This is a genomic window from Kitasatospora sp. NPDC091276, assembly GCF_040684355.1.
Lineage (GTDB): Bacteria > Actinomycetota > Actinomycetes > Streptomycetales > Streptomycetaceae > Kitasatospora.
Genome location: NZ_JBFBFU010000023.1, coordinates 1 through 115,343, shown reverse-complemented (window position 1 = coordinate 115,343; position 115,343 = coordinate 1). Strand labels below are relative to the sequence as shown.

Below are 115,343 nucleotides of genomic sequence, written 5' to 3'. Positions count from 1 at the left end.
GCGCCCTCGGCGTCCGCCAGCAGCCGCACCGGACCGCACTCGGCGAGCAGGGCGCCGAGCCGCCGGGCCGGGTGCTGGAGGTCCAGCGGCACGTATCCGGCGCCGGCCTTCCACACCGCGAGCAGGGTCACCACCAGCAGCGCGGAGGGCCGCATGGCGACGGCCACCACGTCCTCGGTGCCGACCCCGGCGGCGCGCAGCCGGGCGGCCAGCGCGTCGGAGCGCGCGGCCAGGTCGGCGTAGTCGAGGCGGCCGTCGGGGCCGGTCAGCGCGAGCGCCGCGGGAGTGCGCCGGGCCTGGGTGGCGATCCGCTCCGGCACGGTGGTGCGGTCCACGGCGACCGCGGTGTCGTCGTGGCCGGTCAGGTGCCGCCGCAGCTCGTCCTCGGTCAGCCAGGGCAGGTCCACCAGCCGGGTCGGCACGTCCCGCTCCGGCTCGGCCATGCCGCCCAGCAGCAGACCGAGCCGGTCGGCGAAGGTCCGCACCGTCCGCTCGTCGAACAGGGCGGGGTCGTAGGCGAACGAGAAGGTCAGCCGCTCGGTCGGGTAGACGCCCACCGCCACGGGATAGTTGGTGGTCTCGGCGTCGGCGCTCACGTCGCGCAGGGCGAGGCCGCCGACGGTGAGCGCGGCGTCGTCCACCGGGTAGTTCTCGAAGACCAGCACGCTGTCGAAGAGCCTGGCCGGGGCAGCGATCCCGCTGCGGGCCTGGATCGCGGTGAGCGGCAGGTGCTCGTGGACGCGGGCCCGCACCTGCTCCTGCTGGAGCTCGCGCAGCCAGGGCCCGAGCTCGGCCCGCGGGTCCGCGAGGGCGCGGACCGGCAGGGTGCCGATGAACAGCCCGACCATGTCCGGCGCGCCGTCGAGGTCGTTGGGGCGGCCGGAGACGGTCGCGCCGAAGCAGACGTCGCCCTGCCCGGACAGCCGGGACAGCAGCAGCGCCCAGGCGCCCTGGACCACCGTGTTCACGGTGACCTGCCGGTCCCGCGCGGCCCGGTAGACCCGGGCGGACAGCTCGGCCGGCAGTTCCACCCGCAGCCGCGCGGAGGACCTGACCCGGTGCTCGCCGGTCGGCCTGCGGTCGAAGGGCAGCGGGGTGGCGGTGGTCAGGCTCGCCAGCCGCTCGGTGAAGTACCGCTGCGCCTCGTCGGTGTCCCGAGCAAGCTGCCAGGCCACGTAGTCGCGGAACGGCGGCCGCTCGACGGCGGCGGACGGCCGGCCGGCGCGCAGCGCCGCGTACTCGGCGAACAGGTCGGAGAGCACCTGGTAGAGGCTCCAGCCGTCCAGCAGCGCGTGGTGGAAGGTCCACAGCAGGTGGAACGAGCCGCTGTCCAGCCGGGCCGCGGTGAGCCGGGTGAGCGGGCCGTCGGCCAGGTCCACGCCGAGCGCGCGGTCGGCGGCGAAGAGCCGTTCCAACGCCTCGGCCCGTCCGGCCTCGTCCAGTCCGCTCCAGTCCAGCACGGTCAGCGGGGTGGGGACGGTCCGCAGCACCCGCTGGACGAACCCGCCGGCCCCGGTGTCGGCGACCGTGGTGCGCAGCACCGGGGTTCGGTCGACGGTGCTGCGCCAGGCGCGTTCCAGCAGGTCGACGCGGTCCACACCGTCCAGCACGAAGGCGAACTGGGCGAAGTAGGCGTCCTGACCGCCGGTCTCGGCGGCGGCCTCCAACGAGTGGAAGAGCATGCCGGCCTGCATCGCGGTGAGCGGGTAGAGGTCCGCCACCGCTCGGCCGTCACCGGCCAGCCGGTCCACCGCGGCCTGGTCCAGCCGCAGCAGCGGGAAGTCCGAGGGGGTCCGGCCGCCGGCTCCGGGTTCGCCCGCGTGCGCGGCCAGCGCGCGCAGCGCGTCGGCGGTCGCCTCGGCGAGGCGCCGTACGGTGGCCTCCTCGTGCACCTGGTCGGAGTACTGCCAGAGCAGCTCCAGGGCGCCGCCGTCGCCGAGGACGGCGATGACGTCGAGCAGGTGGGGACGGACCGACTCCGGGGACTGCCGCAGCCACATCCGTGGCCGGGTGCCCGCCTCGAACGGGCCGCCCTCGGGCAGTTCCTCGAAGCGCCCGAGGTAGTTGAAGCTCACCTCGGGCGCGCGGTCGCGCTCGGTGCGGTGGGCGGCCGCGTCGCGCAGCGCGCCGTGGCCGAGGCCACCGCCGGGGACGTCCCGCAGTCGCTGCTTGACGGACTTGAGCACGGCCGGCCAGCCGGCGGCCGGGTCGGGCAGGTCGAGGGCGACGGGGTACACGGCGGTGAACCAGCCGACGGTGCGGGACAGGTCGGTGCCGTCCCGTTCGGTCCGGCCGTGGCCCTCCAGGTCCACCAGCACCTTCGGCAGGCCGGTCCAGGCGGCCAGCGCGGTGCCGAGCGCGCTCAGCAGGACGTCGTCCGGGCCGCCCCGGTAGCGGGCCGGGAGCTCCCGGAGCACCGCGTCCGTCTCGGCGGCGGTCAGCCGGACGGTCAGCGTGCGGGTCGAAGCCGCGGTGTTGGAGCCTGCCCGGTCGCGCGGCAGCCGGGGCGTCGCCGGGTCCGGCACGCCGTCCCAGTACGCCCGCTCGGGCTCGAACTCTCCGGCGGCGGTGCGGGTTTCGAGGTCGAGCGCCCAGGCCCGGAACGAGGTGGTCTTGGCGCCGAGCCGCACCTCCCGGCCGACCGCGGCCTGCCGGTAGGCGTCGGCGAGGTCCTCCAGCAGGATGCGCCAGGAGACGCCGTCGACCACCAGGTGGTGGGCCGCCAGCACCAGCACGTCCGGGCGCCCGGTGTCGCCGCGCAGCAGGGTGGCACCGAACAGCGGGCCCTCCGCGAGGTCGAACTCCTCGGCCCGCTCGGCCATGTCGTCGATCCGGCGGTCCTGCTCGTCGACCGGCAGGCCGGCCAGGTCGACGACGTGCAGCAGGGGGCCGCCCGGGCCGGGCGCGTGGTGGCCGACGGCCCCGGCGAAGCGCAGCCGCAGCGCGTCGTGCTGCGCGAACAGGGCGCGCAGCGCCCGCTCCAGGGCCGACTCGTCGACTCCGGGGGCCAGTTCGACCCGGACGGTCTGGTCGAAGTGCCCGGGCCGGGCCGGGTCGGTGCCGTGGAACCAGCGCTGGATCGGGGTGAGCGGCAGCTCGCCCTCGACCGGGCCCTGTTCGGCGGCGGGCGCCTCGTCGCGGGCCCAGACCGCCACGGCGGCGAGTGCGGCGACGGTCTGATGCCGCATCACGTCGCCGGAGCGCAGGGAGAGCCCCTCGGCGCGGGCCCGGGCGGCGACCCGCATGGTGAGAATGGAGTCCCCGCCCAGCTCGAAGAAGTTGTCCTCGACACCGACCTGTTCCACGCCGAGCAGCCGGGCCCAGGTCTCCGCGAGCAGCCGCTCCTTCTCGTCGCGCGGCGCCAGGTAGGCCCGCCCGGCGTCGGCCTCGGGCACCGGCAGGGCGGCCCGGTCGAGCTTCCCGGCGGCGTTCAGCGGCAGCGCCGGCAGCGTGACGAAGGCGGACGGCACCATGTACGAGGGCAGGTGCTGCGCCAACGCGGCGCGCACCACAGCGATGTCCGGGCGCTGCTCGGCGTCCCGGGGCACCAGGTAGCCGACCAGGCGCTTGGAGCCCGCGCCGTCCGGCAGTGCCAGGACGGCGGCGTCGGCCAGCTCCGGCAGCCGCAGCAGGGCGGCGACGATCTCGCCGGGCTCGATCCGGAAGCCGCGCACCTTGACCTGGTCGTCGGCCCGGCCGAGGAACTCCAGCACGCCCTCGGGCAGCATCCGGGCCAGGTCGCCGGTGCGGTAGAGCCGCTCGGCCGGGTCGAAGACCGCGGGGCCGAACCGCTCGGCGGTCAGCTCGGACCGGCCGAGGTAGCCGATCGCCAGACCGTCGCCGGCCAGGTACAGCTCGCCGGGCACGCCGTCCGCCACCGGCCGTCCGTCCTGGTCCAGCAGGTGGACCCGGGTGTTGGCCAGCGGGCGGCCGATCGGCACCGAGGCCCGCTCCAGGTCCCGCTCGGTGATCCGGTGGGTGGTGGCGAACACCATGGACTCCACCGGTCCGTAGCCGTTGACCAGGCGCAGCCCGGGGTGGCGGCGCAGCACCCGGCCGACGTGCTCGACCGAGACCGCCTCGCCGCCGGTCAGCACCTGGCGGAGCGTCCCGAAGACGCCCGGGTACTCCTCGGCCATCACGTTGAACAGGCTGGAGGACAGCCACAGGGTGGTGACGCCGTGCCGCTCGACGAGCTCGGCGATCGCCTCCGGCTCGGGCGTGGGGGCCGGCTGGAGGACGCAGCGGGCGCCGTGCAGCAGCGCGCCGAACAGCTCCAGGGAGAACGCGTCCCAGGAGATCGGCGCCGACTGCAGAACCACCTCGTCCGGCCCGAACCGGGCGTAGTCGGTGCCGACGAAGGTGCGCACGGTGGCGCGGTGGGCCGCCAGCACACCCTTGGGCCGACCGGTGGAGCCGGAGGTGAACATCACCGTCGCCGGGTCCTCGGCGCTGCCCGGGACGGCCGGGTCGGAGTCGTCCTCGGCGTCGGTGGCCGGGTCGGTGAGCGACAGCAGGACCGGGTCGCCCGCGGCGGGCCAGGCCGCCCGGACGGTCGCCTCGGCGTCGGCCCCGACGAGTGCGACCGGCGCGGCCAGGTCCTCGATCATCAGCCGCAGCCGCTCGACCGGCAGGCCGGTGTCGAGCAGCGCGTAGGCGCCGCCGGCCTTGAGCACCGCCAGCAGCCCGACGACCATCCCTGGCGAGCGCCGGGCGCAGACCGGGACGAGCGTGCCGCGCCCGACCCCGGCGGCTGCCAGTCGGCGGGCCAGCCGGTTGGCCCGGGTGTTGAGCTCGCCGTAGCGGACGGCGGTCTCCTCGTGCACCAGGGCGACGGCATCCGGGCGGAGCCGGGCGACGTACTCGAACAGCTCGTGGACCCGGGCATCGCGCGGGTAGGTGGTCTCGGTGTCGTGCCAGTCGGCCCGGGCCCGCCGGGCCCCGGCGTCCTCCGCGCCGACCAGGGCGAGCTCCCCGGCGGGCGCGCCGGCGTCGGCGACGGCCGACCGGAGCAGGCCGAGCAGGTGGTCCGCCAGCCGGGCGACCGTGGCAGCGGTGAACAGGTCGGTGCTGTACTCGATGTCGGCGCCGAGCGTGTCGCCGTGGTTCCAGAACTCGAAGAGCAGGTCGAACCGCGAGGAGGATCGCGGGAGTTCGGCCTCGGCCAGGTCGAGCCCGGCGGCCGCCGCCCCGGGGCGCAGCAGCGGTTCCTGGTAGGTGACGGCGGCCTGCACCAGCGGCATCCGGCCCGGTTCGCGGACCGGACGCAGCGCCTCGACCAGCCGGTCGAACGGCACCTCTCCGTGCTCGACCGCGACCAGGGTGGACTCCCTTACGGCGTCGACGAGTTCGCCGAACGGCCGGGCGGGGTCGAGCGCGGTGCGCAGCGGCACCAGGTTGGCGAAGAAGCCCTGGGTGTCGTCGTCCACGCCGTCGCGGCGGCCGGCGGTGGCGATGCCGAGCGCGAAGTCGCGCTGGCCGCTGTGCCGGGCCAGCAGGACGTGCACGGCGGCGGTCAGCGTCATGAAGACGGTGGCCCGACGGGCCCGGGACAGGGCGCGCAGCCCGGCGGCCAGCTCGGCCGGGACACGGAACCGGTGCAGGGCGCCGGCGCCGGTGCGGGCCGCCGAGCGCGGCCGGTCGGCGGGCAGGTCGAGCGGCGGCAGGTCCGCGAGCCGCTCGCGCCAGTACGCGATGTCGGCGTCCCAGGCGCCGGCCCGGGCCCGTTCGCGCTGGTCGGCGGCGTGGCGGGCGAACTGGTCGGGCGCCGGCGCCACCGGGCCGAGCGGCCCGTGCACGGCCCGGCCGTAGAGCTCGAAGAGCTCTCGGAGCAGGGCGCGGGTGGACCAGCCGTCGGTGACGATGTGGTGCTGGTCCAGCACCAGCACGTGCCGCTGCCCGGGCAGATGGATCAGCAGGGCGCGCAGCAGCGGCCCGGCCACCAGGTCGAACGGACGGGCCGTCGCCTCGGCGAGCAGTCGCTCGTGCTCGTCCGCCGCCTTCCCGGCCGACAGCGCGGTGAGATCGACCACGTCGAGCGCGGGCTCGCCGGGCTCGTGCACCACCTGCACGCCGCCGTGCTCGCCGGCCCGGAAGGTGGTGCGGAGCACCTCGTGCCGGGCGAGCACCGCGCCCAAGGCGGCGCGCAGCGCCTCGTCGTCCAGTTCGCCGGCCAGCTCGATGCCGACCGCGGCGCCGTACCCGGCCAGGGCCGGGGCGGCGTCGTGGAGGAACCAGAGGCTCTCCTGGGCGAAGGACATCGGCACGGCGCCGCCGCGGCCACGCGGCGCGCCGTCGCGCGCGACGGCCCCGACCGGGGCGGGGATGTGCCCGGCCGGTCCGACCAGGGCGGCGACCGCGCCCGCGGTCGGCGCGGCGAACAGCTCGCGCAGGCTCGGTGCGGTGCCGAACTCCGCCTTCAGCCGGGCCAGGACGCGGGCGCCCAGCAGCGAGTCGCCGCCGAGGTCGAAGAAGTCGTCGGTGGTCCCGACACCGGTGGTGCCGAGGGCCTCCTCCCAGATCCGGACCACGGCCTCCTCGACCGGGCCGTCCGCCGGCACGTGGGCGACCCCGCGGCCGGTCCAGTCCGGCGCGGGCAGTTCGGCGCGGTCCACCTTTCCGGAGGGGTTGAGCGGGAAGTGCCCGACCGGAACCACCGCGGAGGGCAGCAGGTGCTCGGGCAGGGTGCGGCGCAGGTGGGCGGCGAGCTCGGCCCGGGTGGGCGCGGCCAGGCCCGCCTCCGCGCGAACGTGGACGACCAGTCGGCGGTGGCCGCGCTCGTCCTCGGGTGCTCCGGCGGCGGCCTCGGCGACGGCCGGGTGGGTCAGCACGGCGGCCTCGACCTCGCCCAGCTCGACCCGGAAGCCCCGGATCTTGACCTGGTCGTCGGTCCGGCCGCGGTAGCGCAGCACGCCGTCCGCGGTCCACTCGGCGAGGTCGCCGGTGCGGTAGAGGCGGCCGCCGGCCGGTCCGTACGGGTCGGCGACGAAGCGCTCGGCGGTCAGACCGGGGCGGCCCAGGTAGCCGAGCGCCAGCCCGTCCCCGGCCACGTACAGCTCGCCGACGGCGCCGGGGGCGACCGGCCGCAGCCGCTCGTCGAGGACGTGCACCCGGGTGCCGGTCACCGGGCGTCCGATGTCGGGGGCGGTGCCGTCCCCGGGGATCGGGTCGCTCATGGTGGCGCAGACGGTGGACTCGGTCGGCCCGTACCCGTTGACCATCAGCCGGCCGGGCGCCCAACGGGCCGCGACCGCGGCGGAGCAGGCCTCGCCGGCCGTGACGACGGTGACGCCGGCCGGGACCGCCCCGTCCGGCAGGGTGGCGAGCACCGCCGGCGGCAGGGTGACGTGGGTGATCCGCAGTTCGGCCAGCAGGTCGGCGAAGGCCGGACCGGGTACCAGCCGCGCGGCATCGGCCAGGACCAGCGTGCCGCCGGTGAGCAGCGCCATGGAGAGCTCGAACACCGAGGCGTCGAAACTGGGGCTGGCGAACTGCAGCACCCGGGAACCGGGGCCGGCCGCCAGCTGGGCGACGTGCTGGGCGGTGAGGGCGGCGAGGCCGTGGTGGGGCACGGCCACGCCCTTGGGGCGCCCGGTGGATCCGGAGGTGTAGATGACGTACGCGGCGTCCAGCGGGTGTCCCGGCCCGACCTTCCCGGCCGCGGCCGGGTCGGTGTCCGGGCAGCCCGCCAGCGCCTCGGCGACGGCCGGGTCGGCGAGGTCCAGCACGGCCGGCGGGCCGTCGACGGCCCGGACCGAACCGGCGCCGTTGGTGAGCAGCAGCCGCGGCGAGGCGTCGGCGAGGACGTAGGCGACCCGCTCGGCCGGGTAGGCCGGATCGACCGGCAGGTAGGCGGCGCCGGCCTTGGTGGTGGCGATGGCCGCCAGCACGAGATCCGCGCCGCGGGCCATGCCGAGCGCCACGATGCTGCCGGGGCCGACGCCCCGGTCGATCAGCAGGTGCGCCAGCCGGTTGGTCCGGCTGTCCAGCTCGGCGTACGAGAGGGTGCCGACCCCGGACACCAGAGCGGGCGCCCTCGGGGCCCGCTCGACCTGCCGGCGCAGCAGCTCGGGCAGGGTGCCGGCGGCGGGCGCCGGCGGTCCCGCGTGCCACCCCGCCGCCTCCGCCGACGCCGGGTCGGTGCCAGTGATGAGCCGTGCGTCCGGGGAAGCCGCCTCGTGCGACATGGTCGTGTCTCCTGCCCTTCGGTCTGCTCTGCCCGTTCAGCCGCCCGGCCGTCCGGTCCGACGACGGCTTCGGACTCCCGCGGGTCGCGGGAGTCCGGAACACGCTGGTTACTGCCGTGCGCCGCCGCTCACCACCGGGCCGCCAAGCGCCCGCCGACCTGCATGCGGTCGATCCGCCCGGTGTCCGGGTCCCGGTGGAAGCGGCCGGTGTAGCCGGTCCGCTCGGTGGTCAGCTCGACGACCGAGAACGCCAGGTCCGACCGGACGGCGAGCCGGGCGAACGGTCGGCCTCCCTGGTCGAGCCGCAGGCCGTCCGGGTCATGGACCAGGCGGTACTCGGTGGCGCCGTTGCGGTAGGTCCCCGCGCAGTCGGCGAGGAGGTGGTCGGGGGCCGGCGGCGCGTCGCCGCGCAGCCGGGTGAACGGGTGACTGCCGACCTCGATCCCGGCCCCGCCCAGTTCGGCCAGCAGGTCGTCCCAGAGCGCGAGCCCGGTGCCCGCGTTGGTGGTCAGCGCGACGACCGTGCCCTCCTGCGGGTCGACCCGCAGGTGGCAGGAGGTGCCGTCGCCGGTGCCGTCGTGACCGACCCAGGTCCGGCCGTCCGGGGCCAGGTAGTGCGCGAGGCCGAGGCCCCAAGCGTCGGCCAGGCCGAACGCGTCGGTGTTCGGCTCGATCCGGCGCATCGTCTCGGTGACCCGGGGCGGCGGCAGCAGCGGCCCTCGCGGGCGCACCGGTTCGTCCGCGAGCAGGGTGCCGAACCGCAGCAGGTCCGCGGCGGCGAGCGCGAGCGCGCCGGCCGGCGCCTCCACCGGCGGCAGCAGCTGGGCCACCGGGCGGGCGGTATCGTACGCCGGCTGCGCGGCGTGCCCGGGGACGTGCCCGGCGGCGGCGGCCGAGCCGGTGACGAAGGCCGCGCGGATGCCGAGCGGACGCAGCAGGACCGAGGTGACGGCCTCCTCCCACGGCATGCCGAGGGCCAGTTCGGCGACCCGGCCGGCCGCCACCAGCCCGACGTTGGAGTAGGAGAAGGCCGTGCCCGGCGGGCAGACCACGGCCGCCGCGGCCTCCCTGAGGTACTGGTCGCGGTCGGCCGGCGGCTGCTCGGCGGGGTGGCTCCCGGGCAGTCCGCCGGTGTGGGTGAGCAGGTGCCGCAGCGTCAGTTCGCTGCCGAGCGACCCGGGCAGCGCCGCGAACTCGCGGAACTGCCCGCCGAGCGGGGCGTCCGGGTCCACCTCGCCCTCGTCCGCCAGGGTCGTCAGCAGCGCGGCGGTGAACGGCTTGGTGAGCGAGCCGACCGGGAACCGGGACCCCGCGGTGACCGGCCGGCCGCTGTCGTAGCACTCCTCCCCGGCCGTCACGACCGAGGTCACGCCCCGGTGCAGGAGGGCGAGTTGGGCTCCGGGGACGGTGTGCCGGCGGATCAGTCGGTGCAGCAGCCGGCCGAGCCCGCCGGCGCTGGCCGGGTCGACGCTCCTGGTGGGGGGTGCCGAGGTGGTCGTCATGGTGTCGGGGTCACTCCAGCTCGAAGACGACGGAGGCGGCGGGCGACTCGATCCGCTGCTCGCCGGCCAGCTTCCAGCCGGTCTCCTCGAAGACCCCGTACCACTCGTCCAGGGTGGGCACGTACACCCCCATCAGGTCGTGGGCGGACTCGAAGCCGAGGTTGAACAGCGGGATCCCGCGGTCCGGGTAGCCGACCGTGCGGGTGGTGTCGCCCAGCAGGAAGCGGCGCACGTTGGGGAACCGCTCGCGCAGGGTGCGCATCGACTTGACGGCGTTCTCGCGGGGCCAGAAGTCGTGGCCCATCATGAAGCAGGTGAGCAGCTCGACCTCCGCGAAGACGGGATGCGGGGCCAGGTCGCGAGCGTCCGCCTGGAGAGCGGTGATGCGGTCGGACAGGCCGGCCCTGGCCACCTCACGGGTGGTCATCTCGACGGCCGGGAGGCCGATGTCGAGGCCGAGGCCGCGGGTGCCCGGGTAGCGGTTGGCGATCTGGATGAGCCGCTCGCCGCTGCCGCAGCCGAGGTCGGCGGCGACCTTGAAGTCGAACGGCAGCCGGTCCATCGCGGCCCAGAACGCCGGGTCGAACGAGAACGAGGACAGCTCGCGGCAGGCGTAGCCGATGGCCGCGCCGTCCCGGTGGTAGAAGGAGCCGACCCGGTTCTCTTTTCGGAGCACCGAGGGCATTTCGGTGTAAAGACCGGAGCAGCCCCGGCTGAGCCAGTGGAAGTACGACCGGTAGGTGTTCACCTCGTCGAAGATCGGGCCGGGGCTGATCGTGCCGCCATCACGGGTGACGACTCCGACCGAGGCGAGCGCCTGGAACATCCCGCGGGACGCGACCGGGTCCAGCCCGAGCTTTTCCGCCAGTTCCTCCGCATCCAGAGAGGCGGCGCCGTTCAGCTCGTCGAGCGCGCCCACCTCCCAGGCTGCGGCAATTGCCCAGGATGCCACCGCCGAGTTGTAGATGTCGGCCGATGTCAGTTTTGCTCCGGGTATCGCCACTTCAGTGATCGACATGGATGCCTCCTGTTCGGTTTCCGGCAGGTGACATCAGTTTCGACCGGAACCAACAGCAGGCTCCAGCTCCTTAAGCAGGGCACGATAACCGCAGGTCAGCGCGATTTACCGGTCCGCCGCAGGCATTCGACGAAGCGAAGTCGAAGGGTCCGTTTTCCGATTTAAGGCCTGGCTTAACGAGCTTGTCAGCACGCCGAACCTCTTCCCAGCATGAGCGGTGCCAGTGCCGGCCCCACACCAGTTCAGGGAGAGACGAATGGGAAACCCGTTCGAGAATGCCGACGGCACCTTCCGGGTTTTGGTCAACCAGGCGAACCAGCACAGCCTCTGGCCGGATTTCCTCGACGTTCCAGACGGTTGGTCGTCGACGTACGGACCGGACTCCAGGGAGGACTGCCTGCATTACATCGAGAGCAACTGGAACGATCTCCGCCCACGCTCCACCGCGTCCTGACCGGAAACCCTCAGGGCGCACCGACGCGAAAGAAAGGAAAGCGGTGTCCACGCTGCGGTTGCACGATGAAGAGCGCGACGAGATCGCGGTTCTCGCCGATGAATTCCTGGAGTCCCTGAACGGCGACCAGGACCCCTCGCGGATGTCCGCGGCTGCCACCGGCGCCGCCCAGCGGCTGCCGGAGCGGCTGCGGACCTTCCTCGCCGCGACCCGCACCGGCGGGGAGGCCATCACCGTGGTCTCCAACCTTCCGGTCCGGGCCGACCTGGAGCCCACCCCGCTCGGCTGGGAACCGGCCGCCAAGCTCGGCGCGGGCTGGCACGAGGAAGGCGTGCTGGCCCTGGTCGGCGCCGGGCTCGCCGAGCCGTTCGGCTGGACCAGCCAGCAGGCCGGCCGGCTGGTCCACGACGTCTGCCCCACCCCCGAGGACGACAACTCGCTGACCAGCGCCAGCAGCACCAGGGAACTCAACTTCCACACCGAGGACGTCTTCCACCCCTGCCGCAGCGACTACGTGGCCCTGCTGTGCCTGCGCAACCCCACCCAGGTGGGCACCACCTACGTCCGCGCCGAGGCACTCGACCTGCCCCAGGACGTCCGCGAGGTGCTGTTCCAGGAGCGCTTCCTGTTCCTCCCGGACGACTCCCACAACCTCGGCTCGCTGCCCGACAGCGCCGGCGACGGCTCGCAGCTCGGCGCCGTGCTGTTCGGCCCCCCGAACGCCCCCTACCTGCGCTTCGACATCGACTTCATGCGCCCGCTGCCCGGCGACGACGCGGCCGCCGCAGCCGTGGAGACCGTCCAGGCCGTCCTCGGCGAGCACGTGGAACGGATCTCGCTCGCCCCCGGCGACCTGGTCTTCGTCGACAACTTCCGGGTGGTGCACGGCCGGGAGTCCTTCCGCTGCCGCTTCGACGGCACCGACCGCTGGCTCAAGCGGGTCAATCTCACCCGCGACGCCCGGCGAATCAGCGCCGTCACCGGAAAGCGGACCGTGCTGATCTGAGGTCGGAGCCGACGGCCCGCGACAACCACTTCCGAACACCCCTTCCCCGCCCGCCCGGCACGCCTTCACCGGCCCGTGCCGGGCGGGCGCTCTTTCCCCGGGGAATTCGTATAGTGAACCCCCGGTCCACCCCCGTCCGTTCATCCGTGCCGCCCCGGCCGAAAGAACGAGAGCGCGTCCTCGGCCAAAGGAACGAGACGCCCCGCCGATCTCTCCCGAAAGGCGGATGTCGCCGCCCCGGCCCCGCCGGGAGCATGACGGGTATGAAAATGTCGACCGCCAAGCTGGCCTGGGTGGCCCCGATCTCCGCACTGGCCATCGCACTCACGGGCTGCGGTGTGAGCGACGACCTGGACGCCCAACCCCGCAACGATTCCAAGGACTTCGGCTTCCAGGACACGCACCTCACCGTGGACACCGACAAGGATGTGACCCTGGTGCCCGCCGACGGCACCACCCTCAGGGCCGACCGCAGGCTCGCCGGCCAGGCCGCGAAGGACGGCAACGCCGCCTGGACGCTGGAGGGCGAGACCCTCAAGCTGTCCGGCAAGTGCAGCGGCATCGTCCTCAACTGCAAGGCCCAGTACACCGTGCACGTCCCCAAGGGCGTGGCCGTGACCGTCCAGGGCAGCGGATCGGCCGGCATCACCGCCAAGGGCATCGACGGCAAGCTCGACGTGAAGACCGAGCAGGGCTCGGTGGACCTCGACGGCCTCGCCGCGCCGCTCACCGTCCGCACCGACAAGGGCAAGGTCGACGCGAGCGGCCTCTCCTCCGCCGACGTGGACGTCGCCAACGAGAACGGCAGCGTGAAGCTGACCTTCGTCAAGGCGCCCGACAAGGTCAAGGCCGAGTCCGACACCGGCAGCATCACCGTGCGGGTCCCCGAGGACGGCACCCGCTACCACGTCGAGGCCAAGGCCGGCTCGTCCAACCCCCACGTGGAGGTCGGCGAGGACCCGAACTCCGCCCACGCCATCACCGTCGCCTCCAAGGTCGGTGTCGTCCGCGTCAACACGAAGGACTGAGCGATGGAACTCCAGATCACCGATCTGACCAAGGAGTACCGCGGCGGCAAGCGCGCGGTGGACTCCTTCTCGCTGACCCTGCGCCCCGGTGTGCTCGGCCTGCTCGGCTCCAACGGCGCCGGCAAGTCCAGCCTGATGCGAATCCTGGCCACCGTCACCAAGCCGACCTCCGGCCGGGTGTTCTGGAACGGCACCGACATCGCCGAGAACCCCGGCCCGCTGCGCCGCACCATCGGCTACCTGCCACAGGACTTCGGCGTCTACCCGCAGCTGACCGCCCGCGAGTTCCTCTCCTACCTGGCCTCGGCCAAGGGGCTGCAGGGCCGTTCCGCGAACGCCCGGATCACCGAGCTGCTCGACCTGGTCAACCTCTCCGGAGCCGCCAAGCAGCGGCTCGGTTCGATGTCCGGAGGCATGCGCCAGCGGGTCGGCATCGCCCAGGCGCTGCTCAACGACCCCCAGCTGCTGATCGTCGACGAGCCGACCGTCGGCCTCGACCCGGAGGAGCGGATGCGGTTCAGCAACCTGCTCACCGGCCTCGGCTCCGAGCGGATCGTGATCCTCTCCACCCACATCGTCTCCGACGTGGCGGCCACCGCCGACCGGATCGCCATCATGGGCAAGGGCCGGCTGATCCACCACGGCACCCCGGAGGAGCTCCTGCGGCTCGCCGAGGGCTCGGTCTGGGAGCTCACCGTGGCCTCCGACCAGATCCCGGCCCTGCGCTCGCGGTTCGTCCTCGGCGGCACCACCCGCACCCCGCAGGGCGTTCGCGCCCGGGTGATCTCCCCGCACGCGCCCGCCCAGCACGCCGAGCCGGTCCCGCCGGGGCTCGACGACGCCTACCTGCTGCTGACCTCCGCCCCGGCTCCGGCCGTCCCGCAGGCGGTGGTGCGCTGATGGCGGGCACCGTCACCGCGCTCGCCCTCGCCGACTTCCGGGAGCGCCGACGCCGTCCCGCCTACCTGGTGGTCCTGCTCGGCACGCTCGCCCTGGGCCTGCTGGCCGCCCCGGTCGGCTCCTCGACCTGGCAGGTCTTCCAGATCAGCGGCTACCGGGGCCTGTACACCAGCGGCTACGTCGGCACCGTCACCGCGCTCGGCGGCGCTGTCTGGTTGGCGCTGGCCGGCTTCAACATCACCCGCGGCACCGTCCCCAAGGACGAGCGCAACGGCGTCGGCCAGATCCTCGCGGCCACGCCGATGACCCGCCCCTCGTACCTGTTCGGCAAGTTCTGCAGCAACCTGCTGGTGCTCGGCTCGATGCTGCTCGCCCTCGCGGTGACCGCGTTCGGCGTGCAGCTGGTCAAGGGCGAGTCGTACCACGTCGACGTCGTGCGCCTGCTGCTGCCCTTCGTCCTGATCACGCTCCCGCTGCTGGCCCTCGTCGCGGCCTGCGCGGTGCTCTTCGACACCCTGCCGGGCCTGCGCGGCGGCGTCGGCGCGCTGATCTGGTTCGTGGTCTGGCTGGTCGGCATCATGGCCTCCCAGGCCTCCGGCGCGTACGACCTGCTGAGCATGGAACGGATCAGCGAGTCGATGCGCCGGGCGATCTCGGCGGCCGGGCACCCGGCCGAGGCGGTGCGCTTCGGCGTCGGCCTCACCTCCGACGACAAGACCCCGGTCACCTTCGACTGGCAGGGCCTCGGTCTCGGCGATCTGGGCGGCGGCCTGCTGGCCAACGCCGCGCTGTTGGTGGCCGGTTCGCTGGTGGCCGCGCTGCTGTCGGTGCTCTGGTTCCGCCGCTTCGACCCGTCCGCCGCCATCGGCGCGGTCGGCGCGCTGGTCACGGGCGCCAAGGGCGCGGCCGACCGGACCGGTGCCGAGCACGCCGACCACGCCGAGGAGCCGGCCGCCGGCGCGGGCACCTCCTTCGGCCTCGACCCGTCCCTGTTGACGCCGCCCCGGATGGGCTCGTCCTTCCTGCCCACACTGGTCGGCGAGGTGCGCGTCCTGCTCCAGGGCATGCGCTGGTGGTGGCTGGGCACGCTGGCCCTGGCCGTGCTCGCCGCGTTCGTCCCGAGCGGGAACGTCCTCCACCCGGTGCTGCCGCTCACCGTGCTCTGGCCGGTGCTCATCTGGTCCCGGATGGGCAACCACGCCGGCGCCGGGAGCATCGACGACCTGCTCGCCGCCTGCCCGGCCGCAGGCCGCCGGCTGCTGGCAGGACTGCTCGCCGGGATCGCCGTGGCGCTGGCCGTCACCGCGGTGCCGATCGTCCGGCTGATCGCCTCCGGCGACACCGGCGCGGCGGTCGCCGCCCTGGTCGGCGCCCTGGTGGTGCCCGCCCTGGCGATGCTCTGCGGGATCGTCAGCCGCGGTCCCCGGCTGTTCCAGGCGCTCTACCCGCTGCTCTGGTACGCGATGTTCAACCGCATCCCCGAGGTCGACTTCCTCGGCGTGGCGGAGGGCAAGGGCCCGGGCACGGCCGCGGTGGCCGCCGCCGCGGTGCTACTGGCCGCCCTGGCTCTCGGCGTGGACTCCGTACGGCGCGCCAACCGCTGAACCACCGCCCTCCGGGACAGGCCCGGCCAGCCCCGGCCCCAGGCCCGAGCGGCGCCCGGCACCCCCGTCCGGGCGCCGCTCCGACCCGTCCCCGTCCAGCCGACGGCACCGACCGCCCGGCCTACCCGCTCCCCCGCGACCTTCCGGCCTCCCGTTCCCTGATCGACCGTCCGACTCCACCGACCCGAAAGGCCGGCCCGTGCGGCTCCCCAGCCTCCGAGACCTCCTCGCCCAACCGGCCCCGGACGAGGCGTCCCCGGCGACGCCGGTGTCCACCCTGCCGCGCGCCGCCCGGGCCGCCCTGGCGGTCGGGTTCGGCGTGCTGTGGCTGCTGGACCTGGCCATGAGTCTGGACACCGCCGGACCACTGCTGCCGCTCGCCGGGCTGGTCCCGGCCGCCCTGGTGCTGTTCGGCCCGCGCGGCCGGCCCGAGCTGCGCGCCGGGGCGGCCGCGCTCTGGTCGCTGGTCTGGTCCGCCGTGGGCTTCGTCCGCGGCACCGAGCAGGACTCCCCCGGGCTGATGGAGCTGCTCGCGCTCAGCCTCCTGCTGATCACCACCGCCCGGCACATCCGCGCCCGCGCCGCCGTCCTCGGCACCTGCGCCGCCCTGGTGATCGCCCTGCTGGGGCTGGCCGCACGGGTGTCCCGCAGCGCCTCCGGGACGGTGCTGACCGTCGTGCTGCTGGCCATCGTCGCCGGCGTCGCGATCGCCCTCGGCTGCTACCTGCGCGCGGCCGACACCCGCCGGCTCCGGGCCGTGGAACAGGTTCGCCGCGACGAACTGATCGACCTCGCCAACGACCTCAACGACTTCGTCGCCCACCACGTCACCGGCATCATCGTGCTGGCTCAGGCCGGCCGGGCGATCTGGCAGACCGCGCCGCAGGAAGTCGTCCCGATCTTCGACGACATCGAGCAGGCCGGCAGCGAATCCCTGGAGTCGATGCGGCAGTTGGTCGCCATGTTGCGGGAGGGCACCGACCTGGCCGCCGCCTCGCCGCTCTCGGGGCAGGGCATCGCGCACATACCCGTCATGGTGGAGTCCTTCCGCCGGGGCGGCGCCTCGGTGGACCTGCAACTGGACGAGGCCGCGCTCACCGCCCGGCTCGCCCCCGAGATCGCCACCACCGCGCACCGGGTGATCACCGAGGGCCTGAGCAACGTGCGCCGGCACGCCCCGGACGCCACCGGGGTCACCGTACGGATAGGCCTCGGCCCGTCCACCCTGGAGGCCACCGTACGCAGCGGACCGCCGCGCGGGGGAACGGCCCGCAAGGGTCTGCGTGTCCCCCACCTCGGACAGCAGGACCTAGGCCTCCTCGGGCTCCAGGAGCGCGTCCGGGCGGTCGGAGGAACGCTCACCGAGCGCCCGGACGATGCGGGAGGATGGGAGCTGACGGCCCTGCTCCCCGTGAGGAACACGGACCCCAGCACTCGGAGGATGCCGGCATGACCATCAAGGTGCTCATCGCGGACGACCAGGACATGGTCCGCACCGGCTTCCGGCTGATCCTCGACAGCCAGCCCGACATCGAGGTGCTCGGCGAGGCCGCCGACGGCGCCACCTGCGTCGAACTCGCCCGCCGGCTGAGGCCCGACGTCTGCCTGGTCGACATCAGCATGCCCCGGCTGAACGGCCTGCAGGTCACCCGGCTGCTGGCCGGCCCCGGGGTGAGCGACCCGCTGCGGGTGGTCGTGGTCACCACCTTCGACCTGGACGAGTACGTCTACGGCGCGCTGCGCGGCGGCGCCCAGGGCTTCCTGCTCAAGGACAGCGGATCGACCCTGCTGATCGAGGCGGTCCGCGCGGTCGCCGCCGGCGACGCGATGGTCTCCCCCGCCGTCACCGTGCGGCTGCTCAAGCGGCTCTCCGCCGCCGGGCCCGGGGCGGCCCAGGCCGCCGCGACGACGCTCTCCCCGACCGTCCTGACCGACCGGGAACTGGACGTGGCACGGCTGGTCGCCCGCGGCCGCACCAACCAGGAGATCGGCGAGACGCTGGCCATCTCCCTCTCCACCGTCAAGTCCCATCTGGCCAGCGTCCAGACGAAGTTGAAGGTTCGCAACCGGGTCGAGATCGCCGCCTGGGCCTGGGAGGGCGGCACCATGCAGCGGGGTGAGGGATAGGGACGACACCCAGGTAGAACACCCTCTGTTCGCCGCACCTCCACCGCCCCCACCCTTCCTGTCACCGAGTGCGACCCCCTGGCCCGATCCTGCGGATCTCCCGAACGGGGGATACCCCGGCACGCCGGCGAACGGCGATGATTGCCCCCAGTCGAATGAGGGGGAACTTCGGCCGAACGTCCGCGTGGCCGAGTTCTCTTCGGGGGAAGGGGAACACGTTCGTGAGCCGCATCGTCTTTTCCATGGAGGACCTCGTCCGCGTCCGGGTCGCCGGACCACCGACAGCCGAGGCCGAGGCGGCGTTCGCCTTGGACAACTGGTCGAAGAACTCGGGTGGTTACTTCCGAAGATGGCATCAGACAGTCACCAACAGCGTACGGAGCCGAGAAGAGCTCCAGCGTCTGATACACCGCTTCGACCTTTCCGGACGGACCATCTGGGATCTGCTCGGCGCTCCGCCACCGCAGGTGGACGATCCGTCCGACCCGTTACCGCGGCTTCCGGAACGAACCACCGGTGAGGACCTCTCCTCCGGACCGGACGGCCTGGTCCAGGAGTTCGGCACGATCGCCGTCCTCCCGTACTGGCAGGCCATCCACGCCCGGCTGGTCCGCGACACCGACGCCTACCGGCAGATCATGAGCGCCTCCGGAGTTGAGACGCTGCTCCAGGCCCTGCACCCGCGCGTCCACTGGCGGGCACCGGTTCTGGAGGTCGAGGACGACCGGGACGAGACCATCGAGCTCAGCGGCCGCGGCCTGCTCATCACGCCGTCGCTGTTCCTGACCGCGCCCGCCGTGGTCCCGCCGCACGCCACCGTGGTCAAGGCCGAACCGGCCCCGGCCCTGGTCTTCCCGATACGCCCGGACTCCCGCGGGGACGCCGTGCTCGGCACCCGTGAGGCCGAGCGGCCGCTCGACCCCGCCCAGGGCGAGGCCCTCGCCAGCCTCGTCGGCAGGACCCGGGCCGCCCTGCTGGAGGCCCTGCTCAACGGCAGCACCAACGGCGAACTCGCCGACCGCGTCGGCGTCTCCAACGCCGCCGTCAGCCAGCACACCTCGGTCCTGCGGGCGGCCGGCCTGATCGCCACCCGTCGCACCCGCAACCTCGTCCTGCACACCGTGACTCCCCTGGGCCGTTCCCTGCTGAACGGCGGCACCCGTCTCCTGGCCCACCCCCCGGGCACGGCGCCGCACCGGAACGCGCCCCACGGCCGGTCCGTCCTGGCCGGCCGGTAGCCCTCGGCCCACCGCCGGGTCCGCGGCCCCACCGCGGCCCCGGCCCCGCGTTCGCCAGACGTTTTCGGGCCTCTCTTAATCGCCTGTCCCCGGCAGCGGCCACGCGGCGAAGATGACAGCGTTCCCGATCCCCGACACCACCGCACAGACGAGGTGAAGCCGCCGTGACGAGATCGCGTACGGACCTTGAAGTGTCCTTCCTCGAAGAGAGCGGGACGGTGCAGCCCGTCGCCACCGTTCCCGACCGGACGGAGCGCGGCGAGTGGCTGCTCGCCCACCGCCCCGAACTACGCCGGCTGACCCTGCGCCACGGCTCGCTGAGGCTCATCGGCGCCGCGGTCGCCTCCACCGACGAGCTGGCCGACGTGGCCGCCGTCCTCGGCGGCGGCGCCCTGGAGTACACCGAGCGCTCCACCCCGCGCTCGCGGGTCGCCGGCAGCGTCTACACCTCCACCGAGTACCCGGCCGACCAGCGCATCCCCCAGCACAACGAGAGCTCCTACTCCTCGCGCTGGCCGGACCACCTCTTCTTCCTCGCCACCCGCACCCCGAGCACCGGCGGCCAGACCCCGGTCGCGGACAGCCGCACCGTCCTCACCGAGCTCCCGGCCGAGCTGGTCGAGAAGTTCTCCGCCCTCGGCGTGCGCTACACCCGTGCCTACCACGACGGCATCGGCCTCTCCTGGCAGGAGGCCTTCCAGACCGAGGACCGCGGGCACATCGAGGCCTACTGCCGCGACAACGGCATCGCCTGGGAGTGGGAGGGCGACCTGCTGCGCACCAGCCAGGTCCGCCCGGCGCTCACCCGGCACCCGGTGACCGGCGAGACCGTCTGGTTCAACCAGGCCCACCTCTTCCACATCGGCTCACTGCCCGCGAAGACCACCGAGGCCCTCCTCGCCGTCTTCCCCGAGCAGAACCTGCCGCGCAACGCCTACTTCGGCGACGGCAGCCCCATCGACGCCGACACCCTGGCCGAGATCCACGCCGCCTTCGACCGCACCACCCTCGCCCCCGACTGGACACAGGGCGACGTCATGGTCGTCGACAACATCCTCGCCAGCCACGGCCGAGCCCCCTACAAGGGCGACCGCACCGTCCTGGTCACCATGACCTCCGCCACCTGGGCCGACTGGCCCGCCCCCTGATCCCCGCCCCACGCCACCCCACGCACGCAAAAGCCCCAGGTCACGGCGAGTGAGTCCTGGGGCTTCTACAGAGCCGCCTGCGGGATTCGAACCCGCGACCTACGCATTACGAGTGCGTTGCTCTGGCCAGCTGAGCTAAGGCGGCGCCGTTGTCACGCGTGGTGGCAACGCGGGCCAGTCTACACAGGTTTCGCGGGTGATCCACACCCGGTTGGCGGGGGTGGGGGTCAGGCGGAGGAGACGGCGAGTTTGGCGGCGAAGCCGGCGAAGAGGACGGCGACGCCGCTGGTGAGGGTGGCGGAGAGGCGACGGCGGCGGCGGAAGGCGGTGGCGAGGGTGGTGCCGGCGAAGATCAGCAGGGAGAGGTAGAGCACGCTGAAGGTCTGCAGGATGCCGCCGAGCAGGCCGAAGGAGAGGGCCGGCTGTCCGTAGGCCGGGTCGACGAACTGGGTGAAGAAGGAGAGCAGGAAGAGGATCGCCTTCGGGTTCAGCAGGCTGATCACCAGGGCGCGGCGGAACGGGCGCTCGACGGGTTCGGCGGCCGGTTCGGCGGTGGCGGCGGGGTTGTCGGCGGTCCGGCGTTCGCGCCAGAGCTGGCGGGCGGCGCGGAGCATGCCGTAGCCGATCCAGAGCAGGTAGGCGGCGCCGCCGAGCTTGACCACGGCGAAGACGGCCGGGTTGGCCTTGAGGAGGGAGGCGGCGCCCAGCGAGGTGAGGCTGATCAGGGTGAGGTCGCCGACGAAGACGCCGGCGGCGGCCTGGTAGCCGGTCCGGATGCCCTTGCGGGCGGCGACGGACAGCACGTACAGGGAGTTGGGGCCGGGCAGTAGGACGATGACGAGGGCGCCGAGGACGTACGTCGCCAGGTCGTTGACTCCGAGCACGGTGCGCTCCGGGGAGGGGAGGGGATGAGGGCGGGGGGCGCTCATCGTAACGTCGCACCGGCGGTCGGTTGAAGCGGAAACCATCCCGCCTACCGGGTGCAGCGCGCGCCCGGCTCCGGTGCCTCGCCCGCCAGCAGGTAGCGGTTGACCGCGCCGTCCACGCAGGCGTCGTGGTGCGCGTACGCGGTGTGGCCGTCCCCGTCGTAGGTGAGCAGGCGTCCGGACTCCAGTTGCCCGGCCAGCGCCTGGGCCCACGCGTACGGGGTGGCCGGGTCGCGGGTGGTGCCGACGACGACGATGGGGGCGGCGCCGGCGGCCCGGATGGTGTGCGCCGTGCCGGTGGCCCGGACCGGCCAGTAGGTGCAGGCCAGCGCCATCCACGCCATGTCGCGGCCGAAGTGCGGCGAGGCCTGTTCGAAGTCCGGCACGGCGCGCTGGACGTCCTCCGGCCCGGCGAACGGGGCGGGCAGGTCGAGGCAGTTCACCGCCGTGTTGGCGAACATCAGGTTGGGGTACGAGCCGTCCGCCTCGCGCCCGTAGTAGGAGTCGGAGAGCCTCAGCAGGCTGGTGCCGTCGCCGGCCTTGGCGTCGGTGAGCGCGGTGCGCAGTTTGGGCCAGAGGAAGTCGGCGTACATGGCCTGGATGACGCCGGTGGCCGCCTGGGCCTCGGTGAGTCGCCGGCCGTGGTCGGTGCTGGGCAGCGGGTTGGCCTGGACGGTGGCGAGCAGGGCGGTGAGCTGCTCGCCGATCTGCTGTTCGGTGCGGCCGAGCGGGCAGTCCTCGTGCTTGGCGCAGTCCTTGGCGAAGGCGGCCCAGGCCGTCTCGAAGCCGCCGGCCTGGGTGCGGTTGCCGGTGACCGAGTCGAGCGACGGGTCCACCGCGCCGTCCAGCACCAGCCGCCCGACCCGGCCGGGGAAGAGCCCGGCGTAGGTGGCGCCGAGGAAGGTGCCGTAGGACTTGCCGACGTAGTTCAGCCGCTCGTCGCCGAGCAGGGCGCGCAGCACGTCCATGTCGCGGGCGGCCTCGACGGTGCCGAGGTGGCCGAGCGCCGCCCCGGCGCGCTGGCGGCAGCCCTCGGCGAACTCCTTGTCGGCGGCGACCAGGGCGTCGATTCCGTGCTGGTCGCCGGGGGTGAGGTCGACGGCGGTGTAGGCGTCCATCCGGTCGCCGCTCAGGCAGGTGACCGGGTTGCTGCGGCCGACCCCGCGCGGGTCGAGGCCGACCAGGTCGTACCGGGCGCGCACGCCGCTGTCGTACGTCCGCGCGGTGGCCTCCAGGTACTCGACCGCCGAGCCGCCGGGCCCGCCGGGGTTGAGCAGCAGCGAGCCGAGCCGGCCTCCCCCGGCCCCCTCCTCGGAGCCCGAGCCCGAGCTCGCCGGGACGGCGGTGGCGCGGGCCGCCACCAGGGTGAGGTCACCGTCGCCGGGGCGGTCGTAGTCCAGCGGCACCCGGAAGGCGGTGCACTCGAATCCGCCGTCGCACGGCTGCCAGTCGAGCCGCTGCGCGTAGTACGGGGCCAGCCCGGCCGGGACGGCGGCGGGCAGCGGCTCCAGCGGCGTGACCCCGGGCGCGGCCGGGCTGGACGGCCCGGCGCCCCCCGCCCCGGACGAACCCGCTGAACCCGCTGAACCCGAGGAACCCGAGGAACCCGACGAGCTCGTCGAACCAGACGAACCCGAGGAACCCGACGAACCCGCACCGCACCCGCCCGCCAGCAGCCCGACGGCGAGCGCCGCCGCCAGTACCCGCCCGGTGGCCCTCATCCGACCCCTCGCGATCATCCGAGCCCTCTCGATCGTCACCCAGGGTCGTCGCCCGGCGACCCGACTCGCATTGCACCACAGCACGCCGCCCGGCACCCGCCACGGGCACCGGGCGGCGACGCCCCGTCCGGGACGGCGACTCAGGACGCCTTGGCCAGCGCGTCGGCCAGGTACTGCGCCGCCTGCCGGACGAGCCGCATCCGCTCCCGGTCGGGGGTGTAGTCCTGCACGTTGTCGGAGATCTTCACCTCGGCCTTGGCCGCCGGTCCGGCCCCGGCCGTGAGCGCGGCCTGGAGCTTGCGGGCCGCGTCCAGCCCGGCCGTGTCGGCCTTGGCGGCGGCCAGCAGGAGCTTCGCCGCGCTGCCGGCCGGGGCCTCGGCTCCGGCCTGGGTGAGCGCGGCGGCGTCGTAGCGGCCGGACACCGCGGCGGCGGCGCCGTACAGGTCGGGGCGGGACAGCCCGGCGGCGGCGGCGCACGGCGCACCGCCCTCGACGCCGAGGGTGCCCCAGGAGGCCGGGCCGGGCGCCAGGATGCGGAACGAGGCGGCGATGGCGGCGCGCAGCGTCTCGTCGTCGGCGACGGCGGCCGGCGCGGCGGCGACCAGGTCGCAGGGGTGCGCGGTGCCGTTCGGCGCCTCGGGGGCGACCAGGATGAAGGGGCGGGCGCGGCCGGTCTGCAGGGCCGCGGTGAGGCCCTCGAAGACGTCCGGGACCTCGGCGTCGGCGGTCTTGCGCGGGGTGGCCGCCTGCATCACGACGACGGGGAAGCGCGCGTTCGGCTCCTTGGCGTACTGCGGCGGGAGCCAGACCCGGACGGTGCGCGGCTGCCCGTCCGGACCGGGCACGGCGGACTGCAGCAGCTCGCCGCCGCCCGGCTGGCCGACACCGTCGAAGTGGCTCACGGCGGCCGACGGGGCGGCGGAGGCCGCGGCCGGCTCCGCCACGACGGGCGGCGCCGGCTGCTGCCGGACCGCCGGTCCCCCGCCCTGGCCCGTACCCGCCGCGTCGACCACCGGCTCGGCCCGGTCCGATTCCTGGCCGCGGGGGGCCAGGCCGCCGAACGCCCCGAGCGCCGTGAGCAGCGTCAACGCGGTGACGCAGACCCCGCAGATCATCGCTCCGGCCGCCCGCACCAGCATCGGCCAACGTTCACCGGCCAGTTCGTAGGTCGCGGCGGCGCGCAGGTCGCGCCAGCGCTGGAGCGCGCCGCGGGCCAGCCAGATCCCGCCCAGCGCGGCCATCAGCAGAGGGATGACGAGGAGCGAACGAACCATGGGACGCACCGCCTCGGGAGGAGGGCCGGCGCCGGACGGGACCCGGTGCCGTACGGGGGCGACGGCCCCGGCACCGGGGCACAGTCGGCCCCCAGCGTGCACAACGGGCGGACGGTCACACGCGGGTGTGCCCGGCGCGTATCGATCATTCACTCGAAGGTGGGACAACGGGACGGCTCCGGGAGGCCTACGCCGGTCCTACGCCGGGCGTTCAGCCCGACGGGCCCACCCCGAACGGCCCGGCGGCCCGACGGCCCGACGGCCCGGCAGCGCGGCAGCGCGGCAGCGCGGTTCAGCTCAGCCCGCGCGCAGCGCCACCGTCATCGCCTCGACGGCGAGCAGCGGATCCACGTTGCGGTCCAGCGCCTGCCGACAGGCGAGCACCGCCTCGATCCGGCGCAGCGTGCTCTCCGGCGGGCCCTCCTGCGCGACCCGGTTCAGGGCCTGCCGCTGGTCCTCGTTGGCGAGGGTGCCGCTGGAGCCGAGCTGCAGCGCGAGCACGTCCCGGTAGAAGCCGAGCAGGTCGAGCAGTGCGACGCCGAGGGTCTCCCGGCGGGTGCGGGTGGCCCGGCTCTTCTGCCGCTTCTCCAGTTCCTTGACCGCCCCGGCCATGCCGCGCGGCGCCTTGCTGCCCTCGGTGGCGCCGTAGGCGGCCTTCAGGTCGTCGGTCTCCTTGGCGTCCTGGGTCTCGGCGAGCGCCTCGGCGTCGGCCTTGGCGGTGTCGACGAGGCGCTGGGCGGCGGCCAGGCAGCCGCCGATGTCGGCGACCTCCAGCGGGATCCGCAGCACCTCGGCGCGGCGGGTGCGGGCCTGGTCGTCGACGGCGAGGCGGCGCGCGCGCCCGACGTCGCCCTGCCCGGCGAGCGCGGCCAGCCGGGCCGTCTCCGGGTCGACGCCGTCGCGGCGGACCAGCATGTCGGCGACGGCCTCGGCGGCGGGCGTGCGCAGGACGAGCAGGCGGCAGCGCGAACGGATGGTCGGCAGCACGTCCTGGACGGAGGGAGCGCAGAGCAGCCAGACGGTGCGCGGGGAGGGCTCCTCCACGCCCTTGAGCAGCGCGTTCGCGGCGGCCTCGGTGAGCCGGTGGGCGGCGTCGACCAGGATCACCGACCAGCGGCCGCCGGTCGGGTAGCTGGAGGCACGCAGCACGAGCTCGCGCATGTCGCCGACGCCGATGGACAGGCCGTCGGTCCGGACGTACTTGACGTCGGCGTGGCTGCCGGCCAGCACGGTGTGGCAGCCGTCGCAGAACCCGCAGCCGGGCGTACCGCCGAGCGCGAGGTCCGGGCTGGTGCACTGGAGGGCCGCGGCGAACGCGCGCGCAGCGGTGACCTGCCCGGCCCCGGGCGGGCCGGTGAACAGCCAGGCGTGCGTCATCAGGGAGGCGTTCCCGCCCGGCTGCGGGCCGGCTCCGCGGCCGGCCGCGATCGTCGCCCCGGCCGACCGGGCGGCGGCGGTCAGCTGCTCGACCACCCGCTCCTGGCCCACCAGGTCGTCCCAGACGGCCACTGCTGCTCCCAAGCTCCGTACGGCAGCGCTCCCGGCGCCTCTTCCCCGCCGTCGAGCATACGTGTCCGCTCCGACAGCCACGGCGCCCTCCGGGGCGCCCGACGCCGAAGGAGGCGCCCCGACGCCGAAGGCGACGGGCGGCGCCGCCGGGGCTCTCCACCCCGACGACGCCGCCCGTCGTCCGTACCGCTGTCCTTGCCGTCGTCCGTACCGCCGCAGCCCGAGGTCAGCCCCGACGGCCCCAGCGACGGCCCTTGCCCTTGCCGCCGCCCTCGCCCTGGTCGCCCCCGGGGGCGGGCCGGTCCTGGCCGCCACGCGGGCCCTGCGGGGCCGGGCCGCCGTGATTCCAGCGCGCCCACTCGTCACGCGAGCCGAGCAGGGTGTCGGTGAGGCTCGGCAGGTCGTCCATCGGCGTCTCCTCGGCCCACTCCGGCCGGGGTCGCTCGGCGGTGGCCTGCGACTCGTCGGCGGGCTGCGGCTCGTCGCCGACCACCGGCAGCTCGCGGGTGCTGTCCACCGGCTCCTCGCGCCACAGCCCCGGCGGCACCCGGTCCTCGGTACGGCCCGCCTCGGTACGACCCGCCCCCGCACGGCTCGGCTCCACCCGGCCCGGTGCCGGGCGCTCCGGGGCAGAACGCTCCGGCACAGGACGCTCCGGCGCCGGACGCCCCGGCTCGATCCGCGGCAGCACAGCGGTCCGGTCCGCCTCCTCCGTGATCTTCGGCAGCACGGCCGTCTCGTCCACGGCGGTCGGCGGGACGACCGGCAACTGGGCGGTCTCGTCGGCGGCCTCCGCCGCCCGGACGGCCGCCCGGCTGTCCCGCAGCGACAGCTCCCGCGTCGCCTCGTCGGTCCCACCGGGCCCGGGAGTGCCCACGGACCCCGCCCCCGGGACGTCCCGGACGGCCCGCAGCTCGGTGGTCACGGCATCCCCAGGAACCGAACCAGCAGCCTGACCAGCAGCCGAGCCTGAGGCCGAACCCGCCAAACCCGCCGAACCCGCCGGACCGGCCGAACCCGCCAGGCCCGCCGAACCCGCCGCCGCCCGATCCGCCGCCGTCTGCGCCGCCGCAGCCGCGGCCGCGAGCGCGGCGGCCTGCGCCAGCCGGGCCTCCTCGGCCCGCTGCAGCGCCTCCTCCGCCCGGCGGCGCTGCTCCTCGCGCTGGAGTTCGCGCTGCCGCTGGAGCTCCGCCTGGGCGGCCGCCTCGTCGGCGAGGCGCTTGCGTTCGGCGGCCTCCGCCGCCAGCCGGGCGTCCTCCTCGGCCTTCCGCTCGGCCTCCTCCTCGGCGCGGCGGCGGGCTTCCTCCTCCGCCCGGCGGCGGGCCTCCTCCTCGGCCTTGCGCCGGGCCTCGGCGGCGGCCCGCTCGGCCTCCTCCTTGGCCAGCCGCTCCTGCTCGGCCTGTTCGGCCCGCAGCTGCGCCAGCACTTCCTGCCGCTTGCGCTCGGCGGCCTCGGCCTCGGCCTTCTTGCGGGCCTCCTCGGCGGCGCGGCGCTCGGCCTCTTCGCGGGCGAGCCGCTCCTGCTCCGCGCGAGCGGCCTTCTCCTGCTCGGAGAGCGGCAGCTCGCGGTCGAGCCGGTGCCGGATCGCGGTGGTGACGAAGCCGGGGGCCTGGCTGCCGTCGACGACCAGGTAGCGCGCCGGGTCGGCGGCCGCGAGGGCGAGGAAGCCGGCCCGGACCCGCTGGTGGAACTCGGTGGGCTCGGACTCCAGCCGGTCGAGCGCCTCGGTGAAGCGCTCCCGGGCCCTGGTCGGGTCGACGTCCAGGACGACGGTCAGGTCGGGCAGCAGCCCGCCGGTCGCCCAGCGGGAGATCCTGGCGACCTCGGTGGCGGCCAGGTCGCGCCCGGCGCCCTGGTAGGCGATGGAGGAGTCCATGTACCGGTCGGTGATCACCACGGCGCCGCGGGCGAGGGCCGGCCGGATGACGTTCTCGACGTGCTCGGCCCGGTCGGCGGCGTAGATCAGCGCCTCGGCGCGGTGCGACAGGCCGGTGTTGCCGACGTCCAGGACGAGGCCGCGCAGCCGCTGGCCGACCGGGCTGCCGCCGGGCTCGCGGGTGAGCACGACCTCGTGCCCCTTGCCGCGGATCCACTCGGCGAGCGCCTGGGCCTGGGTGGACTTGCCTGCGCCGTCGCCGCCCTCCAGGGCGATGAAGAAGCCGGTGCCGGCGCCCTGGCGCGGGGCCGGGCCGACGGCGCCGCGCACCGCGTCGACCAGGTCCCGGCCGAAGGGCGCGGTGCCGCGCCGGTCGTCGGTCCGCAGCAGGACGACGGCGGCGAGGACGAGCGTGAGCAGCCCCGAGGTGGCGACGGCGAGAGCCGCGCCGCCGTGGATGAAGGTGAACGAGCCGGGCTCGACCGTGCCGTACTCGACGTCCCCGTACGCCGCGGCGATCAGCGGGACGACGACCAGCGCGGCGCCGACCACGACCCGCAGCACCGCGTACAGGTGCTCGGTGACCTTCGGCAGCCGGGCCTCCTCGACCTCCTGGCCGAGTAGGGTGCGCCCGGCGGAGACGACGATCCCGGCGGTGAGGCCGGCCAGCACGGTGAGGGCCAGGACGAGGACGAAGTCCAGCACCAGCCCGGCCAGGATCAGCGCCACGCCCTCGGTGAGCAGCGCCAGCGCGAGCAGGCGGCGGCGCGAGAGCGCGGGCAGCGTGGCCCGGGTGAGCCGGGAGCCGAGGGCGGGCGCCGCGGTGGCGGCGAGGACCAGCAGGCCGTAGCCGATCGGCCCGGCCCGGTGCTCGGCGGCGGTGAGCAGCGCGAGCGCGGCGACGCCGGCCATCGAGGCGTACCCGGCGGCGACGGCGAAGGTGAAGTACGGGGCGCTGCCGGTTCGGCCCTTGCTCAGCGCGGGGCCGGGGGTGGCGTCGGTGGGGGCGCGCAGGCCCTGCAGCGGCGAGTGCGGGGCGACGGCCACCAGGCCGACGGGCAGCTGCTGGAGGTAGTCGCGGGCGGCCGAGGCGGCGAACAGGCTGGCCGCGCCGAGCGCGGCGAGGGTGAGCTGGTGGGCCCGGAGCCAGTCCGAGCCGAGCGCCGCGCCGATGTTGTTCAGCAGGGTGAGGGCGACCAGGCCGGCGGCCGCGAGCGGCAGGGTGGCCCAGCCGGTGAAGCGGTCGAGGCTCCGGACGGTGTCCAGGTGGGCGGCGGCGGGCCGCTGCTCGGCGGCGGGGGCGTACGGATCGGCGGGCGGCAGCAGGCCCGGGACGGCGGCGTCCTTGGCGATCCCCCGGACCCGCTCGGCGGCACCGGTGACGAACACCGTGGCGAGCAGGACGTAGGCGGCGGCGCCGGAGGGCTTCGGGCCGGAGCCCAGCCAGACGGTCCACCAGGGTGCGAGGCCGATCAGCAGGGCGCACAGCGCGTCGGCGCCGAACAGCGTCCAGCGCCGGTCCAGCCGGCCGGCGACCAGCCGGTGCACCGGCCCGAGCAGCGCGACGCCGACCAGCCCGGTGGCCGCCAGCCGGAGGGCGAGGACCGCCGTGACGGCGAAGGCGAGGCTGCGCGGCAGGTCGCCGAACCGGCCGCCGAGGGCGACGGCGATCACGGTGAGCGCGAGCAGCACCAGCAGGCCGAGCCGGTCGGCGGTGCCGCCGATCAGCTGGGTGGTCCACAGGCGCCGGTAGGGGCGCGTCCGCAGCAGCGCGCGAGCCCGGTCGACCGGGGTCCCGGCTGGCGCGACCTCGGGCAGCCCGGACGTGGCGTCGCGGGCGGCCGGGGCGGCGCTGGGGGTGGGCTGCTCCTCGCTCGTCATACGGTCAGCGTAGCGGGCTGAGGTTGACCGGAATGAGATGAACGGGGTTCCGGATCCCGCTCATCACCGGGTTGTGACGTTCCGCGCACACCGTCCGACCGGCCTCGGGCCCGCGTCCCCGGGGTGGGGTCGCGGGCCCGTGAGCACTGGCGGGCACTGGCAGGCACTGGCGGAGACGCCGACGAAGGCACCGGCAGCGGCACCGACGGAGCCCCTGCCGGAGGATCCGGAGGAGATCAGCCCTCGTCGGTGGCCGCGGCCTTCCCGACGGCGGTCTTCTTGGCCGCGGTCGCCTTCGTCGCCGTCGCCTTCGTCGCGGTCTTCTTGGCGGCGGTCTTCTTCGCGGTCGCGGTCTTGGTGGCCGCGGTCTTGGTCGCCGTCGCCTTCTTGGCGGTCGTCTTCTTGGCCGGGGCCTTCTTCGCCGTCTTCTTCACCGGCCCGCGCGCCCGCTTCTCGGCGAGCAGCTCGTAGCCGCGCTCCGGCGTGATGGTCTCGACCTCGTCGTCCTTGCGGAGCGTGGCGTTGGTCTCGCCGTCGGTCACGTACGGTCCGAAGCGGCCGTCCTTGACCACGACGGGGCGCTCGCTGACCGGGTCGGTGCCCAGCTCCTTGAGCGGCGGGGCGGCGGCGGCCCGGCCGCGCTGCTTGGGCTGGGCGTAGATGGCCAGGGCCTCCTCCAGGGTGACCGTGAACATCTGCTCCTCACTGGTGAGCGAGCGGGAGTCGGTGCCGCGCTTGAGGTACGGGCCGTAGCGGCCGTTCTGCGCGGTGATCTCCACGCCCTCGGCGTCGGCGCCGACCACACGCGGCAGCGAGAGCAGCCGCAGCGCGTCCTCCAGGGTGACGGCGTCCAGCGACATCGTCTTCAGCAGCGAGGCGGTGCGCGGCTTGACCGCGTTCTTGCCGGTCTTGGGCGTGCCCTCGGGCAGGATCTCGGTCACGTAGGGGCCGTAACGGCCGTCCTTGGCGACCAGCATGTTGCCGCTGACCGGGTCCGGGCCGAGCTCGAAGTCGCCGCTGGGCTTGGCCAGCAGTTCCTCGGCCAGCTCGACGGTGAGCTCGTCCGGCGGCAGGTCGTCGGGGATGTCGGCGCGCTGGCCGGGCTCGCCCTCGACGTCGGAGGCACGCTCGACGTACGGGCCGTAGCGGCCGACCCGCAGGGTGATGCCGTCGCCGATCCGGAACGAGCTGATCTCCCGGGCGTCGATCGCGCCGAGGTCGGTGACCAGTTCCTTCAGGCCGCCCAGGTGGTCGCCGTCGCCGTTGCCGGCCTCGGCGGCGCCGCCGGTCGCGTGGCCGTCGCCCTCGCCGAAGTAGAAGCGCTTCAGCCACGGCACGGACTTGGCCTCGCCGGCCGCGATCCGGTCGAGGTCGTCCTCCATCTTGGCGGTGAAGTCGTAGTCGACCAGCCGGCCGAAGTGCTTCTCCAGGAGGTTGACCACGGCGAAGGAGAGGAAGGACGGGACGAGCGCCGTCCCCTTCTTGAACACGTACCGGCGCTGGATGATCGTGTCGATGATCGACGCGTAGGTGGAGGGGCGACCGATCTCCCGGTCCTCCAGCTCCTTGACCAGCGAGGCCTCGGTGTAGCGGGCCGGCGGCTTGGTGGCGTGGCCCTCGGGGGTGAGCTGCTCGGCGGCCAGCGGGTCGCCCTCGACGACCTGCGGCAGCCGGCGCTCGCGGTCGTCCAGCTCGGCGTTCGGGTCGTCCGCGCCCTCGACGTAGGCCTTGAGGAAGCCGTGGAAGGTGATGATCTTGCCGGAGGCGGAGAACTCGACGTCACGGCCGTCCGCGGACGCGCCGCCGACCTTGACGGTCACCGACTGGCCGACCGCGTCCTTCATCTGGGAGGCGACGGTGCGCATCCAGATCAGCTCGTAGAGCCGGAAGTCGTCGCCGGTCAGGCCGGTCTCGGCGGGGGTGCGGAAGCGGTCGCCGGAGGGGCGGACGGCCTCGTGCGCCTCCTGCGCGTTCTTGACCTTGCTGGCGTAGGTGCGCGGGGCGTCCGGCAGGTAGTCGGCGCCGTACAGCTGGGTGACCTGCGCGCGGGCGGCGGAGATCGCGGTCTCCGACAGCGTGGTGGAGTCGGTACGCATATAGGTGATGAAGCCGTTCTCGTACAGCTTCTGGGCCACCTGCATGGTCCGCTTGGCGCCGAAGCCCAGCTTGCGGCTGGCCTCCTGCTGGAGCGTGGTGGTGCGGAACGGCGCGTACGGCGAGCGGCGGTAGGGCTTGGACTCGACGCTGCGGACGCTGAACGCGGTCTGCTCCAGGGCGGCGGCCAGCTGCCGGGCGGCCTGCTCGTCCAGGTGCAGCGTGTTGGCGCTGCCGGCCTTCAGCCGGCCGTCCGAGCCGAAGTCGCGGCCGGTGGCGATCCGCTTGCCGTCCACCGAGGAGAGCCGGGCGCCGAGGGTCTCCGGGTTGGCCGCGTCGGCCGGGGTGCGGCCGGTGCCGAAGGTGCCGACCAGGTCCCAGTACGAGGCGGTGCGGAAGGCGATCCGCTCGCGCTCGCGCTCGACCACCAGCCGGGTCGCGACGGACTGCACCCGGCCCGCCGAGAGCTTCGGCATGACCTTCTTCCACAGCACCGGCGAGACCTCGAAGCCGTAGAGGCGGTCGAGGATGCGGCGGGTCTCCTGGGCGTCGACCAGGCGCTGGTTGAGCTCGCGCGGGTTGGCCACCGCCTCCTGGATCGCCGTCTTGGTGATCTCGTGGAAGACCATCCGGTGCACCGGCACCTTGGGCTTGAGCACCTGCTGGAGGTGCCACGCGATGGCCTCGCCCTCGCGGTCCTCATCGGTGGCGAGGAAGAGCTCGTCGGACTCCGCGAGCAGCGACTTCAACTTGCTGACCTGGGACTTCTTGTCCGCGTTGACCACGTAGATGGGGGCGAAGTCGTGGTCGACGTCCACCCCGAGGCGGCGCACCTCGCCGGTGTACTTGTCCGGGACCTCCGCCGCGGTGCTGGGGAGGTCGCGGATGTGCCCGACGCTCGCCTCGACGATGTAGCCGGGGCCCAGGTAGCCCTTGATCGTCTTCGCCTTGGCCGGCGACTCGACAATGACGAGTCGCTGTCCGTGCGCGGTCTCGCTGCTCGGGGACACCTTCGCTCTTCTCTCCCGGTCCTTATGTGGGCTGGTCGGCGCCGGCAGCACGGGCTGCGCTCCGCCCGACCCCTCCACCGTCCCGGGGCTGCCGCTGTACGACGACCCCACCAGCGGAGTGTGACCGTACCCCGGCCACCCTTGTCAAACGGAAGGATCCCGCGTTTTCACTTTGCCGGGCTCACCGACGCCACTCGAACGGTAACCCGATGACGGAGGTTCGCGCCCCGTGGAGGGGGGCTTCGGCGGGTTCCGGAGGATGGAATGACGGATTTCAAAATCTGTCAACGGAATATCGACGGCCCCGCGGAGGGCTGCGGCGGGGCCTCCGCAGAGCGCCGGCCACCGGTTCCCGGCGAGCCCGACCGGGGTCGGGCGTACGCCCCGGATTCAGCCGTTGACCGCCGCGAGCAGCCCGGCGCCCGCCGCCAGACAACCCATGCCGAGCACGCTCCACAGCAGGTCGGCGACGGCGGCCCGGCGGACCTCCCCGGCCGCCAGCACCACCCGGCTCGGGCGGCGCGGGTCGTAGCAGATCCGCACCGGAGCGCCCGGAGTGAAGCGGTCCGGACGGCGCAGCGGGGTGTGTCCGCGCGGACGGGTGAGCACCAGTTCGGCGATCCGGCCCGCCCCGGCTCCTTCGACCGGGGGCAGGACGGAGAAGGAGAGCAACGGGGCGCTGTCGAGCTGGCCGTGCGCCTCGTCCTCGGCCACGACCGTGGCCACCGCCGGCGCCCCCGAGCGGCGGACCCGGTGGCGCAGGCGCACCTCGGCGGCGCACCAGAGCAGCAGCACGCCACCGAAGAGGGCGAGCACCAGCCCGCCCACCGTCGCCGTCGTCGTGTCCACCCCTGGCCCCCGGCTCCCCAACTCTGTCCACAGCCTGTGGACAGAGCCTCGCAGCAGGGGGCCAACGCGCGGCGGCCGACCGGAGACCGCCGGACGAACCGGGGGGCACGGGAAGGTGAACCGGCGCCGACCGCCCCCGCCAGGGGCACCGCGCCGGGGCACCACCCCGAGGGCGCCGGGCCAGGTGCGCCGGGCCAGGTGCGCCGGGTCAGGTGCGCCGGGCCAGGTGCGCCGGGTCAGCCCGCCGGGCGGATGAACCCCTGCTCGGTCAGCAGCCGCAGCGACTCGGGCACCCGGTCCCGCAGGACCACCCGGTCCTCGCCGAGCAACTGCGCGATGGCGTCCACGATCTCGCCCGCCGACAGCGAACCGTCACAGACCCCGACGAAACCGGCACCCACCGTGTCCACCTTGGTGGCCCGCCGCATGCCCCGGTTGTGACGCAGGATCACGTGCTCCGGGTCCTCCGCGCCCGGCTCGCCGACCTGCTCCTGGACCACCTCGTCGGCCAGCACGTAACGGGTCGCGAGCAGGCCCGCGTCGTCGCGCGAACGCAGGAAGTCCTGCCGGTCGAACCACTCCTCGATGTGCGGGCCCAGCGGCTGCTCCACCGGGTGCGGCCACTCCTCCACCCGGACGGTCGGACGCTCCGCGCCGCTCGCCCGCAGGGTGATCCAGCCCATGCCGATGCCCTCGACCCGGCCCGCCTCGAAGGCGTCCAGCCACTCGCCGTACCGGGCCTGGTAGTCGCCGCCCGGACCGCGGTGATCGCCGCCGTCCCGCAGCCACAACTCGGCGTACTGGGCGACGTCCTGGACCTCCCGCTGGACGATCCAGGCGTCCAGCCCGGTGCCCGCCACCCAGCCGGCCAGCCGCTCGTGCCAGTCCTCGCCCTTGACGTGCTGCCAGTTGGCGAGCAACTGGCAGTAGCCGCCCGGCTCCAGGTGGTCGGCGGCCGAGCGGACCAGGCTGCGGCACAGGTCGTCGCCGGCCATGCCGCCGTCGCGGTAGGTGAACCGGCCGGCCGGCGAGATCACGAACGGCGGGTTGGAGACGATCAGGTCGAACCGGCGCTCCCCGACCGGCTCGAAGAGGCTGCCGGCGAGCGCCTCCCGCCGCTCGAAACCGGACAGCGCGAGGGTCAGCTCGGAGAAGCGCAGCGCGCGAGGGTTCAGGTCGGTGGCGGTCACCTGCCCGGCGTGCCGGGCAGCGTGCAGCGCCTGCACGCCGGAACCCGAACCGAGGTCCAGCGCGGACCGGACCGGACGGCGCACGGTGATGTTGGCCAGCGTCGTCGACGCGCCGCCGACCCCGAGCACCAGGTCCTTGCGGGCCACCCCGTGCGCGGTCTCGCCGGATCCGATGCCGCCCGCGCCACCCACCGCGCAGCCCAGGTCGGACACCACCCAGGCGTCCGAACTGTCCATCCCGGCCACTTCGTTGGCGTACGGCCGGACGTCCACCGTCGCCCGCACCAGTTCACCGTCGGAGCGCAGCCAGCCGTCGGCCAGGCAGTCCTCGACCGGCAGCGCGGCCGCGGCCGCCCGGTACGGCACCGGCTGCTGGAGCAGGAACAGCCGGACCAGCGTCTCCAGCGGGCTGCCGCCCCTGGTCGCCCGCAGCGCCGGCACGGCCTCGCTACGGGCCAACGCCGCATAGCCGGTGGGCCCGAGCAGGTCGAGGCAGCCATCGGCGGTGAACGAGGCGGCGAGCAGCGCCTCACGCAACTTGGCGAGGCGGGTCTGGTCGAGAACGGGGCTACTGATCACCCCGCCATTGTCCCCCGCCCCGGACCGGGCGGCCGCCGGGTCCGGGGCGGGTCGAGGGGGTCGGGGGCGGGTCGAGGGGGTCGGGGGCGGGTCGAGGGCGGGTCGGGGGCGGGTCGAGGGTGGGTCGGGGTCGGGGTCGGGCACCCTCCGGACCGGCACCGGAGCGGCCGGCCCGACGGGCCCCGGGCTCAGCTCGCGCTGGGCACGGGGGTGGTCGGGGTGGTCGGCGGGGCGGCGGGCGGGCTCGCCGGGGTGGTGTCGGTGCCCGCGGAGGGGGCGGTCGACGGGCTCGCGCCGTCCGTCGCGCCGGGCGCGGGCGTCCCGCCGGGCGCCCCGGCGCTCGGGGTGGCGGACGCGCCGCCCGGGGCCGCGGCGGCGGGCTTGCAGCCGTCCTGCTTGGCCATGGCCGCACCGAGGTCGCCGCGCTGCAGCTTGCCCTGCGCCTGCGTGGACAGCGAGGCCAGCTGCTGGATCTGGTCCGAGATGCTGCGCAGGCCGTCCGCGAACTTCGACTGGTCGGTGTTGGTCACGGCGTCCAGCTTCTTCTGGATGTCCTGATAGCCGTCGGCCGCCTTGGTCAACTCGGCGACGGCGTCCTTCTGCAGGTTCGCGCCGTCCTTCACCTTGGGCACCCCGGCCGCGGTGATGGCCGCCGCGATGTCCTGGTTGGTCTTGGCCAGCCGCCCGATGTCCGTCGAGAGCCGCTTCTGCAGCTCGGTCGGGGTCTCGCCGGTCTTCACCTGGGCGGTGTCGGCGAGCGCGGCCTGCGCCTGGACGATCGGGTCCTTGGCCGAGCCGCAGACGTTCGACGCCCAGGACTCCAGCTGCTTGCCGTTGTCGTCGCCGCAGCCGACGGCACCGAACGCGAGCAGCGCGCCGAGGACGGGTACGGCCAGCAGTCGCTTGTTCACCGGGAGAGGCCTTTCGGTTTCGGTCGTCTTCGGTCGTCGAACCTACACGGCCGATGTCCGCCGACTGGCGCCCGGTTCCCGGACCTCGGGTTGCCCCCACCGGGTGCCCGGCCCCGCTCAGGCGCGCTCGACGCGGATCGGGCGGACTCAACGCGGATCGGGCGGACTCGACGCGGATCGGGCGGAAAGGATAGCCGGGCCGGGCCGGACGGCGCGCGGCACGCTGACCGGCGTGCCGAAGCAGACCTCTTCGCCCCAGGCGCTCACCGAGGAGCAGATCGGCAGCTCGGCCCGGAGCGCCTTCCTTGTCCCCGACGGGTCCGATCACCGATCGGACCCGGTCGTGCCGGAAGCAACGAACCGCCAGGTTCAACAACGTGTCAACGCGTCCCGGAGGACTGGACCGACACCCGGACCACCCGGGGCGCACGAGGCACGCCGAAGGTCGGGCCCTCAGACCACCACTGACTCGACCGAGACCGGCCAGCTCATCCGGATCAGGCCGCCGTCCGTGCCGTTGGTGACCTCCAGGTCCTCGACCAGGCCGGTGATCACCGCGAGGCCGAGGGTGTCCTCGTCCGGGTCCGCCTCCTCGGCGGCGCCGGGGGCCGGGACGGCGGCGGGGCCGGCCTCGTCCTCGACCTCGATGAGGAAACGCTTCTCCTGGTCGGTCAACGCGACCCGGACCGTGCCGCCGATGCCGCCGCGCTGGTGCAGGCCGACCGCGCGGGAGCAGGCCTCACCGACCGCGAGCCGTACCTCGTCGAGCACCGACTCGTCGACCCCGGCCCGTCTCGCGACGGCCGCGGCGACCAGCCGGGCCGTTCGCACGTGCTCCGGAAGCGCGCTGAATCGAAGTTCGACGGTTGCCATCTCTCCCCTTCGGGGTGCTCCGACCGGGGCCGACGATGCGGCCCCTGCGGGCCGGCGGAACCGGCCCCGGGGCGGCCGGGGAAGCACCGGGGCCCGCAGGCCCCGGCACCCCGGACGCGTGGGACGAACGGGCCGGCCTCCACGGGCACGGGCCGGCCCGGCCGCGTCAGTCGGTCGCGTTGACCGCGTCGTCCACCGAGGTGTGGATCGGGAAGACCTTGGTCAGGCCGGTGATGCGGAAAATCTTCAGGATGCGCTCCTGGTTGCAGACCAGGCGCAGCGAGCCCTCGTGGGCACGCACCCGCTTCAGACCGCCCACCAGCACACCGAGGCCGGTCGAGTCGAGGAAGTCAACGCCTTCCATGTCGACGACGAGGTGGTACTTGCCGTCGTTGACGAGCTCGACCAGCTGCTCCCGCAGCTTCGGGGCGGTGTACACATCGATCTCGCCGCCAACCTCGACGACCGTACGATCGCCGACTGAACGGGTCGACAGGGACAGGTCCACGGAACCTCCAGCACCTTGCCTTGCTACGTCATGTGCGATCCTCGGCCGGCCGGCCGCCACCGCATGGTCGCGAGCCCGGGCGCGCCCAGCCACACGTGGCAAGCCTCGGCGCTGCGACCCACGGCCATCCGGCCGTCACGGCCACATTCAACCACCTGCGACCATGCCCGCACGATGGCTTACGACGATTCTCCGTCACGCCGGTGACACACTGGGTCCTCATGCCGCCCCGACACAGCCTGCCCGAGGCACTGCTCACGACCCTGTCCACCAGCCGGGGGCGGTCCGACCGGCTCACCCATACGGAGCACCTTCCCGCCCGACCTGCGCGTTATGCGCCGTGGCCCGAGTCGATCCGGCCCGAGATCGTGGCCGCCGCGCTCGCCGTCGGTGTGGAGCAGCCCTGGGCGCATCAGGCAGAAGCGATGAAACTGGCCAAAAGCGGTCAGACTGTGGTGATCGCCACAGGCACCGCCTCGGGCAAGTCGCTCGGCTACCTGGCCCCGGTCCTCAGCGACCTGCTGGAGGGCACCGAGGCCCGCAACGGCCGCGGCGCCACCGCGCTCTACCTCGCCCCGACCAAGGCGCTCGCCGCCGACCAGCGCCGCCGGGCCGCCGAACTAGCCCCGCCCCGGGTCCGACCCGCCCTCTACGACGGCGACACCCCGCCCGAGGAACGCGAGTGGGTCCGCCAGTACGCCTCGTACGTGCTCACCAACCCGGACATGCTGCACCGCGGCATCCTGCCCGCCCACGCCCGCTGGGCCTCCTTCCTCAAGGTGCTGCGCTACGTGGTCGTCGACGAGTGCCACAGCTACCGGGGCGTGTTCGGCTCGCACGTCGCCCAGGTGCTCCGGCGGCTGCGCCGCGTCTGCGCCCGATACGGTTCGTCACCCACCTTCCTGCTCGCCTCCGCCACCACCGCCGACCCGGCCGCCACCGCCGAGCGTCTGACCGGCCTGCCCGCCCGGGCGGTCACCGAGGACGCCTCGCCGCGCGGGCCGATGGTCTTCGGCCTCTGGGAGCCGCCGCTGACCGAGAACGTCGGCGAACACGGCGCGCCCGTCCGCCGCACGGCCACCGCCGAGGCCGCGCACCTGCTGACCGACCTGGTCGAGCGCCAGACCCGCACCGTCGTCTTCGTCCGCTCCCGCCGGGCCGCCGAACTCGTCGCCCTCCAGACCCAGGACCAGCTCGGCCGACCGCTCGCCGACCGGGTGGCCGCCTACCGCGGCGGATACCTCGCCGACGAACGCCGGGCCCTGGAACGCGCGCTGCACACCGGCCGACTGCTCGGACTCGCCTCCACCTCCGCCCTCGAACTCGGCGTCGACGTCTCCGGCCTCGACGCCGTCCTGATGGCCGGCTACCCCGGCACCCGGGCCTCACTCTGGCAGCAGGCCGGGCGGGCGGGCCGCGAGGCCCAGGGCGCGCTGGCCGTCCTGATCGCCCGGGACGACCCGCTGGACACCTACCTGGTGCACCACCCGGAGGCGCTGTTCGCAGCGCCCGTCGAAGCCACCGTGCTCGACCCGGACAACCCCCACGTGCTCGCGCCGCACCTGTGCGCGGCAGCCGCCGAACTCCCGCTCACCGACGCCGACCTGGAGCTGTTCGGCCCCTCCACCGCACCGCTGCTGCTCGTCCTGGAACAGCGCGGCCTGCTGCGCCGGCGCAGCGACGGCTCCTGGTACTGGACCCGCCGCGAACGCGCGGCCGACGCCGTCGACCTGCGCGGCAGCGGCGGCAGCCCGGTGCAGATCGTCGAGGCCGACACCGGCCGGCTGCTCGGCACGGTGGACGCCGCGGCCGCCCACACCACCGTCCACACCGGGGCCGTCCACCTGCACCAGGGCCGCACCTTCCTGGTCCGGGAACTCGACCTGGAGAACTCGGTCGCCCTGGTCGAGCCGGCCGACCCGCCGTACACCACGGCCGCCCGCGACATCACCTCCATCTCCGTGCTCGACACCGACACCACCGTTGCCTGGGGCGAGGGCCGGCTCAGCTTCGGTTCGGTGGAGGTGGTCAACCAGGTGGTCGGCTACCTCCGGAAGCGGATCTCCACCGGGGAGATCATGGGCGAGAGCAAGCTCGACCTGCCGCCCCGCACGCTGCGCACCCGCGCGGTCTGGTGGTCCGTCACCGAGGACCAGCTGCTGGACGCGGACCTTCCGCTCGACCAGCTGCCCGGCGCCGCCCACGCCGCCGAACACGCCTCGATCGGCCTGCTGCCGCTGTTCGCCACCTGCGACCGCTGGGACATCGGCGGCGTCTCCGTCCCGCTGCACCCCGACACCGAGCTGCCCACCGTGTTCGTCTACGACGGCCACCCGGGCGGGGCCGGCTTCGCCGAACGCGGCTTCCAGCGGGCCGTCGAGTGGCTGACGGCCACGCGCGAGGCGATCGCCTCCTGCGAGTGCGAGCGCGGCTGCCCGTCCTGCGTCCAGTCACCCAAGTGCGGCAACGGGAACGAACCGCTGGACAAGGCCGCGGCCGTCCAACTGCTGGACGTCCTGCTGGCCGGCGCCCCCAGGACGGCAGGCTCCGGGGAAGCAGGCTCCGGGACGGCGGACCCCTCCACAGGCCCCTCAGCGGACTCCTCAGCGGATTCCTCAGCGAGCTCCGAAGCGGACCACGGGACGGACTCCGAGAAGGGCTAGGAGACGAACTCCGGGGCGAAGCCCGAGCCGAGCGCGGACGCTGGGCCGCCGACCGGCTCATGAGCCCGCCGCCGACCCGCCGGCCGGCCCGCCGAGGCCGTCCTCGGCGGCGGTGACCGCGGCCCGCACCGGCCCGGCCCGCGCCCTCGCCCGCGCCCGCGCCGGGCCGACCGGCAGACGCGCCGGCAGCCCACCGACCGTCACCTCGGCCACCACCTCGACGGCGTCCCCCGTCCGGTCCACCGTGCAGGACACCAGGCCGGCGCCCTGCGCGGCGGCGATCCCCTCGGCCCGCCCGCACCCGCCGTCCGGGTCCAGCAGCAGCCGGTCCGCGGCCGCGAGCGCCGCCAGGTCGGCGGCCGACTCGGCCCGGTGCCGCGCGGCGACCACCGCTCCGACCGCGATCGTCCCGGCGAAGACCGCCGTGCCGAGCATCGCCAGGGCGAGCAGCCAGACCGTCGCCGAACCGGCGTCCGGCCCGCGCCCGCCGACGGCGGCCGCCCGGGCGGTACGCGTCCTCGCCCACCACCGCGCCCCCGACCGCACCCCGGTCAGGCCGGCCGTGAACCACCACCTCCCGCGATTCCCGCACTTCCCGTGACCCCCACGAGGGTGTCCTCCCGCGCCGCCACCGCGGTCGCGCTCAGCCGTACCGCGAGCAGCCCGCCGAGCCTGCCCGGCGCCCCGCACGGCGCGTCCACCTCCACCCGCACCACCTCCACCGCCATCGCCACCCGTACCTGAGCCCCCGGCGGCGCGGCCGCGCGGGCGAGTTCGGCGGCGTCCGCCTCCCCGCGTGCGGCCGCCCTGGCCCCGACCCGGGCCGCGTCCACACAGCGGATCTGCGCGGCCGCCGCCAGCACGCCCCAGATCAGCATCGCCGCGAGCAGGACGAGCGCTGGCAGGGCCACCGCGGTCTCCGCCGTGACGAAGCCCGCATCGCCGCGCCGGCCCGGCCGCAGCGACCACGCCCGCCCACCACCACGTGCCGCCGCCAGGCCGGGGTGAGCCCTCGGCCTCCCGCCATCCGCCCGGAGGCGGTGCGCGGCGGCGTCGGGGTGCGTGCACCGAACGGCGGCGGAGGGGCAGGACGCGGTGGGGGCACCTCCCGGCCGAAGGCCGGGGGCCACCGGGCGGCCTACGCCAGCGCGACGAGACGCGCTCCCCAACGCCGCCGCGCAGACGGGAGTTCGTGGACGGTCGCTAGGTCGCATGAAGCGCCCGTTCCAGTGAATCGGTCAGCGCCCCCATGATGGTCGCGCTGGTCACCACCTTGTACAGCCCGGCCGCGAGGGCACACGCGGCCAAGGTGCCGACGGCATATTCCGCCGTGGTCATCCCGGCGTCCGACCGGCCCCGGCTCCGGGCCATCCCGCGCATCCGGTGGGCCGCCCAGCGGCTCCTGCGCCGCCATACCCCGGGCGCGTGCCGGAGCGCGAGCCCGCTGCCGGGCCTCGTTGCGATCACTGCGGTCATGAATCTCTCCTGTCTCCGAAATACGAAATACGAAATACCGATGCCCCCGCCGTACCGATGCCCCCGGCGCCGTCTACGCGGCTGCCGCCGACGCCGCTGCCCACGGATCCGCCGCCGATCCGCTTGGCGCGGCCCTCGTTCACCCGCCCTGGGCGAAGCGGGTGGTGAGGCCGATGACGACCGGCACCACGCCGATCAGGACGAAGGCCGGGAGGAAGCAGAGCCCGAGCGGAGCGGTGGCGAGCACCCCCGCCCGGCGGACCCGGGCGTGGGCCGCCCGGGCTGCCGCCGTCCGCCGCCCCTGCGCGAGCCCGATCAAGGGCCCGGCCGCCGGAGCCCCGCCGAGGCTCGTCCGGACCAGGCAGCGCGCCAGCGGGGCCAGCGACGGGTGCTGCTCGCCCAGACGGCTCCAGCACAGTTCCGGCGGTGCGCCCAGGGCCAGTTCGGCACCGATCGCGACCAGCCGGGGCCCCATCGGTGCCCCCACGCTCCGGCCGACCGCCGACACCGCTGCCGAGGGTGAGGCCGCCGAACCGAGGCAGGCCGCCAACAGCTCCGCACTCAGCGGGAGTTGCCTGGTCAGCAGCTCCTCCTCCAGGACCGCCCGCCGCTCCGTCGGGGACCGCACCCGGGCCGACCACCGGTGCACACCCGCCGCAAGCAGCGCCCCGACGACCACCCCGACGGCGCCGCCGAGCAGCACCGCCGCGCCGGCCCCGGCGCCCACCGCCAGGGCCACGGGCCGCCACCGCCCGCCACCGCCGCCACCACCACCAGAAGCCGACGCCCCCACCCCCGCCCCCGGCGACACCCGCGCCAACACCCGGCCGAGCGCCCGCCGCTGTCGCGCCCACCCGCGCACCAGCACCGCGCCGGCCACCACCACCGGACCCCCGACGACCACCCACCCGACTCCCCGATTCACCCCGACACCACCTCCGCCCGTGTCCGCACCCGCGCCCGTACCCGTGAGAGCCCGCAGCTCCCGCCGCCACCAGCGCCCCGCACCCCGGCAGCCCGCCGGGGCGCCTCCAAGGCGCCCTGGGCCGCCGCCCGGACGATGCGCGCCGTCCAGAGCACGCCCAGCCCCTCCAGTGCCGCCCCCGCGGCGAGGCACCCCAGCCCGGCCGGCGTGTGCAGCAGGACGCCCACCGGCCGGGCCCCAAGCGCCGCCCCCAGCAGCAGCCCGGCGGCCGGCAGAGCGGCCAGGACGGCGATCGTGGTCCGCGGGCCCGCCAGCTCCCCGGCGATCTCCTCCGCCAGCGCCCGCTCGCCGCGCAGCGCCTCCGCCACCCGGTCCAGCGCGACGGCCAGCCCCGACCCGCCGTCGGACGCGACCCGCCAGCAGGCCGCTATCGCCGACGCGCCGCTCCCGCCCGGCAGTTCGGCGAGCAGGTGCAGCGCGGCGGGCACGTCCCCGCCGTACCGGCCCGCCGCGAGCCGCGCCACCGGCTCCTCGCCGAGCCTGCGCAGCCCGTCCGGGTCGGCCGCGAGGCGGGCCGTGACCAGGTACAACGCCTGCTCCGGCGTCGCCCCGCTGCGCAACTCCCCTGCCAGCCCTGCGCAGAGCTCCACCACGGCGGCCGCCCGCCGCCCGGCCTCCACCGTCACGCGCCGCCGCAGCCGCCACCGCCGCAGCGGCAGCACGGCCAGCCCGGCGGCGAGCACCGGCAGCGGCGAGGAGGTCGCTTGCCCGACGGCCAACCCCACAGGCAGGAGCAACAGTTCGGGAGCCCTCCAGCCGGACGGTCGCGGCCGAGCGCGCCCCGTGGTCACCGCCGGCGGGCCCGGCACCGGAACGGGCGGGGGCCCGCCGCCGGCCAGCACCAGCCTGTACCGCCGCCCACCCGGCAGCTGCTCCTGCACCGCACGCCACGCAGCGAAGGCCACCAGGCACAACACCAATGCCCAGCAGAAAGAACTCTGATCACCCATCACGTCAGGAACCTCCCGGTCGTCGGTCTTTCCTGTTCCACACCCCGAGCAGCGTCAGGGCGCCCGCCACACACCCGCCCAGCAGCAGGACGAACGCGAGTTCCACCGCCCGCGCCCCCGCACCCGCCAACCCGGCCACCGCCGCCGTCACGTCGGCCCCGCCCCGAGCGACACCCCGCGCACCGCCAGCAGCCCGACCAGTCGCTCCCAGCCCGCCCCGGGGACCAGACCGCCCACCACCGGGAACTCCACCGCCGGGGTGGTGACGGCCAGCCCGTCACGGCCGGCGGCCAGCGTGTGGATCTCCGCCACCCGGCGGCGCCCCGAGCCCGGCTCCCTGACCAGGTGCACCACCAGGTCGAGCGCGGCCCGGAGTTGGCTGTGCAGCGCGGGCCGGTCGAGCCCGGCGAGCGAGCCCAACGCCTCCAGCCGGACCGGCACGTCCGCCGCCGTGTTGGCGTGCACCGTGCCGCAGCCGCCTTCGTGCCCGGTGTTCAGCGCGGCCAGCAGGTCCGACACCTCGGCCCCGCGGACCTCTCCGATCACCAGCCGGTCCGGACGCATCCGCAGCGCCTGCCGGACGAGGTCCCGCAGCGTGAGCTCACCCAGCCCCTCCTGGTTGGGCGGTCTGCTCTGCAACCGGACCACGTGCGGATGGGCCGGCCGCAGTTCGGCGGAGTCCTCCGCGATGACGATCCGCTCCTCCGGCCCGACCAGGCCGAGCAGGGCCGCGAGCAACGTGGTCTTGCCCGTGCCCGTCCCGCCGGACACCAGCAGCGACAGCCTGGCCCGCAGGATGCCGGCCAGCAGGCCGGCGCCCTCCGGCGGCAGCGCCCCGCCCGCCACCAGTTCGTCGAGCGTGAACGGCTGGGGTCGGCAGACCCGCAGCGAGATGTGCGTGCAGCCGGCCGCGATCGGCGGCAGCACGGCGTGCAGGCGGGTGCCGTCCGGCAGCCGGGCGTCCACCCAGGGCCGCGCGTCGTCCAGCCGCCGCCCGGCCGCGGTGGCCAGCCGGTGGGCCAGCCGCCGTACCGCCTCGGCGTCGGCGAACCGGATTCCGGTGGCCCGGTGCAGGCCGCCGCCACGGTCGACCCACACCTCGTCCGGACCGTTCACCAGGACGTCCGTGACGTCGGGCGCCGCCAGCAGCCGCTCCAGCGGGCCCGCACCCACCAGTTCGGCACGCAGCGAGCGCACGGTGTCCAGGACTTCGTCCCCGCCGAGCGGCGGCCGGGTGGCCCGCAGCACCGCCGCGACCGACCCGGCCGTCGGGGCGGCACCCGACTCGGCCAGCCGCAGCCGGACCGCGTCCACCAGCTCCGCCGTCCGCTCCTCCCGGGCGGTGCGCCCGTACGGGCAGGGGTGGCGCGGCGCTTCGGGTGACCCGCCGGGCGGCGGCACGCTCCTGAGCGGCCGGTGCTCCCGCGCACCCTCGCCCCGGCTCTTCGGACCGCCCCCCGCCCGCACGGTGGGGCCTGTTCTGCGCAGACGGACCATCAGTACACACCTCCTCCGACCGCCGGCACCGGCGGCAGCACCTCGTCCAGGAAGGTCTCGCAGAAGCGCGCGAGCGGGCCGCCGTCCCGGATTCCGGGCGGGACGCCCTTCTCGACGTCCTCCGCCAGACCGGGTTCCGGCTCCAACTCCCCCGCGAGCTCCAGCCGCAGCCCGCGGGCGATCCGGTGGGCCGGGAGTCCGAAGGTGCGCGGCGACCGCACCACCGCCCGGACGTCCCCGAGCCGCATCCGGGTGGCCGCCGCGACCCGGTCGGCGGCGGCCACCGCGCGCAGTTCGGCCGGCACCACCAGCAGCGCCAGGTCGGACTGCTCCAGAGCCTGCCCGGCGGCCGCGTCGAGATGGCGCGGCACGTCGACGACGACCAGCCCGCCACGCCGCCGGGAGGCGGCCAGCACGCTGCGCATGGCCTCCGGCGGCACGGTCAGGGTGTCGCCGCGATCCCAGGACAGGCAGGAGAGCGCGGAGAGCCGTTTGAGCACCGGTAGCGCCCTGGCCAGTTCGACCCCGCTGACCCGCCCGCGCGAGCCGGCCAGATCGGGCCAGCGCAACCCGCGGGCCGCCTCGCCGCCGAGCAGGATGTCGAGGCCGCCGCCCAGCGGATCTCCGTCGATGAGCATCGTCCGCCGCCCCGCCCGCGCGGCCGTGACCGCGAGGGCGCAGGCCAGGGTCGAGGCTCCGGCCCCGCCCCGGCCGCCGAGCACGGCGACGGTGAGCGCCGGGGAGCCGGCGCCCTCGGCCGCGTCGGCGATCCGGTCGAGCAGCCAGGCCTCGGCGTCGGGGAGGAACAGCACGTGTTCGGCGCCGAGTTGGACGGCTCTGACCCACACCCCGGCGTCGTCGAGGTCCAGCCCGAGCAGCAGCACCCCGCCGCGCCGGCCGAGCCCGGCGCACCGGGCGGCCTGGTCGTCCCCGATGAGCACCAGTGAGGCGCCCTCCCAGAGCTCGCGCGGCGGTGGTGCGCCCCGGATCAGCCTCGGTTCGGTGCCGGCGGCCGCGCAGAGCCGCAGCAGGTGCTCGGCCAGGCCCTCGTCCTCGGTGACGACGAGCGGGCCGCTGGCCCCGGGCCCTTCGGTGGTGGCGTGGTCGGCGATCGGCGTCGACATGGCGGGCTCCCCTCTGCGCCGACGGCCGCCAGGGGCGGTCCGGGGCGCACGTCGGACGGTTCCGGCGAACGGCCGCCCGGCAGACCTCGTGGGAGAGAGGGAAGGTGAGATCCGCCCGGCGACCGCCGCCGACCATCACGGTGGGGGGAGATCGGGATTCCGTCATCCACGATGCGAATACCTGTGGATAACTCGTGGGCTGTGGAGGAAAACGTTCACCCGGGCGAGGGATTTATCGTCAAAGAATTGACGATCGGGGATCACGGATGCGAACCGGAAGCCCGTCGCACCCTCGCCGGCCACCCGACGGACCCTCCCGGCCGCCCCCTCGGGCACCCCGCCGCAGCAGCTCTGCCCACCGATCGGAACCAGCCGAAGAGCCACGGGCAGCCATGAGCAAACAGCGACGCAGAGTGACGAAAGGTGGTCAGTGGACCAGGGTGTCGACACCCCCTGTACACCGTCGACGGGGCGACCGCGGCGCTCGCCGCGAGGGGCCTTCAGGGCCTAAAAATGGCCCCGGACGTGCGACGACCCCCGCCGGGGGGGAGAGCGGGGGTCGTCTATCCACGGCCCGACTCGGGGGGGAGGAGCCGGACCGGGTTAGCACGGTCGCGAACGATCCGTGACTTCCATGGTGTACCCGAGCGGCCAGAAACACAAACCCGCACGCCCACGAGTACACCGAATGGCGGCCTGTTTTGCGGCTCCCTCTATCCTCGGTTCCCGTGGACACCACCGAGAACGCCGACGACCACGCCGACGAGTCCCCGGGCGAGGCCACCGGGCCCGCGCAGACCCGCTCACCCGTTCGCCCCGGGCCGGGCGGGCCGCGCACGGCGGCCTTCTTCGACCTGGACAAGACCATCATCGCCAAGTCGAGCGCGCTGGCCTTCAGCCGCCCGTTCTACCAGGGCGGTCTGATCAACCGTCGGGCCGTACTGCGCAGCGCGTACGCCCAGTTCGTCTTCCTGGTCGGCGGCGCGGACCACGACCAGATGGAGAAGATGCGCGAGTACCTCTCCTCGCTCACCCGGGGCTGGAACGTCCAGCAGGTCCGCGAGATCGTCGCGGAGACGCTGCACAACCTGATCGACCCGATCATCTACGACGAGGCCGCCTCACTGATCGAGCAGCACCACGCGGCCGGTCGGGACGTGGTGATCGTCAGCAGTTCGGGCTCCGAGGTGGTCGAGCCGATCGGCGCGCTGCTCGGCGCGGACCACGTGATCGCCACCCGGCTCAAGGTCGAGGACGGCTGCTACACCGGCGAGATCGAGTACTACGCCTACGCCGAGAACAAGGCTGCCGCCATCCGGGAGTTGGCCGAGTCCGAGGGCTACGACCTGGCCGCGTCCTACGCCTACAGCGACTCCTCCACCGACCTGCCGCTGCTGGAGGCCGTCGGCCACCCGTCGGCGGTCAACCCCGACCGCGCGCTGCGGAAGGAGGCGCAGGCCCGGGAGTGGCCGGTGCTGGTCTTCGACCGGCCGGTGGAACTGCGGCGGCGGCTCCCGGAGTTCTCCGCGCCGAGCGGCTCGGTGCTGACGGCCGTGGCGATCGGGACGGCGGCCGTGACCGCCGGGGTCATCTGGTACCTGGCCCACCGGCGCCGCCCGGAGGCCTGAACCGCCCGCCGCGGCCCGCAACGCGGGCAACCACGAACCCCGCAACGTGGGGCAAATCAGACAATCAGCACAGAGTTCTCTTTTCGGGTTCCCCTTTCGCCCGAAACGCGATACAAATGAAGCACGGCCCGCGAGACCCGGTCAGGACCCGAAGAGGTCAAACCGACAACGCAGTTAAGGCCCCACGGACCGCGTGTACAGGTAACCGAGCACCCACATGCAGCCGACCCGCTGTCGGGCCGCTGGACCAGACGAACGGGCAGGATCCCCGTCTGATCAGCACTTCCGGTGCATGCATGGTCACCCGGTATCTGCACCAGCGGCGGCACCAGGCAGGATCGGGTGCCGCCGCATCTTCGTGCCGGGAGCGCCAGAACCGCCCGCGGCCCCCGCCCGCGCCGCGCCCGCGGCCCCCGCCCGCTCAGACCATCCCGCGCTGCATCGCCTCGCAGACCGCCGTACTCTCCCGCACCCCGAGCCGCAGCGCCCGCCCGCAGTGCGCGATCCAGGCCGCCATCCCCTCGGGCGTGCCCGCCAGGTAGCCGGCCAGGGCCCGCCGGTAGGCGTCGGTGCCGAGTTCCGCCAGCCCGACCTCGGCCGGGCAGATCGACTTCGGGTCGAGCCCCTCGGCGAGCAGCACGATCCGCTGGGCGGCCCGCGCGATCACGCCGTTGTACGCGCCGAACGGCCGCAGCGCGAGCAGTTCGCCGTGCACCACGGAGGCGACCACCAGGGCCGGCGTCCCCACGCCCTGGCCCTCGGCGCGCGCCACCAGCAGTCGGGAGAGCTGGTCGAGCCGGGCCGCGACCTCCTCGGCACCCGGGGCGGGCGGCAGCACGGGCAGCGGTTCGTCCACCTGGACGACCTCGACGCTCTCCACCGGCTCGAGCCCCAGCGGGAACAGGTCCTCGACGCCTTCGCCCGCGCGGCGGGGCCGCCCGGCGGACGGCTCGCCGTCGCCGACGGCGAGCAGGTGCAGCCGGGCCAGCACCTGGAGCGGCGAATGCCGCCAGATGCTGAGCAGCTGGCCGGCCTCGGCGGCGATCCGCAGGGCCGCGCCGACCGTCCGGGCCCCGGGGTCCGCGCTGAAGTCGCTGCGGCGCCGGACCTCCTCCAGCGGCCAGTCGGCCCCGGCCAGCGCCGCCGACGCGCGGGCGCCGCGCAGCGCGGACTCGGAGGTGACCTCGGCCGCGCGGCGGCGCATCACCCGGTGGCCGTAGAGCCGGTCGACGGCCTTGCGGACCTCGGCCACGGCGTCGGGCACCCCGGGGAGCTGGGCCAGCGGGGCGAGGGGATCTGTTCCAGTGCTCACCTACCCGAGAGTAATGAACAGCCGCCCCCTCCCGGAACAGCAACCCCGGATCACCCGTTAGAGGCAATCCTCACTTCCCTCCGCCGAGGAGGCCCAAACCCCGGCTAGCATGGCCACTATCGGAGACGATAACTATTTCCACTTAGGGCGCCTCGGCACGTGCGGCCCCTGAGCAGGTGGCCCCGAGCGCGGGCCCAGAGCGAGAGCCGGAGTCCCAGATGAAGATCGCCTTCGTCGGCAAGGGCGGCAGCGGGAAGACCACGCTGTCCGCACTGTTCATCCGCCATCTGGCCGCCGCGGGCCGGCCGGTCATCGCCGTCGACGCCGACATCAACCAGCACCTGGGCCCGGCCCTGGGTCTGACGGATGCCCAGGCCGCGGAGCTGCCCTCGCTCGGCGCGCACCTGCCAGAGATCAAGGAGTACCTGCGCGGCAGCAACCCGCTGATCCGCTCGGCCGACGAGATGATCAAGACCACGCCGCCCGGCCGGGGTTCGCGCCTGCTGCGGATCGTCGAGGAGAACCCGGTCTACGCCGCCTGCGCCCGCCCGATCGCCCTGGACGAGGGATCGGTCCGACTGCTGGCGACCGGCGCCTTCACCGAGGAGGACCTCGGGGTGGCCTGCTACCACTCCAAGGTCGGCGCGGTGGAACTGCTGCTCAACCACCTGCTGGACGGCCCCGACGAGTACCTGGTCACCGACATGACGGCGGGCTCGGACTCCTTCGCCTCCGGCCTGTTCACCCGCTTCGACCTGACCTTCCTGGTGGCCGAACCGACCCGCAAGGGCGTCTCCGTCTACCGCCAGTACAAGGACTACGCCCGCGACTTCGGCGTCCGGCTGCGGGTGATCGGCAACAAGGTGCAGGGCCCGGACGACCTGGCGTTCCTGCGCCGGGAGGTCGGCGACGACCTGCTCACCACCTTCGGGCACTCGGACTGGGTGCGCCGTCTGGAGCAGGGCGCCGAGCCGCCGCTGAAGTCGCTGGAGCCGGCCAACCGGGCCGTCCTGGAGGAGCTGCGAGCCGAGGCCGAGTCCGCGTACGGGCAGCGGGACGTGCGCCGCTACACCGAGCAGGCCGTGCTCTTCCACGTGCGCAACGCGGAGAGTTGGGCCAACGCCAAGGTCGGCGTCGACCTCGCGGCCCAGGTGGACGAGGCCTTCGTGCTGGGCGGGGTCGGCGAGCGGCCCGCCCCGGCGGGTGCGCTCGCCTGACGCCGCTCCGCCCGAACGGGCCGTGGCCCTCCCCCCTTCCCCGGGGAGGGCCACGGCCCGTTCCGCACGTCCGGACCGCCCGGCGCCACCGAACGCCCGGCCGTCCCCGGCTTCGCCAGCAGATTCCCAGCGGTTCGAACACCACCCAATGGGGTGAATCGGGGGGTTTTCCCCTTCCCTCCCGGAATGACGCTGTGCAAAGCTTTCATTACCCTCGGTTTACCGAGTCTTGATGGTCCGTCCCGACGGCCCTCGGCGAGACGTCCCGCACCTCGCCCAGGTCTCTGGCGGGCCCTGATGGTCGAGGTCCGGCCGGTGACACCCGCACTCCCCGCCGCGCCCACGCCATCCCGCCACACCGTCGCGACCCACGACAGCCGATCCGCCCCGGAGCCCCACCCCGGACTCACCGCCGGACCTGACTGCGTTCGTTCCCCCGGACAGACGGGAAGACAATGACCCTCGACATCTCCAGCGCCCCCATCGCCTCCGACACCACCGACCACGCACCACCGGGCCCCGGCACCAAGGCCCGCTGGGCCCAGGACCTCTCAGCCTCCCTGGTGGTCTTCCTGATCGCCGTGCCGTTCTCCCTCGGCATCGCACTCGCCACCGGCGCCCCGCTCACCGCCGGCCTCGCCGCCGCGGCCGTCGGCGGCATCGTCGTCGGGCTGTTCGGCGGCACCCCGCTCCAGGTCAGCGGCCCCTCCGCCGCGCTGACCGTGATCACCGCCGGACTGATCGTCCAGTACGGGTGGCGGGCCACCTGCGCCATCACCCTGGCCGCCGGGCTGCTCCAACTCCTGCTCGGCGTGCGCCGGGTGGCACGGACCGCGCTCGCCGTCTCGCCCGCCATCGTGCACGGCATGCTGGCCGGGGTCGGGCTCACCATCGCCATCGCGCAGTTGCACGTCGTCCTCGGCGGCTCCCCGCAGAGCTCCGCGATCGCCAACCTCCTCGCGCTGCCAGGCCAGTTGGCCGGGCCGCACCCGCCCGCGCTGCTGGCCGGATCGGTGACCGCGGCCGTCCTGTTGGGCTGGCCCCGACTCGGCCGACTCCCCGGCCGCGCGGGCGAGTTCGGCGCCAGGCTGGCCAAGGTGCCGGGCCCGCTGGCCGCCGTCGCCACCGCGACCGCGCTCGCCCTGGCCCTGGACCTGCGGCTCGCCCACATCGGGCTGCCCGCCTGGCAGCCGCACGCCCTCGTGCCCGCGCTGCCGCACGGCCCGCTGGCCGGAGTGCTGGCCGCCGTCCTGACCGTCACCGCCGTCGCCAGCGTGGAGTCGCTGCTGTCCGCCGTCGCGGTCGACCGGATGTCCCGCCGCACCGGCGACCTCGACCGCGAACTGCGCGGCCAGGGCCTGGCCAACATCGTCAGCGGGCTGGTCGGCGGGCTGCCCGTCGCCGGCGGCGCCGTCCGCAGCACCGCCAACGTGCGGGCCGGCGGCCAGAGCAGGTGGTCCTCGGTGCTGCACGGCGTCTGGGTGCTCGCCGCCGCACTGGCGCTGACCGGCGGGCTGCGCCGGATCCCGCTGGCCGCGCTGGCCGCGCTGGTGCTGGTGGTCGGGCTGCAGATGGTGAGCTTCGCGCACATCCGCAACGTGCACCGGCACCGCGAGTTCCCGGTCTACCTGACCACCGTGCTCGCCGTGGTGGCGCTCGGCGTGCTGTGGGGCGTCGCGCTCGGCGCCGGCACCGCCGTGCTGCTCGCGCTCTACCGGCTGACCCGCGCCCACGTGGACGTGCTGGCCGGCCCGGCCGGCGTGGTCACCGTCCAGACGCACGGGCCGCTCACCTTCACCGCCGTGCCCCGGCTGAGCCGGGCGCTGGCCGGGATCCCCTCCAGCGCCGAGGTCACCGTGGTCCACGACGGCTCCTTCCTGGACCACGCCGCGTACGAGACGCTGCACAGTTGGCGGACGGGCCACCAGGCCGCGGGCGGCCGGGTCTCGATGGTGACGCGCCGCAGGGACGACGAGGTGCTCGACCCCGACGGCACCGTCCGGGCGGGCAGTTCACCCGGTCCGCACCGCTGCCGGGCCTGGACGCCCTGGGTCGGCCACCACTGCATCGAGCAGCAGGAGGACCCGCACGGCCGGCTGCTGGACGGCGTCCGGGTGTTCCAGCAGCACACCGCCCCGCTGATCCGGCCCGAACTCGCCCGCCTGGCCCGGGAGGGGCAGACGCCCTCCCAGCTCTTCCTGACCTGCGCGGACTCCCGGATGGTCACCAGCATGATCACCAACAGCGGCCCGGGGGACCTGTTCACCGTCCGCAACGTCGGCAATCTGGTGCCGGCCCCGTACGAGCCCGGTGCGGCCGACGACTCGGTGGCGGCCGCGGTGCAGTACGCGGTCGAGGTCCTGGAGGTCGGCTCGATCACGGTCTGCGGCCACTCCGGCTGCGGCGCGATGAAGGCCCTGCTGGACGGCGTGCACGAGCGCCCCGGGCCGCCCACCCCGCTGGCCCGCTGGCTGCGCAACGGCCGCGGCTCGCTGGACCGGCTCCGCCGGGTCCCCGCCGGGTTCGACGCGCGGCCGGTGGTGGACCTGGTGGAGCAGCTCTGCATCACCAACGTGGTCCAGCAACTGGACCAACTGCTGGCCAACCCGGCCGTGGAGCGCCGGGTGGAGGAGGGCACCCTGCGACTGGTCGGGATGTACTTCGACTTCGCGACCGCCCAGGCCTACGTGCTCGACCGGGCCGAGGGGACGTTCAGTCCGATCGAGGCGCGCATCGGGACGGCAGCGGCCGGAACGACCGCCGGCCGGTCAGCGCCAGGGGCACCGCCGACCGGGTCGCCGGCGGGCGACACGCCCGAACGGGTGAATGAGGATGGCCGGGTTCCCGCCGACGGCGCCGAGGACGGCCCCTGGCTGGCCGCCTGAGAGCCGGGCCCGCGTCCCCGCCGGGCGGGCCGGGGCGCGGGCCCTCCGGCCGCCGTACGGCGCACCGCCCAGAGGCGGTGCGCCGTACGATGGTCCGTTCGACTGCCGGTCAAAGGTCTACACCAATTACCCGGAGGCTCTTGTCAAGTGCCCCATTCGCCTGGTGAGCTGTGCGCTGGGACACACGGGACAATCCCCACGCACGGGATCGTCTCCGATCATGACTCGATGAGGAGTGCGCGTTGAGCAACGAGAGCCTGGCCAACCTGCTCAAGGAGGAGCGGCGATTCGCCCCGCCGGCAGAGCTCGCCGCCGCCGCCAACGTCACCGCGGCCGCGTACGCGCAGGCCTCCGAGGACCGCCTGGGCTTCTGGGCCGAGCAGGCCCGCCGCCTCAGCTGGGCCGTCGAGCCGACCGAGACGCTGGACTGGTCCAACCCGCCCTTCGCCAAGTGGTTCGCCGACGGCAAGCTCAACGTGGCCTACAACTGCGTCGACCGCCACGTCGAGGCCGGACTCGGCGACCGGGTCGCGATCCACTTCGAGGGCGAGCCCGGCGACAGCCGCTCGATCACCTACGCCCAGCTCAAGGACGAGGTCTCGCAGGCCGCCAACGCGCTGCTGGAGCTCGGCGTCCGCAAGGGCGACCGGGTCGCGGTCTACCTGCCGATGATCGCCGAGGCGGTCGTCGCGATGCTCGCCTGCGCCCGGATCGGCGCCACCCACTCGGTGGTCTTCGGCGGCTTCTCCGCCGACGCCGTCGCCTCCCGCATCGAGGACGCCCAGGCCAAGCTCGTCATCACCGCCGACGGCGGCTACCGCCGCGGCAAGCCGTCCGCGCTCAAGCCGGCCATCGACGAGGCGCTCACCAAGGTCGACGGCGTCGAGCACGTCCTGGTGATCCGCCGCACCGGGCAGGACATCGCCTGGACCGAGGGCCGTGACGTCTGGTGGCACGAGATCACCGCGCGCCAGTCCACCGAGCACACCCCCGAGGCGCACGACGCCGAGCACCCGCTGTTCATCCTCTACACCTCGGGTACCACCGGTAAGCCCAAGGGCATCCTGCACACCTCGGGCGGCTACCTCACCCAGGCCAGCTACACCCACCACGCGGTCTTCGACCTCAAGCCGGAGACCGACGTCTACTGGTGCACCGCCGACATCGGCTGGGTCACCGGCCACTCGTACATCGTCTACGGCCCGCTCTCCAACGGCGCCACCCAGGTCATCTACGAGGGCACTCCGGACACCCCGCACCAGGGCCGGTTCTGGGAGATCGTCCAGAAGTACGGCGTGACGATCCTCTACACCGCGCCGACCGCGATCCGCACCTTCATGAAGTGGGGCGACGACATCCCCGCGAAGTTCGACCTGTCCTCGCTGCGGGTGCTGGGCAGCGTCGGCGAGCCGATCAACCCCGAGGCCTGGATCTGGTACCGCGAGCACATCGGCGCCGGCAAGACCCCGATCGTGGACACCTGGTGGCAGACCGAGACCGGCGCCATGATGATCAGCCCGCTGCCGGGCGTCACCGAGACCAAGCCGGGTTCGGCCCAGCGCGCCCTGCCGGGCATCGCGGCCACCGTGGTTGACGACGAGGCCAACGAGGTCCCGAACGGCTCCGGCGGCTACCTGGTGCTCACCGAGCCGTGGCCGTCCATGCTGCGCACCATCTGGGGCGACGACCAGCGCTACATCGACACCTACTGGTCGCGCTTCGCGGGCCGCTACTTCGCCGGTGACGGCGCCAAGAAGGACGAGGACGGCGACATCTGGCTGCTCGGCCGGGTCGACGACGTCATGCTCGTCTCGGGCCACAACATCTCCACCACCGAGGTCGAGTCCGCCCTGGTCGGCCACCCGTCGGTGGCCGAGTCCGCCGTGGTCGGCGCCGCGGACGCCACCACCGGCCAGGCCATCGTCGCCTTCGTGATCCTGCGCGGCGGCGCCACCGAGAGCCCGGAGCTGGTCGAGGAGCTGCGCGCGCACGTCGGCCGCACGCTCGGCCCGATCGCCAAGCCGAAGCAGGTCAAGGTGGTCGGCGAGCTGCCGAAGACCCGCTCCGGCAAGATCATGCGCCGTCTGCTGCGCGACATCGCCGAGGGCCGCGAGGTCGGTGACACCACCACCCTCGCCGACAGCACGGTGATGAGCCAGATCCAGGCCCAGCTGCCGCCGGCGGGTGGCAACGGCTGAGCCGGCCGACACGGTGAAGCGTGCCCCGGGCGGTGGTCACCGCCCGGGGCACAGCCATGCCGTGAGTCCGAAGCCCGCTTCCGGTCGGCCGCCGGGGTGTGCCAGCGGGGCGGCCGGGGCGGGGCGGCCGGGGCCGGGCGGCGCCTGCGACCGACGGCAAGGGCGACGGAGACCACAGGGACGGCAGAGACGACAAGGACGACAGGGACGACAGGGCCGCGTTCACCCGTCTGCGAGCGGCCTAGGCCATTCGGGTGCCGTGCCACTGCTCCTCCGGAGTGCAGAACCAACCCGCAGGGCTTAAGTCCTTGAATAGGACAATCCGGATGTCACCCGAACGATCCCCTAGACTGTTAACGACGCATCAAGATCCCTGAACGGGAATCCGAGCGTCACAGGGCGCGCCGGGAAGTCTGGTCGGCAACTGCACCACACGTGCATCCGTTGCCGCTCCCAGCCCCTCAGGAGGTCCTCGTGACCGACCAGCCGCCCGTCCACGAGCCGACGACCCGCCGCCGGCAGCTGCTCGGCCGGCTGTCCCTGCCCGAGCGGACGTTCATCACCGACGCCCTGCGCACCGAGACCGTCGGCGGCGTGCTGCTGCTGCTCGCCGCCGTGGTCGCACTGGTCTGGGCCAACGTCTGGCCACACGCGTACGAGAGCGTCCTCGACTACACCGTCGGGCCGTCCGCCCCGCTGCACCTCGACCTCACCCTCGGCAACTGGGCCAAGGACGGCCTGCTGACGATCTTCTTCTTCGTGGCCGGGATCGAGCTCAAGCGCGAGTTCGTCGCGGGCGAGCTGCGCACCCCGAGCGCCGCGCTGCTCCCGGTGGTGGCCGCCGTCTGCGGGGTCGCGCTGCCGGCGATCCTGTTCGCCCTCGTCAACTCGGGCAGCGGCGGTCACCCCAGCGGTTGGGCCATCCCGACCGCCACCGACATCGCCTTCGCGCTCGGCGTGCTGGCCGTGGTCGGCAGCCACCTGCCGTCCGCCCTGCGCGCCTTCCTGCTCACCCTCGCCGTGGTGGACGACCTGATAGCGATCCTGATCATCGCGGTCTTCTACAGCTCCGGCATCAAGTTCTGGGCGCTCGGCCTGGCCTTCGCCGGCCTGGTGCTGTTCTGGTTCCTGCACCGGCGCGGGGTGCACGGCTGGTACCTGTTCGTACCGCTGGCCGTCGTGAACTGGGCGCTGATGCACGAGAGCGGCATCCACGCCACGGTCGCGGGCGTCGCGATGGGCCTGATGCTGCGCTGCCACCGGGAGGGCGACGAGCAGCACTCCCCCGGCGAGCACATCGAGCACCTGGTCCGTCCGCTCTCGGCCGGCCTGGCCGTCCCGGTGTTCGCGCTGTTCGCCGCCGGGGTGACGATCTCCGGCCCGACGCTGCGCGAGGTGTTCACCCAGGCCACACCGCTCGGCATCGTCATCGGCCTGCTGGTCGGCAAGACGGTGGGCATATTCGGCGGCACCTGGCTGGCCGCCCGGTTCACCCGGGCCGAGCTGAACCCGAAGCTCAAGTGGGCCGACATGTTCGCGGTCTCGGTGCTCGCGGGCATCGGCTTCACCGTCTCGCTGCTGATCAGCGAACTGGCGTTCCGCGACGACCTGGCCCTCGCCGACCTCTCCAAGACGGCCGTCCTGGTCGGCTCGCTGCTCTGCGCGACGGTGGCCACCGTGCTGCTCAAGCTCCGCAACCGGCACTACCGCGAGCTGTGCGAGGAGGAGGAGCGGGACGTGGACGGCGACGGCGTCCCGGACGTCTACCAGGAGGACGACCCGGCCTGGCGGGCCCGGGCCGCCGAGCTCGCCCCTCGGCCCGACGGCGAGGGGCCGGAGAAGCCCCGCTGAGGCCCGTCGGCGGCCCGGCAGCGCCCGGACACGTCCCCCCGGCGGGGCCCCGGAGTGGTGTGCGGCTGACCGGTAGGGGCATGATTCTGAGCTGTCGACAGTCCACTGACGCCTCCGGGCCCCTCCGGCCCCCCGAACCGCACCACGCGGCGGCGTCACGCCGCACAGCCGCAGAGGAGAACCGCTGATGCCCGCAGGAGCCGCAGACCCGTCCAGCAACGGCCGGGCGCCCTACGAGGGCGAGCGTTCGGTGGGGCAGCTGTTCGCGGCGGCCACCGCCGACCTGTCCGCACTGGTCCACGACGAGATCGCGCTCGCCAAGGCCGAGATCCGGGCGGACGTCAAGCGCGGCGTCTCCGGGGGCGTCTCGCTGGGCGTCGCCGCCGTGGTGGCGCTGGCCGCCGTCCCGATGCTGAGCGCCGCGGCGGCCTTCGGCATCCACGCGCTGGGCCTGTCGCTCGGCTGGTCTTTCCTCATCGTGGCCGGCGCCTACCTGCTGCTCGCGGTGCTGCTCGGGCTGATGGCCTGGCGCTCGTTCAAGCGGATCGAGAAGCCGCACCGCACCATCGAGGGCGCCCAGAAGACCGCCGACGTGCTGAAGAACGCCCGGCCGCGCCCGGCCACCAAGGAGGAGATCGACCGGGCCCTGGGCCGCATCCCGTAACGGCCCTTCCGGTGGCGGCGCGCAGCCGCCCGCCCGGACCCGCCGGGAGCGAGTACCGGGCGCCGTCCGGCGCACGGATGTGACACGCTCTCGGTATGCCGCTTGACCAGAAGCCCGTGCCCGCGCAGCCGTCCGCCGACTCCGGACCCGACCTGGCACCCGGGGGGGAGCCCGCCGAGGAGACCCCCGACACCGCCCCCGACGGCGGCGCCGAGGCCTGGAGCGTCCGGCAGAGCGGCCCGTGGACGCACCGCGACCTCGCGGCCAACGGCGCCCGGTTCCACATCGCCGAGCTGGGCTCGGGCCCGCTGGTGCTGCTGGTGCACGGCTGGCCCGAGTACTGGTGGGCCTGGCGCCACCAGCTGACCGCGCTCGCCGAGGCCGGCTACCGGGCGGTGGCGCTCGACCTGCGGGGCATCGGCGGCAGCGACCGCACCCCGCGCGGGTACGACCCGGGCAACCTCGCCCTGGACATCACCGGGGTGATCCGCTCGCTCGGCGAACGCCGGGCGCACCTGGTCGGGCACGCCGCCGGCGGCACGCTGGCCTGGGTGGCGGCGGTGATGCGCCCGTCGGTGATCCAGAGCCTCACCGTGGTCTCCGCCGCGCACCCCCGGGACCTGCGCCGGGCCCTGCTGACCGACCGCCGCCAGGCTGCCGCCTTCGAGCACGTGCTGGGCTTCCAGCGGCCGTGGATACCGGAACGCCGCCTGGTGGCCGACGACGCCGCGCTGGTCGGCCGCTACCTGGACGCCTGGGCCGGTCCGAACCGGCTGGACGAGGAGGCGGTGCACGCGTACCGGCAGGCCATCCAGATCCCCAGCACGGCGCACTGCTCGATCGAGCCGTACCGCTGGCTGCTGCGCTCGATGGCGCGCCCGGACGGCATCCAGTTCGCCCGGCGGATGAAGAAGCCGATCACGGCGCCGACCCTGCACGTCCAGGGCGCGGCGGACCCGGTGCTGCTGTCGCACACCGCGCTGGGCGGCGGCGAGTACGTGGCGGCGCCGTACCGCTGGCGGCTGATGCCGGGGGTCGGGCACTTCCCGCACGAGGAGGCCCCGGAGCAGTTCACCGCGGAGTTGCTGGACTGGGTCGGCCGTCACAAGGAGTGACGGCGCAGGAGCGGCGAAGGGGCCGGGAGGGAAGGGCCCTTGGTCCCAACTCCCTTGATCTGACGCACATATGACAACCGCATAGGCCAATTTGGACGCGTGCCCGGCGGTTACCCCCACCGGCCCAGGGGCATCCATTCCGGTATGACCTGGATGCCCGATCGCGGCGGCGCCCCGCGCGCCCGACGCCACAACAGCTCCCAACGCTCCGCCCACCGCCCCGACTGGGCGGACGACCTCGGCTACGACGGCCCCGACCGCCGTCCGCGCCCGGCGCAGCGGCAGCTCGGCATCCCCCGCATCCTCGGCCGCCGCGCCCGCTGGGTCGGCGCACGACTGCGGCGCGAGACCTGAGGCCTCGCGCCGCGTCATCCGGCCGGTCGGTCCCGTCGGCCGGGTCGGCCGGCCGATCGGTTCGGCCGGTCGGGCCGGACGGTCAGTTCACGATCGTCGGCGACACCGCGGTGAACCAGAGCAGGACGAAGGTCGCCACCGACATGATCGGCACCAGCACCTTGGTCTCGACGTTGTTGCCGCTGCGCTTGATCAGCACCACCTCGTAACGCTCCTTGTGCGGCCAGAGCAGCGGCGCGCCCTTCTTGGTCAGGCAGTCGCCCAGCAGGTGCGCCAGGGTGCCCAGCGCCACCGCGTACGGCAGCCAGCCCGGCGAGTTCGGCATCCAGGTGTTCATCCCGAAGGTGCCGAGCGCGGACAGCCCGATGACGGTGATCCAGCTCTCCGGGCCGTCCCCCGGCGGGCAGAGCCGCAGCGCCCGGATCGCGAGCGCGATCAGGAAGAACGTGAGCACCAGGGTGAAGTTGCGGCCCAGGTAGGTGACGCCCGCCCAGGTGCCGGCGCCCATCAGCGCGACGAACAGCAGCGAGTGGGTGGCGTGCCGGTGCCCGCCGGAGGCCCAGGCCACGAAGCGGCAGAGCGCTTTGGAGATCGGCCCCAGGAAGTTGGCGATCGAGCCGTCGTGGTGGTCGAGGTCCGGCAGCAGGGCCGCCCCCGCGCACAGCACCGTGCCCATCAGTATGTCCGCCGGCTGCAGCGTGGTGTGCAGCAGCAGCGGGGGCAGGAACGGCGCGGAGGCGGCGTACAGCATCGCCCCACTGACCGCGTGCGAGTGACCCATCATCGGACTACCACGACCTCCCGTAAGACTCACTCCGGGACGGCGCCCGGTTGAGCCGAACGGGTGAGCGCGGCAGAGGCTACCAGGGCGGACTGACGGTGTGACGGATATCGGATCGTCGGATCCGGCGCGTCGGACCGCCCCGGGGCCCGGTCAGAGCGCGCAGCCCTGGGTGTCCACCCGGGTGCTCGCGGTGCCGCCCTTCTCCGCGTCCTCCCGCACCTCGGCCGCGGTCAGCACGTACCCGGTGTCGGCGCTGTCCAGCGACTTGGCGAACACCACGCCGTAGACCTGGCCGTCCGGAGTGAGCAGCGGGCCGCCGCTGTTGCCCTGGCGGACCAGCGAGCGGACCGAGTAGACGTCGCGGACCACCTGGCCGCGGTGGTAGATGTCCGGGCCGTTGGCCTGGATCCGGCCGCGGATACGGGCCGGCTGGACGTTGAAGGCGCCGTTCTCCGGGAAGCCCGCCACGATCGCGCTGTCGTTGGTCTTCGCCTCGCCCGCGAACGACAGCGGGGGCGCGTTCAGCTTGGGGACGTCCAGGACGGCGATGTCGCGCTGCCAGTCGTAGCGGACCACCGTCGCGTCGTACAGCTGGCCGACCCCGCCGATCTGCACGGTCGGCTCGTCGACCCCGCCGACCACGTGGGCGTTGGTCATCACCCGGTGCGGGGCGAAGACGAAACCGCTGCCCTCCAGGGTCTTGCTGCAGGAGGTGGCGGTGCCCACCACCTTGACCAGGCTCTGCTTGGCCCGCGCCACCGCCGGGCTGCCGGCCAGCGCCGGGTCGGGGGTGTCGACCTGGGTGATCGGCTCGTGCTCGAAGGGGTTGAAGACCTGCGGGAAGCCGTTGCGGGCCAGCACCTTGGAGAAGTCCGAGAACCAGTTCGGCGCGTCGTCGGGCAGCGCGTTCTGCACGCCGCCGAGGATCGCCGAGGAGCGGACCTGCTTGGACACCGTCGGCAGCGACGCCCCGGCCAGCGCCGAGCCGATCAGCCAGGCCACCAGCAGCATCGAGACCACGTTCACGGCCGCGCCGCCGGTCGCGTCCAGCACCCGCGCCGGACGGCGGCCGATGTGGCCCCGGAGCTTCCAGCCGAAGTGCGCGGTGACCGCCTGGCCGATCGCGGCGCACACGATCACCACCACCACGGCCACCACCGAGGCCGTCGTGCCCGGGCTGAGGTGGTCGAGCAGCAGCGGCAGCAGTTGGACGGCCAGCAGGCCGCCGCCCAGGAAACCGACCAGGGACAGGACACCCACGACGAAGCCCTGCCGGTAGCCCGACACGGCGAATGCCACGGCAGCGGCGATCAGCAGCACATCCAGGACGTTCACCCGGACACCCTCCCACGGCCCGCGGCCCGGCCGTGCAGACGGCCCCTCACGTGGGACCGGCGTCGCCGCCGGGCAGCGCCCGGGAGTGGTCGAGATCGCCCTGCACCAGGGCCAGCGCCTCGTCCGAGAGGTCGACGATCCGGGACGGGTCCCAGGGCAGCTCCAGCCCGCCGTGATGCAGCACCCGGTCGATCACCCCGGCCGTGAACCCCCAGACCAGCCGCCCGGCCACCGCGAAGGCCGGCCCCACGTGCCCGGACGGGTGGCGCAGCCGCACCCGGTTCGCCGGGTCGGCCAGATCGGCGACCGGCACCCGGAACACCGCGCCGGTCTCGCCCTGGTCCACCGGCCGCACCGGCGACTCCTCGCGCCACCAGCCCAGCACCGGCGTCACCACGAACCGGCTGACCGGGATGTACAGCGCCGGCAGCACCGCGAACACCTGCACCCCGGCCGGGTCCAGCCCGGTCTCCTCCCAGGCCTCGCGCAGCGCCGCCGCGACCGGGCCCGGGCCGTCCGGGTCACCGTCCTCCGGATCCAGCGCGCCGCCCGGGAAGGACGGCTGCCCGGCGTGCGAGCGCAGCGAGCGGGCCCGCTCGATCAGCAGCAGGTCCGGCCCGTCCGGGCCCTCGCCGAACAGCATCAGCACCGCCGCCGCCCGGCCGCCCTCCACCGGCGGCAGGAAGCGGCTCAGCTGCTCCGGCAGCACCCGCTCGGCCGCCTCCCGCACCGGCTCCAGCCAGGCCGGCAGGCCGTCCGCCTCGACCACCCGCACCGCCGACGGCTCCGGAGTCCGCCGTGCCTCGCGGGTCACTCGCCCACCGCCAGGTCCGCGATCCGCCCCTGGTGCTCGGCGGCGTCGGCCCGGGCGGCGGCCTCCCCCGGGAAGTCCCCCGGCGGCCTCAACCGCTGCCCGGGCTGCCCGCCCAGCTCGTACTTGAGCAGCTTGCGCGCCTTCTCCGGGTCGGTCTCGCCCTCCCCGTACGACGGGCAGAGCGGCGCGACCGGGCAGGCGCCGCAGGCGGGCTTGCGGGAGTGGCAGATCCGGCGGCCGTGGAAGACCACCCGGTGCGACAGCATCGTCCACTCCGACTTCGGGAAGATCTCGGCGACGGCCGCCTCGACCTTCACCGGGTCCTCCTCCGCCGTCCAGCCGAACCGCCGGGCCAGCCGCCCGAAATGCGTGTCCACGGTGATCCCGGGCACCCCGAAGGCGTTGCCGAGGACCACGTTGGCGGTCTTGCGGCCCACGCCCGGCAGCGTCACCAGGTCGTCCAGGCGCCCCGGGACCTCGCCGCCGAAGTCGTCGCGCAGGGCGATCGAGAGGCCGATCAGCGACTTCGCCTTGTTCCGGAAGAACCCGGTCGGGCGGATGACCTCCTCCAGCTCCTCCGGGTTCGCGGCCGCCATGTCCTCCGGCGTCGGGTACTTCGCGAACAGCGCCGGCGTCGTCTGGTTCACCCGCAGGTCAGTCGTCTGCGCCGACAGCACGGTCGCCACCAGCAGCTGGAACGGGTTCTCGAAGTCCAGCTCCGGATGCGCGTACGGGTACAGCTCCGTCAACTCGCGGTTGATCCGCCGCGCCCGCCGCACCATCGCCAGGTGCGACTCCGGCTTCCCCGGCTTCACCCCCGGCACGGCCTTCGCCTTCGGTGCCGCCGCCGCCCGGACCTTGCTCTCTGCCATGCACGAAGGCTACGCCGAACGGCCGACGGCGGGCAGCGGATCACCGGAGCCCGCGGGAGCCGCGGGCCGACCTTCGGATGGGCGCGGTCTGGTGGCTCGCGACGGCGGGCTGCCCCAGGCTGAGGGCTACGACGACGCGAGGTGCCCATGTTCGACGAGAGCTTCGCCTTTCCCAGCAGCCTGCTGCGCCCGGTGACCGGCGCCACCGGACGCGTCGCGGTGATCGGGGCCGGGGTGGCGGGCCTCGTCGCCGCCTACGAGCTCCAGCGCAGGGGCTTCGGCATCGTCCTGTACGAGCGGTCGAACCAACCCGGCGGACGGGTGCGCACGCACCGCTTCTGGGACGGCACGCACGCCGACCTGGGCGCCATGCGCATCCCCGGGAACCACCACTGCGTCCTCCACTACGTGTCCCAGTTCGGCCTGCGGACCAGGCCGTTCGTCAACTTCAACCCGGACGCCTACTACCACCTGCGCGGCCGTCGCGCCCGCGTCCAGGAGGTGCACGCGCTGCACCCGGCGTACGCGCTGCGCGCCGCCGAGAAGCAGGACCCGGTGCGGATCCTGGACCGGCTGCTGACGGCCGCCTGGGAGACGCTCACCCCCGACCAGCGCCGGCGGGTGCTGGACGGCCACTGGGACGACCCGGCGCTCGACCGGCTCGTCTCGGTGTCGCTGTGGCAGTACGTCCACGAGCACCTGTCACAGGACGCCTGGGACCTCCTCGGCCACGCCAGCGGCCTGGTCCACTACGAGCAGTCCTCCCTGCTGGAGGTCCTCGTCGACTACTTCGGCCTGTTCCACGCGGGCCAGGTGGAACTGGTCGACGGCACCGACCGCCTGGTGCACGCGTTCGTGCGCCGGCTGCGGCCGAGGACCCTCCAGCTGTCCACCCAGATCGACGAACTCTCGCTGACCCGCCGGGGCGTCCGGGTGCACGGGCGGCGCCTCGGCGGCACGATCACCGAGGACGTCGACTTCGTCGTCTGCTGCGTCCCCGTCCCCGCCCTCGACCAGATCAGCTTCCGGCCCGGCCTGCCCCACCACCAGCGCCACGCGATCCGCGGCATCAGCTACGCCAGCAGCACGAAGACGCTCGTCCACACCAAGCGGCGCGGCTGGGAACTGGACGACCGGATCTTCGGCGGCGGCAGCTTCACCGACATGCCGATCCAGCAGTGCTGGTACCCGTCGGACAACGCCCGGCCCGTCGACGGCCGGACCAACGGGAGCACCGTCGGCAGGCGCTGGGCCGCCCGGGACCCGCAGCGCTCCCACGAGCCCGCGGTGCTCGTCGGCGCCTACCTGTGGGGGGCCAACGCCCGCCGCTTCACCACCCTGCCGCCGGCCGACCGCGACCTGCTGGTCCTGAAGTGCCTGGAACGGCTGCACCCCGGCATCCTCCGCGACGCGGACGACATCGTGCACTGGAACTGGGACGACCAGGTCGGCATGGGCGGCGGCGCCTTCGCCCACCTCGCGCCCGGCGAGCACACCCGGTACCTGACCGGGCTCGGCGCCCCGCACCCGACCGACGACCCGAGGATCTTCTTCGCCGGAGAGCACCTGTCCGGAGCGCACGCCTGGATGCAGGGCGCCGCCCAGTCGGCCCTGGCCGTGGTCGGCCAGGTGATCGACCGGGGGCAGCACGCCGACGACACCGCCCGGCTGCGGGCCGGGTGAGCGCGGCACCGGCGCCCCGGCGCCGACCCGGCGAGCAGAGCGGCGGCCCGGCGACGGGAGCGGCGCTGCGCCGCGACGACCTCGGACCGCTGCTCGCCCCGGCGGCGTCCGCGACCGAGCGGATCGGGCTGGAGATCGAGAACGGCATCGTCGACCCGGAGACCGGGCTGGCCGCCCCCTACGAGGGGAGGAACGGCGTCCGGGCCGTCCTGGAGGCCGTCCTCGCCGAATGGGGCGGCACGGACCGGCGCGACAACGGTCGGCTGACCGGCGTGGACCTGGCGGACACCGCCCAGATCACGCTCGAACACGGCGGCCAGGTCGAGTACTCCTCCGCCCCGGCCGCCGACCTGGCCACGGCCGTGGACGACATGCGGGCCACGATGGAGCGCCTCGCGGAACTCGTCGGGCGCTTCGGCCTGGCCCTCCTGCCCGGCGGCAACCTCCCCTTCGACCGGCTCGACACCGTCTCCTGGGTGCCGATGCTCCGCGGTGCCGTCATGCGCGACTTCTTCGACCGGATCGGCGAGGCCGGCAGCGGGGCCCCGAAGATCATGTCGATGTCGCTGTCCGCCCAGGTGCACCTGGACTACCTGTCCGACGAGGACTTCACCCAGAAGCTGCGGATGCTGACCGCCGCGTCCCCGGTGGTCGCCGCACTCCTCGTCAACTCGCCGCTCCAGGGCGGCCGATCGAACGGGCTGCTCTCGCACAGGTCGCAGAACTGGCTGCGGATGGACCCGCGCCGCTGCGGCGTCCTGCCGCCCGCGCTGCGGCCCGACGTGACCGCCGACGACGTCATCGACTGGGCGCTGGGGATCCCGATGATCTACTACCGCGACCCGGACGGACGGTACCGGCTCGCCCCCGACCGGCCGTTCGCCGAGATCCTGCGGCAGGGCTTCGACGACGGCACCATGCCGACCTTCGACCACTGGGTCTCCCACATGTCGCAGATCTGGACGGACGTCAGAGTCCGCCGGACCCTGGAACTGCGGGCCGGGGACGGCCCGCCGTACCCGCACATCCCGGCCGTACCGGCGCTGTGGGCGGGGCTCGCCTACCACCCCCCGTCGCGGACGGCGGCCTGGGAACTGCTGCGCCACCACGGCGTGGCGGAGCACCGCGCGGCGAAGGCCCGGCTCCCCGCCGACGGCCTGGACACCCTGCTCGGCGGCGACCGGGTCCGCGAACTCGCGGCGGAACTCGTCCGGCTCGCCCGGGCAGGCCTGCGGGACCGGGTCCGCGCCGGCCTGGAACAGCCGAAGGTGCTGGACTACCTCGACCCGCTCGACGAGGTGCTGCGCACCGGGCAGACCTTCGCGGAACAGTGCACGGCCCGCTGGGACACCGACCTCCGCCGCGACCCCCGCCGCTACGTCGCGGCCTTCCGCGTCTGAGCCCCCGTCCGACACGGCCGCCCGGCACGGCCGCCCGGGTGCGCGGGTGCACGGGTGCGCGGCGACGCAGCCCACCCCGCCCGAGCCGGTGCAGTTCTCCGGCCGAAGGGCCTTCCTCGCCCGAACCGTCGCGGGTTAGCGTGACCGGCGGCGGCCGGCCGCCGCCTGCCCACCGAAGAACGAGGAAGCATGGACCAGGACTTCAAGGACATCCCCACCACCACCCTGGCCGACGTGCTCGGGCGCGCCCAGGTCATGGACATCGGCATCCGTCCGCTGTGGGCGGGGGCGCCGCGGGTGGCCGGCCCGGCGTTCACCGTGCAGTGCCCGCCCGGCGACAACCTGATGCTGCACGCGGCGATCCACCGGGCCGAGCCGGGCGCCGTGATCGTCGTCGAGTCGGGAGACCTGGACTACGCGCTGGCCGGCGGCAACGTGTGCGCCGTCGCGCAGCGCCGGGGCGTCGTGGCGTTCGTCGCCGACGGCCTGATCCGGGATCTGGGCGAGGTGCGGGAGCTGGGCTTCCCGGTCTTCGCCCGCGGCGTGATCCCGATCCCGGGGGCCAAGCGGGAGCTCGGCACGCACGGCGCCCGGGTGCGCTGCGGCGGCGTGCTGGTGGCGGCCGGTGACATCGTGGTGGCCGACGAGGAGGGGGTCGTGGTGGTGCCCGCCGACCGACGTGCCGAGGCCCTGGAGGCGGCCCGCGCCAAGCTGGCCAAGGAGGCCGCCGAGACGCTGGACGACTGGGAGGCGGCGCACCGCACCCGGATCGAGAAGACCCTCGGCGAGCTGGGCTTCACCGGCTGACCCCCTGCCCGGCGAGCCCGGCCCGGGTGAACGGGCCGGGTGAACGGGCCGGGTGAACGGGGCCGAGCGGCCGTGCCCCCGGCGGGCCCGCGGTCAGCCCCGGTACAGCCCGTTCAGCTCGCCGAAGCCGAGCGCGCCGTCCAGCTCCGCCAGCGTCCCGGCGCCGAGCAGTTCGGCGGCCGCGCGGCGCGCCGCGGTGTACGCGAGCTGGGCGAGCCCGGTGCCGACGCTGACACGCCGCACCCCCGTGGCGGCGAGTTCGGCGACGGTCGGCCCGCCCGCGACGGCCATGGCGTTCACCGGCAGCGGGGAGCGCTCGCACAGCCCGGCGAGGGCGTCGAGGTCCAGCAGCCCGGGGACGAACAGACCGTCGGCGCCCGCCTCGGCGTAGGCCTCGGCCCGGGCCAACACGTCGTCGAGACCGCCCAGCCCGAACAGGAGGACGTCGGTGCGGGCGTTGACCACCAGCTCGGGCAGCCCGGCCGCGGCCGCCGCCGTCCGGGCCGCCCGCAGCCGGTCGGCCTGCTCGGCCACCGGGAACAGCGGGCCGCCGACGGCCGTCGAGTCCTCCAGGTTGACGCCGACGGCACCCGCCCCGACCAGTGCCGCCACGGTCGCGGCCACGTCGGCGGGCGTCGGCCCGTAGCCGCCCTCGGCGTCGACGGTGACCGGCACGTCCACGGCCGCGACGATCCGGCGGGCCGCATCGACGGCCTGCGCCCGGTCCAGCCGGTGGCCGTCGCCGTGGCCGAGCGACCAGGAGACGCCGCCGCTGGTGGTGGCGATCGCCGGGGCGCCGGCCGAGGCGATGACGGCGGCGCTGCCCGCGTCCCAGGCGTTGGGCAGGACGAGCGGGCCGTCCACGACGAGCTCCCGCAGCCGAAGCGCCCGCTCGCGCGGCGTGGGGGTGGGGGTGGGGGTGGGGGCCTGAGGGGGAGTGGACATGCGGGGTCACCGTTCTTCCGTGCCGTCGGGTGCTGCCTCGGTTCCCCCGCATCGTGCGGCCCGGCCCGGGCGGGTCACCACTGATTAAGCTGGGCCCGAATCTTCTGGGAGGGGCCCGGCATGCGGACGGCACTGCACTTCTCCGCGAACGACCTGGCGCTGACCCGCTTCGCCCTCTCCCCCCTGCAGGAGGTGGTGACCAGCCTCCGCGCCCTCGCCCACTCCCCCGTCCCCGCGCTGCACCGCCGCTGGGCCGACCAGGTCCGCGACCGGCTGGCCGCCACCGGACTCGACCGCGGCCGGCTGGCCGTCATGGTCCCGGCCGTCGGCCACCTGCCCGACTTCCTCAACCCCGCACCGGCGGGCTTCTCCCCCGCCCTCGCCGACGAACTGGCCGCGATCGCCACCACCGGCGCCGGGCAGGTCCGCGCCGACCTGGACATCCTCGCCGCCGAGGCCGGCGGCCGCCTGCCGCCCGTCCTGGAGCCGCTGTACCGCGACCCGGCGGCGCAGCTGCCCCGGCTCACCGCCGAGATCGAGGCGTACTGGCAGCTCGCGCTCGCCCCGTACTGGGCCCGGATCCGCGCCCTGCTGGAGGCGGACGTGTTCCACCGCTCCCGGCAGGCCGCCGAGCACGGCACCGCGCGGATGCTGGACGACCTGCACGAGACGGTCCGCTGGGACGGCGCGGCGCTGCGCCTGGAGCGGCGGCACTGCGCGGTCGCCCGGCTGAGCGCCGGGGCCGGGCTGCTGCTCCTGCCGTCCGCCTTCGCCTGGCCGCGGGTGCTGACCCGGGTGCTGCCGCCGGACCCGCCGCAACTGAGCTACCCGGCGCGCGGCGCGGCCACCCTGTGGGAGCCGCGCCCGAACGGGCGCCCGGACGCGCTGGCCGCCGTCCTGGGCCGGTCCCGGGCCCGGCTGCTGGCCGAGTTGGACTCCCCGGCCTCGACCACCGAGCTGGCCCGCCGCACCGGTCTGTCCGCCGCCGGCGTATCGCAGCACCTGACCGCCCTGCGCGCGGCGGGCCTGACCAGCGCCCACCGGGCCGGTCACAGCGTCCTCTACGCCCGTACGGCGGTGGGCGATTCACTGTTCGAACCGTCCGATGACGCGTTCGACCCGGTGCCGCCCCCGCGACGCCCCACCCGGTGACCCGCCGGTACGAATGGCCCCGCACCGCACACCTCGGCACACCCCCTCCTCATATGATCGGAGCGACATGCGCCATGCTTGGTGATGCAGAGCACGGTACGGAACTTGCGCCGGACGGCCCACCCGCCGAACGGCCGAGAAGGAGGAAGCACGTGGACGACGTTCTGCGGCGCGCCGCACTCTTCGCGGCACTCGACGACGAACAGGCCGGCGAGCTGCGCGCTTCCATGACCGAGGTGACCCTCGCCCGTGGTGAGTCGCTGTTCCACGAGGGCGACCCGGGCGACCGGCTGTACGTCGTCGCCGAGGGCAAGGTCAAGCTGCACCGCGCCTCGCCGGACGGACGCGAGAACATGCTCGCCGTCCTCGGCCCCAGCGAGATGATCGGCGAGCTGTCGCTGTTCGACCCGGGCCCGCGCACCGCGACCGCCAGCGCGCTGACCGAGGTCAAGCTGCTCGGCCTGGGCCACGGCGACCTGCAGCCCTGGCTGCACGCCCGCCCCGAGGTCTCCATCGCGCTGCTGCGGGCCATCGCCCGCCGCCTGCGCCGGACCAACGACGTGATGTCCGACCTGGTCTTCTCCGACGTGCCCGGCCGCGTCGCCAAGGCCCTGCTGGACCTCTCCCGCCGGTTCGGCGTGCAGTCCGAGGAGGGCATCCACGTCGCCCACGACCTCACCCAGGAGGAGCTGGCCCAGCTGGTCGGCGCCTCCCGCGAGACGGTCAACAAGGCGCTCGCCGACTTCGCCGGCCGCGGCTGGCTGAAGCTGGAGGCGCGCGCGGTGGTGCTGATGGACGTCGAGCGGCTGTCGCGCCGCTCGCGCTGACCTCGGCGCGCACGTCTTCACGCCTTCACGCCGTAAACGCCGAAGGGCCCGTCCGAGCGGACGGGCCCTTCGGCGTTCCCCTTCGTGTTCCGTTGCCCGCCCCGCGCGCGACGGGATCAGTCGAGGCCCGGGATCAGCCCGTGCTCCTCCAGGTACTCCAGCTGCGCCCGGACCGAGAGCTCGGCGGCCGGCCAGAGCGCCCGGTCGACGTCGGCGTAGACCCGGGCCACCACCTCGTCCGCGGTCCGGCAGCCGGCCTCGACCGCGGTCTCCACCTGGGCGAGCCGGTTGGCCCGGTGGGCGAGGTAGTAGTCGACGGCGCCGAGCGCGTCCGCGAGCGCCGGACCGTGGCCGGGCAGCACCGTCCGCACGCCGTGCGCGGAGGCCATCGTGTGCAGGTGGCGCAGCGAGTCCAGGTAGTCGCCGAGCCGGCCGTCGGGGTGGGCGACCATCGTGGTGCCGCGGCCGAGGACGGTGTCGCCGGTGAGGATCGCGCCGTCGGCGGGCAGGTGGAAGGTCAGCGAGTCCGAGGTGTGGCCGGGGGTGGCGACCACCCGCAGGTCGAGGCCGCCGACGTCCAGCCGCTGGCCGTTGACCAGGCCCTCGGAGCCCAACCGGTGCGCCGGGTCCAGCGCGCGCACCTCGGTGCCGGTGAGTTCGGCGAAGCGGGCCGCACCCTCGGAGTGGTCGGCGTGGCCGTGGGTGAGCAGGGTCAGCGCGACGCGTTTGCCCTGCTCTTCCGCGAGGTCGACCACCCGGCGCAGGTGGCCCTCGTGCAGCGGGCCGGGGTCGACCACCACGGCGAGGTCCGAGCCGGGCTCGGAGAGCAGCCAGGTGTTGGTGCCGTCCAGCGTCATCGGCGACGGGTTGGGCGCCAGCACGCACAGCGCCCGGGCCGTGGCCTCGCCGTCGATGGTGGCGGCCGGGTCGCCCGGCAGGAGCCCGCTCACCGGTTGTCCCCGCCGGGCCGGTGCAGGGCCCTGAGCGGCAGGATCCGGACGAGCGGCCGCTGGGCCGTCTCGACGAACGGGACCGGACTCTCGCAGGCCGGGGTACGGGGGATCAGGCGGCGGGCGGGCAGCTCGGGTGCCGTCCGGCGAGCCACGGCGTTGTGGGTCATCGGGCGTCGGTCCTCTCTGTTTCGAGTCTGTTCGGCGGCGTCGTCGGCGTCGTCGGCGACAGTGCCGACGAGGGCGGCGCCGGGCGGTCAGGCGTCCTCGGGGAAGTCCCCGTCGATGGTCAGTTCGTCGTACCCGGGCCAGCGGACCGTCATCCGGTCGCCCCGGACCTCGGCCCGGCCCAGCACCGGCTCGAGCGACCGCCCGGCGGCCGCGGCCAGCGCCTCCGCGGCGGTGCGCACCGGCTCCAGCTCGCGCAGCACCGTCACGGTCGGCGGCAGCATCCCGAACCGGCCCTCCCGGTAGCCGAGAACGGCCTCGGCGGGCGTCAGCCAGGCCACCCGGTCGGCCTCGCCGACCTCCAGGGCCGCGCTCTGCCCGGCCGGCAGCACCGCGACGAAGAACCACGTGTCGTAGCGGCGCTCCTCGAACTCCGGGGTGACCCAGCGGGCCCAGCCGCCCAGCAGGTCGCTGCGCAGCACCAGAGCGTGGTCGCGGAGGAACTCGGCGAAGGACAGCTCGTGCGCCTCCAGCGCCGCCCGCTCGGCGCTCCAGTCGCGCGGCGCGGCGACGCTGTCCGCGTCCGGGCCGGCCAGCAGGACGCCGGCTTCCTCGAAGGTCTCGCGGACGGCCGCGCAGACCACCGCCCGCGCCGTCCGGGCGTCCACCCCGAGCCGTCGCGCCCACTCCTCGGGCGCCGGTCCGGCCCAGCCCGTCTCCACCTCGGCGTCGCGCGGATCCACCCCGCCGCCCGGGTAGGCGTACATGCCGGCCGCGAAGGCCATCGAGGTGCGCCGGCGCAGCAGGTACGCCTGCGGCCCGGCGGCCGCGTCGCGCAGCAGCACGACCGTCGCGGCCAGCCTGGGCACCGGCGGGGTCAGCACGCCGGAGTCGACCGCCCGGATCCGGGCGGGCCAACCGGGCGGCATCGGGAGCGTCGTCGCTCGATGGTCCATGCCCGGATGCTAAGCGCACGAAGGCGGGGTTGGACAGGCCCAACCCCGCCTTTCGCGATCACGCTCAGCTGTTCTTGACGCGCACCTGGAGCTCGACCTCGACCGGGGCGTCCAGCGGCAGCACCGCGACGCCGACCGCACTGCGGGCGTGCACCCCGGCCTCGCCCAGCACCTTGCCCAGCAGCTCGCTGGCACCGTTGATCACGCCCGGCTGACCGGTGAAGTCGGGGGCGGAGGCGACGAAGCCGACCACCTTCACGACCCGCTCGATCTGGTCCAGATCACCGATCACCGACTTGATCGCGGCCAGCGCGTTCAGCGCGCAGGTCTGCGCGAGCTCCTTGGCCTCCTCCGGGGAGACCTCCGCGCCGACCTTGCCGGTGCTCGGCAGCTTGCCACCGACGACCGGCAGCTGGCCGGAGGTGAACACGAACTCGCCCGAGCGCAGGGCCGGCACGTACGCGGCGACCGGAGCGGCCACCGGCGGCAGGGTCAGCCCCAGGTCGGCGAGCTTGGCCTCGACCTTGCTCATGCGTTCTTCTCCCGCTTGAAGTAGGCCACCAGCTGCTCCGGGTTCGGGCCCGGCACGACCTGGACGAGCTCCCAGCCGTCCGCGCCGAAGTTGTCCAGGATCTGCTTGGTGGCGTGCACGAGCAGAGGCGCCGTCATGTATTCCCACTTGGTCATGGCCAGACTCTAGACGAGCGGCCACCGCGATCGGCGCCGCCCACGGACCGGCGTGTGAGGTGGCCCACAAAGGGGGCATGATTCAGGCCCGGCCCCCCTGGTGCTCCGGGCATCCGGCGCGCTCCCTGGTTACCCTCGCGAGAGGGCACCGGTAGTTCGGGCCGGCCGACGGAGCGGCCCCGGCCCACGAGACGGACGGAGACGGAGCGTGGCACGCACCCCCGGCCAGGCGGCCCGGCGCGACCCCGACTGGGAGGGCGTCCGGCTGCACGTGGTCAGCGGCAAGGGCGGCACCGGGAAGACCACGCTGGCCGCCGCGCTGGCGCTGGCGCTCGCCGCCGACGGCGGCCGGGTGCTGCTGATCGAGGTCGAGGGGCGCCAGGGCATCGCCGAGCTGTTCGGCATCGCCGCCCTCCCGTACGAGGAGCGCCGGATCGCCGCGGTCTCCCGCGCCCAGCTGGGCCTGCCCCCCGACGACGGGGGCGGCGGAGGCGGCGGCGGCGAGGTGCTCGCGCTGGCCATCGACCCCGAGCAGGCGCTGCTCGAGTACCTGGAGATGTTCTACAAGCTCGGCCGGGCCGGCAAGGCGCTGCAGAAGGTCGGCTTCGTCGACTTCGCGACCACCATCGCGCCCGGCGTCCGGGACGTCCTGCTCACCGGCAAGGCCTGCGAGGCGGCCCGGCGCAAGGGCCCGGACGGCCGCCGCCGCTACGACGCGGTCGTGATGGACGCGCCGCCGACCGGGCGGCTCACCCGGTTCCTGAACGTGAACGCCGAGGTCGCCGGGCTGGCCCGGATCGGGCCGATACACACCCAGGCGCAGGCCGTGATGCGGGTGCTGAAGTCGCCGGAGACCGCGGTGCACCTGGTCACCCTGCTGGAGGAGATGCCGGTGCAGGAGACGGTCGACGGCTTCGCCGAGCTGCGCGAGGCCAGGCTCCCGGTGGGCGGGGTGATGGTCAACATGGTCCGGCCGCCGGTGCTGGACGCCGCGGCGGTGGCCGCGGTGGACGGGGACCACCGCGAGGAGGTCGCCCTGGCCCTCGGCGAGGCCGGGCTCGGCGGGCGCTCGCGCAAGCCGGAGACGGTCCGGGCGGCGGTGGAGCCGCTGCTCGACCCGCTGCTGGAGCAGGCCAGGGAGCACGCCGAGCGGGTCGAGCTGGAGCGCGAGCAGCGCGCCGACCTCCAGCAGCTGCGGCTCCCCACGTACGAACTGCCACTGCTGGGCGAGGGCGTGGACCTCGGCGGGCTGTACCAGCTGGCGGGCCAACTGAAGCGGCAGGGGGCGGCGTGACCACCAACGGAACCAACGGAACCAGCGGGAACGGCGGGGCCGGCCGGGCCCACGGCGGCGGTAGCAGCGGCGGGGTCGGCGACGGCGGCAGCGGTGTCCGGGCCGCCGGCAGCCGGCTCGCCGTCGACGGGCTGATCGACGACCCGAGGACCAGGATCATCGTCTGCTGCGGCTCCGGCGGCGTCGGCAAGACCACCACCGCCGCGGCGATCGGCCTGCGGGCCGCCGAACGCGGCCGCAAGGTCGTCGTTCTGACCATCGACCCGGCCCGCCGGCTCGCCCAGTCGATGGGCCTCACCGAGCTGGACAACACCCCCCGGGTCGTCAAGGGGGTCACCGGCAACGGCGAGCTGCAGGCCATGATGCTCGACATGAAGCGGACCTTCGACGAGGTCGTGCTCGCCCACGCCGAGCCCGAACGGGCCAAGGCGATCATGGAGAACCCGTTCTACCAGTCCCTGTCGGCCGGCTTCGCGGGCACGCAGGAGTACATGGCGATGGAGAAGCTCGGGCAGCTGCGCGATGCCGAGGAATGGGACCTGATCGTCGTCGACACCCCGCCGTCCCGCTCCGCACTGGACTTCCTGGACGCGCCCAACCGGCTCGGCTCCTTCCTCGACGGCCGGGTGATCCGGATCCTGACCGCCCCGGCCAAGGTCGGCGGCCGCAGTGCGATGAGGTTCCTCAACGCCGGCATGGGCCTGATCACCGGCACCCTGGGCAAGATCTTCGGCGCCCAGCTGCTCACCGACGTGCAGACCTTCGTCAGCGCGATGGACTCGATGTTCGGCGGCTTCCGCGAGCGCGCCGACCGCACGTACCAGCTGCTCAAGGCGCCGGGCACGGCGTTCCTGGTGGTGGCCGCGCCGGAGCGGGACGCGCTGCGCGAGGCGGCGTACTTCGTCGACCGGCTCGCCGCGGACCGGATGCCGCTGGCCGGTCTGGTGCTCAACCGGGTGCACGGCTCGGGCGCGCCGCAGCTCACCGCGGAACGGGCGCTGGCGGCCGCCGAGGCGCTGGAGGAGAACGGCTCGGAGCACGCCTCGCCCGAGGCCGAACTGCTCGCGGCCGGGCTGCTGAGGCTGCACGCCGAACGGATGCAGATCATGGGGCGGGAGCGCCGAACCCGCGACCGCTTCGTCTCCGTGTACCCGGACGTGCCGATCGTGGAGGTCGCCGCGCTGCCGGGCGACGTGCACGACCTGGACGGGCTGCGCGCCATCGGGGACCGGCTCAGCGGCACCGCGTAGGCACCGGCCCGGCCCGGGCGCCCAACACCGGTGCGCCCGGCGCGAACGTCCTCGGCACGGATGTCCTCAGCGCGGATGTCCTCAGTCCGAACGTCCTCAGCGCGGGTGCGCCGGACACGGGTGCGCTGGGCACCGATGTCCTCAGCCCGATGGCCCCCCGGCACCGGTCTGCCACGGCGCGGGTCCGCACCGCGCCGGTGTGCTCAGCCCGCCTGGGCGTAGTCCGTCAGTATCACGCCGGTCGCGAGGGACTCCTCGTACTCGGTGCGGGCCGTCTCCAGCAGTCTCCGCCACGAGATGACCGTCGGGCGGCGGCGCAGCAGCGCCCGGCGCTCGCGCTCCGTCATCCCGCCCCAGACCCCGAACTCGACCCGGTTGTCCAGTGCGTCCGCCAGGCACTCCGTGCGGACGGGGCAACCGCTGCACACCGCCTTGGCGCGATTCTGCGCCGCCCCCTGGACGAACAACTCGTCCGGATCACTCGTGCGGCAGGCGGCCTGCGCACTCCAGTCGTCAACCCAGCCCATCCCGGCGCCGTCCTCTCCCGTATCGAGGCTCCCCCACGGCGGCAACGGCATATTCACCGTTGCCAGTTGAGGACGTTACGGAAGAACGACAGCGAGCAACAGCCCCTCCGGGCTCAATCTCGAATGACCCGATTGGACTATGGGTACCGGTCAGCTCACTCGTTGGAGTGATCGCAGGTCGCAAGCCTTGTCAATCGCGGCGCGGCAACTCTCGCCACGCGTGTCATCACGGAGCGCTACCGTCCACACGGGTACAGCAGGCCACAGCTGCCTCAAAAACCCTCTAATATCGGGCAATTCGGGCAAGTCTCTGCACTCACAAGAGTGAATGGTGTTGACGCACCGAAGCTGTCGCAAGCTTGTGACAAGCGTAGGGGAACACCTGCCCCTATGGGCGGGATTCCGCGACGTAGGGTTCTCCTCATGGCACCGAAGCGCCCCCAGGCATCCCAGCCCCCAGGCAACACCGGAGCTCCGCGCGATAAGCGCCGCGAGTCGCCGCTCGACATCGCGGGACACGGAGTGAAGTTCCTGGGCGTCAGCGTGCTCTCCGGAGTCCTGCTGGCAGGCCTCGCCCTGCCCGCCGTCGGCGCCATCGGGCTGACCGCCAAGGACACGGCGGAGAGCTTCTCCAACATCTCCGACGACTTCAAGACCCCGCCGCTCACCCAGGCGACGCAGATCTTCGACGCCAAGGGCGGCCTGATCGCCAAGGTGTACGAGCGCGACCGCACCGTCCTCACCGCCGACCAGATGTCACCGTTCATGCGGCACGCCCAGGTCGACATCGAGGACGCCCGCTTCTACGAGCACGGCGCCGTCGACCTCAAGGGCGTGCTCCGCGCCATCGGCAAGAACGCCGAGAGCGGCACCACCTCGCAGGGCGCCTCGACGCTGACCCAGCAGTACGTGAAGAACGTCAACGTCGAGAAGGCCGGCGACGACCAGGCCGCGGTGCTGGAGGCGCAGCGCAAGACCCTGGGTCGCAAGATCCAGGAGCTCAAGGTCGCGATCAAGCTGGAGGAGGACCTGTCGAAGGACCAGATCCTCACCAACTACCTCAACATCACCTTCTACGGCCACCAGGCCTACGGCATCGAAGCCGCCTCCCAGCGCTACTTCAGCAAGAGCAACAAGGACCTGACCGTCGCCGAGGCCGCCACCCTGGCCGGCATGGTGCAGAACCCGTCGTCCTACGACCCGGTGCGCTACCCCGACAACACGGTCAAGCGCCGCAACGTCGTGATCGACAAGATGCTCGAGAACAAGCACATCACCGCGGACCAGGCCAAGGAGGCCAAGGCCGCCCCGCTGGGCCTGAAGTTCAAGGACCCGCAGAACGGCTGCATCACCGCCCAGGCCGGCATGGGCTTCTTCTGCGACTACGTGCGCCACGTGGTCAAGCAGGACCCGGCGTTCGGCAAGAGCGCCGCCGACCGCAAGAAGCTGTGGGACACCGGCGGCCTCAACATCTACACCACGCTGGACCCGGACAAGCAGGCCGCCGCCCAGAACGCCGTCACCAAGAAGGTCAACGTGACGGACACGGTCTCGGCCGCCGCGACCATGATGGAGCCCGGCACCGGCAAGATCCTGGCCATGGCCCAGACCCGCCCGTACGGCCTGGACCCGAACAAGAACCAGACCGTCGTCAACCTCAACGTCGACTCCGCGATGGGCGGCGGCAACGGCTTCCAGACCGGTTCGACGTTCAAGCCGATCCTCGCCGCGGCGGCCCTGGAGTCGGGCCTGTCGCCCACCCAGCCGTTCCCCTCCGAGAACAAGATCGACTACCCGCAGATGACCACCTGCACGGGCACCTGGAGGAACACCGACAAGCCCAGGGCCACGGTGAAGAACGAGTCGGCCGGCGAGGTCGGCCCGTACGAGCTCAAGCAGGCCATGGCCCTCTCGGTCAACACCTACTTCGTGCAGATGGAACAGCAGGTCGGCCTCTGCGCGATGAAGCAGATGGCCAACAAGCTGGGCATCACCCAGTCCGCCAAGGGCGACGCCTTCCAGGAGGTCCCCTCGATGGTCCTCGGTACCCTGGAGCTCAGCCCGCTGACCATGTCGAACGTCTACGCGACCTTCGCGGCCCGCGGCAAGTACTGCACCCCGATCGCGATCAACAAGATCAGCACGGTCGACGGCAAGGACGTCAAGGTCCCGCAGACCACCTGCAGCCAGGCCTTCTCCGAGCAGACCGCGGACGCCCTCAACACCGTCCTGCTCAACGTGACCGAGAAGGGCACCGCGGCCGCGCTCAAGCTCGACGACGGCCGGCAGATCGCCGGCAAGACCGGTACCACCGACGAGAAGAAGGCCGCCTGGTTCAGCGGCTACACCCCGTCGCTGGCCACCTCCGTCTGGCTCGGCGGCCCGGCCGGCGGCGTCAAGATGAAGAACATCAACATCGGCGGCAAGCACTTCGACGAGGTGTTCGGCGCCGACGGCCCCGGTCCGATCTGGCAGCTCGCGATGAACCAGGCCCTCAAGGGCTCGTCCCCGGAGCAGATCCAGACCATCAACATCCCGGACCCGGCGCCCAAGACCGACCCCAACGCCAACCAGACCGGCGGGGCCACGCCGCCGGCCGACCCCGCCCAGCAGCAGCCCGGCGGCAACCCGCCGCCCCAGGGCGGGAACCCTGGCGGCAACCCCGGTGGCAACCCGGGCGGGAACCCCGGCGGCGGCAACCCGGGCGGGGGCAACCCTGGCGGCGGCAGCAACAACGCCGGCGGGATGATCGGCGGCGGGTTCACCTTCCCGCCGGGCGTCATCGGCGGGAACAACGGCGGCAACGGTGGCAACGGCAACGGCGGCAAGCACGGCGGCAACAACGGCTGACCGGCCCCCGACCCGGGCACGACACGACGAAGGGGCGCCCTCCGAGACCACTCTCGGAGGGCGCCCCTTCGGGCTCCGCGGACGGTGCCATCCGGGCCCTGGCCGGCTGGCGCCCTTCGGGCCTGGCGGCGGGGCTCAGCCCGTCAGCGCCGCCCTCACCGCGGCGGCCACCCGGCCGCCCTCCGCCAGGCCGTCCACCTTCGGCTTCACCAGCTTCATCACGGCGCCCATCGCCTGCGGACCGGCCGCCCCGCTCTCGGCGACGGCGGCCGCCACGATCGCGGTCAGCTCCTCGTCGGAGAGCTGCTTGGGCAGGTACCCCGCCAGCACCTCGCCCTCCTCGCGCTCCCGGGCCGCCTGCTCCACCCGGCCGGCGGTGTCGAACGCCTCCGCCGCCTCCCGGCGCTTCTTCGCCTCGCGGCCGATCACCTTCAGCACCTCGTCATCGGACAGCTCGCGCTTCGCCTTACCCGCCACCTCCTCGCTGGTGACGGCGGCCAGCGTGAGCCGGATGGTGGACGAGCGCAGCTCGTCCCGGTCCCTGATCGCGGCCGTGAGGTCCTCGTGCAGCTTCGCCTTGAGCGTCGTCATGGCCCCGAGTCTCCCACCTGCGACGTTCGGTCGCTTGCCATTAACCGGCCCGGCGGCAGGCAACGGGCCCGCTGGCACGTAGCGGACCCGCCGGCGGCCCCGTATCCGCGCACGGCCACCGGACGTTCACCGGCTGATCCACCGTCTGAGAGCATGGAGCGATGCGACCGCTGTACTCCGTTCCCCTCGGCTTCGCCGCCGCCGGCGCCGCCTGCCTCGCCTACTCCGTCGGGTACGAGGTCCGTTCCTTCCGGCTCCGCCGGGTCGAGGTCCCCGTCCTGCCCCACGGCGCCCGGCCCATCCGGGTACTGCAGGTCTCCGACATCCACATGGTGAGCGGGCAGGGCAAGAAGCAGCGCTGGCTGCAGAGCCTCGCCGGCCTGCGCCCCGACCTCGTCGTCAACACCGGCGACAACCTCTCCGACCCCCTCGGGGTCCCCGCCGCCCTGGACGCGCTCGGACCCCTCATGGACTTCCCCGGCGTCTACGTCTTCGGCTCCAACGACTACTACGGCCCGGCCCGCAAGAACCCGGCCCGCTACCTCCAGGCGATGCGCAGCGGCGCCCACGGCCTCAACAACGCCGACGGCACCGGCCGCCGCGGCGTCACCGGCGCCGTCCACAACCCGTGGGAGAAGCTCCGCGACGGCTTCGACACGGCCGGCTGGCTCGACCTCACCAACACCCGCGGCCGGCTCACCATCGGCGGCCTCGACCTCGAATTCACCGGCCTCGACGACCCGCACATCCGCCGCGACCGCTACAGCGAGGTCGCCGGCGGCCCCTCCCCCGACGCCGACCTCTCCCTCGCCGTCGTCCACGCCCCCTACCTGCGCGTCCTCGACGCCTTCACCGCCGACCGCTACCCGCTGATCCTGGCCGGCCACACCCACGGCGGCCAGCTCTGCATCCCCTTCTACGGCGCCCTGGTCACCAACTGCGACCTCGACGCCCGACGGGTCAAGGGCCTCTCCACCCACCAGGCCGGCGGCCGCCGCTCCTACCTCCACGTCTCCGCCGGCTGCGGCACCAACCGCTACACCCCCGTCCGCTTCGCCTGCCCCCCCGAGGCCACCCTCCTCACCCTCACCCCGGCCCCCCGCTGACCTGCACCGGACGCCCGCCAAGAACCGGATTTCGTGTCTCGGCGAGCGTCCGGTAGAGTTCTACTCGTTGCGAAGGAGACGGAGCAACAAACCGCAGGACCGGGGTGTGGCGCAGCTTGGTAGCGCGCTTCGTTCGGGACGAAGAGGCCGTGGGTTCAAATCCCGCCACCCCGACCCAGTACAGAGGGCCCACCGGAGAAATCCGGTGGGCCCTCTGGCGTTTTGCGTGACCAACTGAGTGACTGGGCCTCACGATCTTCCGCGAACAGATCACCCATGGCCGTCGCACCGGTCTGGACCACCGGGTGGATCTACTTCCGATAGGCCTCCCTCGTGACGGCCGCGCTGATCGGGCAGTACGTGGCGGTGAGTTTCGGGCTGCGGCGGGGCGCCGGCTGGGGAACGGGCACGGGGTCCGCCGCAGGTCACGCGGGGTGGCGGACAGCAGCTCTTGTAGAGCAAGGCTCCTCCCGGGCCCCATCCATAGGATCATCTGCACCGCGTGACTACGCTGTGGCTCTACGACAGTGGGGGAAGGGCGAGTGCCATGACAGCGTGGATTCTGGTGTGCAACCCAGCGAGGTTCCGTATCGACGACCTGCGGGCAGACAACGGCGAGTTGGACTCCTGGACAGTCCGGCGCTACCTCAACGAGATGCAAGAAGGCGATCCGTTTGCGCTGTGGGTGAGCGGTCCAGGCGGTGGTGTCGTGGCGCTTGGCGAGCTCACAGGTGAGCCGCGCTGGAGTGGCGACGAGAGGGCGGACCATCAGTACTGGGTAGAACCGCCCGGCGCCCGGGATGCCGTGCCGCTGAAGGTTGAGAAGTGGCTGGAATTCCCAATCCCGCGAGCTTGGTTCATCAACAATGAAGTCTTCGCTGGTGCCGGAATCCTGTCCCAGCCGTTCGCCGGAAATCCCCACCGCCTCACGAACGAGCAGTGGAACGCGCTGGCCACCAGGGCTGAGCAAGCCGTAGCCTCTGGGCTGGACAGCGAGATTCCGACAGGCGATGGCTGGCACCTCCAGCCGGGCGATCAGATCCGCCGAGTCGAACTCCACGACCGCTACGGGGGCAGCCGTCAAGGAGGAATTAGTCCGTCATCGCAGTCCAAGAACGTTCTGTTCTTCACGGACGCCAGCACGGGCGAACAGCACGGCTATGACGACCTCTGGGAGTCTGACGACCATTTCCGCTACACCGGTGAGGGGCAGAGCGGCGATCAGGTCTTCGCCAAAGGCAACAAGGCCATCCGGGACCACCTCCGGGACGGTCGACACCTTCGCCTCTTCATCGGCAGCCGGGGCATCGTCCGCTACGCGGGTGAGTGGATTCTCGATCCCAACGAGCCGTACTCATGGGGCAGCGCCAAGTCCACGAACGGCGGGCCGAAGCGGAAAGTGATCCATTTCCACCTGATCCGGCTGGGGGCCGCGGTAACCGCCCCAGGCGTACCAGTGGGCAGTGACTACCGCGTCGAAGACGAGACCACCGTCCCAGCGCCGGCTGCCCCAAGCACCCCGGACCCGGCGCTGGTGGGGCGAAATCTCAGCATGCATCGGCAACTTCAGAACGGGCTCGCCAAGGAGGCGCAGGCCCGTGGCATGAAGCCACTGTCGCCGACTCCGGCCGACCCCGCCTTTGATATCGCTTGGCACGACGGGGACACCCTGACGGTGATCGAGGTGAAGTCCTTGCGACCCGAGAACGAGTCTCATCAACTGCGCACCGGAATAGGGCAGTTGCTTGACTATGTGGACCAGCTTAGTGCGCGAGCCCCGCGGGTTCGTGGAGTCCTGTGGTTGGAGCGGACTCCGCTGGAAGAACGCTGGTTGGGCATCTGTGAACGCGCCGGGGTGGTGCTTGCGTGGCCGGGGGCAGACGCCAAGGTCTGGGAGCAGCCGCAGGCCCTCTGACCGTGGCCAGCCGTGCTCCAGGTTGCGGAACTGTCCCGGGCCCGCATGCGTTTCGCGATACAAAGTTCGCCTGATGGATCAGTTGGGGGCTCAATGTCGAAGACGAGTCGGGTGAATGCTCTCTGCGCGGCGGTGGCTGCCTTGCGCGTCGATCGGTCGTCTGGGCAGCCTGCCCGACACCAGCCGATCACCTTGCTGTGGGCCATCGGGCGAGCGGCAGCGAACCAGCCGCGAATGGTGCGCTGGACGAAGGCGCGGGCTGAGCTCAAACCGTTGCTTGAGGAGTTCGGGCGCACTGGGGCGAACCCCTCGCCGGAGTATCCGTTCGTGGCCTTGAGCCGGTCTGGACTGTGGGAGCTCCGCGGGTACGAAGGCGAGGTTCCGGCAGCCCGCGGGTCGGGACTCCAGCGATGGCTCGATGACCACGAGCCACTGGGCGGACTGGAGCACGACTTCTACGAGCTGATGGCGACTGCCCCTGCGGCTCGCAAACGCGTGGTCGACACCCTGTTGAGTCGATTCTTCGATACAGAGAAGCGCGCAGACTTGTTGAAAAATGTCCGACTCGGCATCGCCGATTTTGACGGATACGGGGCCGTACCGGGGATCGAGGTGGGTCGCGTCTTCGCAAACCGGCAGGCACTGCGTGACGTCGCCGTGCACCGGCCGCTCCGGGCAGGCATCTGCGGCACCACGGACGGCGGAGCGGAGTCCATCGTATTGTCCGGCGGCTACGAGGATGACGAAGACCACGATGACGTCATCATCTACACCGGACAGGGTGGGCGTGACGACAACACCGGTCGGCAGATACGCGACCAGACTCTTACTCGCGGAAATGCCGCTCTTGTGACCAGCCAAACAACTGGCATTCCGGTACGAGTGGTCAAAGGCGATTCAGATACCGGTTACCGTTACGATGGGCTCTTCCGGGTTGAAGCCTTCTGGCATGCCGTTGGTCAATCCGAATTCCTGGTCTGGCGCTACCGACTGACAAAGATCTCTTCTGACGAAACGGTCACTCAGGATCCGGCAGGTCAGGCACCGGAAGGTCGGAAGAATACGACACGCGTGGAGACCACCTTTCAGCGGATCATCCGTAGTACCAAGGTGGCGAACTACGTTAAGCGCGTCCACGGCTTCACCTGCCAGGTGTGCGGCACGCGACTTGCCACGCCCACGGGCGCCTACGCAGAAGCTGCGCATATTCGGGCCCTGGGCAAGCCACACAACGGGCCTGATCTTGCCGACAACATCCTGTGCTTGTGTCCCAACCACCACACACTGTTCGACTTCGGCATGCTGTCCATCGCGGATGACCTGACAATTACCGACCGTGCCACGGGTGCCCACCTTGGGAGGCTGCGTGAGGTTCGTGGTCATCGAATCGATCAGGGGTACCTGGCCTACCACCGAGAGCACCACTCCGAGAGGTGGAAACACGGGCAGGACGATGGAGCCGGCGACGAAGGGTGAGGGCGACGTCGGGGAATAAGGCCCAGGGCCCTGCCGGAGGTGTTCGGGAGGGCCCTTTGGTGTGGGCGGGGTGTCAGAGGGAGGTGGGGAGGTCGGTGCGGGAGGTGATGTGGAGTTTGGGGTAGGCCTTGTAGAGGTGGTGGGCGATGGTGCGGGGGCTGAGGAAGAGTTGGGCGGCGATCTCGCGGTTGGTGAGGCCTTGGGCGGCCAGGCGGGCGATCTGGAGTTCCTGGGGGGTGAGGGGGGAGTCGGGGGTGCCGGTGGGGCTGGTGGTGGGGGCCGGGGTGCCGGTGGCGGTGAGTTCGGTGCGGGCGCGGGCGGCCCAGGGGTGGGCGGCGAGGCGTTCGAAGGTTTCGAGGGCGGCGCGCAGGTGGGGGCGGGCGTCGGTGCGGCGGCGGGAGCGGCGCAGCCATTCGCCGTAGAGGAGGGCGGTGCGGGCCTGCTCGAAGGGGCGGTGGGTGCCTTCGTGGAGGTCGAGGGCGGCGCGGTAGGCGGATTCGGCGAGTTCGTCGGGGCCGAGCAGGGCCTGGCAGCGGAGTCGGAGCGCTTCGGTCCAGGGGCGGTCGGCGGCGGCGCTCCAGCGGGCGAAGCGTTCGTAGGGTTCGGCGGAGCGTTCGGGGGTGCCGAACCGGACGGCGGCTTCGACCAGGTCGGGGACGGCCCGGGTGGCGCTGACGTGGTGCCGGTGGGGGCCGGTGGTGAGGGTGCGCAGGCGGTCGGCGGCGTCGCCGGCGCGGCCGTGGCCGAGGTCGAGCAGGGCGAGTGCCCAGTGGGCCCAGGGGCGGCCGGCCGCGGGGGCGGCGGTCTGCGGGCCGGTGGTGGCGAGGGATTCGGCGGTGAGCCGGGTGCAGCGGTCGGTGTCACCGTCGAGGGCGGCCAGGTAGGCGAGGAGCGCGGTGAGTTGGCTGGTCCACTGGTGCTGGCCGGTGTCACGGGCGAGGGCGAGGGCTTCGGTGGCGGTGACTTCGGCGTCGCGGTGGCGGCCGTGGAAGAGTTCGGCCTCGGCGAGGAAGAACTGGAGGGTGGGCATCACACCGATGGTGCCCTTGGCGCGGGCTTCGGCGACGAGTTCGCCGCCGAGTTCGGCGGTCTCGTCGTCGCGGCCGAGGATGAGGGTGGCGCCGCAGAGTTGGACGAGGTCGACGGGGGTTTCGGCGCCGGCCTTGCGGGCTGCCGCAGCGGTGTCGCGGGCGGCGGGGGGCTGTGGTGCGGGCCGGCCGAGGGCGGGGAGTACGGCGGCGGGCAGGTGGCGGGCGAGCGGGGCGAGCGGGTCGTCGTCGGCGAGCGGTAGCGCGGCCAGCCGGTCGAGGACGGCGATCACCGGTTCCTCGCCCGCGTACCAGGCGGTGTGGAAGGCCTGGAACAGCATCCGGGCGGCGTGCGGCGCCTCGATGGCGGTGCCGGCGGCGTCGAGCAGCAGCCGGTAGGCGGTCGGGTAGGAGCCGCGCCAGAAGTGCGCGGTGGCCCGGACCTGGTCGAGCAGGGCGTGTGCCAGGGGGTTGTCGGTGCGGGCCCCGGCCTCGTCGGCGAGCGTCTCGGCCCGCACCAACTTCCCTTCTTCGGTGGCGGCTTCGGCGGCCAGGACGAGGCGGCGGGTGGCGGCGTCGCGGTCCGGGGTGAGCCGGGCGGCCCGCTCGTACGCGGCGGCGGCGCCGCCGTGGGCGCCGCGGGCCTCGGCGCGGACGGCGGTGCGTTCCAGCGCGTCGGCGAGGGCGGCGTCGGGGGTGGTGGCGGCGTGGGCCTGGTGCCAGGTGCGGCGGTCGCCGTCCGGCAGTGCTCCGGCGATGGCCTGGTGAATCGCCAGCCGCTGGTGGTGCGGGGCGCGTTGCAGGATGGCAGCCCGCAGGAGCGGGTGGCGGAAGGCGATCCGGCGGTCGGGGGTGACGCTCGCCAGGCCGGATTCCTCGGCGGGGCCGAGGTGTTCGGCGGGGACGCCGAGGGCGTCCGCGGCGGGCAGGACGACGTCGAGCTCGCCGGTCTCCTCGGCGGCGGCGACCAGCAGGAGGGTCTGGGTGGCCGGGGGCAGGCCGGTGACCTGGCCGTGGAAGGCGATCAGCAGCCGGCTGGTGAGCGGCAGGCCGCCGGGCGCGGGCGGCGGCGAGCCGTGGGTGTTCGCCTGCGTCCCGGTGGCGATGGGGAGTTCGGTGAGGGCGAGCGGGTTGCCGGCCGCCTCGACGAGCAGCCGCTCGCGGACGGCGGCGGACAGGCCGGGGCCGGCCCGGTGGTCCAGGAGCCGGGCGGCGTCGGGCTCGGGCAGGCCGTTCAGCCGGAGCTCGGGGAAGCCCGTGGTCGGGAGTTCCGGTGCGCCGCCGCCGGTGCGGGCGGCGAGCAGCAGGGCGACTCCTTCGGCCTGGAGCCGGCGGGCGGCCAGCAGCAGGGCGTCGAGGGAGGCGTCGTCCAGCCACTGCGCGTCGTCGAGGACGCACAACAGGGGCTTTTCGGTGGCGAGTTCGGCGAGCAGTCCGAGGGTGGCGAGCCCGACCAGCAGCCGGTCGACCGGGGCGCTTTCCTCGGAGAGTCCGAACGCCGCTTCCAGGGCGCGCCGTTGCGGCCCGGGCAGGGCGTGCAGCCGGTCGAGGCCGGGTGCGAGCAGCAGGCTCAGCCCGGCGAAGGGCAGTTCCGCCTCGTACTCGACGCCCGCCGCCCGGATCACCCGGAACGCCTCGCCCGCCCGCCCGACGGCGTGGTCCAGCAGCGCGGTCTTGCCGATCCCGGGCTCGCCCCGGAGCAGCAGCACCCCGCTGCGGCCTTCGCGTGCCGCGTCCAACAGTCCTGCCACGACGGACTGTTCGTGTTCCCTCCCGTACAGCATGCCCCCGACCCTACCGAGGCCCTCCCGGCCGCAGGTGCGGGCGGGCCCGCCGAGCACACCTACGTACCCCCGCCGGACGCTACGTACCCCCATGCCGATACGTGACTGATTCGCCCGCACCGGCCCGTCCCTACCTTGGTGAGCAGCGGGAACGAGCCGCTCAACCACCCACCGGGACACGGGAGAAGACCATGACCGAGATCACCGCCACCGCCCTCCAGCAGCTCGCCGAGCGCTACCTCGCGGTCTGGAACGAGACCGACCCGGGCGCCCGCCGCAAGCTGATCGACGAGGTGTGGGCCGTGGACGGCCGGTACACCGACCCGCTGGCCGCCGTCGCCGGCCGGGACGCGATCGACGCGCTGATCGGCGCGGCCCAGGGCCAGTTCCCCGGGCTGGAGTTCACCCTCGGCCCGGTGGACGCGCACCACGACATCGCCCGGTTCACCTGGAACCTCGGGCCGGCCGGCGCCGAGCCGGTGGTGATCGGCTTCGACGTCCTGGTGGCCTCGCCCGACGGGCGGATCGGCTCGGTGTACGGCTTCCTGGACCGCGTCCCGGGCGCCTGACGGCAGGCCGGACGGGTCGGGGGCCACCCCCACCGCCCCCGACCCACTCCCCCCAACCCCACTGAGGAGAAGCCGAGATGAGCTCCGTCCTGACCACCCGCCCATCGACCGCGACCGGCAATGCGCCCGACGATGCGCCCGGCACCGCGGGCACCGCCGCGAGCACCACCGCGCCCGGGGCCGAGGCGGCGGCCGGCGCCCCGCGCGGCCTGCTGGCGGTCGTCCTGACCGCCACCTTCATGACCGCCCTCGACTTCTTCGTCGTCAACGTCGCCGTCCCGTCCGTCCAGGCCGACCTGGGCGCCGGACCGGCCGCCGTCCAGTGGGTGATCGCCGGATTCAGCCTGGCCCTCGCGGCCGGCCTGGTCACCGCCGGCCGACTCGGCGACCGGTACGGCCGGCGCCGGGTGTTCGGGCTCGGCCTGGCCCTGTTCACCCTCGCCTCCGCGGGCTGCGGCCTCGCCCCCACCGCCGCCGCGCTGGTCGGCGCCCGGGTGGTGCAGGGCCTGGCGGCGGCGCTGATGGGCCCGCAGGTGCTGGCGATCCTGCGGACGGCGTTCAGCGGCGCGGCGCAGGCGCGGGCCTTCGCCCGGTACGGGCTGACCATGGGCGTCGGCGCGGTGTTCGGCCAGTTGATCGGCGGGCTGCTGATCCGGGCGGACCTCTTCGGCCTCGGCTGGCGCAGCTGCTTCCTGATCAACCTGCCGATCGGCCTGGCCGCCCTGGCCATGGTCCGCCGTTGCCTGCCGGAGTCGCGCGCCCCGCAACGGCCGGGCCTGGACCCGGTGGGCGTGCTGCTGGTCACCACCGCGCTGACCGCCCTGGTGCTGCCGCTGATCCAGGGCCCCGCGCAGGGCTGGCCGCTGTGGACCTGGCTCTGCCTGGGCGGCGCGGTCGCCCTGCTGGCCGGCTTCGTGGTGCATCAGCACCGCACCCGGACCCGCGCCACCGCCCCCGGCTCCGGCTCCGCCACCGACTCCGCCCCCGACTCCGGCAGCGGCTCCGGCCCCGCCGCCCCGCTGGTCGACACCCGGCTGTTCCGGACCAGGGCCTTCGGCGCCGGTCTGCTCGCCCAGCTCGCCTTCTGGCTCGGCCAGGCGTCCTTCTTCCTGGTGCTCGCCCTGTACCTCCAGCTGGGCCGCGGCCTGGACGCGCTCGGCGCCGGACTGGTGTTCACGGCGATCGGCCTCGGCTACCTGCTCACCTCCAACGCCACCCACCGCGTCGCCGCCCGGCTCGGCGGGGCCCGGACGATCGCCGTCGGCGGGCTGCTGATGGCCGTCGGGCTGGGCCTGCTCGCCCTCGCGGTGTACGGCGCGCCGGGCGGGAGCGTGTGGTGGCTGACGCCGGGGCTGTTCGTGGACGGCCTGGGGATGGGCCTGGTGATCGCCCCGGTGACCTCCGTGGTGCTGGCCGGGGTCGAGCCCCAGCTGGTCGGGTCGGCCGCCGGGGTGCTGGCCACCGTGCAGCAGGTCGGCGGGGCGCTGGGCATCGCACTGATCGGCCTGCTCTACTACGGCGGGGGCGACCCGGCGGCCGCGTTCGGCCGCAGCGTGACGGCGCTGGCGGCGCTGGAGCTGGTGCTGGTGGGCCTGGTCCGGCTGCTGCCGCGGAAGGGCTAGCGGGACCGAGCGGGCGCGCACGAGCGGACGGGCTCCCAGGAGCGGACGGGATCCCGGGAACGGGGGTGGGAGGGACGGGGCGGGTGGGGCGCGCGGGTGAGCTGCGGCCACCCGTCCGCCCCGTTCCGTCCCCCGCCCGCCCCGTTCCGTCGCCCGCCCGTTCCGTTCTGTCCCCCCGATCGGGTTGGATGGTCGGATGAGCGAGGAGAAGAGCGCCGTACCGGCGTGGGAGCAGCGGTTCAGGGCAGCACGGGTGTCACTCCCCGACTGGGCCGAGGACGCCCCCGACCGGGCGCTGTACGTGTCCAACGCGACCGGCACCTACGAGGTCTACGCCTGGGACCGGGTCACCGGCACCCACCGGCAGGTCACCGACCGGCCGAACGGCACCACCGACGCCGAGCTGTCCCCCGACGGCGCCTGGGTGTGGTGGTTCGACGACCACGACGGGGACGAGTTCGGCGTCTGGCGCCGCCAGCCCTTCGCCGGCGGGCCCGCGGACCGCAGCGCCGGCACCCCCGACGAGGAGGCCGTGCCCGGCCTCGCCCCCTCCTACTCGGCCGGCCTGGCGCTCGGCCGCGACGGCACGGTGGTCGTCGGACGTTCCACCGACGAGGACGGCACCACCCTGCACCTGCGCCGCCCCGGAGCGGCCGAGGCCGTCGAGATCTACCGGCACGCGGAGTACGGCGGCGTCGGCGACCTCAGCTACGACGGCACGCTGCTCGCCATCGACCACACCGAGCACGGCGACGCGATGCACTCCGCGATCCGGATCGTCCGCCTCTCGGACGGCGCGAGCGGCACGGGCGGCACGAGCGGCACGAGCGGCACGACGGGCGAGCCCGCCGAAACCGTCGAAACCGTCGCCGAACTCGACGAGGTGACCGGCCGGGACGAGCCGCGCGGCGTCGCCTGCCTCGGCTTCGCCCCGGTCGACGGCGACACCCGGCTGCTGGTGGCCCACCAGCGCACCGGCCGCTGGGAGCCGATGATCTGGGACGTCGCCACCGGCGCCGAGACCGCGCTGCCGCTGCGCGACGAGCAGGGGCGCGAGCTGCCCGGCGACGTCTCCGCGCAGTGGTGCCCCGGCGCCGAGGCGCTGCTCGTCGAGCACGAGTACGAGGCGCGCAGCGAACTGTTCTCGTACACGCTCGCCGACGGTCGGCTGACCCGGCTGGACACCCCGCGCGGCACCGTCGGCGGCGCCACCGCCCGCCCGGACGGCACCGTCGAGTACCTGTGGTCCTCCGCCGCCGAGCCCTCCGCCGTCCGCTCCACCGCCGGGACGGTCGTGCTGCGGGCGCCCGGCGCGGTGCCGCCCGGCTCCGTCCCGGTCGAGGACATCTGGGTGGACGGGCCCGGCGGGCGAGTGCACGCCCTGGTGCAGCGTCCGGCCGGGGCGGGCGAGGGGCCCTTCCCGACCGTGTTCGAGATCCACGGCGGCCCCACCCACCACGACAGCGACTCCTTCGCCGCCGGCCCGGCCGCCTGGCTGGACCACGGCTTCGCGGTGGTCCGGGTCAACTACCGCGGCTCCACCGGCTACGGCCAGGCCTGGACCGACGCCCTGCACGAGCGGGTCGGCCTGATCGAGCTGGAGGACATCGCGGCCGTCCGGGAGTGGGCGGTCGCCAGCGGCCTCGCCGACCCGCGCCGGCTGGTGCTCACCGGCGGCAGCTGGGGCGGCTACCTGACCCTGCTGGGCATCGGCGTCCAGCCGGACAGCTGGACGCTGGGCGTCGCCGCCGTGCCCGTCGCGGACTACCACGCCGCGTACGCCGACGAGATGGAAGCGCTCAAGTCGCTGGACCGCACCCTCTTCGGGGGCACCCCGGAGGAGGTCCCGGAGCGATTCACCGCCTCCTCGCCGCTCAGCTACGTCGAGCAGGTGCGGGTGCCGGTCTACATCAGCGCCGGGGTCAACGACCCGCGCTGCCCGATCCGGCAGATCGAGAACTACGTCGAGCGGCTGGAGCAGCTGGGCAAGCCGCACGAGGTCTACCGGTACGACGCGGGGCACGGGTCGCTGGTGGTGGAGGAGCGGATCAAGCAGCTGCGGCTGGAGATCGACTTCGTCCGGCGGCACCTCACCGCGGCGTCGGAGACCGAGGCCGCGGCCGGAACCGAGACCGGGACCGAGGCCGGCGACGGGGAGACGGTGTGAGGCGTCTGCTGACGCTCGCGGGGGTGGCGGTGGCCGGGGCCCTGGTGCTCACCGGCTGCTCGGGCGGGCACGGCGCCGAGGCCGCCTGCCCGCCCCCGGCCGGCCCCACGCCGACCACGGCCGCGCCAACCGCACCGGCCGCACCGGCCGCCACCGCGACCCGCGCGAGCGCAGCGGGGCCGAACGCGCCGGGGCCGGGACCCGCCGTCGCCCGGGCGGCGTACGCGCCTGCGGCGGGCGAGGACGCGGTCCAGCTCGCCAGGGGATCCAGCGGCTCGAAGGGCTCGTCCGGCTCGAAGGGCTCCGGGTCGAAGGGCTCCGGCTCCAAGGGGACGAAGACCGGGCGCACCGTGCACCACCACATCGACCGCTACGACTCGAACGACGACGTGAGCGGCGGCCACGGCCGGTGCCACGACGAGCCGGCGTTCACCGAGTCGCCGACGCCGGTGCCGTCCTCCCCGACGGCGCCCGGTAAGCCGACGACCGCACCGGTCGTCCCGGCCCTGCCGTCCGCTCCCTCCGTCCCCGGCAAGCCGACCCGCTGAGGCGGGCCGGCCGAGCAGGGGCCAGCCGAGCAGGGGCCGGCCGAGCAGGGGCGCCGAACCGCGGAGGTCAGTCCAGGACCGGGTCCAGTCCGAGGGCCCGGTCCTGCTCCGCCTCCCCCTCGCGGCGCACCAGGCGGAACCACATGAAGATGACGAAGCCCCCGAAGACGAACCACTCCAGGGTGTAGCCGAGGTTCTGGAACGCCCGCAGGGTGAGCCCGTCGCCGCCCTGCGGCTGGACCGTCGGCACCGGGGTCAGCCCGGCCGGCACCGCGTCGGCGGCGACCCAGCCGTCGTACCAGCCGTCGTACGCGAGCGCGTTGAGCAGCGCCGCCCGGTTGACCGTGCCGAGCTGACCGGCCGGCAGACCGCCCGCCACGGCGCCGTTGCTGCCACTGGACTCACCGGCCTGCAGCCGCCCGGTGACGGTCACCTGGCCGGGAGGCGGCGGCGCGGCCGCGGACGCGCCCTCGGCGGGCGCACCGGGCGCCCAGCCGCGGACCACGGCGGCGAACCGGCCGTCGGCGGTGCGCAGCGGAGTGAGCACGTAGTAGCCCTGCTTGCCGTCGACCATCCGGTTCGGGACGAGGAGCTGGTGCTCCGCGTCGTAGCTGCCGGTCACGGTGACGGGCTTGCCGACGGTCTCGGTGGTCACCTGCGGGGTGGCCTGGTTGAGCAGGTCGTCGATCGGCCGCACATCACTCGAAGCGGTGACGGTCTGCTTGGTCTCCTGGTGCGACGAGAACCGGTCCTCGAACCGGCCGAGCTGCCAGGAGCCCAGCCAGACGCACACCGCCACGGCCGCGACGGCCAGCGCGGTGCCGCCGAGCCAGCGCGGAGTCAGGAGGAACCGGTACACACCCCCACGGTAACCACTCCTCACACCCGTCCCGGCCGCAGGGGTCCGCCATCGGCCACTCCGGACCGGCTGGTCGCCCGTCCGACCCTGCCCGTCCAACCCTGCCCGCCCGGCCCCGACCGCCTCCCCTGACCGCCCGCCGCCGGACCGCCGCCGGACCGCGGAGCCCGTCAGCCCGCCGGGGGCGTGTCCGACGGCGGCGACGCCGGTGCGCCCACCGCCTGGACGCCGCCGCGGTACAGGGTGCCGGCGCAGGCCACGGGGAAGGTCGCGGTGGCAACGGCAGGGCTGCCGGGGGCGGGGGTGTGGGCGATGGTGGCGGTGGCCGGCGCCGTGGTGGGGTTGCCGGTCGGGGTGGCGGTGGGGCTGGGGGCGTTGGTGGGCCCGGCGCTGGGGGACGAGCTGGCCTGGGGGTTGGTGCTGGGGACCGCCGAGGCGTCCGAGGCCGCCGGGGCGGCACCGGTGGCGGCGGCGGGTGCCTGGGAGGCCCCGGCGGCCTGGTTGGCGCCGCCCTGGCTGGTGGGCCCGGTGGTTGCGGTGCTGCCGCCGGAGGTGGGGCAGGTCCGGTCGGGGATCCAGTCGAACGACACCCGGTAGCCGGCCTGCGGGGCGAGGACGGGGGGCTCCGCGTCCATCGCGGGCAGGTCGCCGGCCGGGTCGCCGGCGGCGTGGTCGGCGGTGCGCACGCGGCTGCGGTCGGTCCCGCTCACCGCCGTGACGGCGACGGCGCCGGGGCCGCCGAGCCGGCAGCTGCGGCCGGAGACGTTGTACACGGTGAACGAGCCGTGGATCCGGCCGTCGGCGTCGGCCGGGCCGACCTGTGCGCCGCCCTGGCCGAGGTCGGCCCGGGTGCAGAGCGGGGTGATCGGGCTGTCGCCGGTACTGGCGGCGGGGGCGGCCGGGGCGGTGGTGCCATCGGCGCGGGTGGTGCTGGCGCCGGGGCTGGGTGAGGCGGTGGGGGTGCCGGAGGGTGACGCGGTGTCGCCGGTGCCGCTGGGGCCGGGCCGCGAGGGCGTGCCGGTGCCGGGGGCGCCGCCGGCCCTGGTGCCGGTCGGTGCGGCGGGGGCCGGGCTGCTGGCGTCGGCCGAGCCGGGGCCGCCGGACAGGCCCAGGTGCTCACCGTCGTGCAGGGCGGGCAGGGCGACGGCGACGGCGAGGGCGAGGGCGACGGCGCCGGTCCAGGCTCCGCGCCGGGCGGCCCGGCGGCGGGGTACGGCGTACCGGATCCGCGGCAGGCCGCCGGGTTCGGGCTGGATGCCGGCGACGGCGCCGCGCATCAGGTCGCGGACGCTTCGTTCCTCGGCGGAGAGCCCGTCGCCCTCACCGTCCGAGGGCCACCGCCCGGCGCCGTCAGCCATGCCCGGCCTCCATCTGGATGCGCAGGGCGGCGAGTCCGCGCGAGCCGTAGGCCTTCACCGATCCGAGCGAGATGCCGAGGGTCTCGGCAACCTGCGCCTCCGTCATGTCCACGAAGTAACGCAGCACCAGAACCTCCCGCTGACGGCGTTGCAGACCACGGAGCGCGGCCTTCAACTGGTCGCGCTCCAGCGCATCGTAAGCGCCTTCTTCTGCACTGGCCATGTCAGGCATGGGCTTGGGCAGCAGGCGCAGGCCGAGGATCCGTCGGCGCAGGGTCGAGCGGGACAGGTTGACGACGGTCTGCCGCAGGTAGGCCAGGGTCTTCTCGGGCTCGCGGACCCGGCGCCGGGCGGCGTGCACCCGGATGAACGCCTCCTGGACGACGTCCTCGCAGGTCGAGAGGTCGTCCAGGAGCAGCGCGGCGAGCCGCAGCAGGGAGCCGTAGTGGGCCTGGTAGGTCTCGGTGAGCAGGTCTTCGCTGGTACCCGCGTCGGTACCGGCACCGGAGCCCGCCGCACCGGGTGCGACCGCGGTCATCTGGTCGTCTTCCGGCCTACTCGCCGGCCACGGGGCGCGCGAGGGGAAGGCCACCACGGCTCTCGCCGGGATGCCCGCCCCTGCTCCCACCATCACGTTCGCCACGCCCGTTGGACACTCGATCCCCTGTCATGGTTGCCCAGCCCGGGGGCCATTCTTCCGCATCGGCGGAAGAGGCCTCCAGGGGATTCCATCGGGATTCCGGACAGATTGTGTCGAGGAGCGGACACGTCCTCCCCGGATCGGGGGCCGCGCGGGCCCGGGAGCGGGCGGCTCCAGGCCTTCCCGGGCCATCTCCCGGGCCTCCTACCAGGCCTCTTCCCGCGCCCTCTCCCAGGCCTCTTCCCGCGCCTCGCCCGGGCTTCCTGCCAGGCCTCTTCCCGCGCCTTCTCCTACGCCGCTCCCGGCGCGCCTTCCTGTGTCACCGTCAGCTCACCGGCCACCAACTCCGCGATCTGCAGCAGGTTGAGCGCCGCACCCTTGCGCAGGTTGTCGCCGCAGAGGAAGAGGTCGAGCGCGGCCGGCTCGTCGAGGGCCCGGCGCACCCGTCCGACCCAGACCGGGTCCGTCCCGACCACGTCGTTCGGCGTGGGGAACTCGCCGGCCGCCGGATCGTCGTACAGCACGACCCCCGGGGCGTCGCGGAGGATCTGCTGCGCGTGCTCCTGGGTGACCTCGCGTTCGAAGAGCGCGTGCACGGCCAGCGCGTGGGTGCGGACGACCGGGATGCGGACGCAGGTCGCGGAGACCTTGAGGGCGGGCAGGCCGAGGATCTTGCGGGCCTCGGCACGGATGCCGACCTCCTCGGAGGACCAGCCGCCGTCCACCAGGGAGCCGGTCCAGGGCACCGCGTTGAGCGCGAGCGGGGCGGCGAACGGCCCGTGGTCGGCGATCACCGCGCGCAGGTCGCCGGCCTGCCGGCCGACCTCGGTGCCGGCCACCAGGGCGGTCTGCTCGCGCAGCGCCGCCTCGCCGATCCGGCCCTCGCCGGAGGCGGCCTGGTAGGAGGCGACGACGAGTTGAACGAGCCCGTACTCGGCGTGCAGGGCACCGACGGCCGCGATCATCGCGAGGGTGGTGCTGGCGGGGCTGGCGACGATGCCGCGGGCGCGCAGCCGCAGCGCGGCCGAGTTGACCTCGGGGACGACCAGCGGCACGTCCTCGGCGGTGCGGAAGGCGGCGGAGTCGTCGACCACCACGACGCCCTTGGCGGCCGCGATCGGCGCCCACTGGGCGGAGACCTCGTCGGGGACGGCGAACACGGCGACGTCGATCCCCTCGAAGGCCTCCTCGGCCAGCGGGACGACCTCGACCGGCACCCCGCGCACGACCGGCTTGCGGCCGGCCGAACGCGGGGAGGCGACGAGTCGGATCTCGCCCCAGACGTCCTGGCGCAGGGAGAGCAGGCCGAGCAGCACCTCGCCGACCGCGCCGGTGGCGCCGACGACGGCGAGGTTCGGCCGCCGGGTCATCGCCCGGTGCCTCCGTAGACGACGGCCTCGTCCGTCTCGCTGTCCAGTCCGAAGGCGCTGTGCACGGCGCGGACGGCCTCCGGCACGTCCTCGGCGCGGGTGACGACCGAGATGCGGATCTCCGAGGTGGAGATCAGCTCGATGTTGACGCCCGCGGCGGACAGCGCCTCGAAGAAGGCCGCCGTGACACCCGGGTTGGAGCGCATGCCCGCGCCGACCAGGGAGATCTTGCCGATCGCGTCGTCGTAGCGCAGCGACTCGTAGCCGATGCCCTCCTTGACCCGGCCGAGCGCGTCGATGGCCTTCTGGCCCTCCGCCTTGGGCAGGGTGAAGGAGATGTCGGTCAGCCCGGTCGACGCGGCGGAGACGTTCTGCACCACCATGTCGATGTTGACCTCGGCGTCCGCGATGGCGCGGAAGATGCGGGCCGCCTCGCCCGGCTTGTCGGGCACGCCGACGACCGTGACCTTGGCCTCGGACGTGTCGTGGGCGACTCCGGAGATGATGGCCTGCTCCATCTCGCCCCCTTCGGGCTTGTGCGGGTTCTCGTTGCTGACGATCGTCCCGGGAAGACCCGAGAAGGACGAGCGTACGTGAATCGGGATGTTGTAGCGCCGGGCGTACTCCACGCAGCGGTCGAGCAGCACCTTGGAGCCGGACGACGCCAGCTCCAGCATGTCCTCGTACGCGATCCAGTCGATCTTGCGGGCCTTCGCCACCACGCGCGGGTCGGCGGTGAACACGCCGTCCACGTCGGTGTAGATCTCGCAGACCTCGGCCTTGAGCGCGGCGGCGAGGGCGACGGCGGTGGTGTCCGAGCCGCCGCGGCCCAGCGTGGTGATGTCCTTGCTGGTCTGCGACACGCCCTGGAAGCCGGCCACGATCGCGATGTTGCCCTCGTCCAGGGCGGTGCGGATGCGACCAGGCGTCACGTCGATGATGCGCGCCTTGTTGTGGACGGAGTCGGTGATGACGCCGGCCTGGCTGCCCGTGAAGGACTGCGCCTCGTGCCCCAGCGATTTGATCGCCATGGCCAGCAGCGCCATGGAGATGCGCTCTCCAGCGGTCAGCAGCATGTCGAACTCACGGCCGGCAGGAAGCGGTGACACCTGCTCCGCGAGTTCGATGAGCTCGTCCGTCGTGTCGCCCATTGCGGACACCACGACGACGACCTCATGGCCGGCCTTCTTGGCGTCAACGATTCGGCGGGCAACGCGCTTGATGCCTTCGGCATCCGCAACGGATGAGCCGCCGTACTTCTGCACGACAAGGCCCACGTGCGCTCCTCGACTTGTGTCGTCTTCCGGGGGCACCAGGCCCCCGCACCCCCGGGGAAAAGGGGCTGTGCGGTCGGCGCCAGTCTACCGAGCAGGGGTGCCACAACCGGCGCTTTCCATATGATGAGACGCCCGTTTCAGCAGGTGGTCGGCGAAACGGGCGGCACCACCGGCAGGTCTGCGGGCAATTCGCCACCGCCCCGAAGAATCGGCGGATCAACGGACGGTGATCCGGCGGGATTTCTTTTCCGCGCGGAATGCTGAGGCATTCGTCACAATCAGCCGACGACCGGCCGATGCCCGGCAGATGCCGGGCCGACGACCGCCGGGGGCGCACCGAAAACCGGCGCGCGCCGGGGGCGACGTTCGGGCGTGCCGGAATCGCGCGGACGTGCCGGAATGGCACGGGCAGCGGAGGGCGGCGCTACCGCCCGAGGCCCAGCTCCGCCGCCATCAGGTCGCCGGCCTGCTGCTCCAGCTGCTCGTCGGTGAGCCCGTCGTCGTCGGTGTCGGCGCCGTCCGGCACCGCACCGATCGGACTGTCCAGCCGGACGTGCGCGATCAGCGACTGCAGCGCCCGCAGCACCGCCGTGCAGGTCGTGCCCCAGTTGGAGAGGTACGAGAACTGCCACCACCACAGCGCCTCGCTGACCCGGCCCTCGCGGTAGTGGGTCAGCCCGTGCTGCAGCTCGCCGACCACGCCGGCCAGGTCGTCCGAGATCCGGAAGGCGTTCGGCTTCTCCGGCGGGCCGTACGGGTCGAAGACCTCGTGGTAGACGTCGATCGGCGCGAGCAGCTCGGCCAGTCGCTCGCGCAGCTGCTCGCCGTCCGGCTCCGGCCCCGCGTCGGGCTCGAAGCGGTCCTCCGGGACGACGTCCTCGATGGCGCCCAGCCGGCCACCGGCCAGCAGCAGTTGCGAGACCTCCAGGAGCAGCAGCGAGACCGCGCTGCCCGGCTCGTCGCCCTTGGCGACCTCGGTGACGGCGAGCACGAAGCTCTCCACCGAGTCGGCGATCTGCACGGCGAAGTCGTCCGGCTCCGAACCGTGCGCGTGGATGTGCGGGGTGTGGCTCTGCGGCTCCCCGTGCGGCTGTCCGGGGGCCGGCTGGTGGGCCTGCCCGTGGGACGGCTGGTGGGGCGTGTGGGGCTGCTGGTCGAGCGTCCGGTCAGACATCGAGAAGTCGTCTCCCTTCGAAGGCGCGACCGAGGGTGACCTCGTCCGCGTACTCCAGATCCCCGCCGACGGGCAGGCCGCTCGCCAGCCGGGTCACCTTCAGGCCCATCGGCTTGCAGAGCCGGGCCAGATAGGTGGCGGTCGCCTCCCCCTCCAGGTTGGGGTCGGTGGCCAGGATCAGCTCGGTGACCGTGCCGTCCGCGAGGCGCGCCAGCAGCTCGCGGATCCGCAGGTCGTCCGGGCCGACGCCCTCGATGGGGCTGATCGCGCCGCCCAGCACGTGGTAGCGGCCGCGGAACTCGCGGGTGCGCTCGATGGCGACGACGTCCTTGGACTCCTCGACCACGCAGATGACGCCGAGGTCGCGGCGCGGGTCCAGGCAGACCCGGCACTGTTCGGCCTCCGCGACGTTGCCGCAGACCGCGCAGAACCGGACCTTGTCCTTGACCTCCAGCAGCGCGTGCGCGAGGCGGCGCACGTCGGTCGGGTCGGACTGCAGGATGTGGAAGGCGATCCGCTGGGCGCTCTTGGGCCCGACGCCGGGCAGCCTGCCCAGTTCGTCGATCAGGTCCTGAACCACGCCCTCGTACAACGTCGCGCCTTCCCTCGGATGGTCGGTGGTGCTCCGGTGCCATCATCCAACGAATCGGGCGCCGGACACACCGCCCGACGCCCGACTCCCACATAAATCACATGGGTCCGTTGTCTGAACTTCAGAACTTCAGGACCTCAGACCTGCCTGCTCGGAGCCCCCGTCCGGGAGCTCCCCCAGGTCAGAACGGCAGACCGGGGATGCCCCCGCCCAGGCCCTGGGTCAGCGGGCCCATGCGCTCGGCCTGCATCTTCTGCGCCGACTGGTTGGCGTCCCGCACGGCCGCCAGGACCAGGTCGGCCAGGGTCTCGGTGTCCTCCGGGTCGACGGCCGCCGGGGCGATGGTCAGCGCCACCAGCTCACCGGCACCGGTCACCGTGGCCTCGACCAGGCCACCGCCCGCCGAACCGCTCACCTTCGTCTCCGCCAGCTCCTGCTGCGCCTGCGCGAGATCCTGCTGCATCTTCTGCGCCTGCTTCAGCAGCTGCTGCATGTTGGGCTGGCCACCACCGGGGAACACGGCTCACTCCTCGCTTCGTGCTTGCTGTCCTGCGTCGCCGTCCTGCCTGCGGTCACGTCCGCTTGCAGTCCCGCTCGCGTCGTCACGGCCGAGCCTACGTGCTGCCGGGGCGGGCCGTCGCTCAGTTGCCGCGGTGGTGGATCTCCTCCAGAACCGTCGCGCCCAGCTCCCGGATGATCAGCTCCTGACCGGAGAACGCCTCCTCGTTGAGGTCCGGGTCGTCCTCCTCCGGGATGTCGTCCTCCGGCGCCACCGCGCGCACCGGACGGGCCGGCGGCGCGGCCACCGGCGGCGGGGCCTGGACCGGCGCGGGCGCCGGGGCGGCCTGCACCTGCGGGGACGGCTGCGACCGGACCGGCGCGGGCACCGGAGCCGGAGCCGGCACCGGCGGCGCGGCGGCCGCCGGACGGGCCGGGGCCCCCCAGCCGCCACCGCTCGGGGCGGCACCGCCCAGGCCACCGCCGCCGATGGCCGTACCGCCGCCGAGGGAACCGCCCCCGGACGGGTCGACGATGCACTCGATCCGCCAGTCCACACCCAGCGCGTCGGTCAGCGCCTGGCGCAGCACGTCATCGCTGTTGCTGCCGACGAAGCTGTCCCGGGCGCCCGCGTTGATGAAGGACACCTGGAGCACGCTGCCGTCGAACCCGGCCACCTGGCCGTTCTGGCTGAGCAGGATCCAGGTGAAGCGGCGGCGGTTCTTCACCGCCTCCAGAATCTGCGGCCACAGCTGCCGGACCTGCGCCGCGCCCTGTTGCGCGGCGGCCGACGCCGGCTCGGCGGGCTGCCCGGCCGGGGCGGGCGCGGGCGCCGCGGGGGCAGGGGCGGGGGCGGGGGCGGACACCGGGGCCTCGGCGGCCTGGGCCGGCGGCTGCGGCGAGGGGGCCGCGGCCGGGGCCCCGCCCGCCGGCGGGAAGCTGCGCGGGATCGGCCAGGCACCCGGCGCGGGCCCGGCGGGCGCCGCGGGGGCTGCCGGTGCTGCCGGTGCGACTGGCGCAATCGGTACCGGAGCCGCCGCAGGGGCCGTCGCAACCGGCGCGGCCTGCACCGGGGCGGCCTCCGCCACCGGCGCCGGCGCCGGAACGGGCGCGGCCATGGGCGCCGCCACCGGCACCCCCACCGCCATCGGCGCGGCGAACCCGCCGGCCGCCGCCCGGCGCTCCAGCTTGTCCAGCCGCGCCTGCAACGACAGCTCGTCGCTGTACGCGCCCGGCAGCATCACCCGGGCGCAGATCAGCTCCAGCTGCAACCTCGGCGCCGCGTTGCCGCGCATCTCGGTCAGCCCGGTGTTGACGATGTCCGCCGCCCGGCTCAGCTCCGCCGAGCCGAACGCGTCCGCCTGCGCCTGCATGATCGCGACCCGGTCCGCCGGGGCGTCGATCAGCCCCTTCTCCCCCGCCTCCGGCACGGTGGCCAGGATCACCAGGTCGCGCAGCCGCTCCAGCAGGTCGGCGACGAAACGGCGCGGGTCGTGCCCGCCCTCGACCACCCGGTCGATCACCTGGAACACCGTCGCCCCGTCGTGCGCGGCGAAGGCGTCCACCACCTCGTCCAGCAGTGCCGAGTCGGTGTACCCGAGCAGCGAGGTCGCCATCTGGTACGTCACGCCGCCCTCGGCGGCGCCGGCCAGCAACTGGTCCATGACCGACATCGAGTCACGCACCGACCCGGCCCCGGCCCGGACCACCAGCGGGAACACCGAGTCCTCGACCTGGATGCCCTCCCGGCCGCAGACCTCCGCCAGGTAGTCGCGCAGCGTGCCCGGCGGGACCAGCCGGAACGGGTAGTGGTGCGTCCGGGACCGGATCGTCCCGATCACCTTCTCCGGCTCCGTGGTCGCGAAGATGAACTTGAGGTGCTCCGGAGGCTCCTCGACCACCTTGAGCAGCGCGTTGAACCCGGCCGAGGTCACCATGTGCGCCTCGTCCAGGATGAAGATCTTGTAGCGGCTGTGGACCGGCGCGAAGAACGCCCGCTCCCGCAGCTCGCGCGCGTCGTCCACACCACCGTGCGAGGCCGCGTCGATCTCGATCACGTCGATCGAGCCGGGCCCGCCGGTCGCGAGGTCGCGACAGGACTGGCACTCCCCGCAGGGCGTCGGCGTCGGCCCCTGTTCACAGTTCAGACAGCGGGCCAGGATGCGCGCACTCGTCGTCTTCCCGCAGCCGCGCGGCCCGCTGAACAGGTACGCGTGGTTGACCCTGTTGTTACGCAGGGCCTGCTGGAGCGGAGCGGTCACGTGCTCCTGCCCGATGACCTCCGCGAAGGTCTCGGGGCGGTAGCGGCGGTACAGGGCTAGGGACACACCCCCGACGATATCGGGACGCGCCGACAAACGCGTCGCCCCTCGCCTCGCCGCCGTCCCCCACCGTCCCCCCGGCGACCGCCCGGGAACGCAAAGACCCCCCGTGCACCCGCCAGAGCCCTCTTACCCTTGCTGCCTTCCGGCCCTGGGGGGGTTCAGAGAGATAACGCCACACGAGGGGCTGACCCCCACACTACCGGATCCGAGCCCCGACGATCCACAGGCAACCCCACCCTCCCGCCTACGGGATCGCTGGTCGCGACCACCCCCGAACATGTACTAAGCTCTCCCACGGAGGATTCGCCTAGAGGCCTAGGGCGCACGCTTGGAAAGCGTGTTGGGGGCAACCCCTCACGAGTTCGAATCTCGTATCCTCCGCCATGGCTGACCAGCCATAACGAAGGCCCCGACCGCACAGCGGTCGGGGCCTTCGTCGTTGCGTGGTTGCAGTTTTGGTTGCGTTCCTGGTTCTCGACCGATGTCCGGTCGTGACTCGTTAGGGCAACTGTGACCTCGCGGGTACCCAATGGGTCGATGGCCATGGCGATGGGACGTGTGATGACACTCGATGCGGCTGCTGGAGCTCTGGCGGCTAGGGGTGTCTGGGTGGGTGGGAGCTGGGACGGCTGTGACTGCGGACGTCTCGGTCAGTGGAGAACGATTGGATAAACGGCACGCCCGGCGGCATCTCCGCCTGGCAGTCTCCGCGCATGGGTCTTTACCTCCGCAGTAGCCTCAGAGCCGGCCCCTTCCGTTTCAACCTTTCCCAGTCCGGCATCGGTGTGTCCGTGGGCGTTCCCGGGTTCCGCGTCGGGACCGGGCCGCGAGGTAACTACGTTCGGGCGACGGGAGCACCGCGCGTCGGACCCCCGCCCCGTGCACGTCGACACCACCTCCGGGGAGCCGCCGCACAACATCGACGCCGAGCAGGCGGTCCTCGGCGCGTGCATGCTCAAGCACCAAGCGGTGGATCAGGTCCGGGGGACGTTGGACGCGGGTGACTTCTACCGGCCCGCCCACGAGACCATCTGGCGGGCAATCCTCGCCCTTCGCGTCGAGGACGCCCCAACCGACCCCATCGCCCTCACAGACCACCTGCGAGGTAAAGGAGATCTCTCCCGCGTCGGAGGTGCGGCCTACCTTCACACGCTGGTCGCCGTCGCGCCGCCCTCGACAGACAGCGCCGACTACTACGCGCAGATCGTGCGCCGCGACGCCCAGCTGCGGACCCTGCATGCGACCGGTCTCCGCACCGTCCACCACGCGCTGACTCCAGGTGCCGACCCGGACGAGATCCGCACGGCCATCGAGACGGAGATCCGTGCCGAGCGTGAACGCGCCCTGGCCTCCGGCAGCAGCCGCCTGTCCCGCTACATCGTCAACGGCTGGGACTTCGTCACCAAGACCGGCGCGGACAAGGAACCCCTGTGGGGCACCCGCGAACAGACCGCCTGGGCCTCCGGCGAAAGCCTGATGATCGTCGGCGCACCCGGCGTCGGCAAGACGACCATCGCCCACCAGGTCGTCCTCGCCCGCCTCGGCCTGGAAGCCTCCGTTCTCGACCTGCCCGTCGCCCAGGGAGAACGCGTCCTCTACCTCGCCATGGACCGCCCCCAGCAGATCGCCCGCGCCATGACCCGCCGCATCACCCCCGCCGACGAGGCCCACCTGCGAGACCGGCTCGCCGTGTGGCAAGGACCGCTCCCCGCCACCCTCGACAAGGAACCCGACCTCCTCGCCGAACTCGCCGCCGCCCACCGCACCGACACCATCGTCATCGACAGCCTCAAGGACGCGGTCATCACCCTCGTGGACGACTTCCTGGCCGTCGCCTTCAACAACGCCCGCATGCGCGCCCTGCGCGCAGGCGTTCAGATCATGGAGCTCCACCACCAGCGCAAGGCCGCCGCCGACGCGCCACGAGGAATGCGACCGACCCTGGACCGGGTGTACGGCTCGACGTGGCTGACCGCCGGAGCGGGCAGCGTCCTGTTCATCGCCGGAGAGGCCGGCGACCCGGCGGTCACCATCCACCACCTCAAGACCGTGACCGGCGAGATCGGCCCCCTGCCGGTCGTCCGCGACCACCAGCGTGGCACCACCTACGTCGGGTCCACCCTCGACCCGGTCACCATCCTGCGCGCCGCCCAGGACGGCCTGACCACCCGCGACCTCGCGGCCGCCCTGACCGGCGAGGCCAACCCCGACCGCGCCGACATCGAGAAGGCCCGCCGCCACCTCGACCGCCTGGTCAAGACCGGGCTCGCGGTCAAGACCGAAGGCACCGCCGGAGGCGCCGGAGGCGGCCAGCAGGCCCGCTACCGCCCCTCCGCCCGGCACATCACCGCGGTCTCGTGACCGCCGCCACGGTGACCGGAGTGGCTGGGGGCAACGCTGTGACCGCGCCCCCGGTCAGTCCGTCGTACTGACCGACCGCAGGGACCGAGGCTCCGGTCAGCCGGTCACTCCGACCGGCCGGACTGACCGGAGTGCCGCGCAGGCCAACAGCCCGCCGACCTGCTGACCGGCCCGTCGGACGACCAACGGACGGCACCCACCAGGGCCACCGGGCGGCCGGTCAGTGAGCGGATCACCTACCCCACCGGGCACCGACAACCAGGCGCGGATCGTTCACGGGGCCGTACACGCACCCCTCCCGCGAAGGGGCCGGTGGAAGCCGTTCACATCGTCCATGCCGAGCGAAGAAACCGCAGGTAGAGCGATCACGGAGGCGTACATGCCGTCCACGCTACCCAGCGTTCACGCGCGAGCCCCCCTTTAGAAGGGGGGCTCGCGTGTACGCCCCACCGTGAACGACCCGCCTTCGAGGAGACTTCAAGCCGCCGCCCGCTGTAACCAGGCAGACCCAGCAACACGAGATCACCGTGATCCGAATCCTGAGCAGACCACCGGAAGCCGGAGCAAGTTGTGGGGTAAGCACTGCTTATCCCGGCGCCGTCCAGGACGGAGCAAGTTGTGGGGTACGGACTCCTTACCCCGGCCCCGCTCCTGGCGGAGCAAGTTGTCGCATTGGACGGTCCTATGGCCCGCCGCCGCACTTGCCCTCGCCCAGGGGTGCGAGAGCAAGTCCGGAACCGGTGGCAGCGGGGAGGCGGAGCCACCGATGCTCGCGATCGGACAGTCACGGTCCGCCGTCAGTCATGGGCTGCGGGCGCGAAGTAGTCGCGGAGCATGACAGTCGTCCATTCAGCCTGGCGTTGCTCTCCGCGAGGTCCCATCTCACCGAACCACGGCTTCACGTCCAGGACCGGCGTGCCATCGACGGCGTCGAGGTCTTCGACGTGAAGGTCCAGGCCATCGACCTTGAGCAGGCGGCAGCGGGAGACCCCGAGCCAGTTCAGGCGCCGCATGTTGCGGTGCCCAAAGATCCCGACCTCCGGCCACTCCGGGTTGTCCCGAGGCCAGCGGGCGCCGAGGTTCAGGTCGGTCGGGTCGGTGAGGTGGAAACGGAAGACGATCTCCAGGTGCGAGAAGTCCTCAAGCCCCTTGGTCGCATCGGCAGTGAAGCGGGATCCGTCCAGCCGGATGATCGCCCGGGTGCCGCCCCAGAAGTCGTCTGTCGGTTCGATCCGCCCGCCGACCACGTGGCCGAGGGCCTCGACCTCGAACGTCTCACGGTCTGCCATCAGTGACTCCTCATCAGGCTGTTTCGGTCAGGTACGCGGCAGCGCGTGCGTCGATCTCCGTGATCGCCGCGCTACCGCGCCGCCGGTAAGGGGAGAGCAGAGCGCGCATGTCGGCGGCGGCCTGGCGGGTGCGGCCGGACCGTACGCCGTCCATGGCGTCGAGCGCCTGCGACCAGGTGGCACAGGCCCGGTCGACGTTGTTCATCTGCGCGTACACGGAGCCGAGGTATCCCAGCGTCACCGCGTGGGTGCGGGTGAACTTCGTTGCTTTGCGGGTGCGGACGCTGTGGTGGAACTCGCGCACCGAGCCGTCGAGGTCTCCTATGTCGCGCAGGGCGCATGCGGTTTCGTGGGCGAGGCTGGCCTCACCGAAGAAGAACACCCGGTCCGGCTCGGCGATGTCGTCGCTCGCGGCGGACAGGTCGTCCTCGGCGCGCAGCAGCGCCTTGGCGGCGGCGTTCTTGCGGCCGGCGGCGGCCAGGCTCCGGGCGTGGACGACGCCGAGGAGAGCCCGCTCCCGTGGGGTGGCGAGCGCGTACCGGTCGCCGTCGACGGAGGCGGCAGCAAGATTGAGAGCCTGCTGCTGGTGTCCGAGATCGATGGCCTGGTGCGCCATGGCCCGCAGCACGTGGGCGGCCATCGGCGGATCGCCGGCCTCGGCCGCGAGCTTCACAGCTTCGGCGAAGTACCGCTGCGCTGTTGCGTGCTGGCCACCGTCGAACGCCATCCAACCCGCCAGGTAGGCGAGTTCGCTGGCTGCGGAGAAGAGATCACGGCGAACACGCTCGTCGGTGAACTTCCCGCGCAGGTAGGCGGTGACGTCGGTCGCCAGGTACTGCACCACGGACGTCCAGGCGTGACCACCGCCTCGCCGCTGGTCCACTTGGGAGAACAGCGTGGTCATGTCGCGGACGGCTGCGAGGTCGCCAGGGCCGACCCGCCGAGTTGCCGCAGCGCTGCGCGCACTGCCCCGCTCGGCCATGCGCTGCCACCAGTCTTCGCCGGGCAGGGAGAGCGCGGCCACCGAGTAGACCGCCACCCCCAGGGCCCGCCTGCGTTCCACGTCCACGTCGGTTCTCCCGAGTTCGGCCAGCGCGCTCAGCGTATCCGCGTCCCAGTCGGGTTTTTGGGGCGCGGGTGCGATCAGGCCGATCTGCTCCAGCGTCACGACCCGTCCGCCGAGCGCGCGGCCTAACGCCTCGGCCAGGAAGGCACCGACGTTCCCGGCCGGCTGACCGCCGTTCTTCCAGTGCGTGATGCTCGACTTGTTGGTCTCCAAGAGCTCGTCATGCTCAGCCGCCACCCGCCTGACCAGGCGCGCGATCGCATCGCCGGAGAGTTTCGTCTCGTCGATGACCTTCCGTAGCCGCTCGTTCGGTTCCCTCGTCGGCGCCAAAGCGCACCTCCCTGACGGGCCGTTAAACCGCTTAAACCGCATAGCGTGCCCAACACCGTACTCCCAGTAGCGATTAGGCGGTTCACTAATTGCATGCCGCTCCGCAGGGTGGAGCCGATTCGGGTCCTGGCCCCCTGCGGAGGGGCGGCCTGCGGGGGCTCCAGCCATGCATCCGACATCGAGAGCCGCCCCGCCAACTCGCGACCCCGGAGACGCTGATGACGACTGTCGACCGCACACCGCACCCGTGGAGCCTCAACATCGCCTCCACCCTGGTCGACCCCAACCGGCCGATCCCGCACCGGTCCACGAGTCCGACGCGGGAGGGCGCCACCGCGACCAGCAATCGCATGCTGCTGGACAAGCACCGCAGCAAGGACGGGCTGTGCGTCCGGTGCGAGAGCCCATGGCCCTGCGACGTGACCAGGAGCATCCGCTTCGGGAGCGCCGCGTGAGCAGCGCCGAGATCCACATCCAGGCCGGCGACCGGACCGTCATCTTCGTCCCGAACTGGGAACGCGCCCGCCGACGTGCCCTGGTCCTGCGTCAGCTCGCTGCCGGTCGTCGCCGCCGCAAGCGCCACCGGGAGTCGGCGGCGTGAGCACCGAGAACTCCGCGGACTTCAAGCTCCCCGAGGAGCGCCACCAGGGCCTGTACATCCGCACGTTCAAGATCGCGAAGGACGGCACTCGGTACGACGACTCCGGCGTCATCACAGTGGAATCGGAGCCCGGCGCCTACGCGTACCACCCCTCGGCCACTTGGCCCGCCTGCCGCTGCCCTCAGCACCGCGACAGCTGACCCGACCATCGCTGGCGGGCTACACGCCCTACGGCCCCACCAATCCCGTGTGTGAGAGGAAGAACCTCTTGTCCCTCGAACAGCTCTCACGAAAGACCGTGCTGGTCACCGGAGCCGGCGGCCTCATCGGCAGCCGCATCACGTCTCAGCTCCGCCAGCTCGACGCCCGACCCATCTCGGTGTGCAAGCTCGACGCCTACCCACGCGAGGTGTACCGCGAACGGTTCGGCATCGACGCCTCCGCCCCGGACTTCATCGTCGGCGACATCGCCGAGCCGGACCTGATGCGCAAGGTGATCTCCGGCTGCGACTACGTGATCCACGCCGCCGCCCTGGCCGACGTGGCAGCCTGCACCCGCCGACCGCTGGACGCCATCGACACCAACATCACCGGCACCCAACGCGTCCTGGACGCCGTCGCCGCCTCGGACCGGGTGCGCAGGATGGTGTTCGTCTCCTCCGCCAGCGTCTACGGCAACGGCAACCCGCAGTTCGTGGAGAACGCGGCGGTCCAGCCAGTGTCGGTGTACGGCAACAGCAAGGCATGGGGCGAGCACCAGACCGCCGCCGTGCTCGGCGGCGCCGGCATCTCCTACGCCGTGGTGCGGTACTTCTCGGTCTACGGCGAGCCGCAGGTCGTCAAGGAGCGGAGCCACTCCTGGGTGGTCGCCTGGTTCGCCATGCGGGCCGCACTCGGCCTGCCGCTGCACCTCAACGGCGGCGGCCGCCAAATCCGCGACATGGTCCACGTCGACGACATCGCCACCGGCACGCTGCGCTCGCTGGTCGCACCCCGCGCACACAACGAGACCGTCAACATCGGCACCGGAACTGGTACTTCGATCCGGCAGGTCGCCGAACTCGTGCGCAACCATTTCCCAGACGTGCCGCTGGTCGAGACGCCCATGCCGCCCGGCGACCCCGAGGGCGGATACGCCTCCATCCAGCGGATGGAGGACCTGCTGGGTTGGAGGCCGGCCATCACGGTGGCGGAGGGAGTCGCCCGCTACGTGGCCTGGCTGAAGGCCACCCCCGACGCCATCCCTGACTGGATGCGCCAGGCGGCAGCGGCCTAGATGATCGGCGGCCGACCCAGCCGAGTCATGGTCCACACCGTGCGCCAGCGCATCGGCTTGCGCCGGCCGCACGGCGTGCGCCAGCCCTCAGTGAAGCCCGCGAACCACGCCTTCAGCCCGGCCATATCCCGGGTCCGGGCGACGGTGAGCGCCACCCACACCCCGAGGTAGACCGGCACCAGCAGAGCGGGCAGGTGCCGGCGCGCCAGGTACACCCGGTTTCGGGCGTTCACCCGGTAGAAGAAGGAGTGCCGGGTCGGGCTGGTGCGCGGGTGCTGGAGCAGCAGCTCAGGGACGTACAGCACCCGCCACCCGGCGTCCAGCGCCCGCCAGGCCATGTCGGTCTCCTCGTGCGCGAAGAAGAAGGCGTCCGGCCAGTCCCCGACCTGCTCCAGCATCTTCGAGGACAGCGCGTGGCCGCCGCCGAGGAAGCCGGTCACCTCACCACCGCGCATCGGGTCGCCGGCTCGCAGACGGGGGACGTGGCGCCGCTGGGTGACGCCGGTCTCGTCCGCGATCCGGAAACCGACGATCCCCAGCCCGGGGTCGCCTTCATACAGGGTGGCGATCCGGACGAGGACGTCGTCAGCGACCAGCAGGCCGTCGTCGTCCAGGTCAATCACCACGTCCACGTCCCGCAGGTGGTCCAGGGCGGCGTTCCGGCCGCCGGTCACCCCGAGGTTCTCCGCCAGCTCCACACCGTCCGCCCACGACGGCAGCTCTGGCAGCCCGCACCCGTTGCCGACCACCACGACCTTCGCGGCCTTAACCGTCTGCATCTCCAGCGAGGCCAGCAGCTCGGCCAGCTCCTTCGGCCGCGTGCCCATGGTCAGGATCGCCACACCCAGCTTGACGCCCACCGAACCTCTTCCCTTCGAGGAACCAGAGATGACCTCGCGAACGCCGGATCACAGCACCGCATCGCTCAGAGAACTCGCCGAGAACCTGAGCCTTCCAGCCCATCAGGTCATGGACCAGGACACACTCGCCTGGATCGCCAGAAACCGGCCCCAAGCCTCAGCCGCGCCGCCCACCCTGCCACATCCGCCGCTCATGCTGGTACCAGCCGTCACCTGGTTCGCGCAGCCCCAGCTCGTCGACTCCATCCACGGCATCCGCCACAACGCCCGTGTCTCCCTGCTCGCTGGTCTGCTCGCCCAGGAGTACGAACTCGACCGCGATCACACCGCCGCCCTGTGCGCCGCCGCAGCGGTCCACGACTGCCAGCGGCGCGATGACCGCGACGATCCCGGGCACGGCCGACGGGCAGCACTCTGGTTCACCCGCAACCAACACGCCGTGACCACCATGCTCGGCCGGGAACTACCTCCTGCCCTCTCCACGCAGGCAGCCGCCGCGATCGGCCTCCACGACGTCCCGTACGCCGGCTTCACACCGCAGCAGAACCTCGCCTACCAGCGGGCGCCCCACCTGACCGACCTGCTCAAGGCAGCCGACTGCCTGGACCGCTACCGGCTTCCCCTCACCCGCTGGTGGCCCGACCCCTCCCACCTGCGCATCGTCATCCCCGCATGGCTCCACCCCGTCGCCTTCGACCTCGTCGTCCGAAGCGAACGGGCCCGGCTCAACGGCGCAACCAACCACGGGGCACTCATCCACGCCAGCCAGCTCCTCAACGCCCGGCAGTAGGAGGCCATCCATGCACAGCGAGTGGGACAACGCCCACACCGACCACACCAGCAGCGCCACACGGCCCGGCCCCTCCGGCCTCGCCGAGACCGAAGCCGACTGGCGCCACCACCTCGCACACGAGACACCCAACGGCTGGCTGCTCAGCGGCAACGCCATGACCAAGACGCTGGCCTCCGGACGCCCCATCCACCTGATGCACACCACCGTGGCCCTGAACGCGATCCGCACCAGCGGACACCTCTACGCCTCCACCGGCTGCCTGGTCGCGGCCCTCTACTGCGCGCCCCTCACCCCTGAGCCCGCCGGCCTGCGCCCCCACAACCTGGGCACCTACCTGCTGGAGACCAAGAAGCACACCCGCACCCTGGTCTTCGAAATCACCCCCGACGCCCCCGTGCCGCCCAAGGGCATCGACTACCTCCGCCTCGGCGCCATCCACCTGCGCACCTACCTCACCCACCGCAGCTTCCTCACCGAGGCCGAGGACGCCCAGCTCCGCCGAGCAGTGCTGGACCGGCTCCGTGCAGCGGCGCCCTTCCTCGACACCCTCCTCGCCAACGCCGCCGGGAAGCCGACACCGGACGCCGAGTTCATCGACCAGCTCGCCGCCACAGTGCCAGCCGTCCCGTTCCTCGGCTACCTCTACTTCGAGGTGCTCTCCGAGTACCTGATGCTCCACTCCACGACCCCCGAGACCAAGGCGTACGCCCAGCTCGGAGAGATGAACAACCGCCTCTACAAGCGGCTGGCCTTCTCCGCAGTCCAGGGCATGGACCAGCTCTTCGACCTGTCCCGCTTCAACCCGGGACACGAACGCCTCCTCCAGCTCGTCGGACAGATCGAGGCCAGGCTGAAATCCAAGGTGGCCCCGTACACCAGGCGTCGCCTGTCGCACCTGTTCGCCACCGTCGCGCTCGCCCCTGGCCAGGACGCAGCGTCCTTCACCTTCCGTAGCTCGGACTTCGACGTGCTCGCCGTGGCCGCACCTGGCTTGCTGGGGCAGCTCGTTTTCCGGGAGATGCGGATTGTCGATCGCTATCCGCAGCTCTACCTCGCCTTCGAGCAGGCCAAGGCCCTGGAAGCGTGGGCGTACTGGAACACCGAGGGCATCCCCACCCCGTTCAATGGAACGATCCCCAAGGGAGAAGTCGGGGTCAACCCCGCCTACCCGAGGTCCCGTTGCACGGTCTGGACCACCGAAACCTGCGAGCGCAACCTCCTGCATCCTGTGGAGCAGCTCGAAGTGGCCTTCCTCCCCCGCCTTGCTGAGCTGTCCATGACCGCCATGCGGCGAGACCAGGCAGGCAGGGCGGCTGGACATAGTCGGTGTGCCGCATCAGACTAACGAGCTTTCGGGCCGCGACGCCCCGCGTGTCGGAACCCAGCGAAGATGCCTACCAGCATCAAATCCAGTAGCTATCGTTCATACGCGGATCTGGATGCACGTCCTCCCTAATAATCCTAATAGAAAGATTCTTTTCTTCCCATGCATCGACGGCAGCACGCGCCTGATTGAGCGCCTCGCATTGACTGGCCGACAGGTAAAAGCGAAGAGATCTGACCAGTTCCCAGGCCTGACCCGCCGCCACTGTATCCACTGGACTCGCTGCCGAAGCAGCGAGGTACCGACTTACCGCACTACCCACGATAGCCCTATCAACGCGCGGGTTAAGTCTAGGAAGAATATCAACCCCACCGTCCGCGCTATAGGCAACAACAATCGTTGCAGGCGGATCCGTGTCAAGATATCTGATGGCATTATTAAACCTACTTCCGCGAGCCGGATCACCTATCCCGTGCGCTATGCCATCGAGAATTACCCCAACAGCATGACACCGGCCCCGCGGATCGATCAGTACCGCCCCATCCATGTCGGTGAGCTGATTCAGCAGTTCAGGTGAAAGCTCAACGGGTTCGACAGACCAAGCTTGAGGAGACAGACGCTCCGCCTCGCCGGCCGCATCTCCTGAGATGACTAGCATGGCACCATGGCGGTGCTCTCCGGCAGCCTGAGCCAGCTCCGAAAGGATCGTCACGTCAGCATCGGAGAATAGTCGGTCGACCAGATCGCGGAAATATTCCCAATCCAGCACACTCGTTGGCAAATGCGGAATCCCATCTCGGACGGTCAGGAGAACTTCTCCCCCGTGAGACAGCTCCCAAACGCCTCGATTGGTCACACTCACCACGAATACAGTCTCGCTGGCGATATCATACTCAGCAGTTATTACTCCGAGCCCGTAAACAGATTCTCCATCAGTTAGCAAATCCGCTTCAGGGCCGCTCGCCTCCAAGAGCTTTCTCACCGCTGGCACGTTGCGCATCTTCACAGGCTGCCGAAACCTGAGCAGGACATCAATGACAGGGTGACTTAGCTCTCCTATAACGAGGCGGCCAGATCCAGAGCGCCCTTCATACGGCAAGGCCGAAATACTGCTCATTAGCAGATGGTTTTCGCTGCCAAACCAGAATCCCGCGCAGTACATAGCCGATCGGAGCAGAGCCTCAGTCGCACTGCGGATAATCTCATCGGTGCTGGCCCCCAAGACCAGCAATCCTGAACCGGCATCCGGGAGATGCAACGAGCGCGTGGCACGCCTGATTGCCTCATCGATGACCGCGTGCGCCAAAGACCGTTGAATGGAGAACCTGTCACGCTCTTCCGTGGAAATCTTCGGGACGCGATCGAGGGCATCCCTGTCGACACTGACAACAATGTGCACATCGTAGTCTCCGACGCGGACCGATCTACCGGAAAAGATACTCCTGACGCCCCCGTCAGGAATTGCCGCAAGCGCCTCTTCAAGCGCCATGGCTCGCATCCTGTCACGCAGCTCCTGATGGCGCAGATCATGAGCTCGTGCATCGCTGTAGATCATGCTGCGATCTGGGTGGCTCGCATATAGCTCCGCCCCTCGTTCACGCACGCCTCCCAAATCGGCTGGAGAGTGCGGGCCATCTTCCGGCTCGATACAGATTTCGAACTCATGCTCGCCGGAAACCTGAAATCCAACCAACATAACCTTGGGGTCGCCAGCAAACCCAATAGCCTCGAGCGCCGACTTCACCGCAACTTCGGCCGAGATTCGAAAACTTGACTGATAGCCCCATATGAACTGGCTGATAAAGCGCCCACTCATTTCTAGCCCACACTCCTATTAAAGGATTCGCACCTGCTCTACCACAACACACAGAGGCGGCGGTCGCCACGTCAGGTATGCGCCGTGGTGCCCTGGTCGGCGATCTGGGCTTCGGCGAAGGTTCCGTAGTTCGTGGAGCGGTCAATTAGGCTCAGGTCCATGTCGCCAGCGGTGAACCGGCTTGTGAAGTAGCTGCCGGCGATACTCCGTGGGGCGCGTCCGGTAACCGAAAGCTGGCATGCTCCCTTATGTCGGGGGCTGCGCCTCAGGTGCTCGGTACGGGGCGTGTTCTCGTACAGGAAGCGCACCTCGGCAATCCCCGAGCCATCGGTCTTCACGATGGTCGCATTGGTGGAGCGGGACATGCTCTCTGCGGTGCGCAGCGTGGCGTGCAGGGTCCAGTAGGTCTGCTCAATAGTCAAGTAAGTGGTGATGGGACCGCGATTCCCGCTGGCGGGAATGCGGCTCTCGGGGGCCGTGGTGAGGATCGCCCGCCAGGTGCCGCCGATCCACGGATGCCCGGTGATGCGATGAATGAGCGGCCAACGCCAGGCCCACTTGTCGAAGATGAGGACGCCGTAGCCGAGCAGCGACGGAAGATAGACGAACAGGTGCTTCACATTCTCGGTGGGAGTGATGCCGAAAAGCGGAAGCGCGATGGTGTAGACGGTTGTCAGCACTGTTGCCGTCGTTCGGACGGTAGTGGCAGGGCTCATCGGCTTCACCCATAGTTGAGGTAGGTCCAGGCACCCTTGACCAGTGCCTGGGCATCGTCGACCGTCCACTTCTGGCCCGGTCCGAAGATTTTCTTGATCCCGTTCGGCTCTACCATGCCCCGCCCGCTGTCTCCGAACCACCAACCGAGCTGACGGTCGAGGTGAACGAGCGATTCCCGTATGGCGTCGTCGAAGGTGCCAGCGGTGAGGATGTCGTCCGGGACGTTGTAAATCAGGCACTCAGAGAAGTAGGACGGCAGCAGTTTAATGATCTTCTGCGCGGCCAGCTCGTTCTCCACCGACTTGAGCACGCGAACAGCGAACTTGTAGCGCCGGCTGGTGCGGGTGTTCTTTGCTCGGCCGTTCTCCAGCTGCTGGTCAGGCCAGTTCACGATCTCCGTGCCGTCCTTGGCATAGACGACGCTGCCCTCGTGGAACTGCTCGCAGTTGAAGTCGGTGTAGAGCAGGTAACGGAAACATGGAACGACGTCGATGCTGGGACGGCTTCCGGCGACCGCAGGGATGTTGAACGCGATGTTATGGTCCGCGTCAATGGGCCCACTGAAGTAGCCGTCCAGGGCGTTGAAGACCTCCTGACGCAGCTTGCTGGCCCGCCATGGCCCGTCGTAGGCCTTGCCGAGGATCTCCTGGCGCCGGAACCAGTTGACTAGCGTCGGGAAGTCCGCGTGAACCGGGCGGTTGAGCTGGACCTTGATGTACACGTCGGCGTCGGCCTGGACGTTCGTGTTGTTGCGGTAAGAGCCCTTCGCCGCCACACGTAATGTCCAGCTTCGCGAAGGCCCCATGGGCAGCAATGGCCGCCTTCACCATGGGCTCGGCCCGCTCCTGCCGAGCGGCTTCAGCCTCGGTGGCGGGCGCTATCCACTTGACGAGCAGCTCCCGCCGCTGCTGCTCGGTCAGACGTTTGTCCAACAGGTCCCCCTGCTCACGCGGAAGATGCAAGCACCCTACGCCCAGGTGCGGACACATGGGGACGCGTCGCACCCGCCGCCCGCGCCAAGCACCATTTGCGTCCTGGGCCAGCATCTGGAGTCAGCCATGGGGGCTCTGTCCAGCCAGAACGCCGCCAGCTCTGGTTGCAGTTTTGGTTGCATTCACCCCCGTCCGGCGACGTCCGAAGTCTGGCGAGCGAACCGTTCCGCCGCAGTTCAGGACGCCCACGGGCACCCCCGGAAACCCGGACGAACAGTTGGAAAGCGCGTTGGGGGCAACCCCTCACGAGTTCGAATCTCGTATCCTCCGCCGGCAGAAGGCCCGGACCGTTTCCTTAGGTTCTAACGGTCCTCGCAACACCCGCGATCTGTGGGAGTTGCGAGGACCGTGGGCGTTAGGCGTAGTGATCTTGCTGGGTTGCGGGAGC

The 115,343-nt window shown here is 73.1% G+C and carries 90 protein-coding genes, 3 tRNA genes, 1 other RNA gene and 1 pseudogene (1 of these 95 running past the window's edge); 43 read left to right on the top strand and 52 right to left on the bottom strand.

Features of this window, described 5'->3' with window-relative positions; all coding sequences use genetic code 11:
• From AB0O19_RS26995 to AB0O19_RS26985, 3 genes are all read right to left on the bottom strand, one after another.
• Nucleotides 1–8,186 carry the 5' portion of an amino acid adenylation domain-containing protein gene (locus AB0O19_RS26995; RefSeq protein WP_363623125.1) on the bottom strand. Its footprint begins 1,474 nt before the window's first position, so the window shows 8,186 of its 9,660 coding nt (coding positions 1–8,186); the start codon lies at nucleotides 8,184–8,186; its stop codon lies beyond the left edge, outside the window.
• Between the two features lie 128 nt (nucleotides 8,187–8,314).
• Entirely contained in the window at nucleotides 8,315–9,688 is a 1,374-nt protein-coding gene (locus tag AB0O19_RS26990; protein ID WP_363623123.1) for a serine hydrolase domain-containing protein, read from the bottom strand.
• A gap of 10 nt (nucleotides 9,689–9,698) precedes the next feature.
• A complete protein-coding gene (locus tag AB0O19_RS26985) occupies nucleotides 9,699–10,706 on the bottom strand; it encodes a class I SAM-dependent methyltransferase (protein ID WP_363623121.1) in 1,008 nt (335 codons plus the stop codon).
• A gap of 256 nt (nucleotides 10,707–10,962) precedes the next feature.
• Between AB0O19_RS26985 and AB0O19_RS26980 the strand changes: the two genes are divergently transcribed.
• The 9 genes from AB0O19_RS26980 to AB0O19_RS26940 all read left to right on the top strand — a co-directional run bounded on the left by AB0O19_RS26980 (nucleotide 10,963) and on the right by AB0O19_RS26940 (nucleotide 20,211).
• Nucleotides 10,963–11,160 (top strand): MbtH family protein, encoded by a 198-nt coding sequence (locus AB0O19_RS26980; protein WP_363623119.1) that lies wholly within the window; start codon nucleotides 10,963–10,965, stop codon nucleotides 11,158–11,160.
• Nucleotides 11,161–11,203: 43 nt separating this feature from the next.
• Nucleotides 11,204–12,166, top strand: a complete 963-nt coding sequence (locus AB0O19_RS26975; protein WP_363623117.1) for a TauD/TfdA family dioxygenase — start codon at nucleotides 11,204–11,206, stop codon at nucleotides 12,164–12,166.
• A gap of 263 nt (nucleotides 12,167–12,429) precedes the next feature.
• On the top strand, nucleotides 12,430–13,194 hold the full coding sequence (locus AB0O19_RS26970; RefSeq protein ID WP_363623115.1) for a DUF4097 family beta strand repeat-containing protein: 765 nt from the start codon (nucleotides 12,430–12,432) through the stop codon (nucleotides 13,192–13,194).
• A 3-nt stretch (nucleotides 13,195–13,197) separates the two neighbouring features.
• On the top strand, nucleotides 13,198–14,094 hold the full coding sequence (locus AB0O19_RS26965; RefSeq protein WP_363623113.1) for an ABC transporter ATP-binding protein: 897 nt from the start codon (nucleotides 13,198–13,200) through the stop codon (nucleotides 14,092–14,094).
• Nucleotides 14,094–15,698, top strand: coding sequence for a hypothetical protein (locus tag AB0O19_RS26960; protein WP_363623111.1), 1,605 nt, complete (start codon nucleotides 14,094–14,096; stop codon nucleotides 15,696–15,698). The genes AB0O19_RS26965 and AB0O19_RS26960 overlap by 1 nt, the downstream gene beginning before the upstream one ends.
• Nucleotides 15,699–15,897: 199 nt before the next feature.
• Nucleotides 15,898–17,151, top strand: coding sequence for a histidine kinase (locus tag AB0O19_RS26955; protein ID WP_363623109.1), 1,254 nt, complete (start codon nucleotides 15,898–15,900; stop codon nucleotides 17,149–17,151).
• Nucleotides 17,148–17,825 carry a response regulator transcription factor gene (locus AB0O19_RS26950; protein ID WP_363623107.1) on the top strand — a complete coding sequence of 226 codons (678 nt, stop codon included), beginning with the start codon at nucleotides 17,148–17,150 and terminating at the stop codon, nucleotides 17,823–17,825. Before AB0O19_RS26955 ends, AB0O19_RS26950 begins: the two co-directional genes overlap by 4 nt.
• Nucleotides 17,826–18,292: 467 nt before the next feature.
• The gene (locus AB0O19_RS26945) at nucleotides 18,293–19,063 is read left to right on the top strand and encodes a winged helix-turn-helix domain-containing protein (protein ID WP_363623105.1); all 771 of its coding nucleotides are present in this window, start codon (nucleotides 18,293–18,295) and stop codon (nucleotides 19,061–19,063) included.
• Nucleotides 19,064–19,254: 191 nt separating this feature from the next.
• Entirely contained in the window at nucleotides 19,255–20,211 is a 957-nt protein-coding gene (locus AB0O19_RS26940; RefSeq protein ID WP_363623103.1) for a TauD/TfdA family dioxygenase, read from the top strand.
• A 71-nt stretch (nucleotides 20,212–20,282) separates the two neighbouring features.
• Here the strand turns inward: AB0O19_RS26940 and AB0O19_RS26935 are convergent.
• The 12 genes from AB0O19_RS26935 to bldG all read right to left on the bottom strand — a co-directional run bounded on the left by AB0O19_RS26935 (nucleotide 20,283) and on the right by bldG (nucleotide 37,412).
• Nucleotides 20,283–20,356, bottom strand: a tRNA-Thr gene (locus AB0O19_RS26935).
• 82 nt (nucleotides 20,357–20,438) lie between these two features.
• Entirely contained in the window at nucleotides 20,439–21,095 is a 657-nt protein-coding gene (leuE, locus tag AB0O19_RS26930; protein ID WP_363623101.1) for a leucine efflux protein LeuE, read from the bottom strand.
• Between the two features lie 89 nt (nucleotides 21,096–21,184).
• Nucleotides 21,185–22,858 (bottom strand): alpha/beta hydrolase, encoded by a 1,674-nt coding sequence (locus tag AB0O19_RS26925; RefSeq protein WP_363623099.1) that lies wholly within the window; start codon nucleotides 22,856–22,858, stop codon nucleotides 21,185–21,187.
• A 140-nt stretch (nucleotides 22,859–22,998) separates the two neighbouring features.
• Nucleotides 22,999–24,132 (bottom strand): hypothetical protein, encoded by a 1,134-nt coding sequence (locus tag AB0O19_RS26920; protein ID WP_363623097.1) that lies wholly within the window; start codon nucleotides 24,130–24,132, stop codon nucleotides 22,999–23,001.
• 297 nt (nucleotides 24,133–24,429) lie between these two features.
• Entirely contained in the window at nucleotides 24,430–25,641 is a 1,212-nt protein-coding gene (locus AB0O19_RS26915) for a DNA polymerase III subunit delta' (protein ID WP_363623153.1), read from the bottom strand.
• 226 nt (nucleotides 25,642–25,867) lie between these two features.
• Complete coding sequence (gene tmk, locus AB0O19_RS26910) at nucleotides 25,868–29,398, bottom strand: dTMP kinase (RefSeq protein WP_363623095.1); 3,531 nt, start codon at nucleotides 29,396–29,398, stop codon at nucleotides 25,868–25,870.
• A gap of 236 nt (nucleotides 29,399–29,634) precedes the next feature.
• Nucleotides 29,635–32,502: a type I DNA topoisomerase gene (gene topA / locus AB0O19_RS26905; RefSeq protein ID WP_363623093.1), complete on the bottom strand. Its 2,868-nt coding sequence runs from the start codon at nucleotides 32,500–32,502 to the stop codon at nucleotides 29,635–29,637.
• 390 nt (nucleotides 32,503–32,892) lie between these two features.
• Nucleotides 32,893–33,351, bottom strand: a complete 459-nt coding sequence (locus AB0O19_RS26900) for a DUF3592 domain-containing protein (RefSeq protein ID WP_363623091.1) — start codon at nucleotides 33,349–33,351, stop codon at nucleotides 32,893–32,895.
• Between the two features lie 236 nt (nucleotides 33,352–33,587).
• The gene (locus AB0O19_RS26895) at nucleotides 33,588–35,120 is read right to left on the bottom strand and encodes a methyltransferase (RefSeq protein WP_363623089.1); all 1,533 of its coding nucleotides are present in this window, start codon (nucleotides 35,118–35,120) and stop codon (nucleotides 33,588–33,590) included.
• Nucleotides 35,121–35,308: 188 nt separating this feature from the next.
• Nucleotides 35,309–36,031 carry a hypothetical protein gene (locus AB0O19_RS26890; RefSeq protein WP_363623087.1) on the bottom strand — a complete coding sequence of 241 codons (723 nt, stop codon included), beginning with the start codon at nucleotides 36,029–36,031 and terminating at the stop codon, nucleotides 35,309–35,311.
• Between the two features lie 453 nt (nucleotides 36,032–36,484).
• On the bottom strand, nucleotides 36,485–36,904 hold the full coding sequence (locus AB0O19_RS26885) for an ATP-binding protein (RefSeq protein WP_350882018.1): 420 nt from the start codon (nucleotides 36,902–36,904) through the stop codon (nucleotides 36,485–36,487).
• Nucleotides 36,905–37,070: 166 nt separating this feature from the next.
• A complete protein-coding gene (gene bldG, locus AB0O19_RS26880; protein ID WP_049659132.1) occupies nucleotides 37,071–37,412 on the bottom strand; it encodes an anti-sigma factor antagonist BldG in 342 nt (113 codons plus the stop codon).
• A 221-nt stretch (nucleotides 37,413–37,633) separates the two neighbouring features.
• Between bldG and AB0O19_RS26875 the strand changes: the two genes are divergently transcribed.
• Nucleotides 37,634–40,075, top strand: a complete 2,442-nt coding sequence (locus AB0O19_RS26875) for a DEAD/DEAH box helicase (protein WP_363623085.1) — start codon at nucleotides 37,634–37,636, stop codon at nucleotides 40,073–40,075.
• A gap of 57 nt (nucleotides 40,076–40,132) precedes the next feature.
• Here the strand turns inward: AB0O19_RS26875 and AB0O19_RS26870 are convergent, their stop codons facing one another.
• The 7 genes from AB0O19_RS26870 to ssd form a co-directional block, all read right to left on the bottom strand.
• On the bottom strand, nucleotides 40,133–40,621 hold the full coding sequence (locus AB0O19_RS26870; protein WP_363623082.1) for an Rv3654c family TadE-like protein: 489 nt from the start codon (nucleotides 40,619–40,621) through the stop codon (nucleotides 40,133–40,135).
• Nucleotides 40,622–40,626: 5 nt separating this feature from the next.
• Nucleotides 40,627–40,986: a TadE family type IV pilus minor pilin gene (locus tag AB0O19_RS26865; RefSeq protein ID WP_363623080.1), complete on the bottom strand. Its 360-nt coding sequence runs from the start codon at nucleotides 40,984–40,986 to the stop codon at nucleotides 40,627–40,629.
• A 292-nt stretch (nucleotides 40,987–41,278) separates the two neighbouring features.
• Nucleotides 41,279–41,455: a DUF4244 domain-containing protein gene (locus AB0O19_RS26860; RefSeq protein ID WP_107453058.1), complete on the bottom strand. Its 177-nt coding sequence runs from the start codon at nucleotides 41,453–41,455 to the stop codon at nucleotides 41,279–41,281.
• Between the two features lie 235 nt (nucleotides 41,456–41,690).
• Entirely contained in the window at nucleotides 41,691–42,455 is a 765-nt protein-coding gene (locus AB0O19_RS26855) for a type II secretion system F family protein (protein ID WP_363623078.1), read from the bottom strand.
• A gap of 17 nt (nucleotides 42,456–42,472) precedes the next feature.
• Nucleotides 42,473–43,255: a type II secretion system F family protein gene (locus AB0O19_RS26850; RefSeq protein ID WP_363623076.1), complete on the bottom strand. Its 783-nt coding sequence runs from the start codon at nucleotides 43,253–43,255 to the stop codon at nucleotides 42,473–42,475.
• A gap of 378 nt (nucleotides 43,256–43,633) precedes the next feature.
• Nucleotides 43,634–44,983, bottom strand: a complete 1,350-nt coding sequence (locus AB0O19_RS26845; protein WP_363623074.1) for a TadA family conjugal transfer-associated ATPase — start codon at nucleotides 44,981–44,983, stop codon at nucleotides 43,634–43,636.
• On the bottom strand, nucleotides 44,983–46,107 hold the full coding sequence (gene ssd / locus AB0O19_RS26840) for a septum site-determining protein Ssd (RefSeq protein WP_363587423.1): 1,125 nt from the start codon (nucleotides 46,105–46,107) through the stop codon (nucleotides 44,983–44,985). Before ssd ends, AB0O19_RS26845 begins: the two co-directional genes overlap by 1 nt.
• Before the next feature lie 728 nt (nucleotides 46,108–46,835).
• Here ssd and AB0O19_RS26835 point away from each other — a divergent pair.
• A complete protein-coding gene (locus AB0O19_RS26835) occupies nucleotides 46,836–47,735 on the top strand; it encodes an HAD-IB family hydrolase (protein WP_363587425.1) in 900 nt (299 codons plus the stop codon).
• A 421-nt stretch (nucleotides 47,736–48,156) separates the two neighbouring features.
• Here AB0O19_RS26835 and AB0O19_RS26830 read toward each other — a convergent pair whose 3' ends face one another.
• Entirely contained in the window at nucleotides 48,157–49,047 is an 891-nt protein-coding gene (locus AB0O19_RS26830; RefSeq protein WP_363623072.1) for an oxidoreductase, read from the bottom strand.
• A 218-nt stretch (nucleotides 49,048–49,265) separates the two neighbouring features.
• On the opposite strand from AB0O19_RS26830, the gene AB0O19_RS26825 reads away from it, so the two are divergent.
• The 7 genes from AB0O19_RS26825 (at nucleotide 49,266) to AB0O19_RS26795 (ending at nucleotide 59,331) form a co-directional block, all read left to right on the top strand.
• On the top strand, nucleotides 49,266–50,264 hold the full coding sequence (locus AB0O19_RS26825) for an ATP-binding protein (RefSeq protein WP_363623070.1): 999 nt from the start codon (nucleotides 49,266–49,268) through the stop codon (nucleotides 50,262–50,264).
• Between the two features lie 455 nt (nucleotides 50,265–50,719).
• A complete protein-coding gene (locus AB0O19_RS26820; RefSeq protein WP_363623068.1) occupies nucleotides 50,720–53,149 on the top strand; it encodes a SulP family inorganic anion transporter in 2,430 nt (809 codons plus the stop codon).
• A gap of 242 nt (nucleotides 53,150–53,391) precedes the next feature.
• Nucleotides 53,392–55,347, top strand: a complete 1,956-nt coding sequence (acs, locus tag AB0O19_RS26815) for an acetate--CoA ligase (RefSeq protein WP_363623066.1) — start codon at nucleotides 53,392–53,394, stop codon at nucleotides 55,345–55,347.
• A gap of 474 nt (nucleotides 55,348–55,821) precedes the next feature.
• Nucleotides 55,822–57,198 (top strand): Na+/H+ antiporter NhaA, encoded by a 1,377-nt coding sequence (gene nhaA / locus AB0O19_RS26810; RefSeq protein WP_363623064.1) that lies wholly within the window; start codon nucleotides 55,822–55,824, stop codon nucleotides 57,196–57,198.
• Between the two features lie 187 nt (nucleotides 57,199–57,385).
• Nucleotides 57,386–57,862, top strand: coding sequence for a phage holin family protein (locus AB0O19_RS26805; protein WP_063348673.1), 477 nt, complete (start codon nucleotides 57,386–57,388; stop codon nucleotides 57,860–57,862).
• Nucleotides 57,863–57,957: 95 nt separating this feature from the next.
• Entirely contained in the window at nucleotides 57,958–58,977 is a 1,020-nt protein-coding gene (locus AB0O19_RS26800) for an alpha/beta hydrolase (protein ID WP_363579681.1), read from the top strand.
• 144 nt (nucleotides 58,978–59,121) lie between these two features.
• Nucleotides 59,122–59,331 (top strand): hypothetical protein, encoded by a 210-nt coding sequence (locus AB0O19_RS26795; RefSeq protein WP_063348672.1) that lies wholly within the window; start codon nucleotides 59,122–59,124, stop codon nucleotides 59,329–59,331.
• Nucleotides 59,332–59,413: 82 nt separating this feature from the next.
• On the opposite strand, the gene AB0O19_RS26790 is transcribed toward AB0O19_RS26795, so the two are convergent.
• The 4 genes from AB0O19_RS26790 to nth form a co-directional block, all read right to left on the bottom strand.
• Nucleotides 59,414–60,112, bottom strand: a complete 699-nt coding sequence (locus AB0O19_RS26790) for a metal-dependent hydrolase (protein WP_363623062.1) — start codon at nucleotides 60,110–60,112, stop codon at nucleotides 59,414–59,416.
• Nucleotides 60,113–60,265: 153 nt separating this feature from the next.
• Complete coding sequence (locus AB0O19_RS26785) at nucleotides 60,266–61,450, bottom strand: MarP family serine protease (RefSeq protein WP_363579683.1); 1,185 nt, start codon at nucleotides 61,448–61,450, stop codon at nucleotides 60,266–60,268.
• Between the two features lie 46 nt (nucleotides 61,451–61,496).
• The gene (locus tag AB0O19_RS26780; protein ID WP_363579684.1) at nucleotides 61,497–62,264 is read right to left on the bottom strand and encodes a CoA pyrophosphatase; all 768 of its coding nucleotides are present in this window, start codon (nucleotides 62,262–62,264) and stop codon (nucleotides 61,497–61,499) included.
• A complete protein-coding gene (gene nth / locus AB0O19_RS26775) occupies nucleotides 62,261–63,136 on the bottom strand; it encodes an endonuclease III (RefSeq protein WP_363579685.1) in 876 nt (291 codons plus the stop codon). The genes AB0O19_RS26780 and nth overlap by 4 nt, the downstream gene beginning before the upstream one ends.
• Nucleotides 63,137–63,283: 147 nt before the next feature.
• Here nth and AB0O19_RS26770 point away from each other — a divergent pair, with 147 nt between their 5' ends.
• The 3 genes from AB0O19_RS26770 (at nucleotide 63,284) to AB0O19_RS26760 (ending at nucleotide 67,026) form a co-directional block, all read left to right on the top strand.
• Entirely contained in the window at nucleotides 63,284–64,819 is a 1,536-nt protein-coding gene (locus AB0O19_RS26770) for an FAD-dependent oxidoreductase (protein WP_363623060.1), read from the top strand.
• A complete protein-coding gene (locus AB0O19_RS26765; protein WP_363623058.1) occupies nucleotides 64,816–66,219 on the top strand; it encodes a glutamate-cysteine ligase family protein in 1,404 nt (467 codons plus the stop codon). The genes AB0O19_RS26770 and AB0O19_RS26765 overlap by 4 nt, the downstream gene beginning before the upstream one ends.
• A gap of 189 nt (nucleotides 66,220–66,408) precedes the next feature.
• Nucleotides 66,409–67,026, top strand: coding sequence for an RraA family protein (locus AB0O19_RS26760; protein WP_363623057.1), 618 nt, complete (start codon nucleotides 66,409–66,411; stop codon nucleotides 67,024–67,026).
• 93 nt (nucleotides 67,027–67,119) lie between these two features.
• On the opposite strand, the gene AB0O19_RS26755 is transcribed toward AB0O19_RS26760, so the two are convergent.
• Nucleotides 67,120–67,971, bottom strand: a complete 852-nt coding sequence (locus AB0O19_RS26755; protein ID WP_363623055.1) for an isocitrate lyase/phosphoenolpyruvate mutase family protein — start codon at nucleotides 67,969–67,971, stop codon at nucleotides 67,120–67,122.
• A gap of 120 nt (nucleotides 67,972–68,091) precedes the next feature.
• Here AB0O19_RS26755 and AB0O19_RS26750 point away from each other — a divergent pair, with 120 nt between their 5' ends.
• Nucleotides 68,092–69,123 (top strand): winged helix-turn-helix domain-containing protein, encoded by a 1,032-nt coding sequence (locus tag AB0O19_RS26750; RefSeq protein WP_363623053.1) that lies wholly within the window; start codon nucleotides 68,092–68,094, stop codon nucleotides 69,121–69,123.
• 152 nt (nucleotides 69,124–69,275) lie between these two features.
• Nucleotides 69,276–69,950 carry a Crp/Fnr family transcriptional regulator gene (locus AB0O19_RS26745; RefSeq protein WP_030240972.1) on the top strand — a complete coding sequence of 225 codons (675 nt, stop codon included), beginning with the start codon at nucleotides 69,276–69,278 and terminating at the stop codon, nucleotides 69,948–69,950.
• 116 nt (nucleotides 69,951–70,066) lie between these two features.
• On the opposite strand, the gene AB0O19_RS26740 is transcribed toward AB0O19_RS26745, so the two are convergent.
• The 5 genes from AB0O19_RS26740 to AB0O19_RS26720 form a co-directional block, all read right to left on the bottom strand.
• Nucleotides 70,067–70,900 (bottom strand): MBL fold metallo-hydrolase, encoded by an 834-nt coding sequence (locus AB0O19_RS26740; RefSeq protein ID WP_363623052.1) that lies wholly within the window; start codon nucleotides 70,898–70,900, stop codon nucleotides 70,067–70,069.
• On the bottom strand, nucleotides 70,897–71,070 hold the full coding sequence (locus AB0O19_RS26735) for a hypothetical protein (RefSeq protein WP_363623050.1): 174 nt from the start codon (nucleotides 71,068–71,070) through the stop codon (nucleotides 70,897–70,899). Before AB0O19_RS26735 ends, AB0O19_RS26740 begins: the two co-directional genes overlap by 4 nt.
• A gap of 87 nt (nucleotides 71,071–71,157) precedes the next feature.
• Nucleotides 71,158–72,024, bottom strand: coding sequence for an NUDIX hydrolase (locus tag AB0O19_RS26730; RefSeq protein WP_363623048.1), 867 nt, complete (start codon nucleotides 72,022–72,024; stop codon nucleotides 71,158–71,160).
• Nucleotides 72,025–72,088: 64 nt separating this feature from the next.
• The gene (locus AB0O19_RS26725) at nucleotides 72,089–72,556 is read right to left on the bottom strand and encodes a RidA family protein (RefSeq protein WP_063348662.1); all 468 of its coding nucleotides are present in this window, start codon (nucleotides 72,554–72,556) and stop codon (nucleotides 72,089–72,091) included.
• Nucleotides 72,553–72,711, bottom strand: coding sequence for a hypothetical protein (locus tag AB0O19_RS26720; RefSeq protein ID WP_363623046.1), 159 nt, complete (start codon nucleotides 72,709–72,711; stop codon nucleotides 72,553–72,555). Before AB0O19_RS26720 ends, AB0O19_RS26725 begins: the two co-directional genes overlap by 4 nt.
• Nucleotides 72,712–72,919: 208 nt before the next feature.
• On the opposite strand from AB0O19_RS26720, the gene AB0O19_RS26715 reads away from it, so the two are divergent.
• Together AB0O19_RS26715 and AB0O19_RS26710 are read left to right on the top strand one after the other, a co-directional pair.
• Entirely contained in the window at nucleotides 72,920–74,005 is a 1,086-nt protein-coding gene (locus tag AB0O19_RS26715; protein ID WP_363623044.1) for an ArsA-related P-loop ATPase, read from the top strand.
• Between the two features lie 131 nt (nucleotides 74,006–74,136).
• Nucleotides 74,137–75,255, top strand: coding sequence for an ArsA family ATPase (locus tag AB0O19_RS26710; RefSeq protein ID WP_363579928.1), 1,119 nt, complete (start codon nucleotides 74,137–74,139; stop codon nucleotides 75,253–75,255).
• 203 nt (nucleotides 75,256–75,458) lie between these two features.
• On the opposite strand, the gene AB0O19_RS26705 is transcribed toward AB0O19_RS26710, so the two are convergent.
• On the bottom strand, nucleotides 75,459–75,782 hold the full coding sequence (locus AB0O19_RS26705; RefSeq protein WP_030240986.1) for a WhiB family transcriptional regulator: 324 nt from the start codon (nucleotides 75,780–75,782) through the stop codon (nucleotides 75,459–75,461).
• A 423-nt stretch (nucleotides 75,783–76,205) separates the two neighbouring features.
• Here AB0O19_RS26705 and AB0O19_RS26700 point away from each other — a divergent pair, with 423 nt between their 5' ends.
• Complete coding sequence (locus AB0O19_RS26700) at nucleotides 76,206–78,632, top strand: transglycosylase domain-containing protein (protein WP_363623042.1); 2,427 nt, start codon at nucleotides 76,206–76,208, stop codon at nucleotides 78,630–78,632.
• 135 nt (nucleotides 78,633–78,767) lie between these two features.
• Here the strand turns inward: AB0O19_RS26700 and AB0O19_RS26695 are convergent, their stop codons facing one another.
• Nucleotides 78,768–79,223, bottom strand: a complete 456-nt coding sequence (locus AB0O19_RS26695; protein WP_363623040.1) for a GatB/YqeY domain-containing protein — start codon at nucleotides 79,221–79,223, stop codon at nucleotides 78,768–78,770.
• Nucleotides 79,224–79,384: 161 nt separating this feature from the next.
• On the opposite strand from AB0O19_RS26695, the gene AB0O19_RS26690 reads away from it, so the two are divergent.
• The 4 genes from AB0O19_RS26690 to AB0O19_RS26675 all read left to right on the top strand — a co-directional run bounded on the left by AB0O19_RS26690 (nucleotide 79,385) and on the right by AB0O19_RS26675 (nucleotide 83,720).
• Entirely contained in the window at nucleotides 79,385–80,329 is a 945-nt protein-coding gene (locus AB0O19_RS26690) for a metallophosphoesterase (RefSeq protein ID WP_363623038.1), read from the top strand.
• Between the two features lie 100 nt (nucleotides 80,330–80,429).
• A tRNA-Pro gene (locus AB0O19_RS26685) sits at nucleotides 80,430–80,503 on the top strand.
• Nucleotides 80,504–80,876: 373 nt separating this feature from the next.
• A complete protein-coding gene (locus AB0O19_RS26680; protein WP_363623036.1) occupies nucleotides 80,877–82,244 on the top strand; it encodes an EVE domain-containing protein in 1,368 nt (455 codons plus the stop codon).
• Between the two features lie 93 nt (nucleotides 82,245–82,337).
• Nucleotides 82,338–83,720 (top strand): YDG/SRA domain-containing protein, encoded by a 1,383-nt coding sequence (locus tag AB0O19_RS26675; protein ID WP_363623034.1) that lies wholly within the window; start codon nucleotides 82,338–82,340, stop codon nucleotides 83,718–83,720.
• 73 nt (nucleotides 83,721–83,793) lie between these two features.
• On the opposite strand, the gene AB0O19_RS26670 is transcribed toward AB0O19_RS26675, so the two are convergent.
• The gene (locus AB0O19_RS26670) at nucleotides 83,794–86,532 is read right to left on the bottom strand and encodes an AAA family ATPase (RefSeq protein ID WP_363623033.1); all 2,739 of its coding nucleotides are present in this window, start codon (nucleotides 86,530–86,532) and stop codon (nucleotides 83,794–83,796) included.
• Nucleotides 86,533–86,723: 191 nt separating this feature from the next.
• On the opposite strand from AB0O19_RS26670, the gene AB0O19_RS26665 reads away from it, so the two are divergent.
• The 4 genes from AB0O19_RS26665 to AB0O19_RS26650 all read left to right on the top strand — a co-directional run bounded on the left by AB0O19_RS26665 (nucleotide 86,724) and on the right by AB0O19_RS26650 (nucleotide 91,438).
• Nucleotides 86,724–87,101: a nuclear transport factor 2 family protein gene (locus tag AB0O19_RS26665; RefSeq protein ID WP_363623031.1), complete on the top strand. Its 378-nt coding sequence runs from the start codon at nucleotides 86,724–86,726 to the stop codon at nucleotides 87,099–87,101.
• Nucleotides 87,102–87,178: 77 nt separating this feature from the next.
• Nucleotides 87,179–88,723 (top strand): MFS transporter, encoded by a 1,545-nt coding sequence (locus tag AB0O19_RS26660; protein WP_363623029.1) that lies wholly within the window; start codon nucleotides 87,179–87,181, stop codon nucleotides 88,721–88,723.
• Nucleotides 88,724–88,919: 196 nt separating this feature from the next.
• Nucleotides 88,920–90,890: a prolyl oligopeptidase family serine peptidase gene (locus tag AB0O19_RS26655; RefSeq protein ID WP_363623027.1), complete on the top strand. Its 1,971-nt coding sequence runs from the start codon at nucleotides 88,920–88,922 to the stop codon at nucleotides 90,888–90,890.
• Nucleotides 90,887–91,438, top strand: a complete 552-nt coding sequence (locus AB0O19_RS26650; RefSeq protein WP_363623025.1) for a hypothetical protein — start codon at nucleotides 90,887–90,889, stop codon at nucleotides 91,436–91,438. The genes AB0O19_RS26655 and AB0O19_RS26650 overlap by 4 nt, the downstream gene beginning before the upstream one ends.
• Nucleotides 91,439–91,505: 67 nt before the next feature.
• On the opposite strand, the gene AB0O19_RS26645 is transcribed toward AB0O19_RS26650, so the two are convergent.
• The 10 genes from AB0O19_RS26645 to ffs form a co-directional block, all read right to left on the bottom strand.
• Nucleotides 91,506–92,297, bottom strand: coding sequence for an SURF1 family protein (locus AB0O19_RS26645; RefSeq protein ID WP_363579720.1), 792 nt, complete (start codon nucleotides 92,295–92,297; stop codon nucleotides 91,506–91,508).
• 170 nt (nucleotides 92,298–92,467) lie between these two features.
• A complete protein-coding gene (locus AB0O19_RS26640) occupies nucleotides 92,468–93,655 on the bottom strand; it encodes a hypothetical protein (protein ID WP_363623024.1) in 1,188 nt (395 codons plus the stop codon).
• Nucleotides 93,648–94,193, bottom strand: a complete 546-nt coding sequence (locus AB0O19_RS26635) for a SigE family RNA polymerase sigma factor (RefSeq protein WP_363579722.1) — start codon at nucleotides 94,191–94,193, stop codon at nucleotides 93,648–93,650. The genes AB0O19_RS26640 and AB0O19_RS26635 overlap by 8 nt, the downstream gene beginning before the upstream one ends.
• 392 nt (nucleotides 94,194–94,585) lie before the next feature.
• Nucleotides 94,586–95,665: an aspartate-semialdehyde dehydrogenase gene (locus tag AB0O19_RS26630; RefSeq protein WP_363623022.1), complete on the bottom strand. Its 1,080-nt coding sequence runs from the start codon at nucleotides 95,663–95,665 to the stop codon at nucleotides 94,586–94,588.
• Entirely contained in the window at nucleotides 95,662–96,942 is a 1,281-nt protein-coding gene (locus tag AB0O19_RS26625; protein ID WP_063348651.1) for an aspartate kinase, read from the bottom strand. Before AB0O19_RS26625 ends, AB0O19_RS26630 begins: the two co-directional genes overlap by 4 nt.
• 424 nt (nucleotides 96,943–97,366) lie before the next feature.
• Nucleotides 97,367–98,116, bottom strand: coding sequence for a DUF5063 domain-containing protein (locus AB0O19_RS26620; protein WP_363623020.1), 750 nt, complete (start codon nucleotides 98,114–98,116; stop codon nucleotides 97,367–97,369).
• Nucleotides 98,109–98,708, bottom strand: a complete 600-nt coding sequence (gene recR / locus AB0O19_RS26615) for a recombination mediator RecR (RefSeq protein WP_350876365.1) — start codon at nucleotides 98,706–98,708, stop codon at nucleotides 98,109–98,111. The genes AB0O19_RS26620 and recR overlap by 8 nt, the downstream gene beginning before the upstream one ends.
• Nucleotides 98,709–98,889: 181 nt before the next feature.
• Entirely contained in the window at nucleotides 98,890–99,228 is a 339-nt protein-coding gene (locus AB0O19_RS26610; RefSeq protein ID WP_063348649.1) for a YbaB/EbfC family nucleoid-associated protein, read from the bottom strand.
• Between the two features lie 121 nt (nucleotides 99,229–99,349).
• Nucleotides 99,350–101,533, bottom strand: a complete 2,184-nt coding sequence (locus AB0O19_RS26605) for a DNA polymerase III subunit gamma and tau (protein ID WP_363623017.1) — start codon at nucleotides 101,531–101,533, stop codon at nucleotides 99,350–99,352.
• Between the two features lie 92 nt (nucleotides 101,534–101,625).
• Nucleotides 101,626–101,716: signal recognition particle sRNA small type (gene ffs, locus AB0O19_RS26600), an RNA gene on the bottom strand.
• A 110-nt stretch (nucleotides 101,717–101,826) separates the two neighbouring features.
• Here ffs and AB0O19_RS26595 point away from each other — a divergent pair.
• From AB0O19_RS26595 to AB0O19_RS26585, 3 genes and pseudogenes are all read left to right on the top strand, one after another.
• A tRNA-Ser gene (locus AB0O19_RS26595) sits at nucleotides 101,827–101,914 on the top strand.
• 329 nt (nucleotides 101,915–102,243) lie between these two features.
• Nucleotides 102,244–102,378: pseudogene (locus AB0O19_RS26590) on the top strand (DUF4236 domain-containing protein); the annotation flags it as partial.
• Between the two features lie 31 nt (nucleotides 102,379–102,409).
• Nucleotides 102,410–103,891: a DnaB-like helicase N-terminal domain-containing protein gene (locus AB0O19_RS26585; protein WP_363623015.1), complete on the top strand. Its 1,482-nt coding sequence runs from the start codon at nucleotides 102,410–102,412 to the stop codon at nucleotides 103,889–103,891.
• Nucleotides 103,892–104,688: 797 nt separating this feature from the next.
• On the opposite strand, the gene AB0O19_RS26580 is transcribed toward AB0O19_RS26585, so the two are convergent.
• Nucleotides 104,689–105,180 (bottom strand): TrmO family methyltransferase, encoded by a 492-nt coding sequence (locus AB0O19_RS26580; protein WP_363623013.1) that lies wholly within the window; start codon nucleotides 105,178–105,180, stop codon nucleotides 104,689–104,691.
• Nucleotides 105,181–105,193: 13 nt separating this feature from the next.
• The gene (locus AB0O19_RS26575) at nucleotides 105,194–106,576 is read right to left on the bottom strand and encodes a Tat pathway signal protein (protein WP_363623012.1); all 1,383 of its coding nucleotides are present in this window, start codon (nucleotides 106,574–106,576) and stop codon (nucleotides 105,194–105,196) included.
• A 218-nt stretch (nucleotides 106,577–106,794) separates the two neighbouring features.
• On the opposite strand from AB0O19_RS26575, the gene AB0O19_RS26570 reads away from it, so the two are divergent.
• From AB0O19_RS26570 to AB0O19_RS26555, 4 genes are all read left to right on the top strand, one after another.
• Nucleotides 106,795–107,031 carry a hypothetical protein gene (locus AB0O19_RS26570; protein WP_363623010.1) on the top strand — a complete coding sequence of 79 codons (237 nt, stop codon included), beginning with the start codon at nucleotides 106,795–106,797 and terminating at the stop codon, nucleotides 107,029–107,031.
• Nucleotides 107,028–107,177, top strand: coding sequence for a hypothetical protein (locus tag AB0O19_RS26565; RefSeq protein WP_363623008.1), 150 nt, complete (start codon nucleotides 107,028–107,030; stop codon nucleotides 107,175–107,177). Before AB0O19_RS26570 ends, AB0O19_RS26565 begins: the two co-directional genes overlap by 4 nt.
• The gene (locus AB0O19_RS26560) at nucleotides 107,174–107,377 is read left to right on the top strand and encodes a hypothetical protein (protein ID WP_363623006.1); all 204 of its coding nucleotides are present in this window, start codon (nucleotides 107,174–107,176) and stop codon (nucleotides 107,375–107,377) included. Before AB0O19_RS26565 ends, AB0O19_RS26560 begins: the two co-directional genes overlap by 4 nt.
• Before the next feature lie 68 nt (nucleotides 107,378–107,445).
• Nucleotides 107,446–108,453 carry an NAD-dependent epimerase/dehydratase family protein gene (locus AB0O19_RS26555; RefSeq protein ID WP_363623004.1) on the top strand — a complete coding sequence of 336 codons (1,008 nt, stop codon included), beginning with the start codon at nucleotides 107,446–107,448 and terminating at the stop codon, nucleotides 108,451–108,453.
• Here the strand turns inward: AB0O19_RS26555 and AB0O19_RS26550 are convergent.
• Nucleotides 108,450–109,313, bottom strand: a complete 864-nt coding sequence (locus AB0O19_RS26550; RefSeq protein WP_363623002.1) for a glycosyltransferase family 2 protein — start codon at nucleotides 109,311–109,313, stop codon at nucleotides 108,450–108,452. The genes AB0O19_RS26555 and AB0O19_RS26550 overlap by 4 nt on opposite strands.
• A 193-nt stretch (nucleotides 109,314–109,506) precedes the next feature.
• Here AB0O19_RS26550 and AB0O19_RS26545 point away from each other — a divergent pair, with 193 nt between their 5' ends.
• Nucleotides 109,507–110,103: a hypothetical protein gene (locus AB0O19_RS26545; protein WP_363623000.1), complete on the top strand. Its 597-nt coding sequence runs from the start codon at nucleotides 109,507–109,509 to the stop codon at nucleotides 110,101–110,103.
• A gap of 10 nt (nucleotides 110,104–110,113) precedes the next feature.
• Nucleotides 110,114–111,451, top strand: a complete 1,338-nt coding sequence (locus tag AB0O19_RS26540) for a hypothetical protein (protein WP_363622998.1) — start codon at nucleotides 110,114–110,116, stop codon at nucleotides 111,449–111,451.
• Nucleotides 111,452–111,509: 58 nt separating this feature from the next.
• Here the strand turns inward: AB0O19_RS26540 and AB0O19_RS26535 are convergent, their stop codons facing one another.
• The 3 genes from AB0O19_RS26535 to AB0O19_RS26525 form a co-directional block, all read right to left on the bottom strand.
• Nucleotides 111,510–113,246, bottom strand: a complete 1,737-nt coding sequence (locus AB0O19_RS26535) for a hypothetical protein (protein ID WP_363622996.1) — start codon at nucleotides 113,244–113,246, stop codon at nucleotides 111,510–111,512.
• A 71-nt stretch (nucleotides 113,247–113,317) separates the two neighbouring features.
• On the bottom strand, nucleotides 113,318–113,926 hold the full coding sequence (locus tag AB0O19_RS26530; protein WP_363622994.1) for a hypothetical protein: 609 nt from the start codon (nucleotides 113,924–113,926) through the stop codon (nucleotides 113,318–113,320).
• A 41-nt stretch (nucleotides 113,927–113,967) separates the two neighbouring features.
• Nucleotides 113,968–114,738 (bottom strand): hypothetical protein, encoded by a 771-nt coding sequence (locus tag AB0O19_RS26525; protein WP_363622992.1) that lies wholly within the window; start codon nucleotides 114,736–114,738, stop codon nucleotides 113,968–113,970.
• Between the last annotated feature and the right edge of the window lie 605 nt (nucleotides 114,739–115,343).

Excerpts from the sequence above, each read along its gene's own strand:
- AB0O19_RS26770 (WP_363623060.1), top strand. The coding sequence starts at position 63,284 with ATGTTCGACGAGAGCTTCGCCTTTCCCAGCAGCCTGCTGCGCCCGGTG.
- AB0O19_RS26795 (WP_063348672.1), top strand. The coding sequence starts at position 59,122 with ATGACCTGGATGCCCGATCGCGGCGGCGCCCCGCGCGCCCGACGCCAC.
- AB0O19_RS26805 (WP_063348673.1), top strand. The coding sequence starts at position 57,386 with ATGCCCGCAGGAGCCGCAGACCCGTCCAGCAACGGCCGGGCGCCCTAC.
- AB0O19_RS26700 (WP_363623042.1), top strand. The coding sequence starts at position 76,206 with ATGGCACCGAAGCGCCCCCAGGCATCCCAGCCCCCAGGCAACACCGGA.
- AB0O19_RS26965 (WP_363623113.1), top strand. The coding sequence starts at position 13,198 with ATGGAACTCCAGATCACCGATCTGACCAAGGAGTACCGCGGCGGCAAG.
- AB0O19_RS26950 (WP_363623107.1), top strand. The coding sequence starts at position 17,148 with ATGACCATCAAGGTGCTCATCGCGGACGACCAGGACATGGTCCGCACC.
- AB0O19_RS26620 (WP_363623020.1), bottom strand. The coding sequence starts at position 98,116 with ATGTCTGACCGGACGCTCGACCAGCAGCCCCACACGCCCCACCAGCCG.
- AB0O19_RS26755 (WP_363623055.1), bottom strand. The coding sequence starts at position 67,971 with ATGTCCACTCCCCCTCAGGCCCCCACCCCCACCCCCACCCCCACGCCG.
- AB0O19_RS26655 (WP_363623027.1), top strand. The coding sequence starts at position 88,920 with ATGAGCGAGGAGAAGAGCGCCGTACCGGCGTGGGAGCAGCGGTTCAGG.
- AB0O19_RS26660 (WP_363623029.1), top strand. The coding sequence starts at position 87,179 with ATGAGCTCCGTCCTGACCACCCGCCCATCGACCGCGACCGGCAATGCG.
- AB0O19_RS26570 (WP_363623010.1), top strand. The coding sequence starts at position 106,795 with ATGACGACTGTCGACCGCACACCGCACCCGTGGAGCCTCAACATCGCC.
- AB0O19_RS26695 (WP_363623040.1), bottom strand. The coding sequence starts at position 79,223 with ATGACGACGCTCAAGGCGAAGCTGCACGAGGACCTCACGGCCGCGATC.
- AB0O19_RS26970 (WP_363623115.1), top strand. The coding sequence starts at position 12,430 with ATGAAAATGTCGACCGCCAAGCTGGCCTGGGTGGCCCCGATCTCCGCA.
- AB0O19_RS26690 (WP_363623038.1), top strand. The coding sequence starts at position 79,385 with ATGCGACCGCTGTACTCCGTTCCCCTCGGCTTCGCCGCCGCCGGCGCC.
- AB0O19_RS26630 (WP_363623022.1), bottom strand. The coding sequence starts at position 95,665 with ATGACCCGGCGGCCGAACCTCGCCGTCGTCGGCGCCACCGGCGCGGTC.
- AB0O19_RS26580 (WP_363623013.1), bottom strand. The coding sequence starts at position 105,180 with ATGGCAGACCGTGAGACGTTCGAGGTCGAGGCCCTCGGCCACGTGGTC.
- AB0O19_RS26820 (WP_363623068.1), top strand. The coding sequence starts at position 50,720 with ATGACCCTCGACATCTCCAGCGCCCCCATCGCCTCCGACACCACCGAC.
- nth (WP_363579685.1), bottom strand. The coding sequence starts at position 63,136 with ATGGCAGAGAGCAAGGTCCGGGCGGCGGCGGCACCGAAGGCGAAGGCC.
- AB0O19_RS26960 (WP_363623111.1), top strand. The coding sequence starts at position 14,094 with ATGGCGGGCACCGTCACCGCGCTCGCCCTCGCCGACTTCCGGGAGCGC.
- AB0O19_RS26750 (WP_363623053.1), top strand. The coding sequence starts at position 68,092 with ATGCGGACGGCACTGCACTTCTCCGCGAACGACCTGGCGCTGACCCGC.
- AB0O19_RS26665 (WP_363623031.1), top strand. The coding sequence starts at position 86,724 with ATGACCGAGATCACCGCCACCGCCCTCCAGCAGCTCGCCGAGCGCTAC.
- AB0O19_RS26985 (WP_363623121.1), bottom strand. The coding sequence starts at position 10,706 with ATGTCGATCACTGAAGTGGCGATACCCGGAGCAAAACTGACATCGGCC.
- AB0O19_RS26790 (WP_363623062.1), bottom strand. The coding sequence starts at position 60,112 with ATGGGTCACTCGCACGCGGTCAGTGGGGCGATGCTGTACGCCGCCTCC.
- AB0O19_RS26535 (WP_363622996.1), bottom strand. The coding sequence starts at position 113,246 with ATGAGTGGGCGCTTTATCAGCCAGTTCATATGGGGCTATCAGTCAAGT.
- AB0O19_RS26705 (WP_030240986.1), bottom strand. The coding sequence starts at position 75,782 with ATGGGCTGGGTTGACGACTGGAGTGCGCAGGCCGCCTGCCGCACGAGT.
- AB0O19_RS26800 (WP_363579681.1), top strand. The coding sequence starts at position 57,958 with ATGCCGCTTGACCAGAAGCCCGTGCCCGCGCAGCCGTCCGCCGACTCC.
- AB0O19_RS26875 (WP_363623085.1), top strand. The coding sequence starts at position 37,634 with ATGCCGCCCCGACACAGCCTGCCCGAGGCACTGCTCACGACCCTGTCC.
- AB0O19_RS26925 (WP_363623099.1), bottom strand. The coding sequence starts at position 22,858 with ATGAGGGCCACCGGGCGGGTACTGGCGGCGGCGCTCGCCGTCGGGCTG.
- AB0O19_RS26845 (WP_363623074.1), bottom strand. The coding sequence starts at position 44,983 with ATGGTCCGTCTGCGCAGAACAGGCCCCACCGTGCGGGCGGGGGGCGGT.
- AB0O19_RS26540 (WP_363622998.1), top strand. The coding sequence starts at position 110,114 with ATGCACAGCGAGTGGGACAACGCCCACACCGACCACACCAGCAGCGCC.
- AB0O19_RS26680 (WP_363623036.1), top strand. The coding sequence starts at position 80,877 with ATGACAGCGTGGATTCTGGTGTGCAACCCAGCGAGGTTCCGTATCGAC.
- AB0O19_RS26640 (WP_363623024.1), bottom strand. The coding sequence starts at position 93,655 with ATGGCTGACGGCGCCGGGCGGTGGCCCTCGGACGGTGAGGGCGACGGG.
- AB0O19_RS26670 (WP_363623033.1), bottom strand. The coding sequence starts at position 86,532 with ATGCTGTACGGGAGGGAACACGAACAGTCCGTCGTGGCAGGACTGTTG.
- AB0O19_RS26725 (WP_063348662.1), bottom strand. The coding sequence starts at position 72,556 with ATGAGCAAGGTCGAGGCCAAGCTCGCCGACCTGGGGCTGACCCTGCCG.
- AB0O19_RS26635 (WP_363579722.1), bottom strand. The coding sequence starts at position 94,193 with ATGACCGCGGTCGCACCCGGTGCGGCGGGCTCCGGTGCCGGTACCGAC.
- AB0O19_RS26675 (WP_363623034.1), top strand. The coding sequence starts at position 82,338 with ATGTCGAAGACGAGTCGGGTGAATGCTCTCTGCGCGGCGGTGGCTGCC.
- AB0O19_RS26825 (WP_363623070.1), top strand. The coding sequence starts at position 49,266 with ATGAAGATCGCCTTCGTCGGCAAGGGCGGCAGCGGGAAGACCACGCTG.
- AB0O19_RS26545 (WP_363623000.1), top strand. The coding sequence starts at position 109,507 with ATGCTGGTACCAGCCGTCACCTGGTTCGCGCAGCCCCAGCTCGTCGAC.
- AB0O19_RS26730 (WP_363623048.1), bottom strand. The coding sequence starts at position 72,024 with ATGGACCATCGAGCGACGACGCTCCCGATGCCGCCCGGTTGGCCCGCC.
- AB0O19_RS26860 (WP_107453058.1), bottom strand. The coding sequence starts at position 41,455 with ATGCGCGGGATGGCCCGGAGCCGGGGCCGGTCGGACGCCGGGATGACC.
- ssd (WP_363587423.1), bottom strand. The coding sequence starts at position 46,107 with ATGTCGACGCCGATCGCCGACCACGCCACCACCGAAGGGCCCGGGGCC.
- AB0O19_RS26885 (WP_350882018.1), bottom strand. The coding sequence starts at position 36,904 with ATGGCAACCGTCGAACTTCGATTCAGCGCGCTTCCGGAGCACGTGCGA.
- AB0O19_RS26920 (WP_363623097.1), bottom strand. The coding sequence starts at position 24,132 with ATGGTTCGTTCGCTCCTCGTCATCCCTCTGCTGATGGCCGCGCTGGGC.
- AB0O19_RS26735 (WP_363623050.1), bottom strand. The coding sequence starts at position 71,070 with ATGACCCACAACGCCGTGGCTCGCCGGACGGCACCCGAGCTGCCCGCC.
- AB0O19_RS26760 (WP_363623057.1), top strand. The coding sequence starts at position 66,409 with ATGGACCAGGACTTCAAGGACATCCCCACCACCACCCTGGCCGACGTG.
- AB0O19_RS26990 (WP_363623123.1), bottom strand. The coding sequence starts at position 9,688 with ATGACGACCACCTCGGCACCCCCCACCAGGAGCGTCGACCCGGCCAGC.
- AB0O19_RS26720 (WP_363623046.1), bottom strand. The coding sequence starts at position 72,711 with ATGACCAAGTGGGAATACATGACGGCGCCTCTGCTCGTGCACGCCACC.
- AB0O19_RS26980 (WP_363623119.1), top strand. The coding sequence starts at position 10,963 with ATGGGAAACCCGTTCGAGAATGCCGACGGCACCTTCCGGGTTTTGGTC.
- tmk (WP_363623095.1), bottom strand. The coding sequence starts at position 29,398 with ATGACGAGCGAGGAGCAGCCCACCCCCAGCGCCGCCCCGGCCGCCCGC.